Source organism: Streptomyces sp. NPDC002640 (assembly GCF_053592575.1).
In genome coordinates, this window is sequence record NZ_JBSFVZ010000023.1 from 58,391 (window position 1) to 142,210 (window position 83,820).

Sequence of the window (83,820 nt, forward strand, 5' to 3'; positions counted from 1 at the left end):
CCCAACTTTTCCCCTACACCCCGCTCTCCCTATCTCGGACCCGGTACCGGGGGCCGGTGGAACGCGGAAGGTCCGCCCCCGTGCCGGGCGGACCTTCCGCGTTCCACCGGGCCCGGGGAGGTCAGCCCCAGGGCATGTCGCCGTTCTGGCCGTACTGGTTGCCGAGGGGCTTGACGACGCCCCAGGGCATGTCGTCGTCGTGCGCGGCGATGACCGAGTGGGCGGCCGAGCCGGCCCCCGCGCCGGCTCCCGCGATCAGACCGGCCAGTGCGACCAGACCGGCCAACTTCGCCCGCTTCGACGTCCGAGTGCTGCGCATTGCGATTCCCCCTCATCGGTGGACCGTCATTGCCGCTTGCTGCGGTGCGAAGGACAGTAAGGACGCCCCCTTTCACTCCCCTGTTGTCGCGATTTCGCGCGCCGGGGCCCCGTGAAATCGACACGATAACGGGACGACAACGATCGCCACTAGCGTCGCCCGGAGATTCTTCGCACGCATCACGAACGGGGGGCGCCATGGAATTTCGAGTGCTCGGGCCGGTCGAGGCACGGGAGCACGGACGCAGGGTGCCGCTCTCCGGCACCAAGCTGCACACCGTGCTCGCCGCGCTCCTGCTGGCACGCGGGGAGGTCGTGCCGGACGACCGGCTCAGCCGGCTGCTGTGGGGCTGGGCCCCGCCCGCGACGGTCAGCGCCCAGCTCTACACCTACGTCTCCCGGCTGCGGAAGATTCTCGGCGCCGACGTCCTCATCGACCGCAGGCCCCCCGGATATGCCATGGCCATAAGCAATTCCCGTCTGGACCTGATCGAATTCGAGGAATTGGATCACGCGGGCCGGGAAGCACTTCTGGCGCGGGACTACGAAAAGGCGGGCGAACTTCTCCGGGCGGCCCTGGCGTGCTGGAGCGGGCCGCCGCTGCTGAACACCACCGACCATCTCGCCGAGGCCGAATCGCCGCTCCTGACGGAGGCCCGCACAGCGACCCTGGAGCACCGGGTGGCGGCCGACCTGGCACTCGGCCGGCACGAGCAGCTCACCGTCGAACTCACCGGTCTGCTGGTCGCGTTCCCGCTGCGGGAGCGCATCCGCAGTCAGCTGATGACGGCGCTGTGCCGGTGCGGCCGGCAGGCCGACGCCATCCACCTGTACCACCAGGGGCGTGCCGTCCTGGCGGAGGAGCTCGGCGTGGACCCCGGCGAGGAGCTCCGGGCCACCTACCGCGCCCTGCTCGACGGATCGCTGGAGCGCCCGCCCCGGGCGCGGACCGGGGCGGGTCCCGCCGCCCCCGGCGGCAAGACGGCCGGCGACCCGGCCCGGGAGGGCCAGGTGGCCCCGGCGACGCTGCCGCCGGACACCGTGGACTTCACCGGACGGGACCGGGAGCTGGCCGTGCTGTTCCGGGCGCTCGCCCCGGACCCCGGCGCCGGCCGCCCGCGCCGGGTGCTGGTGACCGGCATGGCGGGTGTCGGGAAGACCGCGCTGGCCGTCCACGCGGCGCACCACCGCAAGGGCGACTTCCCGGACGGGCAGGTGTACGCCGACCTGCGCGCGCCGGACGGCACCGCGCGGCCGTGCGGAGAGGTACTGCGGCACCTGCTCAGGGCGCTGGGCGCCACCGTGGAGGCGGACACCGACCCGGACGAACTGGTCCGCCGCTACCGGGAGCGCACCGGGGGCAGGCGGCTGCTGATCCTCCTCGACAACGCGGCGGGCGCGGCCCAGCTCGGACCGCTGCTGCCCAACACCCCCGAGCCGGCGGTGCTCGTCACCGGACGCACCGCGCTGCCGACGGTGGCCGGGGCGCACACCGTGGCCCTCGACCCGCTGGAGGAGGGGCCGGCCCACCAGGTGCTGGCCGCCGCGGCGGGTGCGGACCGCCTCGCCGCCGCGCCGGGGGCGGCGGCCGTGATCGTGCGGCACTGCGCCGGTCTGCCGCTGGCGCTGCGGATCGTCGGCACCCGGATCGCCGCACGGCCGCACTGCACGCCCGACCGGCTGGCCCGGCGGCTGGCCGACCCCGCCACCCGGCTGCGGGAGCTGCGCTCGGGCGACCTGGACGTGCACGGCGCGCTGCTGCCCTCCTGGCGGGCGCTTCCCCCCGCGGCCCGCCGGGCGTTCGGGGCGCTCGCCGTGCTGGGGAACCGGCCGTTCCCCGCGGTGCGTGCGGCGGAGCTGCTCGCGGTGACCGAGGGCGACGCGGAGCTGCTGCTGGAGACCATGGCGGACGCCGCGTTGCTGCAGGTCAGCGGGGCCGACGAGTGGGGCCGGCCCTGCTACCTGCTCCACCCCCTGGTGCGCCTCTTCGCCCGCTCCCTGTCGGACGCGGCGGTGGACGGCCCCATGGACGGGCCCACGCACGGCCCCACGCACAGCCTCACGGACGGGCGCACGCACGACCCCGCGCACGACCTCGCGCACGGGCCGTCCGACGGCGCGTCCGGGCGGCTCCCGGAAGGGGTGTCGGGCGGGGTGCCGGGCGGGCTCTCGCCGCGGCGGGCCGGCGGCGGGCCGGCGAGGGGCGCACCGGCGGCGCGCTCGGGCGGAGCGTAACCGGTGGCTAACCGGCCCGCCCTAGCCTCGCCGTGTCCCGCGGCGCCCCCCGCCTCGCCCCGCCCCGCGGCGCGACGCTCCCCCTGCCTTCAGGCCCGATGAATTCCCGTTACCGCGAGTGGAGTTGGACCATGACCGAGCTCTTGCACGGCCCCCTCGAGGACGCCGCGCCCCTCACCGCGCCCTTCCCGATGACCGAGACGCAACAGGCTCTGATGATCGGGCGGGGCGAGGGCGTCGAGCTGGGCAGCATCGGCTGCTACGGCTACTTCGAGTGGGAGCGCGCGGGCCTCGACCCGGACCGCCTGGCCGGGGCGTGGCGGCGGGTCGTCGCCCGCCACGACATGCTGCGCGCGGTCGGCCGCCCGGACGGAACGCAGCAGGTGCTCACCGATCCGCCGGCGTACGGGATACCGGTGGTGGACCTGCGCGGGCTGCCGGAGGACGGGGCGCGGGCCCGGCTGGAGGAGCTGCGGACGGAGATGAGCCACCGGGTCTTCGCGGTGGGCGCCTGGCCGCTGTTCGACCTGAGGATCGTGCTGCTGCCCGGCGACGACCGTCCCGGGCGCATCCACCTGGGCATCGACCTGCAGGTGCTGGACGCCTCCAGCGCCTTCCAGGTGCTCTTCCCGGACCTGATCGACCTCTACGAGAACCCCGGCGCCGAACTCCCCGCGCCGGGCGTCACGTTCGCCGAGTACGCGCGGTGGCGGGCCGACGTCCTGCCGCACACCGAGGCCTTCCGCACCGCCCGCGACTACTGGCTGGAGCGGGTGCCGCAGCTGCCCCCGGCGCCCACCCTGCCGGCCGGCCCGGCGCGTGAGGGGGAGGTCCGCTTCGCGCGGCACGAGCACCGCCTCTCCCCCGCCGACTGGCGGCGCTTCCAGGACGTGGCGCGGGACGCGGAGCTGACGCCGTCGGTGCTGCTCACCGCCGCCTTCGCGGAGGTGGTGCGCTGCTGGGCGGAGGAGACGGACTTCACGCTGAACTACCCGGTGTTCCAGCGGCCCCGGGTGCACGAGGACATCGGCGGGGTGCTGGGCGACTTCACCAACGCGGTGCTGCTCGCGGCGGACGGTTCCGGCGAGACGTTCCTGGACCGCGCGCACGCGCTCCGCGACCAGCTGCGGCGGGACACCGAGCACGGCGACTTCAACGGCGTGCGCGTGCTGCGCGAACTCACCCGGCTGCACGGGGCGGGCGCGCAGGCCGGGATGCCGGTGGTGGTGACCAGCCTGCTGGACTACCCCGCCCGCCGCCCGGTGACCGACCTGGGGCACGAGGTGTACTCGATCTCGCAGACCCCGCAGGTGTCGCTGGACGTCCAGCTCCGCGAGCTCGGCGGTGAGCTGCGCGTCATCTGGGACTACGTGGACGGGGCGTTCGCGCCGGGCTTCACCGAGGCCGCGTTCGGCGCCTACGTCGGGCTGCTGGGCCGCCTGGTGGAGGACCCGGCGTGCCTGGGCAGCCGCCGCTTCGACCTGATCCCCCCGGCGGAGCGGGAGTTGCGCCGCCGGATCAACGACACCGCCGGCCGGATCCCGTACACCACGCTGCACGAGATGTTCGCCGAGCAGGCGGACCGGACCCCCGGCGCGGAGGCCGTGGTGGACGCCGGGCGCCGGCTGACCTACGCCGAACTGGCCGCCTACGCCTGGCGGATCGGCCGTCGGCTGCGGGAGCAGGGCGTGCGGCCCGGGCAGCTGGTGGGCGTGGTGACGGAGAAGGGCTGGGAGCAGTACGCGGCGGTGTACGGCGTCCTGGCCTCCGGGGCGGCGTACCTGCCGCTGGACGCGTCGGTGCCGCCGGAGCGGCTGCGCGGCCTGCTGGCCCGGGCCGAGGTCGGCACGGTCCTCACGCAGTCCTGGGTCGAGCCGCGCCTGGAAGGGGTGCCGGACGTCCGGGTGCACCGCGTCGACCTGGACTTCGAGGACGGCGACGCCACCCGGCCGGAGACCGCGCAGACCCCCGCGGACATGGCGTACACCATCTTCACCTCGGGTTCGACCGGTGAGCCCAAGGGCGTGATGGTGGACCACCTCGGCGTGGTGAACCTCGTGCGGGACGTGGCGGCGCGCTTCGGCGTGGACGCCTCCGACCGGTTGCTGGCCATCTCCGGGCTGCACTTCGACGCCTCGGTCTACGACGTGTTCGGGGTGCTGACCCAGGGCGGCACGGTGGTCGTGCCGCCGCCGTTCGAGCACGCCGAGCCGGACGTGTGGGCCGAGCTGGTGGCGGCGGAGCGGGTCACCCTGTGGAACTCCGTGCCGGTGCTGATGGAGCTGCTGGTCGGCGAGGCGGAGGTGCGGGAGCGGCGGGACGGGCCGCGGCTGCTGGAGTCGCTGCGGCTGTCGGTGCTGTCCGGCGACTGGATCCCGCTGACGCTGCCGGACCGGCTGCGGGCGCAGGCCCCGGGCATCCAGGTGGTGGGGTCGGGCGGCCCGACGGAGACCATCTGCTGGTCGCTGTTCCAGCCGATCGGCGAGGTCGACCCGGCGTGGACGAGCATCCCGTACGGCACGCCGATCACCAACCAGCGCTACTACATCGTGGACGGCACCGCCCACGAGCGTCCGCTCGGGGTCGTCGGGGAGATGGCCGTGGCCAGCGACGTGGGCCTGGCGCTCGGCTACCGGGACGACGAGGAGCGCACCCGCGCCCGGTTCGTCCACCTGCCGGAGACCGGTGAACGCGCCTACCTGACGGGCGACCTGGGCCGGTACCTGCCGGACGGCGGCATCGAGATCCTGGGCCGTGACGACTTCCAGGTGAAGATCCAGGGCCACCGGATCGAGCTCGGCGAGATCGAGGCCGCGCTGCGCCAGGACGCGGAGGTCACCGCGGCCGTGGTGGTCGCCCCGGCCAGCGCCCACGGCGTCCGGCGGCTGCACGCCTTCGTCGTGGCGGCCGACGGCGCGGGTCCGGGCGGGCGGATCCTCGCCCGCCTCTCGGAGCAGCTGCCGGGCTACATGGTCCCGTCCGCGATCACCGTGCTCGAGGAGCTGCCGCTGACGCGCAACGGCAAGGTGGACCGCCTGCTGCTGGCGTCCACGGCCGGCACCCGGCAGCCGGACGGGGGTCCCGCCACGGCCGACGGGGACGGCGAGGACGGCGGGATGCCGAGCCCGCTGGAGCTGGTGTGCTGCGCGGCGGTGGGCGACATCCTCGGGATCGACCAGGTCGCTCCCGACGACAACTTCTTCAAGCTGGGCGGCGACTCGCTCAGCGGGACCCGGCTGGCCGGGCTGCTCCAGGAGCTGCTGGGGGTGCCCGTGCCGGTGCGAACGGTGTTCCGGACGCCGGTCGTCGGGGAGCTCGCCGCGAAGATCGCCGCCGACGAGGAGCACGGCGCCGGCGCCGTGGCGGCCGCGGAGGCGCTCGGCGCGCTCTCGCCCGACGACCCGGTCGACGCCGACGACCCGGGCGACCTGCCCGCACCGGCCGGCCTGGCCGCCCCTGCCGACGGCTCGTCCCAAGAGGCGGACGGCGCGCACGCCGCGGCCGCCGCACACTCCAGGAGGGAACAGTCATGACGTTCACCCTGCCCGCGCCGCTCGACGCGGCCGAGGACCGGGCCGTGCCGGACGGGTCCGGCCTGACCGCCTTCGCCGGCCACGCCGCCGACCGGCTCCGCCGGACCGACGCGGCCCTGTACGACCTGCTGAACCGGGAGACGGCGCGGCAGAACAGCACCCTGATGATGGTGGCCGCCTCCAGCGTCGCCGACCCGTCGGTGCTGGCCTGCGGCGGCAGCCCGCTCGGCAACCTCACCGCCGAGGGCTATCCGGGCGCCCGCTACCACGGGGGCTGCCAGGTCGCCGACGAGATCGAGCGGCTGGCGATCCAACGGGCGTGCACGGCGTTCGGGGCGCAGGACGCGATCGTCCAGCCGCACTCGGGGTCGTCCGCCAACCTGGCCGTGCTCACCGCGCTCCTCGCTCCCGGGGACACCCTGCTCGGGCTGGACCTGGACTGCGGCGGCCATCTCACCCACGGCTCCCCCGCCTCGGTCACCGGCCGCCACTACGACGCCAAGGGCTACCGGCTCACCCGGGACGGACTGCTGGACTACGACCAGATCCGCGAACTCGCCCTGAACCACCGGCCCAAGCTGATCGTCGCCGGCGCGAGCGCCTACCCCCGCACCATCGACTTCGCCCGGTTCCGGGAGATCGCGGACGAGGCGAACGCCTATCTCCTCGCCGACATCTCGCACATCGCGGGCCTGGTCGCCGCGGGCCTGCACCCGAGCCCGATCGACCACGCCCACGTGACCACGACCAGCACCTACAAGCAGCTCTACGGGCCGCGCGGCGGGCTGATCCTGCTCGGCCGGGACGCCCGGCGGGCCGGCCCCGAGCGGGGCACGCTGGCGTCGACCATGCGCCGGGCGGTGTTCCCCTTCACCCAGGGCACCCCCGACCTGGCCTCGGTGGCGGCGAAGGCGCGCGCCCTGCACCACGTGGCGGGGCCCGGCTTCGCCGAGCTGGCCAAGCGGCTCGCCGACGGCGCCCAGGCCATCGCCGAACGGCTCCTGGAGCGCGGCCTGCGGCTGGTCACCGGCGGCACCGACACCCACATGGTCCTGCTCGACCTGCGGGGCACCGGGCTGACCGGCGACGTGGCCGAGCAGGCCCTGGAGTCCTGCGGAATCGTCGTCAACCGCAACCGCGTTCCGGGCGACACCACGCCGGTGCGCACCACCGCCGGGCTGCGGCTGGGCAGCAACACGCTGGCGGCGCGCGGGATGGACCGCGCGGCGGCCGCCGAGTGCGCGGACCTGGTGGCCGACGTGCTCGACGCGCTGCGCGCGGGCTCCGGGACCCTGCCCGAGGCGGTGCGCCGCGCGGCGCGGGCCCGGGTGGCCGAGCTGTGCGCCCGTCACCCGCTGCCGGGGTACCTCGCGTGACGTTCGGCGGCTTCCCGGCCTCGGCCCCGCGGCTGTACGCGGACCTCGCGGCCGACAACACCAAGGAGGCGTGGCGGTCGCGCCTGCGCGAGGTCTACGAGCGCGACGTGCGGGCCCCGATGCTCGAACTGGCCGCGGAGCTCTCCGCGCACTTCGCCGGCGACGCCGGCGAGGTGCGCGTCCTCGGCCCGGTGCGGGACACCCGGATGTCCCACGACAAGTCGCCCTACAAGACGTACCAGGGCGCCTACCTGGACCTGCTGCCCGCGCTCGGGTTCTGGGTCCACCTGGACCGTGACGGGCTCTACGCCTCCGGGCGCTGGTACCCGCACGGGAGCGCCGAGGTCGCCCGCTACCGCGCCGCCGTCGAGGAGGAGGACGGCGGCGCGGAGCTGGCCGCGATCGTGGCGGGGCTGACGGAGCGGGGCTTCACGGTGGGCGGCAACCGGCTGGTCTCCCGGCCGCGCGGTGTCGCGGCCGGCCACCCCCGCCTGGACCTGCTGCGGCACCGCACCGTCGACGCGGGGCGGCGGCTGGGTCCGGGCCCGGCCCTGGCGTCGGCGGGCGCGGCCGCGTTCGTCCGGGAGACCTGGGAGCTGACGCGCCCGCTGCTGGAGTGGGCCGCGGCCCGCGGGCTGACGCCGGAGCCCTACGACCGAGGAGCTGACGTTCCGTCATGACCACGACGACCGTGACCGACCTGCGCAGCGACACCGTCACGCGTCCCACGCCCGGCATGCGCCGGGCGATGGCGACAGCCGAGGTCGGCGACGACCTGTTCGGGGAGGATCCCACCGTCCGGGCGCTGGAGGACCGGGTGGCCGGGATGTTCGGCTTCCCGGCCGCGCTGTTCGTGCCGTCGGGGGTGATGGCCAACCAGATCGCGCTGCGCCTGCTGGTCGCCCCGGGGCAGGAGCTGGTGTGCGACGCCGAGGCCCACGTCCTGGCCCACGAGGAGGGTTCGCCGGCGCGGTACGGCGGGATCCAGACGCGCACCGTCTGCGGCGAGCGGGGGCTCCTCGACGGCAAGGCGCTGGCGCGCGTCCTGCGGACGGGCAACGCCTACACTGTCGGCACCCGCGCGGTGGCGCTCGAGCAGACCCACACCCGGGCGGGCGGCACCGTGTACCCGCTCTCCACCCTGCGCGAAATCCGGCGGCTGACCGCGGACGCCGGCATCGCGGTGCACCTCGACGGCGCGCGGATCTGGAACGCGCACGCCGCGACGGGCACGCCGCTGTCCGCGTACGGGGCGGAGGTCGCGGACACGCTCGCGGTGTGCCTGTCCAAGGGGCTGGGCGCGCCGGTGGGGTCGGTGCTGCTGACGGCGGCCGAACACCTCTCGCGCGCACGCTCGTTGAGGCATGGCATGGGGGGCGGGATGCGGCAGTCGGGGATCCTGGCCGCCGCCGGCCTGCACGCGCTGGACCACCACCTGGAGCGCATCGGCGAGGACCACGTCCACGCCGGACTGCTCGCGGCGGGGCTGCGCGAGGCGGGGTGCGTGGTGCGGGCGCCGGAGACCAACATCGTGCTGGTCGAGGTACCGGACGCCGAGGGCGTGGCCCGGCGGGCGGCCCGCGAGGGAGTACTGGTGACCGCGCCCGGACCGGACGTGGTCCGGCTGGTCACCCATCTGGACGTCGGACGACGGGAGTGCCACCGGGCCGTGCGGGTCCTGGCCGCCGCCGTCCGCGAGGACCGGCGGGTGCCGCCGCGGCCCACGGGCCCGGGCACGGCATCCGCGACGGCGAGAGAAGAAAGCGAAGTACCTCGATGACATGGGAAGTTCTGCCGGCGACCGCCCAGCGATGGGACGACGTCCAAGCCGTTCTGCAGCCGCGGAGGAGCGCGCACACCTGCTGGTGCATGGCGTGGCGGCTGACCACCGGTGACTACGGGCGGATGACCGCCGACCAGCGGGGGGAGCACCTGCGCTCCCTGGTGGAGGCGGCCGACCCGCCGCCCGGGGTGCTGGGTTACGTGGACGGCGAGGTGGCCGGCTGGTGCAACGTGGCGCCGCGCAAGCAGTTGGACCGGCTGGCCTCGTCGCGGACGATGCCGCCGGTGGACGAGGTGCCGGTGTGGTCGGTGACGTGCTTCGTGGTGCGCAAAAAGTTCCGCGGTCGGGGGGTGGCCTCGGGGCTGCTGGAGGGCGCGGTGGAGCACGCGCGGGTCAACGGGGCGCCGGCGGTGGAGGGTTACCCGGTCGACCCGGAGGGCGGCCGGGTCAACCCGACGCTGGCGTACGTGGGGACGATGGAGATGTTCGAGCGGGCCGGGTTCCGCCGGGTGGCGCGGACGGAGGCGAAGAGCGACAAGCGGTACCGGTGGGTGATGCGGCGGGACCTCGGGTGAGGGGTTCCGCCCCTCCGCGGGCCCGCTGCCGGTCCGCCGCGGCGCCGGCGGGCGGGTGAGGGCGAGGGAAGGGGCTCCCGGACGGGGGCCCCTTCCCCGTGGGCGCCGTCAGGGGGTGTGGGCGGCGAGGTCCCAGAGGTGGGTAGGACGGCCGCAGCGGAGCGCCTCCCAGGCGGCGCGGCGGTAGCAGCCGGCGACCGGGCCGTCCTTCACCAGGCCGAGCGCGCCGTGCAGGTGGACGGCGTCCCGGGTGACGTCGAGCGCCGTCTCGGCGGTGAGGGCGATGAGCCCGGCCGCCTCCCCCGGCGTCAGCCGTCCGGCGTCGAGGTCCTTGGCGGCGTCGCCGACCGCCCAGCGGACCGCGTCGAGACGGGCCAGGAGTCCCGCCACCCGCAGCCGGGGCCCCTGGTGCTTGACCAGGGCCTGCCCGAACTGCCGGCGGCTGCGGATGCGGGAGACCACGGCCGTCAGCGCGGCGGCGGTGATGCCCGCGAGCAGCGAGGCCTGGTGCACGGCGGCCCGCAGTCCGGCCCGGGCGAGCGCCTGCTCGGCGGCGACGCCGCGCAGCACGACGGCGGTGGCGGGCAGGCGCACCTCGTCGAGGTCCGCGGCGGCGATCGCTCCGCCGCCGTGGTCGCGCAGCGGGCGCAGGGTGACGCCCTCGGCGGGGAGTTCCACCAGGGCGACGCACGGCCCGTCGGGGCCGGAGGCGGTGACCAGGAGGGAGCCCGCGCCGACGCCGGCGGCGAAGGGCCCGCCGGTGCCGGTGAGGACGACGCCGCCGTCGTCCCCGTCGGGTTTCCAGGCGATGCCCGGCGGCACGGTGCCGCGGGGGTCGGGCAGTCTGCCGGGCACGGCGAGGGGGTGGGCGCCGTCCCGGACCCGGTCGAGGACCGCGTCGAGGCCCTCCGGGGCGACGGGGCCGAGCCCCGCCAGCAGGTCGAGGGCGAAGAGGGTGTCGGTGAGCGGGACGGGCTGCATCGCGTTGCCGCCCTCCTCGCAGACCATCGCGAGCACGGCCTGCCCGAGGTCGAGGCCGTCCATCGCGATCGGCAGGGCGAATTCCCAGGCGCCGACCTGGGTCAGCGCCTCCCAGGTGTGGCCGGGCGTCCCGGCGTCGATCTCCAGGCCCTGCCGGACGGTGAGCCTGAGCTGCCGGAAGAGGGCGTCCTCGTCCTCCCGCTCCCGCCACCGCTCGGCCGGCTCCCTGTCCTGCGCCGTCTGTCGTGCCTCGTGTGTCACGGCCGTACCTCCGCCCCGGAGTCGAGACGCAGCCGGGCCAGCGTCTCCAGCATCATTTCGGCGGTGCCGCCGGATATCCGCATCCCGGGGGCTTCACGCATCGCCGAGTCCAGTGGGTGTGCCACCCCGTCGGTCGCGGGGTCGTCGAGGGTCATGCTGTGGTCGCCGTCGAGTTCGGCCGCCCACCAGGCGACCTCGGCGGCGAGTTCGGTGGTGTACCACTTGGCCGCGGCCGCCTCGTCCTCGTTGAGCTCGCCCCGGTCCATGCGGGTGAGGACCCGGCGCACCAGGGTGCCGGCGGCCAGCAGCCGGGCGTTGAGCTTGGCCAGGCCGATCTGGTCGTGCTGGCCGGCCTCCAGCCGGTCGGTGTGGGCCTCGAGCCGTTCGACGGCGGCCCGGTACCAGCGCAGCGCCTTGACGTAGTAGTCGAGGCCGGTGCGTTCGAAGGCGAGGGTCTTCACGACGATGGCCCAGCCCTGGCCGGGCTCGCCGACCACGTCGTCGGCGGCGACGGCGACGCCGTCGAGGGTGACCTCGTGGAAGGCGTCGTCGCCGATGCCGGGGATGGCCTTGATGGTGACGCCGTCCTGGTGGAGGGGGACCAGGAACAGGCTGAAGGCGTCGTCCTCGCCACGGGCCAGGCACAGGCCGTAGTCGGCGAGTCCGGCGAACAGCGAGTGCACCTTGGTGCCGTAGAGCTTGTAGCCGCCGGCCCCGTCGGAGACGGCGCGGGTGGAGAGGATGTTGAGGTCGGAGCCGGCCTGCGGTTCGCTGAAGAGGACGCAGCCGAAGGCGGTGCCCGCGGCGAAGCCGGGCAGGTGGCGGGCCTTCATGGCGGGGCTCGCCACGTTGAGCAGGGTGGAGCCGACGATCTGGACGGTGAGGGTGTGCAGCAGGTCGGGCACGTCGTGCATCGCCAGTTCCTCGACGAGCACCGCGGCGGCGACCTGGCTGACGCCGCGGCCTCCGTACTCCTCGGGCCACTGCGGGGCGAGGAGTCCCGCCGCGCCGAGCGCGCGGTGGACGGGGCGCGGGTCCCTGGTGCGCCGGGCGGCGGCGACGGGCGCGGACACCAGGACGTCGTGGATCTCCTCGCGGAGGAGGCGCATGGGCGTACGGGGTACGCCGTCGCCGGAGCGGACCAGGCCGCAGTCCGCGGGGGCCCGGTAGAACTCGGTGGTGAGCAAGGGGTACTCCCAGGGGCTAGAGGGTGATCCCGGGGACGGAGAGGGACGCGGGGGCGGAGAGGGACGCGGGGGCGGAGGGGGACGCGGCGGCGCGCCGCAGGACGTCCTCGACGCCCGTGAGCAGCGCGGTCACGTCCTCGGGGGCGGCGGCCCGGCGGTTGAACTCGGCCGTGCCGCCGATCTCCCCGTCGCGTTCGACCAGGCCGACGCAGGCGAGGGTCGCGGCGGGGTCGGGGCTGTAGAGCTCCAGGTGGCGCGCGGGCGGTCCGGGCAGTTGGCTCACCTCGATTCCGGGCAGGCCGAAGGGGACGGCGGGGTAGTTGTGGAGGGCGAACAGCACGCTGTACGGCTGGACGCCCGGGGCGAAGAGCTCGTCGACGGGCAGGCGCTGGTGGGTGAGGCCGTCGGCGACCGCGGCGCGGGTGCGGCGCAGCAGTTCGGTGAAGGACGGGGCGCCCGAGAGGTCGATCCGGAGCGGGATCACGGTGGTGAACTGGCCGACGGCGCCCTCGAGCCGGGTGGCGAACCGGCCGGCGGCGGGGGTGCCGACGACGACCTCGTCGCGCCCGTCACGGGCGGCCAGGACGACGGCGAGGGCGGCGAGCAGCGTCATGAACGGGGTGGCGCCCTGGGCCGCGCCGAGGGCCAGGCCGGCGTCGAGCGCGCTGCCGGGTCCGCGGGCCAGGCGCACGGGCAGGTGGCCCCGTTCGAACCCGCCGGCCGCGGGCGGCGCCGGCGGGAGGCCGTCGAACGCGGCGCGGCGGGCGCGCAGGGCGGAGGCGCCGTCCGGGGAGGCGAGCCAGCGCCGCTGCCAGTCGGCGTGGTCGGGGAACTGGAGTTCGGGCGGGGTGAGGCTCTCCGCGCCGTCGCGGTAGCCGGCCGCGAGGTCGGTGAGGAACACCCCGGAGGACCAGCCGTCGAAGACGGCGAGGTGCGAGGCGAGGACGAGGACGTGCTCGTCCGGGGCGAGGGTGAGCAGCTCGAAGCGGCTGGTGCGGCCCGCCTCCAGGGACAGGACCGTGGCCGCGCTCCCGGCGAGGGCGCGCCGGACGGCCTCCCGGCGGACCTCGGGCGCGAGGCCGCCGAGGTCCGACCGGGTGAGCCGCAGGCAGGGGGTGTCGTCCACGGTCAGGAGCGGCGGTCCGCCGTCCGGCGGGGCGGCGATCCGGCAGCGCAGCGCCTCGTGGCGGGCGAGGACGCCGGTGAGCGCCTCGCGCAGCCGCCCGTGGTCGAGGCGTCCGGTGAGGCGGACCGCGTGGGATCCCGTACCGCTGCCCGGCGCCGACCGCTGTTCGCGGCGGAGCAGGCGGGCCTGGAGCGCGGTGGCGGGCACCGGCCCCGCGCCGGAGCGCGGGGCGGGGGCGGCGGGCACGGGGGCGCGGGCGGCGAGGAGCATCCGGGCGAGTTCCCGTTTGGCCTCGGGCAGGGCGGCCAGCGCCCGGTCGACGCCCGCGGGCGCGGGGCCGGTCATCGGGCGCCGTCCGGGTTCTGCAGGGAGCTGAGCAGTGCGGCGGCCTCGTCGTCGCTCATGTTCTCGATCTGGTCGAAGACGGCGAGCAGGCGGTCCTGTTCGCCGGCCGCCTCGCTCCGCGCGGCGCGCACCAGGTCGGCGAGTCCGGCGACGGTCGGGCGGCCGAAGAAGTCGGCGAGCGCGATGTCGATGCCGAACAGGGCGCGGACCCGGGAGACCACGATGGTGGCCTGCAGGGAGCTGCCGCCCAGGGCGAAGAAGTCGCCCTCGACGTCGGGGGCCGACCACTCCAGCAGCGGGGTGAGGATGTCGCGGCAGATCTGCTCCTCGACGGCGTCGCGCGGGGCGGTCCCCCGGTCGCCGGCCTGTTCGGCGGGGAGCGGCAGGGCCGCGGCGTCGACCTTGCCGTGCGGGGTGAGGGGCAGTTCGTCCAGGACGACGACGACCGGGACCATGTAGCCGGGGAGGCGGGAGGCGGCGTAGGCGCGCAGGGTCTCCGCGTCGACGACCTCGGAGGCGTAGGAGCCGATCTGCTCGGCGGTGACGTAGGCGACGAGCATCCGTTCGCCGCCCGCGGCCGGCCGGGCGACCGCCACGGCCTGCTGGACGGCGGGGTGACCGAGGAGGACGTTCTCGACCTCGCCGGGCTCGATGCGGTGGCCGCGCAGTTTCAGCTGGCGGTCGGTGCGGCCGAGGAACTCCAGGTTGCCGCCGGGCAGCCAGCGCACCAGGTCGCCGGTGCGGTAGAGGCGCTCGGTCTCGGGGCCGTCGGCGTACGGGTTGACGACGAACCGTTCGGCGGTCAGCTCGGGGCGGCCCAGGTAGCCGCGGGCGATGCCGGGGCCGGCGACGCAGAGTTCGGCGGGCACCCCGGGCGGCACCGGGCGCAGCCGGGCGTCGAGGACGAAGGCCTGGTGGCCGGGCATGGGCCGGCCGATGGGCGGGTTGCGGTCGTAGGTGCCGGAGCAGTCCATGAGGGTGACGGCGACGGTGGCCTCGGTGGGTCCGTAGCCGTTGACGAAGCGGCGTTCGCCGGCGGTCCACTCGGCCACCAGCTTGCCGGGGAAGGCCTCTCCGCCGACGGAGACCAGCCGCAGCGCGGGCAGCGCGGACTGGTCGAGCAGGGGCAGCAGCGCGGGCGGGAGTTCGGCCACGGTGACCGCGTCCTCGCGCATGCGGGTCTGCAGGAGTGCCGGGTCGCGGCGTTCCTCGTCGTCGGCGACGACGAGTTCGCCGCCGGCCAGCAGGGTGGCGAAGACCTCGAAGACGGAGACGTCGAAGGTGAGCGGTGCGAACTGCAGGACGCGGTCGGCGGGGCCGATCTCGTAGGCGCGGGCGATGGCGCGGGAGAAGTGGGTGACCGAGCGGTGTTCGATCATCACGCCCTTGGGGGCGCCGCTGCTGCCGGAGGTGTAGAGGACGTAGGCGAGGTCGGCGGGGGTGGAGGTCGGGGGCAGCGAGGGCACCTCGCGCACGGGCGCGGTGGTGCCGGTCGTCACCTGCTCCAGCGGCAGGGGCAGGTCGGCGGAGCCGTCGACCAGGGCGTGCCGCACCTTGGCGTCGGTGAGGACGGTGCGGGTGCGCTCGGCGGGTGCGGCCGGGTCGACGGGGACGTAGTGCGCGCCGGCCTTCAGGGTGCCGAGGAGCGCCGCGACGGCGGCGGGGCCGCGTCCGAGGCGGACGGCGACCGGGTCGCCGTGGCGGACGCCGCGGTCGCGCAGGCGGTGGGCGATCGCCTCGGACCAGCGGTCGAGCGCCGCGTAGTCGAGGGTGGTGCCGCCGTGGCGGACGGCCACGGCGTCGGGCTGGATGGTGGCGCGCTCGCGGAAGGCGCGGTCGAGGGTGGTGGTCCAGGCGGTCTCGTCGACCGGGCCGCCGCGGGAGAGTTCGCGGGCGTGCCGGGAGGCGGCCGGTTCCTCGACCAGGGTGAGGTCGCCGACGCGGAGGTCGGGGTCGTCGGCGACCTGCTCGATGACGCGCCGGAAGGCGGCGAGGAGCGCGGAGGCGGTGCCGTGCCGGTAGAGGGAGGTGTTGTACTCCAGCGACAGCTCGAGCCCGTCGTTCTCGCCGACCAGGAAGCTCATGTCGAACTTGGCGGCTCCGTCGTGGAGTTGCTCGACGGCGAACTCCACGCCCGCGGCCTCGGCCCGGTGGGCGCCCCAGCGGCCGAGCGAGGTGAACTCGATCTGGAACAGCGGGTGGCGCAGCGGGTCGCGGGCCGGCCGGACGGCGTCGACGACCTGCTCGAAGGGGAGCTCGCTGTGGGTGAAGGCGTCCATCACGGTGCCCGCGGTGCGGGTGATCAGCTCGCGGAAGGTGAGGCCGTCGGACACCTCGGTGCGCAGGGTGATCATCTGGACGAAGCAGCCGATGACGCGTTCCAGGTCGGGGTGCGGGCGGGAGGCGCTGGCGGTGCCGACGACCACGTCCTCGGTGTGCGTCCAGTGCCGCAGCAGGGCGTTGAAGGCGGCGAGGAGGGTGGTGAAGACGGTGGTGTCGGCGCTGTCGGCGACCGCCTTGAGGCGGTCGAGGAGCGTCTCGTCGAGGGTGAGGGACAGGCCGCGGCCGTCGCCCCGGGTCTCGGGGCTGCGCGGGTGGTCCGGCATGACCTCGGTGGCCTCGGCGCCGGCGAGCAGGTGCCGCCACTTGTCGGCCAGGGCGCCGCGGTGCTCGCCGTTGTCCAGCTTGGCACGCTGCCAGGCGGCGAAGTCGGCGTACTCGACGGGCGGTTCCTCGGTCCTGGGCCGGTCGCCGCGGGCCGCGGCGGTGTAGCAGGAGGTGAGTTCCTCGGCGAAGACGCGGGTGGAGCCGGGGTCCCAGGCGATGTGGTGGACGACCCAGAGCAGCACGTGCCGTTCGGCGGCGAGGCGCACCAGGTGGGCCCGCACCGGCGGGGCGGTGGCCAGGTCGAAGGGGGCGGAGGCGCAGGAGGCGGTGAGCTCGGCGAGTTCGCGCTCGGGGTCGTCGCTGCCGGTGAAGTCGCTGGTGCGGATGCCCAGGACGAAGGACGGGACCGGTTCCTGCCAGGGCACCCCGTCGACCTCGACCAGCTTGCTGTGCAGCACCTGGTGGCCGGCGACGACGGCGTTGAGCGCCTCGTGGAGCGCGGCCCGGTCGAGGGGGCCGTCGAGGCGTATCGCCAGGGCTATGTTGTTGCGCGCCCGGCCGGCGCCGAGGCGGTCGACGAACCACATCTGCTCCTGCTGGAAGGAGGCGCGGGAGCGGGGGCCGTGGTCGGCGCGCTTGAGTTCGTTGCGCGGGCCGACGCCGGCGGTCATCTGGTTGCGCATCCGGCCCAGGAGCCGGGACCGCTGTCCCTGGGGCAGCCGGCCGAGCCGTTCGGCGAGGTCAGACATGGGTTCCTCCGTTGCGGTGCAGGTCGGCCAGCAGGGCGGCGAGCCGGTCGGGCAGGTGCTTGGCGAAGTAGTGCCGGCCGCCGGGGATCACGGCGAGCCGCAGGTCGCGGGCGTAGCGGCCCCAGGCGCGGTGGCCCTGTTCGTAGTCCTTGGTCGCGTCGTCGGCGTCGCCGACGACGCAGGTGACCGGGGTGTCCAGGGGGGCGCCGTAGCCGTCGGGGGTGCGGGCGAAGAAGCGGGCGGCCTCGGTCATGTCGTGCCGGACCATCCGGAGCACGGCGGTCAGGTCGCTGTCGTCGAGGACGCCGTCGAAGCCGTCCATGGTGGTGAGGTAGCCGACGAGGTCGTCGTCGGTGGAGACGCGTTCCATCTCCAGGGCGAAGTCGGGGTCGTCCTCGGGCAGGGCGGCCGCGAGGTGGAGGGCGAGGGGGCGCAGGCCGTCGCGTTCCAGGACGCGGGTGGTCTCCAGGGCGGCGACGACGCCGGCGCAGTGTCCGTAGACCGCGAACGGGCCGGTGACGGCGCGGGCGATCTCCCGGGCGGCGAGTTCGGCGAACTCGGTGACCGGCAGCATCGGGCCGGGGTCGAGGGGGTCGTGCCCGGGCGGGGAGACGGCCACCAGGTCGATGTGCGGGGGCAGGCAGGCGGCCAGCGGCCGGTAGGCGATGGCGTCGCCGCCGCCGTGCGGGAAGCACACCAGGGTGAGCGCGGCGGGACCGCTGTCCGCGGGCCGCTGCGAGAGCCGGTGCAGCAGCCGGTGCGCGGGCTTCGGGGCCGCGGGCCCCGCGGGGTTCGCGAGTTCGGCGGCGCGGGCGGCCAGCCCGGCGGGGGTGGGGCGGCTGAACAGGTCGACCACGCGCAGGCCGCGCGCCTCGGGCAGGGCGTCGGCGACGGCCCGTACGGCGCGGACGGCGGCGAAGGAGTCGCCGCCCAGGTCGAAGAAGTCGTCGTCGGGTCCGACGGCGGGCAGGCCGAGCACCTCCGCCCAGACGGCGGCGACGCGCAGGGCGGTGCTTCCGGCGCGTGCGGCGGTACTCCCGGCGGGCGCGGGCGCGGCCTCGGGGGCGGCGGGTGCCGTGGCGCGCGGCTCGGGCAGGGCCTTGCGGTCGACCTTGCCGTTGGGGCTGAGCGGCAGCCGGTCGAGGACGACCAGGTCGGCGGGGACGCAGTGCGGCGGGAGGACGGCGCCCAGGGCGGTGCGCAGTGCGGCGGGGTCCGGTGCCGTGACGCCCTCCTCGGGGACCAGGTAGCCGGTGAGCCGGTCGGAGCCGGCGGCCTTCCGGGCGACGACCACGGCCTCGCGCACGCCCGGCTGTCCGCGCAGCGCGCTCTCCACCTCGCCGGGTTCGATGCGCAGCCCGTTGAGCTTGATCCGGAAGTCGGTGCGACCGAGGAGTTCGACGGTGCCGTCGGCCCGGTACCGGGCGCGGTCGCCGGTGCGGTAGAGGCGTTCGGTGCGCCCGGTCTCCAGTTCGACCTGGACGAACTTCTGCTCGGTCAGCTCGGGCCGGTTCAGGTAGCCGCGGGCCAGTCCGACGCCGCCGAGGTGGAGTTCGCCGGGCACGCCGACGGGGACGATCCGGTCGGCCGCGTCGAGGATGTACGCCCGCTGGTTGGCCATGGGGCGCCCGTAGGGCAGCTTGGTCCAGCCGGGTTCGACGCGCTCCACCCGGTACTCGAGGGAGTGGACGGACGCCTCGGTGGCTCCGCCCAGCGCGGCGAAGGCGAGGCCGGGGGCGAAGGCCCGGATCCGGTCGGGCTGGTCGACGGGGATCCAGTCGCCGCCGAGGAACGCGGCGCGCAGCGAGGGCAGGCCGTCACCGCCGTCGTGCTCGAGCTGGTCGATCAGCAGCCCGAGCAGGGCGGGGGCGGAGTTCCACACGCTGACGCGGTGGCGCCGGATCAGATCGGCCCAGTGCGCGGGGTCCTTGACGGCCGCCGGGTCGGGCAGGACGACCGTGCCGCCGGCGGCGAGCATGCCGAGAATCTCGTAGACGCTCATGTCGAAGCTGGGCGAGGACAGCGCGAGCACCGAGTCGTCGGGGCCGATGCCGTAGGAGCGGTTGAGGTCGAGCAGGTTGTTGACCACGCCGCGGTGCTCGAGGGCGATGCCCTTGGGCGCGCCGGTGGATCCGGAGGTGAAGATGACGTACGCGAGGTCGCGCGGGGTGACGGGGACGTCGGGGCGGGTGGCGGGCAGCGCCTCCAGCTCGCGGCGGTCGGTGTCGAGCAGGATGCGCGTGGTGGCGTCGTCCAGCGGCAGCCGGCCGGCCAGTTCGGAGTCGCTGACCACGATCGGCGGCGCGGCGTCCCGCAGCAGCAGCCCCAGGCGTTCGGCCGGGTAGTCGGGGTCGAGCGGCACGTAGGCGGCGCCCGCCTTCAGCACGGCGAGGACGGCGGTGACCAGGCCGGGGCCGCGGCGCAGGCACAGGGCGACGGTCCGGTCGGGGCCCGCGCCGGCCTCGACGAGCCGGTGGGCGAGGCGGTTGGCGCGCTGCTCCAGCTCGCCGTAGGTGACGGCCCAGCCGCCGGCGCCGCCGCAGACGACGGCCGCGCTGCCCGGGCGCCGGTCGGCGTGCTGCTCGAAGAGGTGGTGGAGGCAGGCGTCCTGGGGGAACGGAGCGCGGGTGGCGTTCCAGTCGTCGAGGGCGGTGCGGTGCTCCTCCTCGGTGAGCAGCGGCAGGGTGGCCAGCGGCTCCGTGGGACGGTCGACGGCGGCCTCGAGGGTGGTCAGGAAGTGGCCGAGGAGGCGGTCGACGGTGGCGGCGTCGAAGAGGTCGGTGGGGTACTCCACCAGGGCGCGGACCGAGTCGCCGGCGTCGTGGACGCTGATCATCAGGTCGTACTTGGTGGCCCGGGAGGAGAAGTCGACGGCCTCGGTGGCGAGTCCGGCGAGCCGGGGCGCGGTGTCCGCGGTCTCGTCCAGGAGGAACATCACGGAGGTCAGCGGGGGGCGGCTGGGATGGCGCGGCGCCCCGACCGCGTCGACGATCAGGTCGAAGGGCAGCTCCTGGTGCGCGTACGCCTGGAGGGTGGTGCGCCGGGTGTCGCGGACCAGGTCGGCGAAGCCGAGGCCGCCGCCGGTGCGGATGCGCAGCGGGAGGGTGTTGACGAAGAAGCCGATGAGGTCGCCGAAGGCGGGGTGGTCCCGGCCCGAGACGGAGGTGCCGACGACGATGTCGTCCTGGCCGGTCCAGCGGCGCAGGGTGGCGGCGAAGCCGGCCAGCATCGTCATGTAGAGGGTGGCGCCCTCGGAGCGGCCGAACTCCCGCAGGCGGGCGATGAGCCGCGGGGGGAGGTCGATGTAGCGGGAGGCGCCGGCGTGGCCGAAGACGGGCGGCCGGGGACGGTCGGTGGGCAGGTCCACGGGGGTGGCGCCGGCCAGCTCCTCGCGCCAGAAGGCGGTGAGGCGTTCCAGCCGCTCGCCGCCGACGCGGCGGCGCTGCCAGGCCGCGAAGTCGGCGTACTGGAGGGCGGGCGGGGCGGGCGGCTCGCCGCCGGCCCCGGTGCGCAGGGCGTAGGCGCGTTCCAGTTCGGTGGTGAGCAGCCGCATCGACCAGCCGTCGGTGACGATGTGGTGCAGGTTCAGCACGAGGACGTGGTCGTCGGCGGCGAGCCGGGCGAGCGAGGCGCGCAGCGGGGCGGCGCCCGCGAGGTCGAAGGGGGCCGAGGCATCGGCGTCGTAGAAGGCGCGGACGGCGGCCTCGTCGGGCAGGTCGGTGACCGGCAGCGGCAGCCGGTGGCCGTCCAGCACCCGCGGTACGGCCTCGGCGGCGCCGGGCACGTCCCGGTAGACGGTGCGCAGGACCTCGTGCCGGTCGACGACGTCCTGGAGGGCGCCCTGCAGGGCGGCGACGTCGAGGGGGCCGCGGATGCGGGTGGCGACCGGCACGTTGTAGGCCGGGCTGCCGGGCTGGAGCTGGTCGACGAACCACAGGCGGCGCTGGGCGAAGGAGAGTACCGGGGCCTCGGCGGGGTCCCTCGGCGCCGGCGCGGACTCCTCCGGTGCGGTGGACCGTCCGCCGGCGAGGCCGGCGAGGGCCTGGAACAGTGCCCGGCGGCCCTTCGGCAGTTGGGCTATGCGTTCGGCGAGGGACTCGCTCACCTGGTGCCTCCGTGCGTCGGGTGGAGAGGGAGAGGGGTACGGCGAGGTCCGGGCCGCGACCGGGCCGGCCGGGCTCGGCGGAGCCGCGACCGCGCGGGGCCGGGCCGGGCGGGGCCGCGACCGGGCGGGGCCGCGACCGGGCGGGCGCCGGCGTCGCGGCCGGCGCCCGCATCGGTCCGCGGGAGGGGCTAGGCCCCGACCTTGGTGCCGTCGGCGGCGGGCCCCGCCGCGTCGGCCGCGAGGGCGGCGTCCCCGGTGCCGTCGGGGGTGCCGTCGCCGCCGGGCATCTCCTTGATGGCGGCGACCGGGCCCCTCAGCAGCGTCAGACCGCCGAGGACGGTGATCGCTCCGGCGACGGCCAGGCCTCCGGTGAGGCCGATGCTCTCGCCGAGCGCGCCGCCCACGAAGTAGCCGAGCGACAGCGCGCCGTACACCGCCGAGAGGGCGGCGCCGCTGACGCGGCCCATCTGCTCGTTCGGGGTGACGCCCTGGACCAGGCTGAGGACGTGGATGTCGAACATCGGCGAGACGAAGCCGATGACGGCCTGCACCACGATCAGTCCGACGAAGCCGGCGACCGTGCCGCCGGTCGGCACCAGGACGTAGCCGATGCCCAGCACGACGGCGGTCAGGACCAGGGTGCGGCCGACCGTGAGGACCTTGGTGACCTGCTCGGAGAGGACCGCGCCGGCGATGACGAAGACCGACATCACGGCGAAGGCCACGCCGACCTGGCCGGGGCTGAGGTCGAGGACCTGGTACGCGTACACGATCAGCAGCGCGTCGCCCATGGCGGCACCGAGGTTGACCACGACGTTGGCGGTGAACAGGCCGCGCAGCACCGGGGTCCCGAAGAGGGTCTTCAGGCCCTCCTTCATCTCGGCCTTCGCGGAGGCCTTGGTCTCCTCCACCCGGGCCCGGCTGTCGCGGTGCCGGATGAACAGCAGGGCGGCCAGCGAGATCAGGAAGGTGAACGCGTCCACGGTGATGGCCCGGGCCGCGCCGAGCAGCTGCATCAGCGCGCCGCCGGCGCCCGCGCCGACGGCCTCGGCGAGGCTGCGGCTGATCTGCAGTTTGGTGTTGCCCTCGACGAGGTTCTCGGTCCCGATCAGCTGCGGCAGCCAGGACTGGTAGGCGACCTCGAAGAAGGCGGTGAGGACGCCGGAGACGGCGGCCACGATGTAGACGTGCGTCATCGTGACGGAGTCCAGCGCGAAGGCCAACGGGATCGAGCCGAGTGCGGCGAAGCGGCCCAGGTCCGCCACGATCATGATGGTGCGGCGCGAGACCCGGTCGGCCACGAGGCCGGCGACCGGGGCGAGCAGCAGGAACGGGAGGAAGCGCAGAGCGCCGAGGACACCGACCTCGAACGCTCCCCCGTCCAGGATGACGACCGCGAGGGTCGGTAGTGCGAGCAGGGAGATCTTGTCACCGAAGTTGCTGACGGTCTGCCCGAACCACAGTCGGTTGAAGTCGTGATGCCGACCGAGTGCCATGTCGACGCCCTTTTCTGGTGGGGGACGGTATGTCGAACGGCACCGAACGTAGGAAGGGCGGGTTAGGGACCGGTTACGAATCCGGGCGGCCGGAGACCGGTCGTGGAGTGCGTATGAGAGCCGTCGTAGAAGCGTGAGAGGTCGGCGCTCTCCCGCTCGACGCCCTCGGCGATCCGCTCCGCGGCGGCGGGGTCGGCCAGCGGCCCGCCGGGGAAGGGTTCGACCACCGGCTGGGTGCCGCGCCGGCCGCCCGACCAGGTGGCCACCGCCAGCCCGTCCACCAGGACGGTCGCGCGGATGACACCGCCGCCCGGCCACACCCGGTGTTCGTGCTCGGCGGGCACGGACAGCTCCCTGCGGCGGTGGGCGAGCAGGTAGTTGTCGTAGGCGGGCAGCAGCCGCACGTCGCCCTGCGGGGTTCCCGTCGCGTCCTCCCACCGCGGTTCGCCGGCCGCGGCCCAGGCCTTGCGGCAGACGGTGGTGCGCAGCCCGGACCAGTGGGCGAAGTCCGCGGCGTCCGAGGGGCCGTGGGCCCGGCGGTAGCGGCGGGCGAGTTCGGCCGCGGCCGCGTCCCCGGTGAACGGGAGCGGACCGGTCCGCGGCAGCCAGGTGTCGAGGGGGACGAACGTCGCCTCCCCGGCGCGCTGGGGGCCGTGGCAGATCAGCCCGGACAGTGCCGCCCGGCGGATGAGGTGGAAGGCGGCCTGCCCCTTGCTCTCCACGCCCAACGCGGCGAGCCGCTCGGTGAGTTCGGCCCGGGTCAGCGGGCCCTCGCCGTCCACGGCCCGCAGGAGGAGCCGGTCGGATCGCTCGCACAGCCGCTCGTCCAGGCCGAGTTCGCGGAGCCTTCGGGCGCCGAGCGCCAGGTGCACCGGGCCGAGCAGGGCGAGCAGCCAGCGGGCGTCGTCCGCCGCCACCAGCTGCAGCGTGCCGCGCATGAACCAGCCGCGGATCGCGGTGCGTTCGTCGTCGGTGGCGCGCCGGACGTCGTCGGCGGTCAGGCCGGCCACCCGGACCCGCAGGCCGAGGGCTGCCGCCGGGAGGTCCTGCGCCTGGACGGCGAGCACCCGGTCCAGTGCCCCGGCGACGGTGGTCTCCCGGACCCCGCCGGCGATGGCCTGTGCGCGCGCCCTGAGCAGCCGGTCGGCAGTTCGTCGGTCCATGGGTGCAGTCTTGCACCGAGTCGGCGTGAACGACCCCCGAACGGCGCACGACGATCAGGCCCCGGCACGCGCGAGGATCGGCCCCGCGGCGCACGACGGTCAACCCCCGGCGCGCACGACGATCAGGCCCCGCGCCGGGCCCTTCGGGAGCCCGTGGCGCGGAGCCTGACCGGTCGTGCGGCGCTGCCGTCAGCCCCTGCGGCGCAGGACCGCGTAGTAGCCGGGCAGCAGCAGGGCCTCCGCGTCGGAGCGGGGGTCGAGGGCGTGCAGCTGGATCGCCCGGTCGTCGAGGATCTCCCAGTCGTCCGCCGGGAAGGCGGCGGCCAGTTCGGGCCGGGTGAAGCGCTGGGAGTGGCGCACGCCGGCGGCCTCCAGCGGCCCGACCAGGTCCTCGGCGCGGCCGCGCTTCCCGCCGACGAACCCGAGGTAGCCGAAGGAGTTGCTCGAGTAGTCGGGCTCGTGGACGATCAGTACCCCCTCGGGGCCCAGCAGCCGGCCGGCCACGGTCGCGAGGCGGGCCCGGGCCGCGCCGTCGAGGACGTGGAAGACGCCGCGGACGAAGATGTTGTACGGGCCCTCGCCGAGGGCGGCGGCCTGCTCGGCGTCGGTCATGTCGACGGCGAGGTACTCGACGTTGGAGACGCCCTCCGCGGCCGCCTCGCGCACGGCGTGCTCGATCGCGCTGGCGGACACGTCGACCCCGACCACCCGCGGGTAGTGGGGGGCCATCTCGCGGCTGTAGCGGCCGTTGCCGCAGCCGAGGTCGATGACCGGCAGGTCGTCGCGGAAGTGCTGCCGCGCCTGGCCGAGCAGCCACCGGAACTCCTCGCCGCTGTCGGCGTCCCAGATGACGTCGCCGCCGCGTCCGGTGCGCCGGATCCCGGCCCAGTAGCGTTCCCAGGCGTCGCCGGTGTCGCGGGCCTCGGCGGGTCCGCCGCCGGTGTCGCCGTGCTCACCGGGCGGCGGCGAGTACCGCTCCCAGACGTCCTCGCCGCCGAGTTCCGCGAGCAGGGCGACGAACTGCCGGAACATCGCCTCGATCAGCCCGTCCGGGTACACGGCGGGCAGGTAGTCCCAGTTGAACGTGAGACCGCCGGCCTTCTCGAAGACCTGGAAGTCCAGCGAGACCTGCGGGGTCTGGGAGATGCCGTAGACCGGCACGCCCAGTTCGTTCTCCTCGTACTGCGGCGGGTGGCCGGCGAGGCTGGTCATCACCACGGGCATGGCGGGCGCGAGAGTGCCGCGCAGCTTGGTCAGCTCGCGCAGGACCTGGACGCCGCTGAAGTAGCGGTGCTCGAGGTCGGCCCACAGGCGGCGCTGCACGGCCTGGGCGCGTCCGGCGAAGGTGGTCTCCTCCTGTTCCACGGCGAGCAGCAGCGTCGTGGTGGTGTCGGCGAGCAGGGAGTTGACCTGCGGGTGGAGCGGGAGCCGGTTGAAGAGGGGGAAGTTGATGGTGAAGCGGGCCTGTCCGGAGGCCGTGCCGAGGACTTCGGCGTAGGCCGCCGCGAGCACCCCGGACGCGGTGACCTTGCGGTCGCCGGCGCGCTCCTGGATCCGGTCCCACAGGGCGGCGGGCACCACGTGGCTGAGCCGCTCGAAGCGGACCGGGCGGGCCGGGGCGTCGGCGGGCCGTTCGGGGAGCTGGGGCGCGGGGGGCAGGGTGGCGAGGCGGTCGCGCCAGTACCACTCGGAGCGCCGGTAGAGCTCGCTGTCGCGCAGCGAGTCGGCGACGGCCAGCACGTAGTCGCGGAAGGTCAGTTCCAGCGGCGGGAGTTCGGCCCCGGGCTCGGTGTAGTAGGCGACCAGGTCTGGGACCAGCACCTGGAAGTAGCTCCACGCATCGGCCACCAGGAAGTCCAGGCACAGGTGGACGCGGGCCCGGCCGCCGCCGAGCAGGCTGATCCGCACGTCGAACAGCGGCCAGGCGTCGGCGTCGAGCACCTGGTGGGACAGGCGCTCGCGCAGCGCGGCGAGTTCGGCCTCACGGGCGGCGGGGTCGAGGCCGCCGAGGTCGGTGACGGGGATGTCGTACGGGGGGATCTCCTCGTACACCTGCTGGGTGCCGTCGGGGAGGACGCGGGTGCGCAGCGCGTCGTGGCGCTCCACCAGCCGGCGCCAGGCGGCCTCGAAGCGGGGGACGTCGAGGCTCTCGCTCTCCCACTCGAAGTAACCGTGGCAGCCGACGTTGCCGAGGTCCACCAGTCCCCCGCGGCCGATCCACAGCGCCTGCTGGCTCTCGGTCAGCGGGAAGGGCTCGAACCGGGCGTCCGGGTCGGGGACGATCGCCGGCAGGCCGCCGAACTCCCCACGTCCCTCGGTCCGTTCGGTGACGATCAGGGCGCCGAGTTCGGCCACGGTGGGCCGGGCTGACAGGTCGGAGAGGCTGAGCTCCACGCCGTAGCGGCGGCGGATCTCGTCGATCAGCTGGAAGGCCAGCAGCGAGTGGCCGCCCAGTTCGAAGAAGTTGTCGTGGATGCCGACGCCCTCGGTGCGGAAGGCCTCGGCCCACAGGCGCACCAGCGCGTCCTCGGTCTCGTCGCGCGGCGGCTCGTACCCGGTGGCGACGCCCTGCCGCGGCTCGGGCGGCTCGGGCAGGGCCCGCCGGTCGACCTTGCCGTTGGGCAGCCGCGGCAGGGCGGGGAGCACCACCACGGCGCCGGGCACCATGTAGTAGGGCAGGGTGCGGGCCACGGCGGCGCGGACGGCGGCGGGGTCGCAGGGCCCGGTGCCGTCGGCCGAGACGTACGCCACCAGGCGCTTGTCGTCGGCGCCGCGTTCCTGGGTGACGACGACCGCCTCGGCGACGGAGCCGACCCGGGCGACATGCGTCTCGACCTCGCCCAGCTCCACGCGGAAGCCGCGGATCTTCACCTGGGCGTCGGAGCGGCCGAGGAGTTCGACGGCGCCGTCCTCCCGGCGGCGGGCCAGATCCCCGGTGTCGTAGAGCACCGGGTGGGGGTCGCCGGCGACCACCCCGGAGCGGAACTTGGTGGCGGTCAGCTCGGGCAGGCCGTGGTACCCGGCGGCCACTCCGGCGCCGGAGACGTGGAGCCGTCCGACCTCGCCGTCGGCGACCGGGCGGTCCTCCTCGTCCAGCAGGTGCACCCGCATGTTGGCGATGGGCACCCCGACGGGCACCTGCCGGGTGGCCCGGATCCCGGCCGGCGTGGCCTGGCTGGTGAAGTCGACTCCGGCGCCGAGGTCGAGGCAGCTCAGCACGTTGGTGGTCTCGGTCGTGCCGTACGTCATGACGACGCGGAAGGGCGTGTCGGTGGGCGGCCAGGAGTGCACGCGCTCGGCGGTCGTCACCAGGACGCGCAGCGCGGTGTCCGGTGCCCAGTCGAGCTGCCAGACGGGCTCGGCGAGGGCGGCGACGAGCATGGTGTGGGTGATCCGCTCGACGGCGAGCCAGTCCCGGATCTGCTCGGGGGTCTGCGCCCGGCCGGTCTCGGGGATGTGGACCGCCGCGCCCAGCGGCAGGTACGGCAGCCACTCCATGATCTGCACGGCGAAGCCGGGCGTGGACATCCAGGAGGCGCGGTCGCCGGGCCGCACCCCGTAGGCGCGGCCGGTCCAGTGCACCAGGTTGGTGAGGGCGCCGTGGCGCTCGAGGACGGCCTTGGGGGTGCCGGTGGAGCCGGAGGTGTAGATGAGGTGGCTGACGGTGTCGGGACCGGCCGGGACGCCGGTCGGCGTGTCCGGCCGGTCCTGTCCGGCGGTGGCGACCTCGGCGCGGGCCACGTCCTCGGGTATCCGCGGGGCGATCTCGGCCGGGGTGAGGACGAGCAGCGGGCGGGCGTCGCCGATCATGGCGGTGAGCCGCTCGTCGGGGTTGACCGGGTCGAGCGCCACGATGGCGGCGCCGGTCTTGAGGATCGCGAGGGAGCCGATGACGTGGTCGGCGCTGCGCGGGTAGCACAGGCCCACCCGCTCGCCCGGGGCCGCGCCGCGCGCGATCAGGGCGTGGGCCAGCCGGTTGGTGGCGGCCTCGAGTTCGGCGAAGGTCCACACCCGGGCGCCCTGGACGAGGGCGGGGGCGTCGGGGGTCCTGGCGGCCTGCCGGGCGAGGAGCTCGGCGTACCCCTCGGCGGGGAAGTCGGTGTCGGTCCGGTTGTAGTCGATCAGTGCGGTGGTCACAGCGCGGCCCTTTCTGCGGGTGCGAGAGCTCGGCTGCGCAGCAGCCGGACCGGGAGGCTGGTGATGCCCCAGGTGAAGTTGGACGAGTTGAACAGCGCCGGGCCGGTGAGCTCGAAGCCGTCGAGGGCGCCGAGCATCTCGGTGAGCAGGGCGCCGAGTTCGAAGCGGGCGAGCCGCGCCCCCAGGCACAGGTGGCGGCCGTGGCCGAAGGCCACGTGGCGGTTGGGGCGCCGGTCGACGCGGAAGGCGTGCGGGTCGGTGAAGACGTCCTCGTCGCGGTTGGCGGAGACGTTCCACAGGGTCACCCGGTCGCCGGCGGCGACGGGGGTCCCGGCGATCTCGGTGTCGCGCAGCGCGGTGCGCAGGGCGTGCACGCCGGGGGTGGTCCAGCGCAGGATCTCCTCGACGGCCGGGGCCACGCCCCCGGGGCCGAGGCGGCGCAGCAGTTCCCACTGCTCCGGCAGCCGGGCGAACATGTGGACCGCGCCGGCGGCGGAGTACCGGGTGGTCTCGTTGGCCCCGGACAGCACGCCGTTGCAGTTGAAGACGATCTCCTCGTCGCTGAGCGGCCGTGCGGTGCCGTCCCCCTCGTCGACGAGGGTGTCGTGGGCGATCTGGCTGACCAGGTCGGTGCCGGGGCGGGCCCGCCGTTCGGCCAGGAGCTCGATGAAGTAGAGGAAGATCTCGGAGTGGGCGTTGCTGCGGACGGTCTCGTCCGGGGAGTCGAAGGCGTCGGTGGTGAGCGCCCCGATCCAGGCCCAGTCGGCGCGCGGGATGCCCATCATGGCGCAGACGACCCGGTTGGGGAGCTGCTTGGCGAGGTCGATGAAGTCCAGTTCGCCGGCCTCGGCGGCCTCGGCGACCAGGTCGGCGACGACGCCGGTGACCAGGGCCTCGAGCCGGGGCATCTGCTGCGGGCCGAACGCCTGGTACAGGGCGCGCTTCAGCCGGGTGTGGTGGGGTGCGTCGGAGACGATCAGCATCCGCTGGGTGACGGCGGCGACGGCGGCGGGTTCGCTGCCGAGCCGCATGCCGCGGGCGGAGCTGAAGGTGTCGCTGTCGGCGTACACGTCGACGATGTCGCGGTGCTTGCTGAGCACCCAGAAGCCGTCGCCGTCGGGTTCGGGGTGCCGGTACACGGGCGCGTTGGCCCGCAGCCAGGCGAAGGTGTCCCAGAAGTCGTCGCGGCGGAACGGCTCCGGGTCCAGCAGGTCGATGTGCATCTCAGGCTCCTCGGCCCGCGGGCGCGGCGGCGGCCGCCGCTCGGGCGCTGCGGGGGCGGGTGTCGGTCCAGTGCGCGTCCACGTGGGCGACGCACGCGTCCTCGGTGCCGCTGAACCCGGCCGGCGTCCAGCCGTCGGGCAGCTCGCGCCCCTCGGGGTACAGCGCGTACTGCTCCTCGTGGTTGACGAGGACCTGGTAGGTGGTGGGCACGGCTCCTCCGGCTCTGCTCGCGCGGTCGGTGGCGTCGGCGTCGGTCAGCCGACGGGGGCGGGTGCGGGGGTGCCGTCCCGCAGCAGCCCGGTGAGGTGGGCCAGCAGCGGCTCCGGGCGGCGCAGCACGGCGTGGTGGCCGCCGTCGACGTGGTGGAGGCGGAAGCCGCGGCTGGTGACCGCGGCCCAGCCGGCCATGTCGTCGGTGGTGACGGTCTCGTCGCCGCGGGCCCGCCAGGCGTGCACGGGGGCGGGGACGGGGTCGCCGGGGACGTGGGTGTAGCTCAGCGACAGCACGGCGTCCTTGCGGAGCATGGCGACCATCAGGGCGCGGGTGTCCTCGTCGAGGAAGGCGGGGTCGAGTCCGGCGGTGTCGAAGAGCTTGTCGAGTTCGTCGGCGTCGTCGACGATGCCGCGGCCGGCGCCGTCCCAGTGGCCGGGCGCCCGGCAGCCGCTGACCACCAGGGCGTCGGGGGTGACGCGCCGGGCGACCTCGTAGCCGAGGAGTCCGCCGAAGCTGTGGCCGAAGACGACCAGCCGGCGGCCCGCGGCGACGATCGGCCTCAGTTCCTCGGCGACGGCGTCGACGGCCTCGCCGAAGGTGTCCGGCATCGGCTCGTGCCAGCGGGTCTCGCGGCCGGGGAGCTGGACGCCGTGCACCTGGGCGATCCCGGTCAGCGCGGGGATCCAGGAGCGGAACTGGTGGCAGCCCGCGCCGGCCGGCGGGAGGCAGAGCAGCACCGGCAGTTCGGCGTCCCCGGGGCCGGCCGGCCAGGTGGAGATCCAGGTGCCCACGGGTCAGGCCCCCTCTGCGGTCAGGAGCCGGTCGTCCGCCGCGGCGCCGAGGCGGTCGAGTTCGGCGGCGACGTCGGTGACGGTGGGGCGGGCGAGCAGCGCCCCGAGGGTGATGGCCAGCCCGGTGGTGCGGCGCAGTTCGGCGACGACGCGGGCGGCGGCCAGCGAGTGTCCGCCCAGGGTGAAGAAGTCGGCCTCGGGGCCCGGCACCTCGATCTCCAGCACCTCGGCCCACACGGCCATCACCTCCCGCTGGCGGGTGGTGGCGGACGCCGTGGTGCCCTGGCTGGTGGGCACGGTGAGTTCGCGGGCGAGGGCGGCCCGGTCGGCCTTGCCGGTGCCGAGGGTGGGGATGCGGTCGACGACGCGGACGGTGGTGGGCACCGCCGCCTCGGGGAGGAGCTTGGCGCAGTGCTCGGCGACGGTGGCGGCCAGTTCCCCGGCGGGCCCGGTGCCGGGCGCGGCGACCACGGCGAGGCCCAGCGACTGTCCGGAGGCGAGCGGGCAGCAGGCGGCGGCGACCACTTCGGGGAGCTGGGCGGCGATCCGCTCCACCTCGCCGGGTTCGATGCGGTGGCCGCGGATCTTCATCTGGTCGTCGCGGCGTCCCCGGTACTCGAGTTCGCCTCCCGGCCGCCGCACGACGACGTCCCCGGTCCGGTACATCCGGGTGCCGCCGCCCTGGAAGGGGTCGGGCAGGAAGCGGGCTGCGGTGAGGCCGGGCCGGTTGCGGTAGCCGCGCGCCACGGCGGGGCCGCCCAGGTAGAGCTCGCCCTCCTCGCCGGCGGGCACCGGCCTCAGCTCGTCGTCGAGGACGTACGCCCGCTGGTCGGGCAACGGCCGTCCGATGGTGCTCACGTCGTCCCCCCGCTCGCTGTCGGCCCAGGTGGCCGCGACGGTGGCCTCGGTCGGCCCGTACACGTTGAGCAGCCGGCGGCCGCGGGCGAAGCGTTCGGCGAGCGCCGCGGGGCAGGGTTCGCCCGCGACCACCACCACCTCGGCCTCGTCCAGCCCGGCGCCGTGCGCCGCCAGCAGGGACGGGGTGAGGGAGGCGGTGCGCAGTCCGGCGGGGAGCGGTTCGCGCCCCTCGGCTTCGGCGCGGCGCAGCCCGTCCAGGGAGAGGTCCACCAGCGCGACGCCCTGGCCGTGGACGAGGTACAGCAGGGTGCACCACAGCCAGCCGTCGAAGGCGGGCGAGACGGCGTTGAGGCCGAGGCCGCCGGGGGTCAGGCCGAGGCCGTCGAGGGCGGCGGTGAAGGAGTCGAGGCCGCGGTAGGTGACCTCGACGCCCTTGGGCGTGCCGGTGGTTCCGGAGGTGTAGACGACATAGGCGCAGGTGTCCGGTCCCGGGAGGGTCACCGGGGGTGTGCCGGGAGCGCCGGTCACGGGGGCGGCCGGGTCGAGGGTCGGGACGCCGGCGAGGCCGGGTCCGTGGCCGCTGGTGACCAGGAGGCGGGCCTGGGCGTCGCGGAGGACGGTGGCCCGGCGTTCGGCCGGGTGGCCGGGGTCGAGCGGCACGGCCGTGGCGCCGAGGCTCCACACCGCGAGCAGGGCGGGCACGCTGTCGCGGGACCGGCCCAGGAGCAGCCCGACGGCCGTCTCCGGTCCGGCGCCCGCGCGTTCCAGGACGGTCGCCAGTTCGGCGGTGCGGGCGGTGAGGGCGGCCCAGGTGAGGGTGCCGTCCTCGGCGTGGACCGCCAGGGCGTCCGGGCGTTCGGCCGTCCGGCGCCGCAGGGCGGCGAACAGCGGCGGGAGGGGGGTGTTCTCGGGGGTCATCCGTCGTTCCTCTCCTGGCGCGCGGCGCCGGCCTGCGGGGTGGCCCGCAGGCGGGGGCCGACGACCTGGCCGCCCTGTTCCTGCGGCAGCTGTAGCGACTTGGTCTCCAGGAACGCCTCGAGTCCGGCGTTGCCGCACTCGCGGCCGATGCCGGACTGCTTGAAGCCGCCGAACGGCGCCGCCGGGTTGAAGGAGCCGCCGTTGACGTCGACGAGGCCGGTCCGGAAGCCGCGCGCGACGCGCTGGGCCCGTGCGTCGTCGGCGGACCAGACCGCGCCGTGCAGCCCGTAGCGGGTGCCGTTGACGATGCGCAGGGCCTGCTCCTCGTCGTCGTACGGCATGACGCACAGCACCGGGCCGAAGATCTCCTCCTGCCCGATGGTGGACAGCGGGTCGACGTCGGCGAAGACGGTGGGCCGCACGTAGTACCCGGTGGTCAGGCCCTCGGGCCGGCCGGGGCCGCCGTGCACCAGGCGGGCGCCGCCCTCCGTGGCGCCGCGGCGCACGTACTCGCCGACGCGGGCGTACGCGGCGGCGGACACCAGCGGCCCGAGGTCGGTCGCCGGGTCGCGGGGGTCGCCGGTGACGTAGCCGTCCATGGCCCGGCAGGCGAGCTCGACCGCCTCGTCCTGGTGGTCGCGGGGCACCAGGAGGCGGCTCCACTGCAGGCAGGTCTGGCCGGTGTTGAAGAGGGCCTGGTCGACGGTGGCGGCGACGGCGGCCGGCAGGTCGGCGTCGTCCAGCACCAGGCTGGCGTTCTTGCCGCCGAGCTCGAGGTGGATCCGCTTGACGCCGTCCGCGCCCAGCGCCGACACCTGGCGTCCGGCGCGGGTGGAGCCGGTCAGGGAGACGACGTCGACGAGCGGGTGGGAGACCAGGGCGGCGCCGAGGGTGTCGCCGGTTCCGACGACCATGTTGACCACGCCGGGCGGCAGGTCGGCCTCGGCGAACACCTCGGCCAGCAACCGGGCGTGCAGCGGGGTGAGTTCGCTGGGCTTGTGGACGACCGCGCAGCCGGCGGCCAGCGCGGGCAGCAGCTTCTGCACGGTGAGCAGCAGCGGGGTGTTCCAGGGGGTGACGCAGGCGGCGACACCGGCGGCCTCGCGGACCACCAGGGAGTGGCCCACCCGCTCCTCGAAGGCGTAGGAGGCGGCGGTCTCCACGCAGTGCGCGGCCATGCCGACGGCGAGGCCGACGTGGGTCCGCAGCGCGATCCGGGAGGGCGCGCCCACCTCGGCGGTGATCAGGCCGGCGAAGCGCTCGGCGTTGCGTTCCAGGCCCTCGACCACGCGGCGCAGCAGCGCGGTGCGTTCCCGGACGGGGGTGGCGGCCCAGCCGGGGAAGGCCTCCGCGGCGGCACGCACGGCGCGGTCTGCGTCGTGGGCGGTGCCGGCGGGGACGGTGGCCAGCGGCGCCTCGGTGGCGGGGTCGGTGACGACCAGCCGGCCGGTGGCGTCGGACGCCGTCCAGCGGCCACCGATCCACTGGTCGTCGTAGCGGGGCGGCAGGGGTGCCGCGGCGGGTTCGGCCGCCGGCGCGGCGGCGTCCTGCGGCACGGTCAGCACGGTCACGGTGGGTTCCTCACTGGGTGGCTCGGTCACGGGATGCGTGCGGGCGGTAGGGGTGCGGGGCGGGCGCCGCTCCTCCTGCGGGCGGTGGCCGGACGGGCTGTCAGGCGGGCCCTCGGACCGGCCGTCAGGCGGGCTCTCGGACGGACCGTCAGGCGGGCCGGGCGCGGGCGGCGTCGCCGGCCCGGGGCAGGTCCGGACGGGCGGCGGACCGGGGCAGGTCCGGGCGGGCGGCGGACCGGGCGTCGGGGCGGGCCCGGCGCGCGGAGCGGGCCCGGAGCCCGGGCACGGACGCGGGCACGGAGACGGGGCCTGTCCCCGGTCCCGGCAGGGCGCCCGGTCCGAGCCCGGACGCGGTGCCGGTCCCCTCGGCCGTCGGAGAGGTGAGGTTCGGCCAGGCCGGGTACCGGGGGCCGGCGGGGACCGCGCGGGGGCGGGGAGCGGGGAGGATGGCGCTCAGCAGCCGCTGGGTCTCCCTCGACGGCGCCACCGCCAGGTCGTCCCGCAGCCGGCGCGCGCACAGGTCGTACCAGCGGCGGACGCAGGTGTGTTCCCCGCGCCGGCCGTGGGCCGCCATCAGCGCCCGGTAGGTCTCCTCGTGGTGCCGGTCGACGCCGAGGGTGCTGCGGCAGATCTCGATGAGGTCGGGGAAGTCCTCCCGCTCGTCGGCGTCGGCGCGCAGTACGTCCAGGGCCCGCAGGGCCAGGGACCGCAGGTACTCGCGCTGTTCGACGACCCAGTCGGTGCTCTCGCCGCGCAGGAACTCCCCGCCGTAGAGGGCGATCGCGGCCCGCAGCCGGTCCCGGGCGGTCGCGCGGTCCCCGGCGCCGGCGGCGCGCAGCCCGGTGTGCACCAGCTCCTGGAAGCGGTCCACGTCGGACCAGAGGTCGGTGACGTCCAGGGCGTAGCCGAAGTCGCGGTAGTGGAGCCGGATGCCGGACCCGCCGGAGCTGTCGGGGTGGGCGTCGAGGACCCTGCGGAGCCCGTGGGCGGCGACCTTGAGCGAGCTGTCGCCGGCGGACCGGCCGGATCCCGGCCACAGGGCCTCGTTGAGGCTGTCGCGGGTGAGGGTCTGCCCGCGGTGGATCACCAGGTACTGGAAGAGGCCGCGGGCCTTGCCGGCCCGCCAGCGCCGCACCGGGACGCCGTTCACGGTCAGTTCGAAGTCGCCGAGGAAGCGGACGCGTACCGCCGCCCCCCGTGCGGTTCCGGTCACCGCGGTGGTCATCGCTTCCTCCCGGGATCCGTGACGTGCCGTTGGCCTGCGGCGAGTGTGTTCGGGCCCTCTACAGGCGGCCTATACCGGCCGGATCCCGACTCTGTAGGGCCGTCATAGAGCGGCTTTCCACACTGGGTCGGCGTTCGGCTCCCCGGCCCACCGGCCGCCTGCCGCGCTTCCCGACCGACGAAATGAGGGCTGCTCCATGACCAGCACCGATCCCCGACTGAAGAAGGTCGTCATCCTGGGCGGCGGCACGGCCGGCTGGATGACCGCCGCCTACCTCGGCAAGGCGCTCCAGGGCACGGTCGACATCACGGTGCTGGAGGCGCCGGCGATTCCGCGGATCGGTGTCGGCGAGGCGACGGTGCCCAACCTGCAGCGCGCCTTCTTCGACTACCTCGGGATCGCCGAGGACGAGTGGATGCGCGAGTGCAACGCCAGCTTCAAGATGGCGGTGCGGTTCGTGAACTGGCGCACCGAGGGCGAGGGGCAGTCGACGGCGCGCGAGCTGGCGGACGGCCGTCCCGACCACTTCTACCACCCGTTCGGGCTGCTCCCGGACTACGACCGGACGCCGCTGTCGCACTACTGGTTCAAGCGCAAGCACGAGGGGCAGACCACCGAGCCGTTCGACTACGCCTGCTTCCGCGAGCCTCCGGTGATGGACGCCATGAAGGCGCCGCGCTGGCTCGACGGGCGTTCCGCGACGCGGTACGCGTGGCACTTCGACGCCCAGCTGGTCGCCGACTTCCTGCGCCGGTTCTCCACCGACAAGCAGGGCGTCCACCACGTCGAGGACGAGATGACGGAGGTCGTGCAGGACGCGCGCGGCTTCGTCACCGCGCTGCGCACCAAGGGCGGCAAGGTCCTGGACGCCGACCTGTTCGTGGACTGCTCCGGCTTCCGGGGTCTGCTGATCAACCAGGCGATGGCCGAGCCGTTCATCGACATGAGCGACCACCTGCTGTGCGACAGCGCGGTCGCCACCGCCGTGCCGCACGACGACGAGGCGGGCGGTGTGGAGCCGTACACCTCGTCGATCGCGATGTCCTCCGGCTGGGCGTGGAAGATCCCGATGCTGGGCCGCTTCGGCACCGGCTACGTCTACTCCAGCCGCTTCGCCGGCCAGGACGAGGCCACGGCCGAGTTCGCGCGGATGTGGGGGCTCGACCCGGAGAAGACGGCCTTCAACCACATCCGGTTCCGGGTCGGCCGCAACCGCCGCGCCTGGGTGAAGAACGTGGTCAGCATCGGCCTCTCCTCGTGCTTCGTGGAGCCCCTGGAGTCGACCGGCATCTACTTCATCACCGCGGCCGTCTACCAGCTGGCCAAGCACTTCCCCGACAAGAACTTCAACCAGGGCCTGATCGACGCCTTCAACCGCGAGATCGAGTTGATGTTCGACGACACCCGCGACTTCCTGCAGGCGCACTTCTACTACGCGCCCCGCAACGACACCCCGTTCTGGCGGGCCAACAAGGAGCTGCGGCTCGCCGACAACATCAAGCAGAAGATCTCCGCGTACAAGGCGGGTCTGCCGATCAACTCCCCGATCACCGACGAGTCGACGTACTACGGCAACTTCGAGGCCGAGTTCCGCAACTTCTGGACCAACGGCAGCTACTACTGCATCTTCGCCGGCATGGGCCTGGAGCCGGACGCCCCGCTGCCGGCGCTGGGGTACAAGCCGGAGTCCGTGGCGGGCGCGGAGCCGCTGTTCGCGACGGTCAAGCGCCAGCAGCAGAACCTGCTCGAGACGCTGCCGAGCGCCTACGAGTACCTGAAGCAGCTGCACGGCTAGGGCCTGTCCGCCGTCACGGTCCGGTCCCGGCCCGCGGGGCCGGGCCGTGCCCTTCGTCACCCACAGGAGTCAGACATGCCCCACTCCGGTTCGCGCCAGGACGCACCCGGCGGCGACGACCACGACGGGACGCCGGCCGAGCACTCCCCCGTCGTCCTCCGGCAGACCGATCTCCGCCCGTTCATGGCCGCCTTCCCCTCCGGGGTGGCGGTGGTCACCACCCTCGACGCCGACGCCCTGCCCCGCGGCCTGACCTGCAGTTCCCTCACGAGCGTGGCGCTGGCCCCGCCCACCTTGATGGTGTGCATACGCACCGCCAGTCCCACGCTGGACGCCCTGCTGCGGCAGGGACAGTTCGCCCTGAACCTGCTCCACGAGGGGGCCCGGGCGACCGCCGACCTGTTCGCCTCGGGGACGCCGGACCGCTTCGACCGGGTCGAGTGGCGGCTGCCGCTGGGGGCGAGCGGCCCGCACCTGACCGAGGCCGCCCACGCCGTCGCCGACTGCTCGGTCCTGAGGACCGTCGCGTTCGGCGACCACACGGCGGTGTTCGCGCAGGCCGACCGGGTGACGGTCCGCCCGGCTGTGCACCCGCTGCTGTACGGGCTGCGGCGGTACGCGGGCTGGTCCGACGCCGCCTCGGCGCCCCAGCCCCCGGCGGCGGTCCTGCCGTTGCGGTCCGTCGCGTCGGAAGGAGCCGCCGGTGTCCGCGGCTGACCCCATGCCCGCGCTGCTCGTCGCCGTGCCGGTGGTGATCCTCGCCTGCCAGGCGGGCGGGGCTCTGCTCAGACGCCTGGGCCAGCCCCCGGTGGTGGGGGAGATCGCGGTGGGCATCCTGCTGGGGCCCTCGCTGCTGGGCTGGCTGTGGCCGCAGGGGCAGAGCTGGCTCTTCCCGGAGTCGGTGCTGCCGTTCACCTCGGTCCTGGGGCACCTCGGCCTGCTGGTGTTCATGTTCCTGGTGGGTCTGGAGCTGGACCTGGGCGCGCTGCGCAGCAGGTCGCGCACGGCGGTGGCGGTGAGCCAGGCCGGCATGCTGATCCCGCTGGCCCTCGGCGCGCTGCTCGCCCTCCCGCTGCACCGGTCCCTCGCCCCGGACGGGGTGGCGCTCCTCCCGTTCGCCCTGTTCATCGCGGTGGCCATGAGCGTGACGGCCTTCCCGGTGCTGGCCCGCATCCTGGTCGACCGGGGGCTGTACGGGACGCCGCTGGGCGCGCTGGCGATGGCCTGCGCGGCGGTCGACGACGTGGCCGCCTGGTGCCTGCTGGCCCTGGTGGTGGCACTGACCTCGGCGGGGTCCCCGCTGGACGCGGTGACGGCGGCCGGGCTCACGCTGGCCTTCGGCGCGCTGATCCTGCTGGTGGTCCGTCCGCTGCTGGCTCGGTGGGCGGCGGCGCGGGCGGGCCGGACGAACGAGGCGGTGATCCTGGTCCTGCTGTTCAGCGGGCTGAGCCTGTCCGCCCTGGCGACGGACCTGATCGGGGTGCACACGCTGTTCGGCGCGTTCCTCTTCGGCGTGGCCACCCCACGCGGCCACCGCCGCATCGAGGCGTCGGCGGCCCGGTTCCGGGCGGTGGCGGTGCCGGTCCTGCTGCCGCTGTTCTTCGTCCACACGGGGCTGCGCACGGAGGTCGGGGCGCTGGCCGCCGACCCGGCGCAGTGGCTGTGGGCGGGGGCGCTGCTCGGGGTCGCGGTCCTCGGCAAGTGGGGCGGGGCGGCGGGCGCGGCCCGCGCCTGCGGCCGTCCCTGGCGGGAGTCCCTGTCGGTCGGGGCGCTGATGAACTGCCGCGGCCTGACGGAGCTGGTGGTGCTGAACATCGGCCTGGAGCTGGGCGTCATCGGGCCGGAGCTGTTCACCATGCTGGTCCTGGTGGCCCTGATCACCACGGCGGTCACCGCCCCCGCCGTCAGCCGCCTCCAGCGGCCGCGGGAGCCGGCGAAGGTTCCGGAGCCCGCACCGGAGCTCGCCGGGACGGCCGGGCCGCGGACCTGAGGACGGCCCGGGCGGCTCCCCTCCCGCCGCCGTCCGGGCACGCGGAAGGGGCCGCTGCGGATCTTCTCCGCAACGGCCCCTTCCCACGACTCATCGAGTCGGGACGACAGGATTTGAACCTGCGACCCCTTGACCCCCAGTCAAGTGCGCTACCAAGCTGCGCCACGTCCCGTTTGCCGTCTGACCTGGGGTTTCCCCCGGCCGAACGTGCATGGCAACCATACCGCACTCCGCGCGGTGGTCGCGCGTGGGTTTCCCGACGCGTCCCGTCCGCACGTGGCCGCCGGCGTCGCGGTCCGTACGTCGCGCGGCGCGGTTCCGGGCCCCCCTCCTGCCCGGAACCGCGCACACGGCAGGAGCATGCCATGCCCTGCCGACAACGGGTCCGCCCTCCCGCCGGGGAGGAGCGGGCCCGCCGCGTCATTCCGCGCCGAGCACCCCGATGCGGGGATGCGCCTCACGGAGCTTGGTGGGCGCCGCCTGGCGCCAGGAGTCGGCGAGGATGTCGCGGAGCTCCTCCTCGTCGTCCACGGCGGCCAGCCGGACCCGGATCCACGCGAAGGCGGCCTCGTGGTCGGCGACCCAGAACTTCTCGGGTTCGGCGAGCACCAGCTCGTCCCGTTCCTCCTTGGGGCAGCGCACCGCGCAGGAGGTCTCCGCCTCCGGCAGGGTGGCGAACATCTTCCCCGCCACCCGGAAGGTGGGCATGCTCCAGGCCGTCTTCTCGACGGTGTCGGGCAGGGACAGGGCAATTCGGCGTACGTCTTCCGCGTCCGGCATGCCCGCAGGTTAACGGCGGCCACCGACAACGGGCGGCGCGTCAGTCGCGCCGGGCCTCGGCGGCCTCGCCCAGCGACGCCAGCACCGGGCTGATCAGCGGGTGCCGCTCCGACCCACGGCGCACCGCCGCGAAGACCCGGCGGGTGGGCGCCACGCCGTCCACCGGCCGCACCGTCACGCCCGTCAGGTCCATGCCGGTCAGGGCGGACCGGGGCACCAGCGCGACGCCGGCGCCGGCGGAGGCGAGGGCGACGACGGCCCGGAAGTCGTCGGAGGAGTGGTCGAAGTCCGGCTGGAACCCGGCGCTCTCGCAGGCCAGCACGACGACGTCGTGGCAGGGGTTGCCCGGGTACGGGCCGATCCACGGGTCCTTGGCCAGCTCGGCCAGCGGCACCCGGTCCGCCTCGGCGAGACGGTGGACCGTGGGCACCACCGCGTCGAAGGGCTCGGCGTAGAGCGGCACGTGAGTGAGGCGCGGGTCGCCCGCGGCGGGGGCGCCGCGGTACTCGACGGCGACCGCGACGTCCACCTGGCGGTCGAGCACCATCGGCAGGCTGGCGTCGCCCTCGGCGTCGCGCACCCGCACCCTGATGCCGGGGCGGCTGCGGGCGAGGGCGGCAAGGGCGGGGGCCACCACCAGGCCGATGCCGGTGGCGAACGCGGCGACGGTCACCGTGCCGGCCTCGCCGGAGCCGTAGGCGGCCAGTTCGGCCTCGGCCCGCTCGAGCTGGGCCAGCACGGCGTTGGTGTGGGCCAGCAGGATCTCCCCGGCCGGGGTGAGCCGCACGCCGCGCGCGCCGCGGTCGACCAGCCGGTGGCCCGTCTCCTGCTCCAGCGCGGTGAGCTGCTGCGACACGGCGGAGGGCGTGAGGTAGAGCGCGGCCGCGGCGGCGGTCACCGTCCGGTGGTCCGCCACCGCCCGCAGGATGTGCAGCCGCCGCGCCTCGATCATGCCGCGATTCTCTCAGGTCGCGAGGTGTGCGCGGTCCGTCCGGGCCCCCGCGTGACGCGGCTCGCGCGGGGGCCCGGACGAGCGACGCGGCTCGCGCCGCGTCGCGCCCGGGAGGTCACGCGGTCTTCGGGTCGCCCTCGAGCTCCGTCCGCGCGGAGACGAACGCCGCCACCGCCGTCTCGACGTCCTCGGTGGAGTGCGCCGCGGACAGCTGCACGCGGATCCGCGCCGCCCCCTGGGGGACCACCGGGTACGAGAACCCGATCACGTACACCCCGCGCTCCAGCAGCAGCTCCGCCATCCGGCCCGCCACCGTCGCGTCGCCGAACATGACCGGCGCGATCGCGTGCTCCCCGGGGAGGACGTCGAAGCCCTCCTCCGTCATGCGCCGGCGGAACAGCGCCGTGTTCTCGGCCAGCCGCGCCCGCAGGTCCCCCGCGGACTCCAGCAGGTCCAGCACCTTCAGCGACGCCGCGGCGATCACCGGCGCCAGCGTGTTGGAGAACAGGTACGGCCGGGACCGCTGCCGCAGCAGCGCCACGATCTCGGCGCGCGCGGCGACGTAGCCGCCGGAGGCGCCGCCGAGCGCCTTGCCCAGGGTGCCCGTGATGACGTCCACGCGGTCCATCACGCCGAACAGCTCGGGCGTTCCCCGCCCGCCGGGGCCGACGAAGCCGACGGCGTGCGAGTCGTCGACCATCACCATGGCGTCGTACCGCTCCGCCAGGTCGCAGATCTCGTCGAGCGGCGCCAGGTAGCCGTCCATGGAGAACACGCCGTCGGTGACGATCAGCTTCCGGCGCGCCCCGGAGGCGGCCTTGAGCTGCGCCTCCAAGTCGGCCATGTCGCGGTTGGCGTAGCGGAAGCGCCGCGCCTTGGAGAGGCGGATGCCGTCGATGATGGAGGCGTGGTTGAGGGCGTCGGAGATCACCGCGTCCTCGGCGCCGAGCAGGGTCTCGAAGACGCCGCCGTTGGCGTCGAAGCAGGAGGAGTAGAGGATGGTGTCCTCCTGGCCGAGGAACGCGGAGATGCGCGCCTCGAGCTCCTTGTGCACCTCCTGGGTGCCGCAGATGAAGCGGACCGACGCCATGCCGTAGCCCCAGCGGTCCAGCGCCGCGTGGCCGGCCGCGACGACCTCGGGGTGGTCGGCGAGACCCAGGTAGTTGTTGGCGCAGAAGTTGAGCACCTCGCCGGGGCGGCCGCCGGCGGTGACGTTGACCTTGGCGGACTGCGGGGTGTCGATGACGCGCTCCGGCTTGTGCAGGCCGGCGGCGCGGATCTCGTCGAGGGTGGCGCGGATGTCGTCGCGCACGGAGTCGAACATCGGTGGCTCCAGGGGGGTGTCGCGGAGGGCGGAGGGGCCGGGCGGCGGACGGGCCGGTCGGACGGTCAGACGGTCAGACGGTCCAGTCGAGGATGACCTTGCCGCCCTTGCCGGCGGCGGCGTCGGCGAAGGCGGCCTCGAAGTCGCGGTGGTCGTAGCGGCCGGTGATCACCGGGGCGAGGTCGAGGCCGTTCTCCAGGAGGACGGACATCGCGTACCAGGTCTCGAACATCTCGCGGCCGTAGATGCCCTTGATGGTCAGCATGGAGGTGACGATCCGGGACCAGTCGACCGGGAACTCCTCCGAGGGCAGGCCGAGCATGGCGATCCGGCCGCCGTGGGTCATGTTGGCGACCATCTCGCGCAGGGCGGCGGCCTGGCCGGACATCTCCAGGCCGATGTCGAAGCCCTCGCGCAGGCCGAGTTCGCGCTGTCCGTCGGCGACGGTCGTTCGCGCCACGTTGAGGGCGAGGTCGGCGCCGATCTTGCGGGCGAGTTCCAGGCGTTCGTCGCTGACGTCGGTGACGACGACGTTGCGCGCGCCGGCGTGCTTGGCGACGGCGGCGGCCATCAGGCCGATCGGGCCCGCGCCGGTGATCAGCACGTCCTCGTTGACCAGGGGGAACGACAGCGCGGTGTGCACGGCGTTGCCGAACGGGTCGAAGATGGCGGCGACGTCCAGGTCGACCGGCACCCGGTGCACCCAGACGTTGGTGGCGGGCAGGGCCACGTACTCGGCGAAGGCGCCGTCCCGGCCGACGCCGAGGCCGACGGTGGCGCGGCAGAGGTGTCGGCGGCCGGCCAGGCAGTTGCGGCACTTGCCGCACACCAGGTGGCCCTCGCCGCTGACCCGGTCGCCCGGCTTGACGTCGACGACGTCGCGGCCCGTCTCGACGACCTCGCCGACGAACTCGTGGCCGACCACCAGCGGGGTCCGGATGGCCTGCTGGGCCCAGCCGTCCCAGGCGCGGATGTGCAGGTCGGTGCCGCAGATCCCGGTGCGCAGCACCTTGATCAGCACGTCACCGGGGCCGATCGCGGGCTCCGGGACGTCCATGAGCCGGAGCCCCGGCTCCGCCTTCTCCTTGACCAGCGCCTTCACCGATGCGGCTCCTGTGCGTGCGTCCCGTTCCCGGGCAGGGCGAAGCCGCCCGGGAACGGGGAAGAGGTTGGGTTGCCTCTAGAACATGCCGCACCGGGGGCGTCCGGGTCCATCGAGGTTTTCTTAAGCGCGACCTCAGGATTCCTTCAGACGCCCGCGCCGCCGGGCTACAGCCGTCGCCGCAGTTCGTCGCGGACCTGCCGCAGCAAGCCCGGATCGGCCGGGGCGCGCAGGCAGGAGGGCTCCTCCGCGCGGACCAGGCCGGCCTCGACGAGGTCGGAGACCACCACCTTGGCGACGGCCACGGGGAGCCGGAGCCGGGCGGCGAGTTCGGCGACGGTCACCGGCGTCCTGGCGAGCCGCAGCGCCCGGGTGTGCTCGGGGCCGGGGTGGCCGGCCGCCGGGTGGGCGGTGGCCGTCACGTGGCTGAGCAGGTCGAGGTCGGCGGTGGGCCGGGTGCGGCCGTTGCTGACCGTGTAGGGCCGCACCAGCCGGCCTGCCTGCTCGTCGAGCCAGGGGCCGTCGTCGGCCGCCGTGGTGATCAACGCCGGGTCACCGCGGGCTCGGGCGCCGCGGCCTGCGGCACCGGCGGGTGGACGGCGGCGTGCCGGGGGGCGGTCCCGAGGTAGGGGCGGACGCTCTTGACCAGCATCGCCATCTCGTAGCCCAGCACGGCGGCGTCGGTGGCGCGGTCGGCCAGCACGGCGAGGCAGGTGCCGGCGCCGGCGGTGGTGACGAACAGGAGGGACGAGGACAGCTCGACGACCACCTGGCGGACGTCGCCGCCGCCGTCGAAGGTGACCCCGGCGCTGCGGCCGAGGGAGTGCAGGCCGGAGGCGAGCGCGGCCATGTGGTCGGCGCCCTCCGCGTCCAGGCCGTGCGCGCACCGGACCAGGCCGTCGCAGGACAGCAGGACGGCGCTGCGGGCGTGCGGCACGCGCCGCACCAGCCCGGTCAGCAGCCAGTCGAGGTCGGCGGCGCGGTCGGTCTGCGTATCGGTCGCCATGGTGGTTCTGCTCCTCGGAGTGTGGGTGACGGGTTCTCTGGGGGGGGGAGGTGGGGGACGCGGCTCAGGGCCGGTCGGTGAGGTGGCCCGGACCGCCGTCCTCGGCGGTGGGCTCCCGCGCGTCCTGGGCCTCGGCCAGGCCGACGCCGCGACGGAACGCGGCCATCAGGAGCGGGTCGTGCCCGGTCTCCTCCTCGGGGCCGGGCTCGGGGCGCGGGAGCGGGCCGGAGCGGAGCTGCGGCGCCAGGTGCGACTGGGCGCGGCGCCGGGGCAGCCGGGGGCGGTGCGGCTCGGCCGGCGGCTCCTCCACCGCGGCGGGGCCGGGCGGCGCGCCCGCGGGGGTGGCCCGTCCGGTCCGCTCCCGCACCGGGAGCGACGCCCTGGACGCGGGGCTCGGGGCCTCGTGTCCGGCGGCGCGGGGCGACGGCACCACCGGCATCCCCTCCGTTCCCTCCCGGCCTCCCTGCCGCCACGCCCGCGGCATGACCCCGGAGACGTCCTCCCGCTGCTCCCCGGCGGCTTCGTCGACCCGGGGGTACCGGTACGGGCCGCCGCCCTCCTCCAGCGCCTCGGCCGCCGCCGTGCCGGAGGACGGGGAACCGTGCGACGCCGCCGGCGGGTCCCCCGCCTCGGGGGTGACCGGTGCCGCACTGCCGTCGCGGCTCCGCGACGCCGACGTGTCCGCGTGGAGCGGCCCGGCGGCGTCCGCCCGCGACACGGACGGCGCCGCGTCGTCCACGTGCCCCACGGCGTGGGCGGGCTCCGCTGCGTGGACAGGCTCCGCGGCGTGGACGGGTTCCACGGCGTGGGCGGGCTCCGCGGCGTGGGCGGGGAACCCGGCGGCGATGGCCTCCGCTGCCGTGGCAGGAAACGCTGCGGCGGCAGACTCCGCCGCCGTGGCGGGGAAGGCCGCGTCGACTGGGAACGCTGCGTCGGCGGGGAACGCGGCGGTAGCCGGCTCGCCGGCGGGGGCGGGCAACGCGGAGGCGGACTCCCCGGCGGAAGCCGGCTCCACGGCGTGCGCACGGAACGCGGCGGTGGCGGACGGCCCGGCGGCGGGCTCCGCAACGGCGGCAGACAACCCTCCGGCGGCGGGTTCCACGGCGGCGGCCGAGAACCCGGCGGAGGCGGACTCCGCGGCGGTAGCGGGCTCCCCGGCGGTAGCGGGGTCCACGGCTGAGCCGGGGAACGCGGCGGCAGGCTCCGCAGCGGCGGCAGGGAACCCGGCGGAGGCGTTCTCCCCGGCGGGCGCACGGAACGCTGGGGCGGCATCGAACGCGGAGGCGGGCTCCCCGGCGGGGGCGGGGAACGCGGCAGCGGCAGGGTACGCGGCGGTCGACGGAAACGCGGTGCTCGTCGTGGTGGCGGTGCCGCCCGGGGGCCACTCCCCCACGTCGGCCGGCGTGTCCGACGCGGCCGGCGGGAGCTCCGTCGTCGCCGGGCCGAGCAGGGACGGCGGCAGGACCAGCACCGCCTGCACCCCGCCGTAGATGTTGCCGCCCAGCCGCACCCGCACGCCGTGGCGGCGGGCGAGCTGGGAGACGACGTAGAGTCCGATGCGCCCGTCCGCGAGCAGTCCCCCGACGTCGACCGTGCCGGGGTCGGCCAGCAACGCGTTCATCCGGTCCTGTTCCTCGGACGGCATGCCCAGCCCGCGGTCCTCGACCTCGACCGCCAGCCCCGCGGCGACGGCCTCGGCACGGATCGCCACCTGCGTGTGCGGCGGCGAGAACACCGTGGCGTTCTCGACGAGTTCGGCGAGCAGGTGGATCACGTCGGCGACCGCGTGTCCGCGCAGCGAGCCCTCCACGGGCGGCACGACCCGGACCCGCGCGTACTGCTCGACCTCGGCGACGGCGGACCGCAGCACCTCCTCCACCGGGATCGGCTCACTCCACTGGCGGCGGGAGACCGCGCCGCCCAGGACGGCGAGGTTCTCCGCGTGCCGCCGCACGCGGGTGGCCAGGTGGTCGACGTGGAACAGGCCCTTGAGGAGGTCGGGGTCCTCGATCTCCCGTTCCAGCTCGTCCAGGACGGCGATCTCCCGGTGGGCCAGCGACTGCAGCCGCCGCGCGACGTTGAGGAACACCTCGAGCCGGTGCTCGACGCCCGGGCCCCCCGGCCCGTCCGCCGCCGCCTTCTCCTCCTCGGGCGCCGTGTCCGGCACGCTGCGGGCCACGGCGGCGAGCGCCGTGCGGTGGGCGCGTTCCAGGTCCTCCGCCAGCAGGTCCAGCCCGTCGGCGGCGGCGCGCCGAACACCCGCTCCGCCGTCGCCGGCGTCGGAGGCGTCCCGCCGCTCCGACCCCCCGGCCGCCTCGCGGAGTTCGGCCTCCCCGTGGGCGACCCGGCGCCGCAGTTCCGCGACCCGTACCTCGACCGACTGCGCGGCGTGCCGCGCGGCGACGGCCGCCGCGGCGACGGCCATCACCGCGAGCGCCACCGCCCCGGCGAGGACCGCCCACAGGACGGGTCCCGCCGGAACGCCCGCGGTCAGCACCACGTAGAGCACGGCCGCCCCGCCCCCGAGCGCCACCGCCACCGGCGGCAGCACCGCGATCCGCGTCAACTGCGGCCGTAAGGGGGGAAGTCGCGGCGACTGGGGCGGTCTGTTGCCGGCCGGTGCGCGGAGGTGAGACATCGACGTCCTCGTGCTGGGCGGTGCGTCAAGGAGGGGGCGCGCGTACGGCGGACAGGAGCGCCCCGCGCGGCGGACACTCACAGTAGTCACGTCGTCGCGGAGACCGCCGGTCAGTTGGGCAACTCCAGGCCCCGACAAGCCCCGACACCCCCCTCCCGTAGGACAGTTCGCACACCTGCCCTACCCCCGGACGCCCATCGCGCGGCGGTCCACCACGACGCGTACGTCACTGAGCGTGCGCGCGGGCGTGCGGCGAACCCGCCCCGCGCGCGACGGAGCGCGACGGAGGCGGACGCCGCGGCGTCCGCCTCGTGGTGCGTGGACCGATCCGTCTCAGCCCGCCGCGGGACCCGCGTCCGCAGTACCGGAGAGCTCCTTCAGGAACTCGTGGCACTTGGCCGCCCGCTCGGAGTCCTGCGCCATCACCGTGCGGAAGAACTCGGCGATCTCCGTCTTGCCGTCGTTCTCCGCGTCGCGGACGTACTGGCCGTAGTCGTGCCCGGCCTTGAGGGAGTGGTACTGGACGGAGATCAGGTCGAACATGACATCGCTGAATCCGGTCTCACCCGTGGCCATGGTGTCCTCCCGGGGAAGCGTCGAAGTGCGGACGGGTGGCGAGTAACACCCTGGGGCGGCGGTCAAACGGACAGGTCGTCGGCCCGCGCGACGACCGGCGTACCCCCGTCCGGCGGGACGACCGCCCGCTGTCCGTGACGGCAGTGCACGACCCGGTCGGCGAGGCCCGCCCGCTCCGCCTCGGCCAGGAAGTCGGACAGCGGAGACCGCATCACCGTGTAGTCCTCGTAGTGCACCGGCAGGACGTGCCGCGGGTCGACCAGCCGTGCGAGGTCGGCGCCCTGCTTCCCGTCCATGGTGACCAGCAGCCCGCCCGGGAGCGTGGTGCCGCCCAGGTGCAGGACGGCGAGGTCCGGTCCGGGGAACCGGCGGGCGATATCGGCGAGCTGCGGGAACATCAGCGTGTCCCCCGAGATGTACAGCCGCAGCCGGGGCGGGCCGTCGACCGGGCCGAACTCGAGCAGGCTCCCCATCACCGGCGGCAGCAGCCCGCGCAGCACCGGGTGGCCGGCGTGGCGGCCGGGGGCGGCCGTCACGCGGACCTGGACGTCACCGCGCCGCACGGTGTGGTCCTCCCAGGTCCGCAGCCCGACGGCGCGGCGGAAGCCGTGCAGTCCCTGGAGCCGCCGGGAGGCGTGCGGGGTGGTGACCACCGGGACGGACCGGCTCAGGTGGCGGCGGGCCCGCCGGTCCCAGTGGTCGCCGTGCAGGTGGGACAGGAGGACGGCGTCCAGCTCGGGAAGCTCCGTGACGTCCAGGGCGGGCTCGGTCAGACGGCGACTGAGCAGGCCGTACCCGAGGTAGGCGCGCTCACCGCGGTGCAGGAAGTTCGGGTCGGTGAGCAGCGTGAGGCCGCGGTAGCGGAGCAGCAGGGTCGCGTTGCCGACGAAGTGCAGGTCGAGGGAGTCGCCGAAGGACGGACCGGCGGACGGACCGGGCGACGCACCGGCGGACGGACTCGGTCGCGGGCTCGGGGAGGACGAGGACGGGCTCATGCGGGACCACCGTGTTCCTGGACGTCCGGGGCGGTGCGCCCGCCCCCGTACTCCGCCCGGGGTACCCCGTCAGCCCTCCGGGAGACACAGGGCCCGCCGGACCGCCGCCCCGCCCGACTCCAGGGCGGCCCTGAGCAGCTTGCCGTCGCGGGTGAGCCGTCCCACGCGCGGCGGGTCGAGGGCGGGACGGATCGACATCACCGCGACCCCGTCCGGTCCGGCCGGGCCCCGGTCGTACGCGGAGAGCAGGGCGTCGTCCTCGCGCAGCCGCTGTGCCCGGGCGTGGTAGCTGTCGTGCAGGGCCTTGGGGTAGCGGCGCAGCGCGGTGGCGGCGACCAGCCGTGAGCCGTACGTCGGCCGGACGGCGCTCCCGGCCGCGGGCGCCGGGAGCAGGTCGCGCGGGGCGGGCCTCGAGCGCAGCACCAGGACGTGGGTCGCGCCCTGGGCCAGGGCGGTGCGGTAGGGGATGGACTCCGCGAGCCCGGCGTCGTAGAAGTGCCGCCCGCCCAGCTCCACGGCCGGTCCGGCGAGGAAGGGCAGGGCCGCGCTGGCGCGCAGGGCGAGGCGCAGTTCGGCGGGGCCGGTCAGCAGGGGCCGCAGGTCGGTGGAGAGGCCGGTGTGCGCGTCGGTGGCGAGCGGGTGGTACTCGACGGGGTGGGCGAGGACGGCGTCGAAGTCCATCCGCGCCACCTCGGCGTAGAGGTGCTCGACCAGGGTCCGGACGTCGACCACGGGGCGGCCTCGCCAGACGTTGGAGAGGCGGATCATGGTGTTGGCGTACTCGGGCTCGGCCCAGCCGTTCAGCTGCTCGGGCGTGCCGCTGAGCAGCCAGGCGCCGGTGATGGCGCCGGCCGAGGAGCCGTACACCGCGTCGAACGCGTCGACCAGGCCGGCCTCGTGGAGGGCGAGGGCCATGCCGGCGGAGAAGGTGCCGCGCATCCCGCCGCCCTCGATCACCAGGGCGATCCGCCGCCCGTCGGCCCGGTCGCCGGGGCGGCCGCCGCCCTTCGCCCGCTCGGCGAGGGCCTCCAGGACCTCGTGCCGGGCGCGGGGGGAGTCTGGGCGCGGCTGCTCGGACCGGTCGTCGGCGGTGACGGGCTCTCGGCTCATGCCTGCCTCTCTCTGCGGCTGCGGCCGGCGCAGGGCGGGCGGCCGGCCGGGGGTGGTTCGGCCGCCATTGTCTCAGTGCGGGACAGGCCGACGAGCCGGGCCCCACCGCACCAGCCGCAGCAGGGTATCCGCAGGTGAGAGGCGTACCGGCCTCGCCCAGCAGCCCTTCCGCTATACCCCCCCAGGTATGTTACGGTGGCCTGGACGGATACCCCGGGGGGTACCTATTGCAGACGGAGGAGCGCGACATGTTCTTTGCCGATGCCCTGGAGACGGAAGGTCTGGGCAACCGCGGTTACCTGGCCGGCGGGCGCCGTGCCGCCGTGGTGGTGGACCCCCCGCGCGACATCGACCGGCTGGTCTCGGCGGCAGCCCGGCGCGGCGTCCGGATCGTGGCCGTGGCGGAGACGCACGTGCACAACGACTACGTGACCGGCGGTCTGCAGCTCGCCCGCCTGACCGGCGCGCGGTACCTGGTGCCGGCCGGCGCCGCGGTCGCCTACGAGCGGATACCGGTCGCGGACGGCGACGTGGAGGAGATCGACGAGGGCCTGACCCTGCGTGCCGTCGCCACCCCCGGGCACACCCCGCACCACACGGCGTACGTGCTCGAGGAGGACGGCCGCGCGGTCGCCGCCTTCACCGGCGGTTCGCTGCTGATCGGCAGCGTGGGCCGCCCCGACCTGGTGGAACCCCGTCTGACCGAACGCCTCGCCCGCGCCCAGCACGCCTCCGCCCACCGGCTCGCGGCCGAGCTGGGGGACGACGTGGCGGTGATGCCCACGCACGGTTTCGGCAGCTTCTGCTCCTCCACGCAGTCCGACGGCGAGCGCAGCACCATCGGCGCCCAGAAGACGTCCAACCCGGCCCTCCTCCAGGACGTGGACGCCTTCGTCGAGGAGTTGCTGGCCGGCCTGGACGACGTGCCCGCCTACTACGCCCACATGGGCCCGGTGAACGCCTCCGGCCCGGAACCCGTCGACCTGACGCCTCCGCGCCCCGCCGACGCCGAGGAGATCGCGCGCCGGCTCGCCGACGGCGAGTGGGTCGTGGACCTGCGCAACCGGGTGGCGTTCTCCGAAGGGCATGTGGCCGGGACCTACAACTTCGAGCTCGAGGGACAGCTCGCCACCTACCTGGCCTGGACGATCCCGTGGGGCAAGCCGGTCACCCTGCTGGCGGCGAGCGCCGAGGACCTGGCCCGCGCCCAGCGGGAGCTGGCGCGGGTGGGCATCGACCGTCCCGCCGCGGCCGCCGTCGGCTCCCCCGCCGACTGGGTCCTCCCGGGCGAACGGCCCGCGTCGTTCCCCCGCGGCCTCTTCGCCGACCTGGCCGCTGCCCGGAAGCGGGGCGAGCCGCTGGTCGTGCTGGACGTCCGCCGGGACGGCGAGCGGTCCGGGGGCTGGATCGAGGGCAGCACGCACATCCCCGTCCACCAGGTCCACCGGCGGCTCGACGAGATCCCCCCGGGTACGGTCTGGGTGCACTGCGCGGGCGGCATGCGCGCGGCGATCGCCGCGTCCGTGCTCGCCGCCTCCGGACGTGAGGTCGTCGCCGTCGACGACGGCTACGCGGCGGCCGCCGAGGCCGGACTCCCGGTCGTCACCCCGGACGAGAGCTGAACCCCGACCCCGAGGGCCCGCCCCCGGCCGGTCGCACGAAGGAACGAGAACCATGGCAAGGCAGCACCACGGCGGCTCCGGCCGCGTCCCCGCGCAGCGTGTCCCGGGGGCTCCCCCGGACCGGGAGGCGGTGCCCACGCCCGTACCGGCGCACGGTGAGGCCGGAGCCGTCCTGTGACCGCGCTCCTCCTCGCCCTGCTCGGCGGGGCGGCGGTCGGCCTGACGCTCGGCGCGCTCGGCGCCGGCGGCGGCATCGTCGCCGTCCCCGCGCTCGTCTACCTGCTGGGCTTCAGCCCGGTGGACGCCACCACGGCCAGCCTGCTGATCGTCGTCGTCACCTCGCTCACCGCCCTGGTGGCGCACGCCCGGGCCGGCACGGTCCGGTGGCGTGCGGGACTGCTGTTCGCCGGCGCGGGGGTGCTGCCCGCCGCGGCGGCCGGGCTGCTGTCCTCGCGGATCCCCGGGACCGTGCTGACGCTCTCCTTCGCCGTGATCGCCGCGGCGGCCGGTCTGCGCATGCTCCGGCCGCGCGCGCCGTCCCGGGAGGGAGCGGTGTCGGGCGTACGGGCCGCCGGGGCCGGGGCCGGACTGGGAGCGGTGACCGGGTTCCTCGGTGTCGGCGGCGGCTTCCTCGCCGTTCCGGCCCTGGTGTCCGTCCTGGCCGTGCCGATCAGGGCGGCGGCCGGCACGAGCCTCCTGGTCGTCGTCACCAACGCCGTGGCCGCCCTGACGGCCCGGGCCGGCGTGGGCCTCCACCTGGACTGGTCGCTCGTCCTGCCCTTCACCGCCGCCGCGGTGCTGGGGGCCTGGGACGGACGCCGGCTCGCCGCGAAGGTCCGGGCGGCGACGCTCCAGCGGCTCTTCGGCGCCCTGCTGATCGCCGTGGCCCTGGTCATGGCGGTGGGCACGGCGCTGTAGGACAGCCGCACGACCGCGGGGCCCGCCGCGCCCGCCCCCGAGGCGGGGACGGGGGCGGCGGGCCCCACGGGTGGCGCGGGCGGTCAGGCCAGCGAGAGGAACAGCTTCTCCAGCCGGGCCCGCATCTGCGCGGAGTCCCGGATCTCGGGGTCCTCACTGGTCATGCACTGCTGCAGACCGGTGGCGATGATCGAGAAACCGGCCCGGTCCAGCGCCTTGGAGACGGCGGAGAGCTGCGTGACGACGTCCTCGCAGTCCCGGCCCTCCTCCAGCATCTTGATCACACCGGCCAGCTGACCCTGCGCCCGACGCAGCCGGTTCAGCGCCGACTTGAGCTCCTCGGCGGTCATGTCGAGTTGCACACATCCTCCTCAAAATACCCCCATGGGTATCTTACCCTGGAACGATCCCACCACCGAAAGGCATTCCTCCGTGAGCACCTTCACCTCCCTGACCACGGATGAGGCGGCCGCCCGCGCGGGCGACCTGACCATCGTCGACGTGCGCACTCCCGGGGAGTTCGCCGGCGGTCACCTGCCGGGCGCCCACAACATCCCCCTCGACCGGCTGGACGAGGCGACCGAGACCCTCCGTGCCGCCGCCGGCCGGGGACCGCTGCTGGTGGTGTGCGCCTCCGGCGCCCGTTCGGCCACCGCCTGCTCCCGGCTCGCCGCGGCCGGCCTGGAGGCCGCCACGCTCGAGGGCGGTACCGGCGCCTGGGCGGCGGCGGGCCACCCGCTGGAGCGTCCGGCCGGGGCCCGGGCCGTCTGGCCCATGGACCGGCAGGTCCGTCTGGTCGCCGGCGCCCTGGTCCTCCTCGGCTTCCTGCTGGGGCTGGTCTGGTCGCCCGCGCACTGGCTGTCCGGGGCGATCGGCGCGGGCCTGCTGTTCTCCGGGGTGACCAACACCTGCGGCATGGCGGTCATGCTGGGCAAGCTCCCCTACAACCGCGGCGCGGCGGGCTGCCCCACCTTCGAGGAGACACGGCGCCGGCTCGACGCGTGACGGCGGCGGGCCCGCGGGGCGGTGCCGGGGAACACCACCGCCGCCGCGGTGGTTGTGCGCAGGAGAACGGTGCCGTCCCGACCGGGGCGGCCCGCACACCGCCCAGGGGCGCCCGGCGCCCCGTTGCCCCGTGAGCGCCATGGCCCGTTCCCGCACCTCCCTCGCCGTCTCCGCCGCCCTGGCCGGCGTCACCGCCGCGGTCCTGACCGCGGGCTGTGCCACCGGCAGGGGGGCCGGCCCGCCCACGGCGTCGGAGCCCGCCACCACGACCGCCTCGGCCGCGGCGTCCCCGGCGTCCCCCGCCGGGGCGCCCGCCGCTCCGGCGACCGCCGAGCCCTCACCGCCCCGCCCGGATCCCCGCACCACGGCGGCACGGCTGAGCATCCCCGGCATCGGCCTCGACGACCTGCGCGTCGTGCCCTACGAAGGCACCACCGACGACTGGCCGGGCACCCACATTCAGAACCGGGGAGACGCGGCCAGCCCGTACGGCCCTGAGGGCGGGGCCGGTCCGGGCGAGACCGGCAACTACCTGGTCACCGCCCACCGCCTCTCCGCGGGCGCGCCCCTGCGCGACCTGCCCGCGCTGGACGAGGGCGACAAGGTCGTCGTCACCCTGGGCGGCACCGTGTACGAGTACCGGATCACCGAGACCCGCACAACGTCCTTCCGCTCCGAGCGCTCGCTGGCCGAACAGCGCGCCGAGGTGCCGGGACGTCCGGGCGAGAGGGCGACCCGGCCCATGATCACGGTCTCCACCTGCGCGACGCCCGAGGACGACGCCGCGGGCAACTTCTGGCGGGACGACAAGGGCAACCCGGAACACCGCATCGACAAGATCGGCGTCCTGGTCTCCTCGCGCCCTGCGTAGCCCTCCGTTCGCACGGTCGCCTGCGGGCGTCCCGGTGCGCCACCCCCGGTGTACCGTCCCCGGATGACCCCGCAGGCCCCCTTCCTCTTCCTCGACGTCGACGGTCCCCTGCTGCCCTTCGGCGGAACGCACGCCCGTCCGACCCCGGCCGGCACGGGCAACCCCCTGCTGGCACGCCTGGACGCGGCGCTCGGCCCACGGCTGCTGTCCCTGGGCTGCGAACTCGTCTGGGCCACCACCTGGCTCGACGAGGCCAACGAGGTACTGGCCCCGCTGCTGGGCCTGCCCGCACTGCCGGTGGTGCGGTGGCCGGAACCGGAGGAGGCCCCGCACGTCCCCCACGGGGTGCACTGGAAGACGCCCGCCCTGGTGGAGTGGGCCGACGGCCGCCCGTTCCTCTGGGTCGACGACGAGATCGGCCCCCTGGACCGGCTCTGGGTGGAGGGCGTTCATCCCGCCCCCGCACTGCTGCACCGCGTGGACCCCCGCATCGGCCTGACCGGCGCCGACGTCGCCGCGCTGGCCGCCTTCACCGCCGCACTCGGCGGGACCGGCCGGGCGGCGCACGCGGGAAACCTGGTCGACAGCCTCGCATGCCACCCCACAGACTGACCGACCATGACCAGCAGCGAACTGTGGAGCAAGGAAACCGCCGAGCGCTACGACGCGGGCGAGACGGTCATGGCCTCACCCGCCGTCCTCGGCCCCACCGTCGACTTCCTGGCAAGGCTGGCGGGGGACGGGCCCGCCCTCGAGTTCGCCATCGGCACCGGCCGCGTCGGCGTGCCGCTGCGCGAGCGCGGCGTGCCGGTGACCGGGATCGAGCTGTCCGAGCACATGGCAGCCGTCCTGCGCCGCAAGGTCGACGAGGAGACCCTGCCCGTCGTCCTCGGTGACATGGCCACCACCGTCGTGCCCGGCCGCTTCAGCCTGGTGTACCTCGTCTACAACACGATCTCCAACCTGCTGACCCAGGACGAGCAGGTCGAGTGCTTCCGCAACGCGACCCGCCACCTCTCCCCCGGCGGCCGGTTCGTCGTCGAGCTCGGGCTGCCACCGCTGCGCCGGATGCCGCCGGGGCAGACCGCGGTCCCCTTCGACGTCTCGGACCGGCACCTCGGCTTCGACACCGTCGACCCGGTGACCCAGGTCCTGGTCTCGCACCACTTCGTGCTCGAGGAGGGCGGCCGCTACCGCCGCGGGAACTCGCGGCACCGCTACGCCTGGCCGGCGGAGCTGGACCTGATGGCGAGGATCGCGGGCCTGGAGCTGGAGCGGCGAGTCGCGGACTGGGACGGCTCCCCCTTCACCGCGGACTCCGAGAAACACGTCTCCGTCTGGCGCAGACCCGCCTGAGCGCCCTCCGTCCGGGTACCCGCAGCCGCGCACACAGCGGCGACCGGAGGGACGAAGGACGCATGGTGATCGAGGAGACGCTGGTCAAGGAGCTGCTGGACGCGCGGGGGGACGACTCCGCGCTGGTCCTGCTGGAGGGTACGGCCCAGGTCGTCGACGGCCCCGCGCTGGAGGGCGACGCCTTCCGCGGCGCGGCCGTCGTGCTGACCCGAGGGGAGCTCGTGGAGCGGCTGGGCGGAGCGTCGCCCGCCGAGGAGGACCTGCGCCGGGTGGCCGCGGCCCTGAGCGACTCCATCGGCAAACTGGGCGCCTGAGCCGGTTCGCCTCAACCGGAATCTTCCGGTCCGCGGACCCCTGAGGAGCAAGACCTTTCGTTCCCTCAGGGGTCCAAGCGGACAAAAACGAGCGATTTTGCGGTGCTTTCTCGCGTGCCCAATCATGGGCGTCGCGTCCGGCGATCCCGGGCGCCCGCACGACGAGAGGCGCACACCCCCATGCCCCCCATCGGGACCTCCTCCCCGCATGCCCCGGCCCAGGCCCCGGCTCCGGCTCCTCGGACCACGCCCTCCGCGGCCTCCGCCCAGGAGTCCGTCCCGGAGCCCGCCCCGGAGTCCGCTCCGCGGGGCGATGACGGAAACCGGCATGCCCGCCGGTTCGGTCTTCCGGTGGCGACCGCGCTGGTCATGGGCAACATCATCGGCGGCGGCATCTTCCTGCTCCCCGCCTCGGTCGCCCCGTTCGGCACGGTCAGCCTGCTGGCCTTCGCGGTGCTGACCGTCGGCGCGATCGCGCTGGCCCTCACCTTCGGGCGGCTCGCGCGCCGCGACCCCCGTACCGGCGGCCCGTACGTGTACGCCCGTGAGTCCTTCGGCGACTTCGCCGGGTTCCTCGCCGCCTGGTCGTACTGGATCACCACCTGGGTGTCGAACGCCGCCCTGGCCGTGGCCGCGGTCGGATACCTGACCGTCCTCCTCCCGGCCGTGGGCGAGCACCGCTGGACCGCCTGCGCCGCCGCCCTGGTCCTGCAGTGGCTCCCGGCGCTGGCGAACTTCGCCGGCACCCGGTGGGTCGGCACGGTGCAGCTGGTCTCGACGGTCCTGAAGTTCGTGCCGCTGCTGCTGGTCGCCGTCGGCGGCCTGTTCTTCTTCGACGCCGACAACCTCGGCCCGTTCAACGCGAGCGGCCAGAGCACGATCGGCGCGGTCTCGGCGGCGGCCGCCATCCTGCTCTTCTCCTACCTCGGCGTGGAGTCCGCGGCGGTCAGCGCGGGCGAGGTCGCCGACGCCCGCCGCAACGTGGGCCGGGCCACGGTGATCGGCACGGCCGGAGCGGCGCTGGTCTACCTGCTGGGCACGCTGGCCGTCTTCGGCACGGTGGCCCACGAGGAGCTGGTGAACTCCACCGCGCCCTTCTCCGACGCGGTGAACGCGATGTTCGGCGGCACCTGGGGCGGCTGGGCGGTCGCGGTGGCGGCGCTCGTGTCCATGACCGGCTGTCTCAACGGCTGGACGCTGCTCAGCGCCCAGACCCCCTACGCCGCGGCCCGCGACGGTCTGTTCCCGGCCCGCTTCGCCCGCCGCCGGCGGGGTGTGCCGACCTTCGGCGTGGGCGTCACCGTGGTCCTGTCGTCCCTGCTGACCGTGTACAACTACGCCTCGAACTCCGCCCGCGTCTTCGAGGTCCTGGTCCTGATCACCACCTTCACCGCCACCGTCCCCTACCTCCTCGCGACGGCGGCGCAGCTGCGCCACCTGGTGGCCGGGCGGCACGACCAGGTGGACCGGGCGCGGCTGGTGCGCGACATGACGGTGGCCCTGGTCGCCGCCGCGTTCTCCCTCTGGCTGGTGGCCGGCTCCGGCTACGCGGCGGTGTACCAGGGCGTGCTGTTCCTCTTCGCCGGTGTCCTGGTGTACGCGGTGAGGACGGGCCGCAGCCACGGATGACCGCCAACTCCCCCGCTTGAAGGGTGAGTTCGGCTTCGAAACGGCCGGATGGGTGGCGCGCGGCCGGGCACACGTACGGCATGGCCACTGCGAAGACCAGCGTTCTCGTCCTCGACTGCTCCGCCCCCGAGGAACTCGCCGAGTTCTACGCCGCGCTGCTGGGCGCGTCGGTGCGGCGCGGGGCCGATCCCGACTACGTCGAGGTCGTGGGAGAGGACGGCGTCAGCATCGCCGTCCGCCGCGACCACGGCTACGCGCCGCCCAGCTGGCCTCGTCCGGACGACTCCCAACAGGCCCACCTGCACATCCTGGTGGCCGAGGCGGACATGGACGAGGCCGAGCGGGAGGCGGTCGGCCTCGGCGCGCGCCCCATCGAGACCCGCGACAACTCCGGCCCGCGGGACGTGCGCACCTACGCGGACCCGGCCGGGCACTCCTTCACCCTCGCGGCCCGCGAAGGCCGCGAGGGCCGCTGACGAGGGCCTTCGAGGCCGTCTCAAGCCGTCGGCGGCGGGCGGCGGCGTGCCCGGCGGGATCCGTCCCGACGGCCCGCCACCGCCCGCCGGCACCCGCCACCGCCCGCACCGCCGGCGTGCAGCCGGGGCCGCGGCGACCCGCGGGGCGCAGCCGGGCACGCGGGGCACAGTCGGCACCCGGGGCACAGCCGGGCACGCGGGGCACAGCCGGGCACGCGGCGGCGAAGGCCGTCAGCAGCCGACGCGGCGTTCGTCCAGCGCGATGTCGTCCATGCGGACGTCGTAGGCGGACGGGCTCGGGTCGCCCTGGTAGAGCTGCCAGCCGATCTTCACGGTGTGGAAGCGCGGGAAGACGAAGTCGGCGTCGGCGCCACCGTGGTCGCGGGTGGAGACGGTCAGCTCCGGCTTGGCCTCGCCGTCGATCCAGACGGAGATCTCGTTGTCGGTGGCGTCCATCCGCCACTCGACGCACTGCCACACCCCCGCGAGGGCCGGGGCGGATTCACGCCAGGCGGTCCAGTCGCCGGTGGGGCCGCCGTCGGACCCGACGCCCCACAGGTTCCTGTCGACACCCGGCACGTACTGCCCGCCCAGCGGGCGGACGTACCCGGGGCCTTCGCCGGTGGCCTCGACCATGGTCCAGTGGGCCCAGTCCGGGGCCGTGGGGAAGGCGTCCACGCGGAGGCGGACACGGCCCCAGAAGCTGTTGCCGGGCGCCTTCACGTCGTCGACCCGCAGGAACGCCTTGCCGTTGCCCTCTGTGCGGATGCGCAGGTGCTTGCCGTGCCGGGTGGCGTCCCGCTCGACGGTGAGCGTGCCGTTCGCGGTGTCGGTGGTCCAGCCGCGGCCCTTCGCGACGCCGGGGCGCAGGGTGGCGAAGTCCTCGCAGAACATCAGGCCACGGTGCGCGCAGGTCCGGTCGCCGCCGCGGTGCTCGGCCGCCGGGGCCGGGCCCGCGGACGCGGGTGCCGCCGCGGTGGTCGCCAGCATCGCGGCGAGGGCGGTGAGTAAGTGGGCTTTCCTCATGTGCGGGTCCTCCACGGTGGGTGTGCCGTCCGGCGCCGGCCGGACGAGGGGTGATCCGGGGACATCCTGCTGGGTGGGCGCCCGGTTGCCCAGGGTGTCTCGGCGGTAACTTCCGTCCCTCCGCGGCGCCGTCGATCCCTGCTCGGCCCCGCCCGGGCCCGACCTGCCCCGGGCGCACCGGTGTTCTCGCCGATGCGCGGGCGGCGGCGGTGCGGGAGCCTCACGGCGACGACCCCTGCCCCGCACCCCTGGAGTTGACGCATGAGCCGCACGTTCCGCGTCCGCCGGACGTCACCCCTGGTCGCCCTTCCCGCCGCGATGGCGCTCGCCCTGCTGCCGGGGACCGCGCACGCCTACCCCGCCCCGGGCCACGTCACCGGGACGGTCACCGTGCACGACCCCACCATGATCCGGAAGCCGGACGGCCGCTACCTGCTGTACGGCACGGGCGGCGGCCTCGCCCACCGGACCTCCACCGACCGCGTCGCGTTCACCGGCGGGGCGGACGCCTTCACGAGCCGGCCCGGCTGGTGGACGCGGTACGGGAACACCGAGGCCTGGGCGCCCGACATCTCGTTCCACGGAGGCCGGTACCTGATGTACTACGCGGTCTCCACCTTCGGCTCCAACCGGTCCGCCATCGGGCTCGCCACCTCCCCGACCGGCCTGCCGGGTTCCTGGTCGGACGCCGGGGTGGTGTACGCGTCGTCCACCTCGAGCGACCACAACGCCATCGACCCGAACCTGTTCGTCGACGACGACGGCACGTGGTGGCTCGCCTTCGGCAGCTGGTGGACGGGGCTGAAGGCGATCCGGCTCGACCCGGCCACCGGGAAGCGGTTCTCCGGCGACACCACCCGCCACTCGCTGGCCTCCCGGCCGACCGGCAGCAAGGCCGTCGAGGCGCCGTACCTCGTGAAGCGCGACGGGTACTACTACCTCTTCGCCTCCTACGACACGTGCTGCGCCGGCGTCGACTCCACGTACAAGGTGAAGGTGGGGCGCGCCACCGCCGTCACCGGGCCGTACCGCGACAGGAACGGCGTGCCGATGATGCTCGGCGGCGGCACGACGGTGCTCGAGTCCCACGGCCGGTACGTCGGACCCGGCGGGCAGTCGATCATGCGCGACGTGGACGGAGATCTGATCGTCTACCACTACTACGACGGCCAGGACGGCGGGAGGGCGAAGCTGGGCGTCAACCTCCTCGACTGGAGCAGCGGCTGGCCCGTCGCCCACTGATCGCCCGCGGCGGGGCCCGCGTCCGCGACCGCCCGCGACCTGCGGGCTCCGCACCTCCCAATGGTTCATCGGCGTGAACGCCGTGCAACGGACTGAACGCACGACTCTTGTCAGCCCTGGGAACCCGCCCCTATCGTCGCCAACAGAAAGCGCTTTCCCACCCGCTCGATGACATGACCACGACATGCCGCTGGACATGCCGTTGGGTTCCCGCACATGACGCAGGATGGAGTGACCGAGGATGAAACGCGCAGTGAGCTCAAGGGTCGGCAAGGCCGTGGCGGTGGGGGCGGTCGCGGCGGCGACCGGGCTGGTGCTGTCGATCCCCCTGGAGTCGACGTCCACCGCCTCGACGCCCGTGGCCCTGGCGGCCGCCACCGGCGCCACCGGCTTCGCCTCGCAGAACGGCGGGACCACCGGCGGGGCGGGCGGGCAGACCGTCCGGGCCACCACCGGAACCGCGATCCACGCGGCCCTGTGCAGCCGGGCCAGCCGCAGCACCCCGATCGTCATCCAGGTCGAGGGCACGATCAACCACGGCAACACCAGCGCGGTGTCGGGCGGCAGTTGCAGCACCGCGAGCGGTGTGATCGAGCTGAAGCAGATCAGCAACGTCACCATCGTCGGCGTGGGCAGCGGCGCCGTCTTCGACCAACTGGGCATCCACATCCGGGAGTCCAGCAACATCATCATCCAGAACGTGACCGTCCGGAACGTCAAGAAGTCCGGCTCGCCCACCTCCAACGGCGGCGACGCCATCGGCATGGAGAGCGGCGTCCGCAACGTCTGGGTCGACCACGTGACCCTGGAGGCCTCGGGCGGCGAGTCGGAGGGCTACGACGGCCTGTTCGACATGAAGAACAACACCCAGTACGTGACGCTCTCCTACAGCACCCTGCGCAACTCCGGGCGCGGCGGCCTCATCGGGTCGAGCGAGAGCGACGTGTCCAACGGGTACGTCACCTTCCACCACAACCTGTACGAGAACATCGACTCCCGGGCGCCGCTGCTGCGCGGCGGTGTGGCCCACATCTACAACAACCACTACGTGCGCCTCAACGAGTCCGGCATCAACTCCCGTGCCGGCGCCCGCGCGAAGGTCGACAACAACTACTTCAAGGACTCCAAGGACGTCCTGGGCACCTTCTACACGGACGCCGCCGGTTACTGGCAGGTCAGCGGCAACATCTTCGACAACGTGACCTGGTCCAGCCGCAGCGGCGACACCAACCCGGCGGGTCCCGACCCGCAGTCGAACACCACGGTCTCCATCCCCTACTCCTACAGCCTCGACGCGGCGAGCTGCGTGCCGTCGGTCGTCAGCCAGACCGCCGGCGCCAACAAGGGCCTGCGCGTCTCGGACGGCAACTGCACCCCGCAGACCCCGGCCCCCACCCCGACGCCGACCACGCCGGATCCCACGCCCACCACGCCGGGCCCGACGCCCACCCCGACGCAGCCCTCCGGCACCAACCTCAGCCTGGGCGCCGGCGCGGACGGCAGCAGCAAGGCCGACGGCACCAGCTACGGCAACGTCAAGGACGGCAACCTGGCCACCTACTGGTCGCCGGCCGGTGCGACCGGCTCGGTCTCCGTCAAGTGGGGCTCCCCCACGGCGGTGTCCCGGGTCAACATCCGTGAGGCCACGGGCGCCGTGGGTGCCGTGCGGTCCTGGCGACTGCTCAACCACGACACCGGCGCCGTCCTCGCCACCGGCACCACGGCGGGCGTCGTCGACTTCCCCCGCACCTCCCTGAGCAAGATCACCCTGGAGATCACCGGATCCCAGGGAACCCCGCGGATCGCGGAGCTCGAGACCTACGGTCAGTAACACCCGCCGCGCGCACACGCGCACCCCGCCGGCCTCACCCTTCCCCGGGCCGGCACCGGAGCGGCCGCCGAGGACCCCCTCGGCGGCCGCGTCCGCGTGTCCCCGTCGGCCCAGCCCCCGGCGGGGGTGAAACCGGCGTGCGGGCGAACCGTCGCGCTGCGATACTGCGCCGATGATCGACATCCCTCCCGCCGTGCTGGATTCGCTGTCCGGGCTGGCGTTCGGCGACGCCTTCGGCGACCGCTGGTTCGCCGTCCTGCGCAGAGAGGGCGGCCCCACGGCCCTGGAGACGCGCACGCCGCCCCCGGAGCCGCTGTGGCGGTGGAGCGACGACACCGCCCAGGCGGTCGTTCTCGTCCGGGAGCTCGTCGAGGGCGCCGGCGCCGTCGACCAGGACCGCCTGGCCCTGCGCCTCGCGGCGGCCTACGCCGAGGACACGCACCGCGGCTACGGAGCCTCGATGCACGACGTGCTGCGCCGGATCCGGGCGGGCGAGCCCTGGCGGGAGGTGGTCGCCGGACAGTTCGGCGGCCAGGGCTCCTGGGGCAACGGCGCCGCCATGCGCGCCGCCCCGCTCGGCGCCTGGCACGCCGCCGACCTCGACGCGACCGCGGAGCAGGCCGCCCGCCAGGCCGCGGTCTCCCACCACCACCCGGAGGCGGTCACCGCAGCGGTGGCCGTCGCCGTAGCCGCGGCGCTGGCGGCCCGCGGCCGGGGCGGACCCGCCCCGGCCGGGCCGGACTTCCTGCGGGCGGTGGCCGAGCGGCTCCCCGACAGCGACGTCCGGTCGGGCGTGCGGATCGCGGCCCGGATGCCGGAGCACACCTCGGTCCGGCACGCCGCGGAGGTCCTGGGCTCCGGCTACCGGATGTCGGGCCCGGACACCGTCCCGTTCGCCCTGTGGTGCGCGGCGCGACACCTCGACGACCTGGAGGAGGGCCTGTGGGTCACGGTCGCCGGACGCGGCGACATCGACACCACCTGCGCCATCGCGGGCGGCGTCATCGCCGCCCGCACCGGAGTCAGCGCCCTCCCTCCCGCGTGGCACGCGGCCCGCGAGCCGCTGCCGCCGGTGGTGCCGGCCGCGGGGTGAAGGGTGCACAGGGCGATGGGTGATGAGCGCGGCAGGGCGAGGGAGGCAGCCCTCGGCAGGGCGTTCACCGGCGCCTCACGCGTCGAGTGCGGCCCCGTGGACGTCGAGGCGGCCCGCCTCGCCTACCAGGAGGCGGGCCTCGACGTCACCGACCAACTCCTGGCGTTCCTCGGCGCGTACGGCGAGACGAAGGTCTTCTGGCCGTCGCACGTGACCGGGGACGAGACCTCGCTGACGATCTCGGTCGCGGAGGCCGCGGAGGCGTACGTGCCGAACGTGCGGTACTTCGAGAAGCGCCTCGGCATGTCCGCCGTGCCGGTGGGCATCGCCTTCGAGACCGAGGAGATGGTTCTCCTCGCGGAGAACGGTGACGTCGTGCTCGCCGGCGACGCCGGAGTCCAACGGGTCGCGCACGGCTTCGAGGACGCCGTGCGGGCCCTGATCTCGGGCGACTGGGACATGCGGTTCTTCTAGTGATCTCGGCACGGTCCAGCTCGAAGTGAACGGTGCCGGGCGGTCGGCCGGGCTTGCCCCCCCGGGGTGCCACCCGCACCGCCGTGTCCCCGTCCAGGAGCACCGCCAACAAGTCCGCCGCGTCGGCCGGGAAAGGCTCGGTCATCCCGAATCCACTCCCTCACATGATCGCCCGGGCTTAGTGTTCGTAACGCCTCAAGCACTCCGTGCGCAGAGACCACGTCTGGGGAGACAATGATGCGATCTCGGGGAAGCCGGGCGTCCTCCATGGGGACCAGGACGTCGTTCTCGCTGCTGCTCGCCGCCGTGCTGCTCAGCGTCTGCTCCCCTTCCTCCGGACGGGCGAGCGCCGGCACCGCGCTGAGCACGGAGGGCATCCAGTCCAGCGGCGTGGTCGGCAGCAACCACGCCAAGGTGGGCGAGACTTGGTGGTTCGCCCTCCCTGCTCCGGAGAACACCAGCAGCGAGCCCGTCGAGATCACGGACGTTTCCGTCCTTCACGTTCCGGCGGGCATCGACATCCTCGAATACGGCGCCTACGACATCAACGACACGGAAGGTCTTCCGCTGCTGGCACGTGAAGGTGAGGCACACGGTCCGGAGTTCGCACGGTTGGAGAATCACATCGACGATCCGGTGTCGGTCGCCGCCGGTGCGCAGAGCGACATCTTCTACGTCGCCAAGATGAAGATCGTTGCTCCTCCGAAGGGCAACGCGCGTCAATGTCGGTTCACCTACCGACAGGACGAGAAACAGTTCACACAGACACTGAACTGTGAGCTCTCCCTGCGGACCGCATAGGACCCGTCCGGCACAGACGACAGCACCGGGCTTCCGGGCTCATCCGGCCAGGACCCCGGTGCAGCCTCATTCCGTCCTGCTCGTGCTCATGGGTCACCGCCACCGTCCGGTGACGGATGACCAGGGACAGCAGGGCCGCGGCCGCGGGGGCGGACCACACGGGGTCGTTAGCTGCCGAAGGCGTCGCGGGCCACACCGCCGAGGAAGGACGCGGAGGCCGCACCGATCTGGTGTGCCGCGTTGGTCCAGCCGAAGACGATGGCGCTGACGGCACGCGCACGGGCCCCGCTTCGGGCGCTCATTACCTCGGCGGTAATCGACGGCCCCTCGGCCCCTCCGCGATCGTGGGGACCGCAAGGCCGCAGGACCACTGTCGACGACCTCCGAGGGGACAACCCGCCATGACCTCGACCAACGCATCCGCCACCGCCGCCTTCCGCCCGCAGGAGGGCGCCCGCGTATGGCTGACCCGTTTCCTCGCCCTGGACGCCGCCGTGACCGGCGCCAACGGGCTCGCCTACGTGGCGGCGTCCGGGCCTCTGGGGGAGCTGCTGGGGGTGGGCAGCGGGCTGCTGTTCGGCCTCGGCGTCTTCCTCGTCCTCTTCGCCGCGGCAGTGGCCTACCTGGCCACCCGGCCCGCCCCGCCGGTGACCGCCGTGAAGGCGGTGATCGAGGCGAACGCGGGGTGGACGGTGCTCAGCGTCCTGGCGCTCACCCTGTGGCTGGACGACCCCACCACGGCCGGCACGGTCTGGATCCCGCTGCAGGCACTGACCGTCGGCGGCTTCGCGGCGCTGCAGTTCGCCGCCCTGCGCCGGTACCAGGGCTGACCGCCGGCCGGGGGCCCGGCGTTCAGGTGTGGCCGCCGGCGAGTTCCTGGAGCGCCGTCGCCGTCTCCGGGTCGGCGGGGAGCAAGGTCTCCACCGCCAGCTCGGAGACGGTCACGTCCATGGGCGTGTTGAACGTGGTGACCGTGGAGATGAACGACAGCACCCGCCCGTCCACTTCGAGACGCAGGGGCAGCGCGTAGGCGTAGGCGTCCGGCGCGGGCCGGCGCCCGTCCTGCCCGTCGTCCGGCACCGGGTAGGCGGAGACCTCCGCGAGCAGCCTCCGCAGCGGGGCCGTAGGCCGCAGCGCGATCTGGCGCTCCAGCCGCTCCAGCAGATGCGCCCGCCATTCCCGGAGGTTGAGGATCCGGGGCGCGAGCCCTTCCGGGTGCAGGCTCAGCCGGAGCGCGTTCATGGGCGGCCGCAGCAGGTGTTCGGGCGTGCCGCGCAGCAGCAACTGGATGCCCCGGTTGGCGGCCACCACGTCGTAGGAGCCGTCCATGACGAGCGCCGGGCTGGGTTCGTAGGCCGCGAGCACCCGGTCCAGGCTGTCGCGCAGGGCGGCCATGGCCGGGTCGTTGAGCGGCCTCTCGGTGTAGACGGGGGCGTAACCGGCGGCGATGAGCAGCGAGTTGCGTTCCCGTACCGGGACGTCCAGGTGCTCGGCGAGCCGCAGCACCATCTCCTGGCTCGGCCGGGAACGGCCGGTCTCGATGAAGCTGATGTGCCGCGCCGAACTCTCCGCCCGCAGGGCGAGCTCGAGTTGGCTGATGCGGCGCCGCTCGCGCCAGCCCCTCAGCAGGGGACCGACCGTGACGTCCTGGGTGACCCGGGGGGCGGCACTCGTCATGACTCCGACCCTAGCGGACGGGCCTCGCCGGACGGGCCTTGGCGGACGGGCCACCGGACGACCACCGTCGGCCGCCGCCGGTCGCGGTATCCGGTTGTACGGCGGAACCCGCTCGGGCAGGCTGGTGCGGAGGCCTGGCCGTGCACCGGACACGGGCCGGGTCACGCCGTGGGAGAGGGTGGGATGGAGCCGGCAGAACTCCGCCGCGCTGTCGAGGCCGCGCGGGCGACGGCCCGGGACGCGGGTCTCCGGGCCGACGACGTGGTGGTCGTCCACGACTCCGACCGGGTCGCGCTGCGGCTGCTGCCCTGCGACACCCTCGTCCGGGTCGCGGCGTCGGCGACCGCGGCCGAGGGCGCCTACGAGGTGGAGGCCGCCCGTCGCCTCGCGGACGCCGGCGCCCCGGTGGCCGGCCTCGACCCCCGGACCGGGCCCCGGCTCCACCGACGTGACGGCTTCGTCCTGTCCTTCTGGACCTACTACGCGCCGGTGGCCGGAGACATCACGCCGGCCGCCTACGCGGACGTCCTCGCCCGGCACCACGCCGCCCTGCGGAGGGCGGACCTGGACGGCCTGGCCGTGCCGCACTGCTCCGACCGTGTCGCCGCCGCCCTGGCGGAGGTGAGCGACCGGGAACGGTCCCCCGACCTGGCCGACTCCGACCGGGACCTGCTCCTCGCCACACTCGGCCGGTTCGGTGCCGGGCTCGGCCTCGACAGGTCGGCCGACCAGTTGCTGCACGGCGAGCCGCACAGCGGCAACCTCCTCCGCACGGCCGAAGGGCCGCTGCTCGTCGACCTCGTCACCTGCTGCCGCGGTCCGGTCGAGTTCGACCTCGGGCACGCCCCGGAGGACGTCGCGCCGCACTACCCGGGGGCCGACCCTGACCTGGTCGACCGGTGCCGCGCCGTGAACTGGGCGATGTTCTCCGCCTGGCGGTGGCGCGACCACGACCGGATGCCGGACCGTGAGCACTGGCGGACGGCCGGCCTCGACCTGGTCCGCACCACACTCGCCCGCCGGGGACCGGACTGATCCCCTTCCCCCCGGCCGACGAACGTGGACCACGAAGGCCCGGTCCCCGTGCCGCCGAGACCCACACTGTTGCCCCTGCCGCCCGGCGCGCGCCAACACTTCGACGCAAGGCGACGCCCGGTCAAGGTCACTCGGGCTGGGGCCCTGTCGGTCGGAGCCGGCCCGGATCCCGACCGGCCTGGCGTGCCCGGAGTTCGGAGCGGACCAGTTCCGCGCCCTCGGGGACGGTCGTGGCCACCCAGCCGCAGCGCAGTTCCTCCTCGAACGCGTCGAGGGTGACCAGGCCCCAGCAGTCGACAAGGCGGTCGGCGTAGACGAAGAGGTCGGTGAGGAAGTGGTCACCGTTCCGGATGAATATGGGGCGCCAGGTACCGGGGATGCGTGTGCCGTCCGCCACGCGGTGAGTGATGCGTCTGCCGATCATGGCGCGATGGTCCCCCATCGAACGTCGGCCGTCACGTCGTTTAGGGGCGGGGCCGACCGCAGGCGTCGGTCGGAAACGCGTTGCCCGGGCCGCAGAGCAGCTGCGACGATGCCCCTGTTTCCCACGGAGGGCACTTGTTCGTCTTCGTATGTGCGGGGTGCGGCGCCGAACTGACCGTCCCGCTGTCCCGGGTGGCGCTGCCGGTGCATGCCCACCAGACGTACGGCAACGGCGTCCAGCTCCCGGTGCTCATGGAACCGGGCACCTTCGCCGTGCACCCGGAGCCCTGGGGGCCGCCGTGGCGGACCTGGGAGGCGGTCGGCCCCGAAGAGGCGGCAGCCCGCGGCATCTACGCTCCGGTGCACGGGGTTTCCGACGCGACTGCTGGTGCGGTGGTCATCGCCCCCGGGGACGTCCGCGGCACCGTGCTCCTCCCGGGCGCAGCCGGCGGGTACTGCTGTGGCCTCGACTGGGGTGACGGCCCGAACATGGCCTGTGCGGCATGCGGTCTGCCCGTGGCGAACCGGATCGACGACTGCTCACTCTGGCAGGCGGTCTGGCTCGAACCCGACGCCGTGCACCGCCTCCCCGTCGGCGACACCGTGGCCCCGGTTCTCTCCTGGGCCGAACTGCTGGAGGAAGGCGAGGGCACACCTCCGGTCGTACCGATCAACCCCAGGTGGGGCCGGCGGCTCGGCCTGGAGCACCGGTGGTCGTGGAACCCGCAGTGGGAAGCGGCAGCCGGGCAGGCCCTGGCCCACCTGCTGGCAGCCTCGGAACGCCGCCGGGTGGCCGTCCCGGACGGCTTGGTCGCGGACGTCTTCCAACGCGCCCTCGACGCCCTCCTCCCCGCGAACGGGCCGACGCTGCGCGCCGTCCTGGCCGGACCGGGGCTGCCCGTTCCCGACGCGGACGCCGACATCGTCCTCGTGCCCACCCACCCGCAGACGGGAGAACTCTGGAGCCCGGCCGGTGCCGGCGCTTCGGCGCACCCGGTGCCGCTGCCGTTCGGGACATGGATGCCGCTGGCCTTCCCCGAGCCGCGTTCCCACCTCCGCGCCTCCAGAGCCCTGCCTGACGGCGTCCTCCGGGACGACCCGCCCCCGCCGCGACCACATCGTCTGTTCACGGCGGACGCGGACGTCTTCCGGGACACGCTCGTCCGGTTGCCGGCCGCGCGTCGCCAGTGGCTGCGCGACATTCTCGAGAACCTCACCCACCACATGCGCGCCGGCATCTTCTAGCCGACAGCACGTCTCCGGCCGGTCCACCGATCCCCCACCCGTTCGCGGCCGTCCTCCGCGGATACCTCCGCGGCCCCGTCCCCGCCGCCCCGGCGCCAGGGCCGCCGGAACGGCGCGGACACCGCGCGCCACCACGGATCGGACGGGATCTCCCCGCCCGGCTCGAACGGCTGCCCCGGCACCGGGAGGGCGATGGCCTGGCCCGCCTCCTCGGCCGCGTCGCGCGCCCACTCCGCCGGTTCCGCCCAGGGGTGGAGGGCGAGGTTGAAGGTGCCCCAGTGGATCGGCAGCAGGATCCCGCCGGGGGCGCCGCCCTGGAGGTCGAGGTGGGCGCGCAGGCCCTCCTCGGGGGTCATGTGGATGTCCGGCCAGTGCTCGGAGTACGCGCCGAGCTGGATCATGGTGACGTCGAAGGGGCCGTGCTCCGCACCGATGTCACGGAAGCCCTCGAAGTAGCCGGTGTCGCCGCTGTGGAAGACGCGGTGCCGGTCCCCCGCCACGCACCAGGACGCCCACAGGGTGTGCTGGGTGTTGCGCAGGCCGCGGCCGCAGAAGTGGCGCGCGGGGGTGGCGGTGAGGGTGATGCCGCCGACGCGGGTGGACTCGTGCCAGTCGAGTTCGCGCAGCCGGTCCGCGGGGACGCCCCAGTGCTCGAGGTGGGCGCCGACGCCGAGCGGGACGGCGAACAGGGTGTCGGTGCCGGTCAGTGCCTTGATGGTGGGCATGTCGAGGTGGTCGTAGTGGTCGTGCGAGATGACCACGACGTCGACCGGCCCGAGGGCGGCGAGCGGTACGGGGGCGGGGTGGAGGCGCCGGGGGCCCGCGAAGGTGACCGGGGAGCAGCGCCGGCCCCAGACGGGGTCGAACAGCACGCGGTGGCCGTCGATCTCCGTCAGCACCGTGGAGTGGCCGAGCCAGGTGACGCGCAGCCCGTCGGCGGGCGGGGTCGCCAGGTCCTCGAGGGTGGTGGGGTGCAGGGGCACGGGCCGTGCCGGGGCGCGCAGGGCGCGGGCCTCGCGGTCGAGGAAGCCCTTGGCGAGCTCGCGCCGGGAGGCGGGCGCGGGTGTGGTGCCGACCGGTCCGGCCGGGTTGCGGAAGACGCCGTCCGCGAAGTGGGGCGATGCCTGGATACGGGCCAGCCGCTCGCCCCGGGGCTCCGCCCCGAAGGACTCCGGGCGCAGGCCGCGCACCAGGGACGCGCCGGCGGCGGAGACGGATCGGGAAGGGGAACCGGTGTCGCTCACGGGTGGCCTCCAGCCGTGCTGCCTGTCGGGGTGTCCACGTTCCTGCTCATGCTCCTACGGACGCCGGGGCGCCGCCCGGCGTTGTCCGGGGACGGGACCGGACGCACGCGCGGCGGCCGCTCCCGCCCCCGCCGGGCGGCGGGAGCCCACGGCTCAGACGGCCCGGGTGAGCCAGGACTTGAGGTTGTCCAGGGCCAGCGCGCCCTTGGCGACGACGGTGTCGCCGGAGGACTCGCCCCGCAGCCGGCGCCCGATCCACGGCACCAGGTGTTCGCGCGCCCAGTGCACGTCGTCGAGGCGGACCTCCAGAACGCCCCGCTGCGGCAGGGGCGGCCAGGGCTGCTCCGGGTCGGCAGGGACGTCGAGGCCGAGGACCTGGCCGGCGCGGAGGGCGACCCGGGTGTGTCCCTCGGCGGAGAGGTGCAGCCGGTCGCTGTCCCAGGCGCGGCGGTCCTGGACGCTCCGCAGCGACCAGAGGTCCAGGACCCGGCAGTCGTAGCGGTCGGCGATGGCCCGGACGTGCCCGTTGTACGTGGCGATCTTGCCCCGGAGGTGCTTGAGCACCGGGACGCCGCGGGTGTCGAAGCCGGTCGCGACCAGGACGGTGCCGGCCGCCGAGGCGAGTTCGGCGACGGCCTTCTCGAAGCGCTCGGCCACGTCGTCGGGGTCGGTGCCGGGGCGCAGGATGTCGTTGCCCCCGGCGCAGATGGACACCAGGTCGGGGGCGAGCCCGCGGACCTGGGGGATCTGGTCGGCCGCGACCTGGTCGAGCAGCTTCCCGCGCACGGCGAGGTTGGTGTAGCCGAACTCGCCCTCGGGGCGCAGGTCGGCGAGGAGCACCGCGAGGCGGTCGGCCCAGCCGACGAACGTCCCGTCCGGTCCGGGGTCACCGACGCCCTCGGTGAAGCTGTCCCCGACGGCCACGTACGACCCGATCGACCCGATCGACCCCATCACTGTTCTGCTGTCATTCTTCGAATCGTCTGCCACATCGAGGCATCCTCCCCCTTCGGATGTGAGCTACGCGACCGTAGGGAGGGGTTGACGGGCGGTGAGATAGGCCACTCGTCAACTCTTTCCCAACAGCGGAATAAACGTGGGCCGTTGCGACAGGGTGCGGGCACGGGCCGCCCGGCTTCCTCGCCGGGACGCGGCGAGGGCCGTGCCCCCGGTCGGGGAGCACGGCCCTCGGTTCGCGCGCAACCGCGAGGCCCCGCAGGGGATCAGCCCAGGCTGACCCCGTGCGAGCGGAGGTAGCCGACCGGGTCCACGTCGGAGCCGTAGTCGGGCGAGGTGCGGACCTCGAAGTGCAGGTGCGGGCCGGTGACGTTGCCGGTGGCGCCGGACAGGCCGATCTGCTGGCCGACGGTCACGGTCTGCCCGGCGGAGACGGACAGCTGCGACAGGTGGGCGTACTGGGAGTACATGCCGTCCTGGTGCTGGATGACGACCTGGTTGCCGTAGGCACCGCCGTTGCCGGCGGAGACCACGGTTCCGGCGGCGATGGACTTCAGCGGGGTGCCGGTGGGCAGCGCGAAGTCGACGCCGGTGTGGTAGCCGCTGGACCACATGCTGCCCGCGGTGCGGTAGGCGGTGCCCAGGGCGGCGTCCGCGGGGGCGGTGTAGCCGCCGACGTTCGCCGCGTCGGCGACGGTCGTCTTCGGCGCGGCGGCCTTGGGGGCGGTGGCCTTGGCCTTGGCGGGCTGCTGGGCGGCGGCCTTCTTGCCGAGCTCCAGCTCGGTGCCGGGCTTGATCAGGCGGGGGTTGTCGCCGACGACGTCACGGTTGATCTTGTACAGCTGCTTCCAGCCGCCGGAGACCTTCTTCTTCTCCGCGATCTTCGACAGCGAGTCGCCCTTCTTGACCGTGTAGGTCTCGGCGGCCGTCTTCTTCGCGGCGACCGGCAGGCTCTGGGGGGCCTGCTCCGGGGCGGCGGCGTGGGCGCCGGTGGCGCCGAACAGGGGCAGGCCGAGGGCCATGGCGCCCGTGCCGGCGACGGCGATGGAGCGGGTGAGGCGCTGGACGCCGGTGGGACGGCGGTGCTTCTGACGCTTCGCGGGCATGACGTTGTCCTCTCCGTCGCCTGCGAGGTGAGCTGTCGGGTGCGGGCTGGAGATGCCCGGCCGCGCTGGGCGCGGCTTTACCCCTAGCCCGTTCCGGAGACCGGAACAGGCGCGTACCTGTGGGTCCCCCGCTCCTGCCGTGCTCGGGTTACTCGGGTGAGTGTGAGGATCCGGTCGGCGGCAGGATTCGGCGTCCGCCCGGATCGGATCGTGAACGTATGCGACCGGTGCGCAAGCGGACAAGCGCGGGATTTCCACGAACGTGCATTCTTTGTGATCACTTGAGGGCAAAACGGTCACAGAGAGTCGCCACCGCGACCACATCTCCCGCTGCGCACACGGGAGTTGCACCATGGGCACCGACGACGCTCGGTCACCGATATGAGGCTGCTCACCTGCCCACCGCCCCACATCCCGCCCCGCCAGGGCAAGTTACGCAATACCTGGACAAATGACTTTTGGGGGCTATGTCCGTAATGCGATTTTCGTGCATGCCGACTCTCGTGGTGTCCGGGTGACGGCACCCTCCTGGTCCCGCGGAGCCGTGTCGTATCGTCAGGACGCACCCGTCGGTTGCCGCGGCCGACGGGGCCCAGTGGGAGGAGCCACCGTGACGCACCAGGTCCCGTCGACCGAGCCCCAGCTCGCCGGAGTGCGGAACTTCCGGGATGTGGGCGGCATGCCCACCACGGACGGCCGCAAGGTGAGGAACGGCGTGCTGTTCCGCAGCGGCCACCTGGCGAGCGCCACCGCCGAGGACGCCGCCTTCCTCGCCTCCCTGAACCTGCACACGGTCTTCGACTTCCGCAACGACGCCGACCGGAGCCTGGAGGGCCCCGACATCACGCTGCCGGGGGTCCGCGAGGTCCGGCTGCCGCTCTCCGACCCCGCCGACGGCGCCGAGTTCTGGAAGCGGGTCCGCCGCGGCGGCATCGACGAGCTGCGTCCGCTGCTGGGCGACGGCCGGGCGGAGCAGCGCATGATCGCCTCCTACCGGGCGACCATCCTCACCCGCACCGACGAGCACTCCCGGGTGCTGCGCTCCCTCGCCGAGGACAGCGTGCCGGCGCTGATGCACTGCTCGGCCGGCAAGGACCGTGCGGGCCTGTCGATCGCGATCACGCTGCTGGCCCTGGGCGTGGAGCGGGACGCCGTCACGGAGGACTACCTGAAGTCCGGGGCCGAGCACCGGCGCTACAAGCTGCACCGGGGCGGCGAGTCCTCGGACCCGTACACGCCGGAGATCACCGAGCTGCTGAGCCCGCTGTTCGACGCCCGGCAGGAGTACCTGGGGGCGGCCTTCGAGACCATCGAGGAGACGTGGGGCGGCGTCGACGCCTACCTCGCGGAGGGTCTCGGGGTGACGCCGGAGCTGCGGGCGCGGCTGCGCGAGCGGCTGCTCGACTGACCGCGCGGAGGGGCGGGCCCGTCGGGCCCGCCCCTCCCCCGCTCAGTTGGCGCGGGCGCCCGCCTCGAAGAGCAGCCAGATGAAGCCGGCGAAGAGGTGGCCCGCCACGATGTAGACGAAGAGGCGGATCCACAGGGCACGGGGGAACTTGTCCTCGATGTTCTTCACGACGTCCCTCCGGACGGGGTCGGGTGGCCCGCGGTCGCCTCGGGTCCGAGGCACAGCGCGGCCGTGGGGCTCTGCAACAGGGTGTGGACGAACAGGAGCCCGGCGCCGTCCGGGCCCTCGGCGGCCAGGCGGTGCGGGGTGAGCGAGTCGAAGTGGGCGCTGTCCCCCGGCCCCAGCAGGTGGGACGTGTCCCCCAGGTGCAGGCGGAGCCGTCCGGTGAGGACGTGCAGCCACTCCTCGCCCGGATGGACGCGGACCACCTGGTCCTGGGGGCCGCCGCGGTGCGGGATGCGGACCCGCAGGGCCTGCATGGCGCGGCCGGGCGCCCCCGCCGGCCAGTAGCTCCACCCCCCGGCACGGGTCTCCAGGGCGTCGGCGCCCCGGACCACCGACTCGCGGTCGGGGGCGGTCTCGCCGAGCAGTTCGGAGACGGTGGTGCCGTAGACCCGGGCGAGGCCGAGGAGCACGGGGAGGGAGGGCTGCCGGTGGCCCGTCTCCAGACGGGAGAGGTGCGCCGGGGAGAGGTCCGCGGCCCGGGCCGCGGCCTCGAGGGTCAGGCCCGAGCGGTGACGGAGCGCGCGGAGCGTCGGAGCTACGCTGGGAAGGTCTCCCGGGGGGCCGGGAGTCGCGGCGGACATACCGCCATTCAGCCACGGACTTGCCCCAGGGGCAAATCTCTTGCCCCAGAGGCAAACCAAGCGGGCAATCCACACCGTCAGACCACGCGGGCAGATCACGCGGGCAACAGACGCGGGCAGACCACGCACCGCCCTTGCGGCGCCCCAGGGCTCCCCGTCGTCCGTGCGAGCCCTCCCCGGCGGGCGGGGCGGCGCGTCCTCAGCGGTTGGCGACCGCCTGTCGCATCAGGTGGCGCCCGAAGTCCCACACGAGCCCGCCCTCGTGCGCGTCGTCCATCACGGCCGTGAACGCGGTCACGAACCGCTCCACCTCCCGCTCCCCGATGATCAGCGGCGGAATGAGCTTGATCACCTCGAGGTGGTCGCCGGAGACCTGCGTGAGGATCCGGTGCCGCCGCAGCAGCGGGCCGACGACCATCTGCGCGAAGAGCCCCTTCCGCGCGGCCTGCAGCATCGCCCACCGGCCGCGCAGCTTGAGCGAGCGGGGCCGGCCGAACTCGATGCCGATCATCAGTCCCCTCCCCCGCACGTCGGCGAGCAGCTCGTACCGCTCGGTGAGCGCCGCCAGCCGGGACCGCAGGAGCTCCCCCGTCGCCCGCGCGCCGGCGACGATCTGGTCGTTCTCGATCACCGAGAGCACCGCGAGCCCCGCCGCCATCGCCTGGGCGTTGGAGCCGAAGCTGGCGGAGTGGACCAGCACCCGGTCCAGGGAGGAGTACACCTTCCGGAAGATCCACTCCTTCCCCAGCGTCGCCCCGACCGGCACGTAGCCGCCGGAGAGCGCCTTGGCCACGCACACCAGGTCCGGTTCCACGCCCTCCTCGTGCTGGTGGGCGTAGAAGTCCCCGGTGCGCCCGAGACCGGTCTGCACCTCGTCGGCGATCAGCAGCGCCTTGTGCCGCCGCAGCAGGTCCTGGGCCGCGCGCAGGTAGCCCGGCGGCGCCTCGTGCACGCCCTTGCCCTGGACGGGCTCGACGATCAGCGCGGCCACGTCGCCCCGGGCCAGCTCCCGCTCCAGGGCCCCGAGGTCGCCCAGCGGCACGGCGGTGTCGGGCAGCAGGGGGCCGAAGCCGTCCCGGAAGCCCGCCTCGCCGTTGACCGACAGGGAGCCGGTCGTCAGGCCGTGGAAGGAGTGGTCGCAGTGCAGGATCCGCGGCCGTCCGGTGGCCCGGCGGGCGAACTTCAGGGCGGTCTCCACCGCCTCGGTGCCGCTGTTGCAGAAGAAGACGCGCTCCAGGTGCGGGCTGTGGGCGAGCAGCCGCTCGGCGAGGAGGCCGGGCAGCGGCGGGCAGTCGAAGCGGGTGAGGTCGGCGAGTTGGGCGTCGAGGACGTCGTGGAGCGCCTTGCGGACGACCGGGTGGTGGCGGCCGAGGCCCATCACGCCGAAGCCGGCCAGCATGTCCAGGTAGTCGTTGCCCTCGGCGTCCCAGAAGTACGCGCCCTCGGCCCGTTCGTACACCTTGTCGAAGCCGAGGGTGCGGAGCATCCGCGGGAGCTGGTGGTTGAGGTACCGCTCGTGCAGGGCGTACCGCTCGCCGGACCGTTCGGCGAGCAGGGCGGCGAGGTCGAACCCGGTCACGGCCGCGGTTCCGCGGCGGCGACGGCGGCCGGCTCCGCCGCCTGCGGCCGGTTGGCCCTGTTGGTGGCCACCGTGTCCCGCAGGGCGCGCAGGGACTCCTTGAGGGACCCCATGGTGGCGAGGACGGCGGTGGGCTCGTACCCGCAGTGCGCCATGCAGTTGGCGCAGCGCGGGTCCTTGCCCCGGCCGTACTTCTCCCAGTCGGTGTCCTCGACCAGCTCGCGGTAGGTGGGGACGTACCCGTCGCTCATCAGGTAGCAGGGGCGCTGCCAGCCGAAGAGGGAGTAGTTGGGGATGGCCCAGGCGGTGCAGTCGAAGTCGGCCCGGCCCTCGAGGAAGTCGAGGAAGAGCGGCGAGTGGTTGAGCCTCCAGCGCCGGCGGTTGCCGCCGGAGAACGCCTTGCGGAAGAGCTCGCGGGTCTGCTCGACGCCGAGGAAGTGTTCCTGGTCGGGTGCCTTCTCGTAGGCGTAGGCGGGCGAGATCATCATCTCGTCCACCTGGAGGTCGTCGTTGAGGTAGTCGAGCACCTCGACGACGGTCTGCGGGGTGTCGGTGTTGAAGAAGGTCGAGTTGGTGGTGACCCGGAAGCCGCGCGCCTTGGCCTCGCGGACCGCCGCCACCGCCTCGTCGAAGACGCCCTCCTTGGCGACGGAGGCGTCGTGCCGCTCGCGCAGGCCGTCGATGTGCACGGCGAAGGCGAAGTAGCGGGAGGGCTCGAAGAGGTCCAGCTTCTTGCGCAGCAGCATGGCGTTGGTGCACAGGAAGACGTACTTGCGGCGGGCCACGAGCTGGCGGACGATCTCGTCGATCTGCGGGTGCATCAGCGGCTCGCCGCCGGCGATGGACACCATGGGCGCGCCGGACTCGACGACGGCGCCGACGGCCTGGGCCACCGGCATGCGCTGTTTGAGGATCCCGGCGGGATGCTGGATCTTGCCGCACCCCTCGCACTTGAGGTTGCAGGCGAAGAGCGGCTCCAGTTCCACGATGAGCGGGAACCTGTCGCGGCGGCGAAGTTTCTGTCGGGCCAGATATGTAGCGACCGTGACGGACTGGCGCAGCGGCATGGCCATCTGGGCTCACCTCCTGGGGGGCGGCAGGGAACGGTGCCATTCGAAGAACGCCGGGAGTACCCGGCGAAGGACATGGAACGCCGTTATTCCACCCTGAAGTGTCCCGATTCGTACAAGTTCGTGCTCCGGGGTGTCCACGACCACCCGGACGGCGGCAACCGGACGGGCTCCGGCGCGGACTGCGGCCAGGAGCGTGGCGGCGGACTCCATGTCGGCGGCGACCGCTCCCCGGGCCCGCAGCGCGGAGCGTTCCGCGCCGCGGACCACGTGGTCCGTCCCGGTGAGGACGCCGGTGTGGACGGTGCGCCCGGGCAGGGTCCGGGCGAGTTCCTTGACCAGCGTCTCCGTCCCGGCGCACCGGACGCCGCCGTGCGGATCGCGGGTCTCCTCGGCGACGACGAGGTCGCCGGGGCGCATGCCGGGGGTGAGCCCGGCGCAGAAGCCGGTGGCGAGCACGGCGGCCTCGCGCAGCCCGTCGCCGCGGAGGACGCCGGTGACCGAGCGCCGGGCGGCGGCGCCGCCCATGCCGGTGCGCAGCACGGTGACGGGTCCGGCGGGCCCGCCGCCCCGGCCCGTGGCGCGGGCGCCCGCGCGCAGGGCGAGCTGCTCGATGCCGAGCGCGCAGGCGACCAGCAGGGGGGCCGGGGCGGCGGGCCGCCGGGCGCCGGTGGCGCCCATCAGCGGGCCTTCGCGGCGAAGGGTTCCCCGTGCAGGTACCGGCCGAGGGCGGTGAGCGGGAACACCTGCCGGTAGAGGTGGTAGTTGATCGAGAAGTCCCACGGGAAGCCGGTGCCGGTGAACTGCGGTTCGTCCCAGGTGCCGTCCTCGCGCTGGGTGGCGGCCAGCCAGGCGACGCCGCGGGCGACGGCCTCGGACTCCCGCTCCCCCGCGGCCAGCAGGGCCATCAGCGCCCAGCCGGTCTGCGAGGCGGTGGAGTCGCCGCGGCCCGCCCACCGGCCGGGTTCGGGGTAGGAGCGCAGGTCCTCGCCCCAGCCGCCGTCGGCGTTCTGCACGTCGCGCAGCCAGGCGACGGCCCGGCGGATCGCGGGGTGCCCGGTGGGCAGTCCGGCGGCGACCAGGGCGGGCACCACGGATCCGGTTCCGTAGACGTAGTTGACGCCCCAGCGGCCGAACCAGCTGCCGTCGGGCTCCTGTTCGCGCAGCAGCCAGTCGACGCCCCGCAGGGTGCGGGGGTCGTCGGCGTGCCCCTCGACGGCGAGCATCTCCACCACGTGGGCGGTGACGTCGGCGGACGGCGGGTCGACGACCTCGCCGAAGTCGCAGAACGGCAGCTTGTTGGGCAGCACGGTGGTGTTGTCGACGTCGAAGGCGCCCCAGCCGCCGCCGGCGGACTGCATGCCGAGGTTCCAGCGGACCCCGCGGGCGACGGCGTGCTCCACCCGCTCCGGGTCGTGGTGCCGCACCCGGCGGAGCGCGAGGACCACCTCGGCGGTGTCGTCCATGTCCGGGTAGTTGTCGTTGTGGAACTCGAACGCCCAGCCTCCGGGCGGCAGTCCGGGCCTGCGGACGGACCAGTCGCCGGGCCGCACGACCTGCTCCCCGAGCATCCAGTCGGCCGCCTTCACCAACTGCGGGTGGTCGGCGGGCAGTCCGGCGTCGGCGAGGGCGGTGACGGCGAGGCAGGTGTCCCAGACGGGCGACTGGCAGGCCTCGATCATCCGGGAGCCGTCCTCCCGCCGGACCGCGAACCGGTCCAGGGCCTCGATGCCGGCCCGCATGACGGGGTGGCCGAGGTCGTAGCCGACGAGGTGGAGGGCGATGAGGGAGTACACGTGCGGGGGCTGGATGCCGCCCCAGCAGCCGTCGTTCTCCTGGCGTTCGACGATCCAGCGGGCGGCGGCGTTCACGGCGGCGCGGCGCAGCGGGCGCGGGGCGACCTTCCGGTAGCGGCGCAGCGCGTCGTCGAGGCGCTGGAAGGCGGCGTCCCAGCCGGCGGCGGTCGCGCGCCGCGCGGGCGGGCGGGGACCGGCGGGGCCGGCGCGGAGTTCGTCGAGCGCGAACGGCGCGGGGCGCACCGGGCGTTTCGCGGAGACGACGGTGAGCGGCACGACGGTCTGGCGGGCCCAGCAGCCGAAGTCGTAGATGTTGAGCGGGAACCACTTCGGCAGGAAGATCATCTCGGGGGGCAGTTCCGGCAGGTCCTGCCAGCGCCACCAGCCGAAGAGGGCGAGCCAGATGCGGGTGAAGACTCGGGTGGCGGCGATGCCGCCCTGCTCGCGGATCCAGGCGGCGGCGCGCGCCATGTGGGGGTCGTCCGGCGCGTCCCCGGCGAGGCGGAGGGCGACGTAGGCCTCCACGGTGGTGGAGAGGTCGCCGGGGCCGCCGTGGAAGGTGGCCCAGGTGCCGTCCTCGCGCTGCTGTCCGCGGACGTGGAGGGCGGCGGCCCGGGCGGTGTCCTCGTCGAGGATGCCGAGGAACTGGCGCAGCAGCAGGTCCTCGGCGTCCATGGTGACGTTGGTCTCCAGGTCGCCCTTCCACCAGCCTTCGGCGTCCTGGGTGGCCAGCAGGAACTCGGTGGCGCGCCGGGCGGCGAGGGCGGCCGCCTCCCGTGGGCCGGCCGCGCCGTCCCCGGGAGGACGGGCGGTGGCGCCGGCCGGAACGGTTCCGGTTCCGGCCGGCGGGTCGGCGCGGCTGGGCAGCGCGCCGGTGCTTCCGTCGGTTGTCGCGGTCATGGCTTCCCCTTCCTGCAGTGACGTCTCTGCTGCGGGTCCGCCGTCGGCCGGCTCCTCGGGAAGCCGCCCGGCGACTACGCGATGCTCGGACCTTCCGGGATCATCTCGTGCGAACCACCACGAAGTCGGCGAGCGCCACGAACTGTTCCCGCACACGGGTGGGCATGCGCACCTCGTCGAGGGCCTGGAGGGCGACGGCGTGCTGGCGGCGGGCCTCGTCGGCGGTCCAGGCGCGGCCGCCGGCCTCCTCGATCAGGGCGGCGCGGGCGGCGAACTCCTCCTCGGAGAAGTCCTCCGGGCCGCCGTCGCGGGCGTCGGCGGTCCTGGCGTCGGCGGCGAGGATGTCCGCGAGCTTCTCGGAGGCGGGACCGCCCGCGGCGAGGGCGGCGACGACCGGGAGGGACTTCTTGCGCTGGCGCAGGTCGCTCCAGGTCTGCTTGCCGGTGGACTCCGGGTCGCCCCAGATGCCGAGGAGGTCGTCGACGGCCTGGAAGGCGAGGCCGAGGTGGTAGCCGTACCGCTCGAGGGCGTCGGCCGTGCGGTCGTCGGCGCCGCCGAGGACCGCGCCGATGGAGCAGGCGCAGGCGAGGAGGGCGCCGGTCTTGTTGCCCTCCATCTCCAGGCACTCGTCCACGGTGACCCGCTCGCGGTGCTCGTAGGAGATGTCCTGGGCCTGCCCGTCGATCAGGGCCCGGCTGGCGGCGGTGAGGCGGCGGGTGGCGCGGCCGGCCTCGACCGTGCCGAGTTCCAGCAGGACCTCGTTGGCGAGGGCGAACAGGGCGTCGCCGACCAGGATGGCCTGGGCGGGGCCGTGCACCTTCCAGACGGTGTCGCGGTGGCGGCGCTGCTCGTCGCCGTCCATCAGGTCGTCGTGGAGGAGGGAGAAGTTGTGGACCAGTTCCACGGCGACCGCTCCGGGCACGCCCACCTCGGGGGCGGCGCCGGCGGCCTCGGCGGACATCACCGCGAGCGCGGGCCGCACGGCCTTGCCGCCGTCACCGGCGGCCGGGTTGCCGTCGGCGTCGATCCAGCCGAAGTGGTAGGCGGCGACGGTGTCCATGGGCGCCGCGAGGCGGTCCACGGCGGCCCTGAGCACCGGTGTGGCCAGCGTCCGGCCGCGCTCCAGCAGCGCGGTCACGTCCACCGCGTCGGCAGCCTTCTCGGCCGGGGGCACAGTGGGCACAGTCTCTCCTCGTGTGGTGACAGGGATGGGGGGCACGGCGCCGCCGGCGGGGGCGCTCACCGGGCGGGGCCCGGCAGCGTTCCGGCGGGCGCCGGGGCGGGTTCGAATCCGTGGCGGGCGGCCCGGGTCCGGCCGAGGGCGGCCAGGGCCGCGTCGGCGGCGGTGACGCCGCTACGGACGGCGCCCTCCATGGTCGCGGGCCATCCGGTGGCGGTCCACGCGCCGGCCAGGGCGAGCCCGGGCAGCCGGGTCCGCGCGCCGGGCCGCAGCCGCCCCACGCCGGGGGCCGGGGCGAAGGTGGCGGCGCGTTCCCGGGTGACGAAGAAGTCCCGCACCCGGGCGCCGCGGGTGAGCGGCAGCAGCTTCGCGAGCTCCGGCAGGTACCGGTCGCGCAGCTCGGAGACCGGGGCGTCGATGTCGTCGTGGGCGGCGGACTGGGACAGCGCCAGGTACTGGCCCTCGTCCAGCCCGGAGGAGTCGGTGCGGTCGAACACCCACTGGACGGGCGTGCCCAGTCCGGCCACGAAGGGCGCGTCGAGGACCTTGCGGTCGTAGACCACGTGGACGTTGACGATGGGCGAGTGGCCGATCTCCAGGAGGCGTCCCGGATCGGTGAGGGCGCCGTCGGGCAGCAGGGCGTGGGTCTCGCGGGGCGGCACGGCCAGGACGACGGCGTCCGCGTCGAGCGTCTCCCCGGCGTCGGCCCCCTCGGCGAGGGCGACCCGCCAGCGGCCGTCCTCGCCCCGGCCGAGCGCGGTGGCCCGGGCGCGGGTGCGGACGCGGACGCCCGCGGCCTCCAGCGCCCGGCGGGCCAGCGTGTCGTGCAGGTCGCCCAGCGGGACGCGGGCCCAGCCGATGTCGGCGGCGCCGGCGTCCGAGAGCAGCCCGGTGCGCAGCACCATGGCGGCCAGCCCCAGCGACGCGTCGTCGGCCCGGGCGTTCAGGGTGGCGACGCCGATGAGGTCCCACAGCGCGGCGACGGCGCGCGGCGACTGCCCGTGGGCGGCCAGCCAGCTGCCGAAGTCCCGTTCGTCCAGGACCGGGTCGTCGGGGTCGAGGCGGTACAGCGCGGCGGCCGCCCGGCCCACCCGGGCGCGGTCGGCGAGCGTCAGGTGCGGGTAGGCGGTGAGGCTGCGGCCGAGGTGGAGGGGGACGGGCAGCCGGTCGCGCCGCAGCCGGCCCAGCCGGCGGCCCGCCGGGCGGGCGACGTCGATGACGGGCACGTCGAGACGTTCCTGCAGCGGCGCCAGTCCGGCACCGCCGACGCGTTCCAGGAACCAGCGGTAGGCCGTGCAGCAGCGCAGGTACACGTGCTGCCCGTTGTCCACGGTGAGGCCGCCGCGGCGGAAGGAGAAGGCGAGGCCGCCGAGCCGGGGCCTGCCCTCGAGCAGCGTCACCCGCACGCCGGCGTCGGCGAGGGACAGCGCGGCGGTGACCCCGGCCAGGCCGCCACCCACGACGACGGCCCGGCCCCCGGTGGTGTGGCGGGTCATCGCGCCCCTTCCCTGTCGGCCGGAGAGCGCATCAGGAAGGCCTCCTGACCGCGCGCCGGGTGACGGTGCGGGCGTCCAGACCGGACAGGCCGCGCACCGCGACGTACGCCTTCTCCCGGCCGGGCAGCGACACCCGGCCGCGGAGCACGGCCTCCGGGTCGCGCTCGATGCGGTCGAGGAGCCGCCGGTAGATCCCGGCCATGGCCGCCACGCAGGCGCCGCTGCGCCGGTCCAGCATGGGCAGCAGCCGGTAGCCCTCGGCGAACAGGGCGCGCGCCCGGCGGACCTCGAAGTGGACCAGCCCGGCGAAGTCGGAGCCGGCCGGCGGGAGCGGCCCGGCGAACCCGGCGGAGCAGCCGAACTTCTCCAGGTCCTCGGCGGGCAGGTAGGTACGGCCGTCCTCCGCGTCCTCACGGAGGTCGCGGAGGATGTTGGTGAGCTGCAGCGCGAGTCCGAGCGTGTCGGCGTACTCGGGCGCGCGTTCCACCTCACGCGCCCCGGGGTCGGCGCCGAACACGCCGAGCGAGAGCCGGCCGATCGCCCCGGCGACACAGCGGCAGTAGCCGGCCAGGTCGTCCCAGGTCGCGTAGGTCGCGCCGTGGACGTCCATGACCACGCCGTCGATGAGTTCGTCCAGGCCGCCCAGCGGTATCGGGAAGACACCCGCCGCGTGCGCCAGGGCGACGGCCACCGGGTCGGTGTCGTAGTCGTCGACGTGGCCGTCGCGGATCCGGTCGAGCAGCGCCCGGGTCTCCTTCAGGCGCAGCGCCTTGGTCTCGGGCGGCAGGTCGCCGTCGCCGATGTCGTCGACCCGCCGGGAGAAGGCGTACAGGGCCGACATGGCGCGGCGCTTGGCCTCGGGCAGCAGGCGGATGCCGTAGGCGAAGTTGCGCGCCTGCCGGCCGGTGACGGTCTCGCAGTAGCCGTAGGCGGCGAGCACCGGCGCGGACACGTCTCGCTGGGGGTCCACGGTCGGGATCACCTCTCTCCTCGCAGGATCACGCCCGCCTCGCGCAGCAGGCGTGCCCTGCCGGGCCTGGGCGGGCCGGGCAGCACGTCGAACCCGGCCGCGGCGACGGCGGACAGGGCCGCCCGTCCTCCGGCGGTGAAGCCGGCCAGCAGCAGCCTCAGCCGGCCGGTGACGCTCGCGACCAGCGGCACGCCCTCGTCCAGCAGGGTCCGCGCCCGGTCGGCCTCGAAGGCGATCAGGGCGCGGACGGAGGCGTTGGCGGTGGGTGCGGCGAGGGCGGTCTCGTCGACGTGGAACCGCTTCATGTCCTGGGCGGGCAGGTAGATCCGCCCGCGCTCCAGGTCCTCGCGGACGTCCTGGATGTGTTCGACGATCTGCAGTCCGGTGCACACCGCGTCGGACCGGCGGATCCGTTCCGGGGTGGCGGTGCCGGTGACGGCGAGGACCAGGCGGCCGACCGGGTTGGCGGAGAGCTCGCAGTAGGCGAGCAGGTCGTCCCAGGTCTCGTACCGGGTGATCTGCTGGTCCTGCCGGTTGGCGGCGACGAGGCCGAGGAACGGTTCGGGGGTCATACCGGCCCGCCGGACGATCGGCGCCAGGGCGGCGACCAGCGGGTGGTGGGCGGTCCGGCCGTCGAAGAGGCGGCCGAGGTCCGCCTCGAGGGCGTCGAGCATCGCGATCCGGTCACCGGCCGCCGCGGGGCCGACGCCCAGGAGGCGGGCGTCCTCGCCGCCGGGGGCGAGGTCGCCGTCGCCGATGTCGTCGACCAGACGGGCGAAGCCGTAGACGGCCATCAGGTCGTCGCGCCAGGCGCGGGGCAGGAAGAACGGCGCCACGGGGAAGTTCTCGTCCGCCGCCTTGCCGAGGGTCTGTTCTCCAGGACGCGGCGCCGCCGCGCGCCTCACCACGCGCGGCCCTGGACGGTGCCGGCGGATCCTGCGGGCCGGGGAGCTGCCGTAGCCATCGCCGTCATGTCTCCCGTTCTACACTGTGGATCTAAATCGCACTATTTCGGACACGCCGCCCGCAGGGCAAGGCGTGTCGGTGCGAGGGATACGCCGATTCGTCATCGCTTGCCGTGATTGCGGCGTCACCCCACCCTACGTGGCGCCGTCCGGGCGGCACGCAGGGGGGTCACCGTCGGTCACCACGGCCCCGCGGGCGGGGGCGGAACGCGGAGCGCCGCGCCCGCGCGGGGCGGGGGCGGCCCGCCCCCCCCCCGGGT

At 74.7% G+C, this 83,820-nt stretch carries 69 protein-coding genes, 1 tRNA gene, 2 pseudogenes and 1 riboswitch; of the genes and pseudogenes, 28 read left to right on the forward strand and 44 right to left on the reverse strand.

Going from position 1 to position 83,820, the window contains the following annotated elements; all coding sequences use genetic code 11:
- Positions 1-121 precede the first annotated feature (121 nt).
- Positions 122-319, reverse strand: a complete 198-nt coding sequence (locus ACWD3O_RS26490) for a hypothetical protein (protein WP_451408551.1) — start codon at positions 317-319, stop codon at positions 122-124.
- 197 nt (positions 320-516) lie between these two features.
- Between ACWD3O_RS26490 and ACWD3O_RS26495 the strand changes: the two genes are divergently transcribed.
- The 6 genes from ACWD3O_RS26495 to ACWD3O_RS26520 all read left to right on the forward strand — a co-directional run bounded on the left by ACWD3O_RS26495 (position 517) and on the right by ACWD3O_RS26520 (position 9,820).
- A complete protein-coding gene (locus ACWD3O_RS26495; RefSeq protein ID WP_451417611.1) occupies positions 517-2,553 on the forward strand; it encodes a BTAD domain-containing putative transcriptional regulator in 2,037 nt (678 codons plus the stop codon).
- Positions 2,554-2,684: 131 nt separating this feature from the next.
- Positions 2,685-6,086 carry a non-ribosomal peptide synthetase gene (locus ACWD3O_RS26500; RefSeq protein ID WP_451417612.1) on the forward strand — a complete coding sequence of 1,134 codons (3,402 nt, stop codon included), beginning with the start codon at positions 2,685-2,687 and terminating at the stop codon, positions 6,084-6,086.
- Entirely contained in the window at positions 6,083-7,462 is a 1,380-nt protein-coding gene (locus ACWD3O_RS26505) for a serine hydroxymethyltransferase (RefSeq protein ID WP_451408554.1), read from the forward strand. The genes ACWD3O_RS26500 and ACWD3O_RS26505 overlap by 4 nt, the downstream gene beginning before the upstream one ends.
- Positions 7,459-8,142: a DUF2461 family protein gene (locus ACWD3O_RS26510; RefSeq protein WP_451417613.1), complete on the forward strand. Its 684-nt coding sequence runs from the start codon at positions 7,459-7,461 to the stop codon at positions 8,140-8,142. Before ACWD3O_RS26505 ends, ACWD3O_RS26510 begins: the two co-directional genes overlap by 4 nt.
- Positions 8,139-9,242, forward strand: a complete 1,104-nt coding sequence (locus ACWD3O_RS26515) for a threonine aldolase family protein (protein ID WP_451417614.1) — start codon at positions 8,139-8,141, stop codon at positions 9,240-9,242. Before ACWD3O_RS26510 ends, ACWD3O_RS26515 begins: the two co-directional genes overlap by 4 nt.
- Positions 9,239-9,820 (forward strand): N-acetyltransferase family protein, encoded by a 582-nt coding sequence (locus ACWD3O_RS26520; protein WP_451417615.1) that lies wholly within the window; start codon positions 9,239-9,241, stop codon positions 9,818-9,820. The genes ACWD3O_RS26515 and ACWD3O_RS26520 overlap by 4 nt, the downstream gene beginning before the upstream one ends.
- 108 nt (positions 9,821-9,928) lie before the next feature.
- Here ACWD3O_RS26520 and ACWD3O_RS26525 read toward each other — a convergent pair whose 3' ends face one another.
- From ACWD3O_RS26525 to ACWD3O_RS26590, 14 genes are all read right to left on the reverse strand, one after another.
- On the reverse strand, positions 9,929-11,062 hold the full coding sequence (locus ACWD3O_RS26525; protein ID WP_451417616.1) for an acyl-CoA dehydrogenase family protein: 1,134 nt from the start codon (positions 11,060-11,062) through the stop codon (positions 9,929-9,931).
- Positions 11,059-12,249, reverse strand: a complete 1,191-nt coding sequence (locus ACWD3O_RS26530) for an acyl-CoA dehydrogenase family protein (protein WP_451408559.1) — start codon at positions 12,247-12,249, stop codon at positions 11,059-11,061. Before ACWD3O_RS26530 ends, ACWD3O_RS26525 begins: the two co-directional genes overlap by 4 nt.
- A gap of 16 nt (positions 12,250-12,265) precedes the next feature.
- Positions 12,266-13,720, reverse strand: coding sequence for a condensation domain-containing protein (locus tag ACWD3O_RS26535; RefSeq protein WP_451417617.1), 1,455 nt, complete (start codon positions 13,718-13,720; stop codon positions 12,266-12,268).
- Positions 13,717-17,076, reverse strand: a complete 3,360-nt coding sequence (locus ACWD3O_RS26540; RefSeq protein ID WP_451417618.1) for a non-ribosomal peptide synthetase — start codon at positions 17,074-17,076, stop codon at positions 13,717-13,719. The genes ACWD3O_RS26535 and ACWD3O_RS26540 overlap by 4 nt, the downstream gene beginning before the upstream one ends.
- Entirely contained in the window at positions 17,069-21,181 is a 4,113-nt protein-coding gene (locus ACWD3O_RS26545; RefSeq protein WP_451417619.1) for a non-ribosomal peptide synthetase, read from the reverse strand. Before ACWD3O_RS26545 ends, ACWD3O_RS26540 begins: the two co-directional genes overlap by 8 nt.
- A gap of 188 nt (positions 21,182-21,369) precedes the next feature.
- Complete coding sequence (locus ACWD3O_RS26550; protein WP_451417620.1) at positions 21,370-22,677, reverse strand: MFS transporter; 1,308 nt, start codon at positions 22,675-22,677, stop codon at positions 21,370-21,372.
- Positions 22,678-22,739: 62 nt separating this feature from the next.
- Complete coding sequence (locus tag ACWD3O_RS26555) at positions 22,740-23,840, reverse strand: winged helix DNA-binding domain-containing protein (protein WP_451417621.1); 1,101 nt, start codon at positions 23,838-23,840, stop codon at positions 22,740-22,742.
- 189 nt (positions 23,841-24,029) lie between these two features.
- Positions 24,030-27,977, reverse strand: a complete 3,948-nt coding sequence (locus tag ACWD3O_RS26560) for an amino acid adenylation domain-containing protein (RefSeq protein ID WP_451417622.1) — start codon at positions 27,975-27,977, stop codon at positions 24,030-24,032.
- A complete protein-coding gene (locus ACWD3O_RS26565) occupies positions 27,974-29,200 on the reverse strand; it encodes a cytochrome P450 (RefSeq protein WP_451408566.1) in 1,227 nt (408 codons plus the stop codon). Before ACWD3O_RS26565 ends, ACWD3O_RS26560 begins: the two co-directional genes overlap by 4 nt.
- 1 nt (position 29,201) lies before the next feature.
- A complete protein-coding gene (locus ACWD3O_RS26570; RefSeq protein WP_451417623.1) occupies positions 29,202-29,411 on the reverse strand; it encodes an MbtH family protein in 210 nt (69 codons plus the stop codon).
- Positions 29,412-29,455: 44 nt separating this feature from the next.
- On the reverse strand, positions 29,456-30,205 hold the full coding sequence (locus ACWD3O_RS26575) for a thioesterase II family protein (RefSeq protein WP_451408568.1): 750 nt from the start codon (positions 30,203-30,205) through the stop codon (positions 29,456-29,458).
- Positions 30,206-30,208: 3 nt separating this feature from the next.
- Positions 30,209-31,981, reverse strand: coding sequence for a non-ribosomal peptide synthetase (locus ACWD3O_RS26580; RefSeq protein ID WP_451417624.1), 1,773 nt, complete (start codon positions 31,979-31,981; stop codon positions 30,209-30,211).
- Positions 31,978-33,489 (reverse strand): aldehyde dehydrogenase family protein, encoded by a 1,512-nt coding sequence (locus tag ACWD3O_RS26585; RefSeq protein ID WP_451417661.1) that lies wholly within the window; start codon positions 33,487-33,489, stop codon positions 31,978-31,980. The genes ACWD3O_RS26580 and ACWD3O_RS26585 overlap by 4 nt, the downstream gene beginning before the upstream one ends.
- A gap of 211 nt (positions 33,490-33,700) precedes the next feature.
- Entirely contained in the window at positions 33,701-34,777 is a 1,077-nt protein-coding gene (locus tag ACWD3O_RS26590; RefSeq protein ID WP_451417625.1) for an AfsR/SARP family transcriptional regulator, read from the reverse strand.
- A gap of 196 nt (positions 34,778-34,973) precedes the next feature.
- Between ACWD3O_RS26590 and ACWD3O_RS26595 the strand changes: the two genes are divergently transcribed.
- The 3 genes from ACWD3O_RS26595 to ACWD3O_RS26605 all read left to right on the forward strand — a co-directional run bounded on the left by ACWD3O_RS26595 (position 34,974) and on the right by ACWD3O_RS26605 (position 38,562).
- Positions 34,974-36,572 (forward strand): tryptophan halogenase family protein, encoded by a 1,599-nt coding sequence (locus tag ACWD3O_RS26595; RefSeq protein WP_451408571.1) that lies wholly within the window; start codon positions 34,974-34,976, stop codon positions 36,570-36,572.
- 75 nt (positions 36,573-36,647) lie between these two features.
- Positions 36,648-37,289 carry a flavin reductase family protein gene (locus ACWD3O_RS26600; RefSeq protein ID WP_451417626.1) on the forward strand — a complete coding sequence of 214 codons (642 nt, stop codon included), beginning with the start codon at positions 36,648-36,650 and terminating at the stop codon, positions 37,287-37,289.
- Positions 37,276-38,562, forward strand: a complete 1,287-nt coding sequence (locus ACWD3O_RS26605) for a cation:proton antiporter domain-containing protein (RefSeq protein WP_451417627.1) — start codon at positions 37,276-37,278, stop codon at positions 38,560-38,562. Before ACWD3O_RS26600 ends, ACWD3O_RS26605 begins: the two co-directional genes overlap by 14 nt.
- A gap of 98 nt (positions 38,563-38,660) precedes the next feature.
- Here the strand turns inward: ACWD3O_RS26605 and ACWD3O_RS26610 are convergent.
- The 11 genes from ACWD3O_RS26610 to ACWD3O_RS26660 form a co-directional block, all read right to left on the reverse strand.
- Positions 38,661-38,734: transfer RNA gene (locus ACWD3O_RS26610), tRNA-Pro, on the reverse strand.
- Positions 38,735-38,982: 248 nt separating this feature from the next.
- Positions 38,983-39,342: an MmcQ/YjbR family DNA-binding protein gene (locus ACWD3O_RS26615; RefSeq protein ID WP_356134543.1), complete on the reverse strand. Its 360-nt coding sequence runs from the start codon at positions 39,340-39,342 to the stop codon at positions 38,983-38,985.
- Between the two features lie 40 nt (positions 39,343-39,382).
- A complete protein-coding gene (locus tag ACWD3O_RS26620) occupies positions 39,383-40,294 on the reverse strand; it encodes a LysR family transcriptional regulator (RefSeq protein ID WP_451408574.1) in 912 nt (303 codons plus the stop codon).
- A 115-nt stretch (positions 40,295-40,409) separates the two neighbouring features.
- Positions 40,410-41,618 carry a glycine C-acetyltransferase gene (locus ACWD3O_RS26625; protein ID WP_451417628.1) on the reverse strand — a complete coding sequence of 403 codons (1,209 nt, stop codon included), beginning with the start codon at positions 41,616-41,618 and terminating at the stop codon, positions 40,410-40,412.
- Positions 41,619-41,691: 73 nt separating this feature from the next.
- Complete coding sequence (gene tdh / locus ACWD3O_RS26630) at positions 41,692-42,720, reverse strand: L-threonine 3-dehydrogenase (protein ID WP_451408576.1); 1,029 nt, start codon at positions 42,718-42,720, stop codon at positions 41,692-41,694.
- A 167-nt stretch (positions 42,721-42,887) separates the two neighbouring features.
- Entirely contained in the window at positions 42,888-43,265 is a 378-nt protein-coding gene (locus tag ACWD3O_RS26635; protein ID WP_451408577.1) for a DUF742 domain-containing protein, read from the reverse strand.
- The gene (locus ACWD3O_RS26640; protein WP_451417629.1) at positions 43,262-43,726 is read right to left on the reverse strand and encodes a roadblock/LC7 domain-containing protein; all 465 of its coding nucleotides are present in this window, start codon (positions 43,724-43,726) and stop codon (positions 43,262-43,264) included. Before ACWD3O_RS26640 ends, ACWD3O_RS26635 begins: the two co-directional genes overlap by 4 nt.
- A gap of 64 nt (positions 43,727-43,790) precedes the next feature.
- Complete coding sequence (locus tag ACWD3O_RS26645; protein WP_451417630.1) at positions 43,791-46,364, reverse strand: ATP-binding protein; 2,574 nt, start codon at positions 46,362-46,364, stop codon at positions 43,791-43,793.
- Positions 46,365-46,697: 333 nt separating this feature from the next.
- On the reverse strand, positions 46,698-46,940 hold the full coding sequence (locus tag ACWD3O_RS26650) for an acyl carrier protein (RefSeq protein ID WP_356134556.1): 243 nt from the start codon (positions 46,938-46,940) through the stop codon (positions 46,698-46,700).
- 62 nt (positions 46,941-47,002) lie between these two features.
- Positions 47,003-47,935, reverse strand: a complete 933-nt coding sequence (locus tag ACWD3O_RS26655) for an MBL fold metallo-hydrolase (protein WP_451417631.1) — start codon at positions 47,933-47,935, stop codon at positions 47,003-47,005.
- 69 nt (positions 47,936-48,004) lie between these two features.
- Positions 48,005-49,045 (reverse strand): patatin-like phospholipase family protein, encoded by a 1,041-nt coding sequence (locus tag ACWD3O_RS26660; protein ID WP_451408581.1) that lies wholly within the window; start codon positions 49,043-49,045, stop codon positions 48,005-48,007.
- 248 nt (positions 49,046-49,293) lie between these two features.
- On the opposite strand from ACWD3O_RS26660, the gene ACWD3O_RS26665 reads away from it, so the two are divergent.
- The 3 genes from ACWD3O_RS26665 to ACWD3O_RS26675 are packed head-to-tail and all read left to right on the forward strand — an operon-like array spanning position 49,294 to position 51,585.
- Positions 49,294-50,667 carry an MBL fold metallo-hydrolase gene (locus ACWD3O_RS26665; protein ID WP_451417632.1) on the forward strand — a complete coding sequence of 458 codons (1,374 nt, stop codon included), beginning with the start codon at positions 49,294-49,296 and terminating at the stop codon, positions 50,665-50,667.
- Between the two features lie 52 nt (positions 50,668-50,719).
- Entirely contained in the window at positions 50,720-50,845 is a 126-nt protein-coding gene (locus ACWD3O_RS26670; RefSeq protein ID WP_451408583.1) for a hypothetical protein, read from the forward strand.
- On the forward strand, positions 50,842-51,585 hold the full coding sequence (locus ACWD3O_RS26675; RefSeq protein WP_451417633.1) for a sulfite exporter TauE/SafE family protein: 744 nt from the start codon (positions 50,842-50,844) through the stop codon (positions 51,583-51,585). The genes ACWD3O_RS26670 and ACWD3O_RS26675 overlap by 4 nt, the downstream gene beginning before the upstream one ends.
- 83 nt (positions 51,586-51,668) lie before the next feature.
- On the opposite strand, the gene ACWD3O_RS26680 is transcribed toward ACWD3O_RS26675, so the two are convergent.
- Complete coding sequence (locus ACWD3O_RS26680) at positions 51,669-51,947, reverse strand: metal-sensitive transcriptional regulator (RefSeq protein WP_451408585.1); 279 nt, start codon at positions 51,945-51,947, stop codon at positions 51,669-51,671.
- A gap of 70 nt (positions 51,948-52,017) precedes the next feature.
- Here ACWD3O_RS26680 and ACWD3O_RS26685 point away from each other — a divergent pair, with 70 nt between their 5' ends.
- From ACWD3O_RS26685 to ACWD3O_RS26715, 7 genes are all read left to right on the forward strand, one after another.
- On the forward strand, positions 52,018-52,590 hold the full coding sequence (locus tag ACWD3O_RS26685; RefSeq protein ID WP_451417634.1) for a rhodanese-like domain-containing protein: 573 nt from the start codon (positions 52,018-52,020) through the stop codon (positions 52,588-52,590).
- 139 nt (positions 52,591-52,729) lie between these two features.
- Positions 52,730-53,461 carry a class E sortase gene (locus ACWD3O_RS26690; RefSeq protein ID WP_451417635.1) on the forward strand — a complete coding sequence of 244 codons (732 nt, stop codon included), beginning with the start codon at positions 52,730-52,732 and terminating at the stop codon, positions 53,459-53,461.
- A gap of 63 nt (positions 53,462-53,524) precedes the next feature.
- Positions 53,525-54,073, forward strand: a complete 549-nt coding sequence (locus tag ACWD3O_RS26695; RefSeq protein ID WP_451417636.1) for an HAD domain-containing protein — start codon at positions 53,525-53,527, stop codon at positions 54,071-54,073.
- A 6-nt stretch (positions 54,074-54,079) separates the two neighbouring features.
- On the forward strand, positions 54,080-54,817 hold the full coding sequence (locus tag ACWD3O_RS26700) for a class I SAM-dependent DNA methyltransferase (protein ID WP_451417637.1): 738 nt from the start codon (positions 54,080-54,082) through the stop codon (positions 54,815-54,817).
- A 62-nt stretch (positions 54,818-54,879) separates the two neighbouring features.
- On the forward strand, positions 54,880-55,131 hold the full coding sequence (locus ACWD3O_RS26705) for a hypothetical protein (RefSeq protein WP_451417638.1): 252 nt from the start codon (positions 54,880-54,882) through the stop codon (positions 55,129-55,131).
- Positions 55,132-55,311: 180 nt separating this feature from the next.
- Positions 55,312-56,760, forward strand: coding sequence for an amino acid permease (locus tag ACWD3O_RS26710; protein ID WP_451417639.1), 1,449 nt, complete (start codon positions 55,312-55,314; stop codon positions 56,758-56,760).
- Positions 56,761-56,840: 80 nt separating this feature from the next.
- Positions 56,841-57,236 carry a VOC family protein gene (locus ACWD3O_RS26715; protein ID WP_451417640.1) on the forward strand — a complete coding sequence of 132 codons (396 nt, stop codon included), beginning with the start codon at positions 56,841-56,843 and terminating at the stop codon, positions 57,234-57,236.
- Positions 57,237-57,467: 231 nt separating this feature from the next.
- Here the strand turns inward: ACWD3O_RS26715 and ACWD3O_RS26720 are convergent, their stop codons facing one another.
- Positions 57,468-58,262: a hypothetical protein gene (locus ACWD3O_RS26720; RefSeq protein ID WP_451417641.1), complete on the reverse strand. Its 795-nt coding sequence runs from the start codon at positions 58,260-58,262 to the stop codon at positions 57,468-57,470.
- Positions 58,263-58,523: 261 nt separating this feature from the next.
- Here ACWD3O_RS26720 and ACWD3O_RS26725 point away from each other — a divergent pair, with 261 nt between their 5' ends.
- The 5 genes from ACWD3O_RS26725 to ACWD3O_RS26745 all read left to right on the forward strand — a co-directional run bounded on the left by ACWD3O_RS26725 (position 58,524) and on the right by ACWD3O_RS26745 (position 63,703).
- The gene (locus ACWD3O_RS26725) at positions 58,524-59,504 is read left to right on the forward strand and encodes an arabinan endo-1,5-alpha-L-arabinosidase (RefSeq protein WP_451417642.1); all 981 of its coding nucleotides are present in this window, start codon (positions 58,524-58,526) and stop codon (positions 59,502-59,504) included.
- Positions 59,505-59,745: 241 nt separating this feature from the next.
- Positions 59,746-61,335, forward strand: coding sequence for a pectate lyase family protein (locus ACWD3O_RS26730; RefSeq protein WP_451417643.1), 1,590 nt, complete (start codon positions 59,746-59,748; stop codon positions 61,333-61,335).
- A 172-nt stretch (positions 61,336-61,507) separates the two neighbouring features.
- Positions 61,508-62,428, forward strand: a complete 921-nt coding sequence (locus tag ACWD3O_RS26735; protein ID WP_451417644.1) for an ADP-ribosylglycohydrolase family protein — start codon at positions 61,508-61,510, stop codon at positions 62,426-62,428.
- Between the two features lie 15 nt (positions 62,429-62,443).
- Positions 62,444-62,902, forward strand: a complete 459-nt coding sequence (locus tag ACWD3O_RS26740; RefSeq protein WP_451417645.1) for a hypothetical protein — start codon at positions 62,444-62,446, stop codon at positions 62,900-62,902.
- 267 nt (positions 62,903-63,169) lie between these two features.
- Positions 63,170-63,703, forward strand: coding sequence for a hypothetical protein (locus tag ACWD3O_RS26745; protein ID WP_451417646.1), 534 nt, complete (start codon positions 63,170-63,172; stop codon positions 63,701-63,703).
- Positions 63,704-63,809: 106 nt separating this feature from the next.
- On the opposite strand, the pseudogene ACWD3O_RS26750 reads toward ACWD3O_RS26745, so the two are convergent.
- A pseudogene (locus ACWD3O_RS26750) lies at positions 63,810-63,969 on the reverse strand (MFS transporter); the annotation flags it as partial.
- Between the two features lie 135 nt (positions 63,970-64,104).
- Between ACWD3O_RS26750 and ACWD3O_RS26755 the strand changes: the two are divergent.
- Complete coding sequence (locus tag ACWD3O_RS26755; RefSeq protein ID WP_451417647.1) at positions 64,105-64,533, forward strand: hypothetical protein; 429 nt, start codon at positions 64,105-64,107, stop codon at positions 64,531-64,533.
- 22 nt (positions 64,534-64,555) lie between these two features.
- Here the strand turns inward: ACWD3O_RS26755 and ACWD3O_RS26760 are convergent, their stop codons facing one another.
- Complete coding sequence (locus ACWD3O_RS26760) at positions 64,556-65,380, reverse strand: helix-turn-helix domain-containing protein (RefSeq protein ID WP_451417648.1); 825 nt, start codon at positions 65,378-65,380, stop codon at positions 64,556-64,558.
- Between the two features lie 183 nt (positions 65,381-65,563).
- Between ACWD3O_RS26760 and ACWD3O_RS26765 the strand changes: the two genes are divergently transcribed.
- A complete protein-coding gene (locus tag ACWD3O_RS26765) occupies positions 65,564-66,415 on the forward strand; it encodes an aminoglycoside phosphotransferase family protein (RefSeq protein WP_451417649.1) in 852 nt (283 codons plus the stop codon).
- 190 nt (positions 66,416-66,605) lie between these two features.
- Here the strand turns inward: ACWD3O_RS26765 and ACWD3O_RS26770 are convergent.
- Positions 66,606-66,839 (reverse strand): annotated as a pseudogene (locus tag ACWD3O_RS26770) (DUF7638 domain-containing protein); the annotation flags it as partial.
- 134 nt (positions 66,840-66,973) lie between these two features.
- Here ACWD3O_RS26770 and ACWD3O_RS26775 point away from each other — a divergent pair.
- Complete coding sequence (locus ACWD3O_RS26775) at positions 66,974-68,083, forward strand: hypothetical protein (protein ID WP_451417650.1); 1,110 nt, start codon at positions 66,974-66,976, stop codon at positions 68,081-68,083.
- Here the strand turns inward: ACWD3O_RS26775 and ACWD3O_RS26780 are convergent.
- From ACWD3O_RS26780 to ACWD3O_RS26790, 3 genes are all read right to left on the reverse strand, one after another.
- Positions 68,080-69,327 carry an MBL fold metallo-hydrolase gene (locus ACWD3O_RS26780; protein ID WP_451417651.1) on the reverse strand — a complete coding sequence of 416 codons (1,248 nt, stop codon included), beginning with the start codon at positions 69,325-69,327 and terminating at the stop codon, positions 68,080-68,082. The genes ACWD3O_RS26775 and ACWD3O_RS26780 overlap by 4 nt on opposite strands.
- A 153-nt stretch (positions 69,328-69,480) precedes the next feature.
- Positions 69,481-70,281, reverse strand: coding sequence for an SGNH/GDSL hydrolase family protein (locus ACWD3O_RS26785; RefSeq protein WP_451409023.1), 801 nt, complete (start codon positions 70,279-70,281; stop codon positions 69,481-69,483).
- Between the two features lie 269 nt (positions 70,282-70,550).
- The gene (locus tag ACWD3O_RS26790; RefSeq protein ID WP_451408607.1) at positions 70,551-71,390 is read right to left on the reverse strand and encodes a M23 family metallopeptidase; all 840 of its coding nucleotides are present in this window, start codon (positions 71,388-71,390) and stop codon (positions 70,551-70,553) included.
- 4 nt (positions 71,391-71,394) lie between these two features.
- Positions 71,395-71,559: riboswitch (cyclic di-AMP (ydaO/yuaA leader) on the reverse strand.
- A gap of 441 nt (positions 71,560-72,000) precedes the next feature.
- On the opposite strand from ACWD3O_RS26790, the gene ACWD3O_RS26795 reads away from it, so the two are divergent.
- On the forward strand, positions 72,001-72,798 hold the full coding sequence (locus ACWD3O_RS26795) for a tyrosine-protein phosphatase (RefSeq protein WP_451417652.1): 798 nt from the start codon (positions 72,001-72,003) through the stop codon (positions 72,796-72,798).
- A 42-nt stretch (positions 72,799-72,840) separates the two neighbouring features.
- Here ACWD3O_RS26795 and ACWD3O_RS26800 read toward each other — a convergent pair whose 3' ends face one another.
- The 10 genes from ACWD3O_RS26800 to hpnC form a co-directional block, all read right to left on the reverse strand.
- Positions 72,841-72,966, reverse strand: a complete 126-nt coding sequence (locus tag ACWD3O_RS26800; RefSeq protein ID WP_451408609.1) for a DUF6126 family protein — start codon at positions 72,964-72,966, stop codon at positions 72,841-72,843.
- Positions 72,963-73,604: a helix-turn-helix domain-containing protein gene (locus ACWD3O_RS26805; RefSeq protein WP_451417653.1), complete on the reverse strand. Its 642-nt coding sequence runs from the start codon at positions 73,602-73,604 to the stop codon at positions 72,963-72,965. The genes ACWD3O_RS26800 and ACWD3O_RS26805 overlap by 4 nt, the downstream gene beginning before the upstream one ends.
- A 199-nt stretch (positions 73,605-73,803) precedes the next feature.
- Positions 73,804-75,183 carry an aspartate aminotransferase family protein gene (locus ACWD3O_RS26810; protein ID WP_451417654.1) on the reverse strand — a complete coding sequence of 460 codons (1,380 nt, stop codon included), beginning with the start codon at positions 75,181-75,183 and terminating at the stop codon, positions 73,804-73,806.
- Positions 75,180-76,256: an adenosyl-hopene transferase HpnH gene (gene hpnH, locus ACWD3O_RS26815; protein WP_451408612.1), complete on the reverse strand. Its 1,077-nt coding sequence runs from the start codon at positions 76,254-76,256 to the stop codon at positions 75,180-75,182. Before hpnH ends, ACWD3O_RS26810 begins: the two co-directional genes overlap by 4 nt.
- 6 nt (positions 76,257-76,262) lie before the next feature.
- Entirely contained in the window at positions 76,263-76,934 is a 672-nt protein-coding gene (locus ACWD3O_RS26820) for a phosphorylase family protein (protein WP_451417655.1), read from the reverse strand.
- Positions 76,934-78,949, reverse strand: coding sequence for a squalene--hopene cyclase (gene shc, locus ACWD3O_RS26825; RefSeq protein ID WP_451417656.1), 2,016 nt, complete (start codon positions 78,947-78,949; stop codon positions 76,934-76,936). The genes ACWD3O_RS26820 and shc overlap by 1 nt, the downstream gene beginning before the upstream one ends.
- 100 nt (positions 78,950-79,049) lie before the next feature.
- The gene (locus ACWD3O_RS26830; RefSeq protein ID WP_451408615.1) at positions 79,050-80,132 is read right to left on the reverse strand and encodes a polyprenyl synthetase family protein; all 1,083 of its coding nucleotides are present in this window, start codon (positions 80,130-80,132) and stop codon (positions 79,050-79,052) included.
- A gap of 56 nt (positions 80,133-80,188) precedes the next feature.
- The gene (gene hpnE / locus ACWD3O_RS26835; protein ID WP_451417657.1) at positions 80,189-81,625 is read right to left on the reverse strand and encodes a hydroxysqualene dehydroxylase HpnE; all 1,437 of its coding nucleotides are present in this window, start codon (positions 81,623-81,625) and stop codon (positions 80,189-80,191) included.
- Between the two features lie 31 nt (positions 81,626-81,656).
- A complete protein-coding gene (gene hpnD / locus ACWD3O_RS26840) occupies positions 81,657-82,607 on the reverse strand; it encodes a presqualene diphosphate synthase HpnD (RefSeq protein ID WP_451417658.1) in 951 nt (316 codons plus the stop codon).
- A complete protein-coding gene (gene hpnC, locus ACWD3O_RS26845) occupies positions 82,604-83,503 on the reverse strand; it encodes a squalene synthase HpnC (protein WP_451417659.1) in 900 nt (299 codons plus the stop codon). Before hpnC ends, hpnD begins: the two co-directional genes overlap by 4 nt.
- Positions 83,504-83,820 lie beyond the last annotated feature (317 nt).

What these genes read in the sequence shown, in the direction of transcription:
- ACWD3O_RS26640 (WP_451417629.1), bottom strand. Translation starts at nt 43,726, where the DNA reads ATGGCGACCGATACGCAGACCGACCGCGCCGCCGACCTCGACTGGCTG.
- ACWD3O_RS26515 (WP_451417614.1), top strand. Translation starts at nt 8,139, where the DNA reads ATGACCACGACGACCGTGACCGACCTGCGCAGCGACACCGTCACGCGT.
- ACWD3O_RS26715 (WP_451417640.1), top strand. Translation starts at nt 56,841, where the DNA reads ATGGCCACTGCGAAGACCAGCGTTCTCGTCCTCGACTGCTCCGCCCCC.
- ACWD3O_RS26730 (WP_451417643.1), top strand. Translation starts at nt 59,746, where the DNA reads ATGAAACGCGCAGTGAGCTCAAGGGTCGGCAAGGCCGTGGCGGTGGGG.
- ACWD3O_RS26700 (WP_451417637.1), top strand. Translation starts at nt 54,080, where the DNA reads ATGACCAGCAGCGAACTGTGGAGCAAGGAAACCGCCGAGCGCTACGAC.
- ACWD3O_RS26645 (WP_451417630.1), bottom strand. Translation starts at nt 46,364, where the DNA reads ATGTCTCACCTCCGCGCACCGGCCGGCAACAGACCGCCCCAGTCGCCG.
- ACWD3O_RS26540 (WP_451417618.1), bottom strand. Translation starts at nt 17,076, where the DNA reads ATGTCTGACCTCGCCGAACGGCTCGGCCGGCTGCCCCAGGGACAGCGG.
- ACWD3O_RS26785 (WP_451409023.1), bottom strand. Translation starts at nt 70,281, where the DNA reads ATGGGGTCGATCGGGTCGATCGGGTCGTACGTGGCCGTCGGGGACAGC.
- ACWD3O_RS26600 (WP_451417626.1), top strand. Translation starts at nt 36,648, where the DNA reads ATGCCCCACTCCGGTTCGCGCCAGGACGCACCCGGCGGCGACGACCAC.
- ACWD3O_RS26755 (WP_451417647.1), top strand. Translation starts at nt 64,105, where the DNA reads ATGACCTCGACCAACGCATCCGCCACCGCCGCCTTCCGCCCGCAGGAG.
- hpnH (WP_451408612.1), bottom strand. Translation starts at nt 76,256, where the DNA reads ATGGCCATGCCGCTGCGCCAGTCCGTCACGGTCGCTACATATCTGGCC.
- ACWD3O_RS26650 (WP_356134556.1), bottom strand. Translation starts at nt 46,940, where the DNA reads ATGGCCACGGGTGAGACCGGATTCAGCGATGTCATGTTCGACCTGATC.
- ACWD3O_RS26655 (WP_451417631.1), bottom strand. Translation starts at nt 47,935, where the DNA reads ATGAGCCCGTCCTCGTCCTCCCCGAGCCCGCGACCGAGTCCGTCCGCC.
- ACWD3O_RS26765 (WP_451417649.1), top strand. Translation starts at nt 65,564, where the DNA reads ATGGAGCCGGCAGAACTCCGCCGCGCTGTCGAGGCCGCGCGGGCGACG.
- ACWD3O_RS26740 (WP_451417645.1), top strand. Translation starts at nt 62,444, where the DNA reads ATGGGTGATGAGCGCGGCAGGGCGAGGGAGGCAGCCCTCGGCAGGGCG.
- ACWD3O_RS26705 (WP_451417638.1), top strand. Translation starts at nt 54,880, where the DNA reads ATGGTGATCGAGGAGACGCTGGTCAAGGAGCTGCTGGACGCGCGGGGG.
- ACWD3O_RS26565 (WP_451408566.1), bottom strand. Translation starts at nt 29,200, where the DNA reads ATGCACATCGACCTGCTGGACCCGGAGCCGTTCCGCCGCGACGACTTC.
- ACWD3O_RS26490 (WP_451408551.1), bottom strand. Translation starts at nt 319, where the DNA reads ATGCGCAGCACTCGGACGTCGAAGCGGGCGAAGTTGGCCGGTCTGGTC.
- ACWD3O_RS26720 (WP_451417641.1), bottom strand. Translation starts at nt 58,262, where the DNA reads ATGAGGAAAGCCCACTTACTCACCGCCCTCGCCGCGATGCTGGCGACC.
- ACWD3O_RS26625 (WP_451417628.1), bottom strand. Translation starts at nt 41,618, where the DNA reads ATGTTCGACTCCGTGCGCGACGACATCCGCGCCACCCTCGACGAGATC.
- ACWD3O_RS26615 (WP_356134543.1), bottom strand. Translation starts at nt 39,342, where the DNA reads ATGCCGGACGCGGAAGACGTACGCCGAATTGCCCTGTCCCTGCCCGAC.
- ACWD3O_RS26670 (WP_451408583.1), top strand. Translation starts at nt 50,720, where the DNA reads ATGGCAAGGCAGCACCACGGCGGCTCCGGCCGCGTCCCCGCGCAGCGT.
- ACWD3O_RS26665 (WP_451417632.1), top strand. Translation starts at nt 49,294, where the DNA reads ATGTTCTTTGCCGATGCCCTGGAGACGGAAGGTCTGGGCAACCGCGGT.
- ACWD3O_RS26580 (WP_451417624.1), bottom strand. Translation starts at nt 31,981, where the DNA reads ATGACCCCCGAGAACACCCCCCTCCCGCCGCTGTTCGCCGCCCTGCGG.
- ACWD3O_RS26710 (WP_451417639.1), top strand. Translation starts at nt 55,312, where the DNA reads ATGCCCCCCATCGGGACCTCCTCCCCGCATGCCCCGGCCCAGGCCCCG.
- ACWD3O_RS26725 (WP_451417642.1), top strand. Translation starts at nt 58,524, where the DNA reads ATGAGCCGCACGTTCCGCGTCCGCCGGACGTCACCCCTGGTCGCCCTT.
- ACWD3O_RS26695 (WP_451417636.1), top strand. Translation starts at nt 53,525, where the DNA reads ATGACCCCGCAGGCCCCCTTCCTCTTCCTCGACGTCGACGGTCCCCTG.
- shc (WP_451417656.1), bottom strand. Translation starts at nt 78,949, where the DNA reads ATGACCGCGACAACCGACGGAAGCACCGGCGCGCTGCCCAGCCGCGCC.
- ACWD3O_RS26550 (WP_451417620.1), bottom strand. Translation starts at nt 22,677, where the DNA reads ATGGCACTCGGTCGGCATCACGACTTCAACCGACTGTGGTTCGGGCAG.
- ACWD3O_RS26520 (WP_451417615.1), top strand. Translation starts at nt 9,239, where the DNA reads ATGACATGGGAAGTTCTGCCGGCGACCGCCCAGCGATGGGACGACGTC.
- ACWD3O_RS26820 (WP_451417655.1), bottom strand. Translation starts at nt 76,934, where the DNA reads ATGGGCGCCACCGGCGCCCGGCGGCCCGCCGCCCCGGCCCCCCTGCTG.
- ACWD3O_RS26495 (WP_451417611.1), top strand. Translation starts at nt 517, where the DNA reads ATGGAATTTCGAGTGCTCGGGCCGGTCGAGGCACGGGAGCACGGACGC.
- ACWD3O_RS26790 (WP_451408607.1), bottom strand. Translation starts at nt 71,390, where the DNA reads ATGCCCGCGAAGCGTCAGAAGCACCGCCGTCCCACCGGCGTCCAGCGC.
- ACWD3O_RS26590 (WP_451417625.1), bottom strand. Translation starts at nt 34,777, where the DNA reads ATGACCACCGCGGTGACCGGAACCGCACGGGGGGCGGCGGTACGCGTC.
- ACWD3O_RS26660 (WP_451408581.1), bottom strand. Translation starts at nt 49,045, where the DNA reads ATGAGCCGAGAGCCCGTCACCGCCGACGACCGGTCCGAGCAGCCGCGC.
- ACWD3O_RS26500 (WP_451417612.1), top strand. Translation starts at nt 2,685, where the DNA reads ATGACCGAGCTCTTGCACGGCCCCCTCGAGGACGCCGCGCCCCTCACC.
- ACWD3O_RS26760 (WP_451417648.1), bottom strand. Translation starts at nt 65,380, where the DNA reads ATGACGAGTGCCGCCCCCCGGGTCACCCAGGACGTCACGGTCGGTCCC.
- ACWD3O_RS26735 (WP_451417644.1), top strand. Translation starts at nt 61,508, where the DNA reads ATGATCGACATCCCTCCCGCCGTGCTGGATTCGCTGTCCGGGCTGGCG.
- ACWD3O_RS26620 (WP_451408574.1), bottom strand. Translation starts at nt 40,294, where the DNA reads ATGATCGAGGCGCGGCGGCTGCACATCCTGCGGGCGGTGGCGGACCAC.
- ACWD3O_RS26555 (WP_451417621.1), bottom strand. Translation starts at nt 23,840, where the DNA reads ATGGACCGACGAACTGCCGACCGGCTGCTCAGGGCGCGCGCACAGGCC.
- ACWD3O_RS26535 (WP_451417617.1), bottom strand. Translation starts at nt 13,720, where the DNA reads ATGACCGGCCCCGCGCCCGCGGGCGTCGACCGGGCGCTGGCCGCCCTG.
- ACWD3O_RS26805 (WP_451417653.1), bottom strand. Translation starts at nt 73,604, where the DNA reads ATGTCCGCCGCGACTCCCGGCCCCCCGGGAGACCTTCCCAGCGTAGCT.
- ACWD3O_RS26745 (WP_451417646.1), top strand. Translation starts at nt 63,170, where the DNA reads ATGGGGACCAGGACGTCGTTCTCGCTGCTGCTCGCCGCCGTGCTGCTC.
- ACWD3O_RS26505 (WP_451408554.1), top strand. Translation starts at nt 6,083, where the DNA reads ATGACGTTCACCCTGCCCGCGCCGCTCGACGCGGCCGAGGACCGGGCC.
- ACWD3O_RS26690 (WP_451417635.1), top strand. Translation starts at nt 52,730, where the DNA reads ATGGCCCGTTCCCGCACCTCCCTCGCCGTCTCCGCCGCCCTGGCCGGC.
- ACWD3O_RS26595 (WP_451408571.1), top strand. Translation starts at nt 34,974, where the DNA reads ATGACCAGCACCGATCCCCGACTGAAGAAGGTCGTCATCCTGGGCGGC.
- hpnE (WP_451417657.1), bottom strand. Translation starts at nt 81,625, where the DNA reads ATGACCCGCCACACCACCGGGGGCCGGGCCGTCGTCGTGGGTGGCGGC.